101 protein-coding genes and 1 pseudogene (1 of these 102 cut by a window edge) are annotated in these 111,328 nt (G+C 69.3%); 47 read left to right on the plus strand and 55 right to left on the minus strand.

The genetic code is table 11. From position 1 onward, the window contains the following. Positions 1-86 precede the first annotated feature (86 nt). The 5 genes from arsH to A6B37_RS05780 form a co-directional block, all read right to left on the minus strand. Positions 87-821, minus strand: a complete 735-nt coding sequence (arsH, locus tag A6B37_RS05760) for an arsenical resistance protein ArsH (RefSeq protein ID WP_111825180.1) — start codon at positions 819-821, stop codon at positions 87-89. Positions 822-839: 18 nt separating this feature from the next. Next, a complete protein-coding gene (arsB, locus tag A6B37_RS05765; RefSeq protein ID WP_102771119.1) occupies positions 840-1,919 on the minus strand; it encodes an ACR3 family arsenite efflux transporter in 1,080 nt (359 codons plus the stop codon). A gap of 4 nt (positions 1,920-1,923) precedes the next feature. After that, complete coding sequence (locus A6B37_RS05770) at positions 1,924-2,424, minus strand: arsenate reductase ArsC (RefSeq protein WP_111825181.1); 501 nt, start codon at positions 2,422-2,424, stop codon at positions 1,924-1,926. Between the two features lie 29 nt (positions 2,425-2,453). Then, complete coding sequence (locus A6B37_RS05775; RefSeq protein WP_102771117.1) at positions 2,454-2,780, minus strand: helix-turn-helix transcriptional regulator; 327 nt, start codon at positions 2,778-2,780, stop codon at positions 2,454-2,456. Between the two features lie 176 nt (positions 2,781-2,956). After that, positions 2,957-3,694, minus strand: coding sequence for an IclR family transcriptional regulator (locus tag A6B37_RS05780; protein ID WP_111825182.1), 738 nt, complete (start codon positions 3,692-3,694; stop codon positions 2,957-2,959). A 93-nt stretch (positions 3,695-3,787) separates the two neighbouring features. Between A6B37_RS05780 and A6B37_RS05785 the strand changes: the two genes are divergently transcribed. The 7 genes from A6B37_RS05785 to A6B37_RS05815 are packed head-to-tail and all read left to right on the plus strand — an operon-like array spanning position 3,788 to position 10,256. Then, the gene (locus A6B37_RS05785) at positions 3,788-4,756 is read left to right on the plus strand and encodes a tripartite tricarboxylate transporter substrate binding protein (RefSeq protein WP_111825183.1); all 969 of its coding nucleotides are present in this window, start codon (positions 3,788-3,790) and stop codon (positions 4,754-4,756) included. Between the two features lie 6 nt (positions 4,757-4,762). Next, a complete protein-coding gene (locus A6B37_RS05790) occupies positions 4,763-5,629 on the plus strand; it encodes an amidohydrolase family protein (protein ID WP_111825184.1) in 867 nt (288 codons plus the stop codon). Between the two features lie 23 nt (positions 5,630-5,652). Beyond that, on the plus strand, positions 5,653-6,648 hold the full coding sequence (locus A6B37_RS05795; protein WP_102771113.1) for a tripartite tricarboxylate transporter substrate binding protein: 996 nt from the start codon (positions 5,653-5,655) through the stop codon (positions 6,646-6,648). A 37-nt stretch (positions 6,649-6,685) separates the two neighbouring features. Further along, on the plus strand, positions 6,686-7,369 hold the full coding sequence (locus A6B37_RS05800; protein WP_102771111.1) for an RraA family protein: 684 nt from the start codon (positions 6,686-6,688) through the stop codon (positions 7,367-7,369). Next, positions 7,366-8,307: an NAD(P)-dependent oxidoreductase gene (locus A6B37_RS05805; protein WP_111825185.1), complete on the plus strand. Its 942-nt coding sequence runs from the start codon at positions 7,366-7,368 to the stop codon at positions 8,305-8,307. The genes A6B37_RS05800 and A6B37_RS05805 overlap by 4 nt, the downstream gene beginning before the upstream one ends. Positions 8,308-8,365: 58 nt before the next feature. Then, positions 8,366-9,316, plus strand: coding sequence for a tripartite tricarboxylate transporter substrate binding protein (locus A6B37_RS05810; RefSeq protein ID WP_111825552.1), 951 nt, complete (start codon positions 8,366-8,368; stop codon positions 9,314-9,316). Between the two features lie 16 nt (positions 9,317-9,332). Then, positions 9,333-10,256 carry an SMP-30/gluconolactonase/LRE family protein gene (locus A6B37_RS05815; RefSeq protein WP_111825186.1) on the plus strand — a complete coding sequence of 308 codons (924 nt, stop codon included), beginning with the start codon at positions 9,333-9,335 and terminating at the stop codon, positions 10,254-10,256. 9 nt (positions 10,257-10,265) lie between these two features. On the opposite strand, the gene A6B37_RS05820 is transcribed toward A6B37_RS05815, so the two are convergent. From A6B37_RS05820 to A6B37_RS05835, 4 genes are read right to left on the minus strand one after another with little or no spacing between them, the layout of a single operon-like run. Continuing rightward, complete coding sequence (locus tag A6B37_RS05820) at positions 10,266-10,508, minus strand: hypothetical protein (protein WP_102771816.1); 243 nt, start codon at positions 10,506-10,508, stop codon at positions 10,266-10,268. Positions 10,509-10,543: 35 nt separating this feature from the next. Next, positions 10,544-11,506, minus strand: a complete 963-nt coding sequence (locus tag A6B37_RS05825; protein ID WP_102771108.1) for a tripartite tricarboxylate transporter substrate binding protein — start codon at positions 11,504-11,506, stop codon at positions 10,544-10,546. Positions 11,507-11,554: 48 nt separating this feature from the next. Further along, positions 11,555-12,184 (minus strand): RraA family protein, encoded by a 630-nt coding sequence (locus A6B37_RS05830; protein WP_111825187.1) that lies wholly within the window; start codon positions 12,182-12,184, stop codon positions 11,555-11,557. Between the two features lie 5 nt (positions 12,185-12,189). Beyond that, positions 12,190-12,903: a PIG-L deacetylase family protein gene (locus tag A6B37_RS05835; protein WP_111825188.1), complete on the minus strand. Its 714-nt coding sequence runs from the start codon at positions 12,901-12,903 to the stop codon at positions 12,190-12,192. Positions 12,904-13,001: 98 nt separating this feature from the next. On the opposite strand from A6B37_RS05835, the gene A6B37_RS05840 reads away from it, so the two are divergent. Continuing rightward, on the plus strand, positions 13,002-13,715 hold the full coding sequence (locus tag A6B37_RS05840) for an IclR family transcriptional regulator (RefSeq protein ID WP_102771105.1): 714 nt from the start codon (positions 13,002-13,004) through the stop codon (positions 13,713-13,715). 47 nt (positions 13,716-13,762) lie between these two features. On the opposite strand, the gene A6B37_RS05845 is transcribed toward A6B37_RS05840, so the two are convergent. After that, positions 13,763-14,335, minus strand: coding sequence for a methyltransferase domain-containing protein (locus A6B37_RS05845; protein ID WP_246842379.1), 573 nt, complete (start codon positions 14,333-14,335; stop codon positions 13,763-13,765). Positions 14,336-14,563: 228 nt separating this feature from the next. Next, positions 14,564-17,026, minus strand: coding sequence for a penicillin acylase family protein (locus A6B37_RS05850; protein WP_111825189.1), 2,463 nt, complete (start codon positions 17,024-17,026; stop codon positions 14,564-14,566). 230 nt (positions 17,027-17,256) lie between these two features. Here A6B37_RS05850 and A6B37_RS05855 point away from each other — a divergent pair, with 230 nt between their 5' ends. Together A6B37_RS05855 and A6B37_RS05860 are read left to right on the plus strand one after the other, a co-directional pair. After that, positions 17,257-17,640: a hypothetical protein gene (locus tag A6B37_RS05855; protein WP_111825190.1), complete on the plus strand. Its 384-nt coding sequence runs from the start codon at positions 17,257-17,259 to the stop codon at positions 17,638-17,640. Between the two features lie 9 nt (positions 17,641-17,649). Continuing rightward, entirely contained in the window at positions 17,650-17,868 is a 219-nt protein-coding gene (locus A6B37_RS05860) for a hypothetical protein (RefSeq protein WP_102771101.1), read from the plus strand. Between the two features lie 171 nt (positions 17,869-18,039). Here the strand turns inward: A6B37_RS05860 and A6B37_RS05865 are convergent. Continuing rightward, positions 18,040-18,501 (minus strand): annotated as a pseudogene (locus A6B37_RS05865) (isochorismatase family protein); the annotation flags it as partial. Between the two features lie 210 nt (positions 18,502-18,711). On the opposite strand from A6B37_RS05865, the gene A6B37_RS05870 reads away from it, so the two are divergent. After that, on the plus strand, positions 18,712-20,181 hold the full coding sequence (locus A6B37_RS05870; RefSeq protein WP_111825191.1) for a hypothetical protein: 1,470 nt from the start codon (positions 18,712-18,714) through the stop codon (positions 20,179-20,181). A gap of 41 nt (positions 20,182-20,222) precedes the next feature. Here the strand turns inward: A6B37_RS05870 and A6B37_RS05875 are convergent, their stop codons facing one another. From A6B37_RS05875 to A6B37_RS05885, 3 genes are all read right to left on the minus strand, one after another. Then, positions 20,223-21,380, minus strand: a complete 1,158-nt coding sequence (locus tag A6B37_RS05875; RefSeq protein ID WP_111825192.1) for a Fic family protein — start codon at positions 21,378-21,380, stop codon at positions 20,223-20,225. Positions 21,381-21,529: 149 nt separating this feature from the next. Beyond that, complete coding sequence (locus tag A6B37_RS05880) at positions 21,530-21,895, minus strand: hypothetical protein (RefSeq protein WP_146747997.1); 366 nt, start codon at positions 21,893-21,895, stop codon at positions 21,530-21,532. A 64-nt stretch (positions 21,896-21,959) separates the two neighbouring features. Continuing rightward, positions 21,960-22,937 (minus strand): tripartite tricarboxylate transporter substrate binding protein, encoded by a 978-nt coding sequence (locus A6B37_RS05885; protein WP_111825194.1) that lies wholly within the window; start codon positions 22,935-22,937, stop codon positions 21,960-21,962. A gap of 210 nt (positions 22,938-23,147) precedes the next feature. Between A6B37_RS05885 and kdgD the strand changes: the two genes are divergently transcribed. Continuing rightward, positions 23,148-24,062, plus strand: coding sequence for a 5-dehydro-4-deoxyglucarate dehydratase (gene kdgD, locus A6B37_RS05890; protein WP_102771095.1), 915 nt, complete (start codon positions 23,148-23,150; stop codon positions 24,060-24,062). Between the two features lie 32 nt (positions 24,063-24,094). On the opposite strand, the gene ilvA is transcribed toward kdgD, so the two are convergent. Further along, a complete protein-coding gene (gene ilvA / locus A6B37_RS05895; protein WP_111825195.1) occupies positions 24,095-25,681 on the minus strand; it encodes a threonine ammonia-lyase, biosynthetic in 1,587 nt (528 codons plus the stop codon). A 547-nt stretch (positions 25,682-26,228) separates the two neighbouring features. Between ilvA and A6B37_RS05900 the strand changes: the two genes are divergently transcribed. Further along, positions 26,229-28,457 carry an NADP-dependent isocitrate dehydrogenase gene (locus tag A6B37_RS05900; RefSeq protein ID WP_102771093.1) on the plus strand — a complete coding sequence of 743 codons (2,229 nt, stop codon included), beginning with the start codon at positions 26,229-26,231 and terminating at the stop codon, positions 28,455-28,457. A gap of 63 nt (positions 28,458-28,520) precedes the next feature. Here the strand turns inward: A6B37_RS05900 and fetB are convergent, their stop codons facing one another. Both fetB and A6B37_RS05910 read right to left on the minus strand, forming a co-directional pair. After that, on the minus strand, positions 28,521-29,315 hold the full coding sequence (gene fetB, locus A6B37_RS05905) for an iron export ABC transporter permease subunit FetB (RefSeq protein WP_111825196.1): 795 nt from the start codon (positions 29,313-29,315) through the stop codon (positions 28,521-28,523). Further along, positions 29,306-29,920: an ABC transporter ATP-binding protein gene (locus tag A6B37_RS05910; RefSeq protein ID WP_111825553.1), complete on the minus strand. Its 615-nt coding sequence runs from the start codon at positions 29,918-29,920 to the stop codon at positions 29,306-29,308. The genes fetB and A6B37_RS05910 overlap by 10 nt, the downstream gene beginning before the upstream one ends. 318 nt (positions 29,921-30,238) lie before the next feature. Here A6B37_RS05910 and A6B37_RS05915 point away from each other — a divergent pair, with 318 nt between their 5' ends. From A6B37_RS05915 to A6B37_RS05970, 12 genes are all read left to right on the plus strand, one after another. Next, positions 30,239-31,606, plus strand: coding sequence for a SidA/IucD/PvdA family monooxygenase (locus tag A6B37_RS05915; RefSeq protein WP_102771091.1), 1,368 nt, complete (start codon positions 30,239-30,241; stop codon positions 31,604-31,606). A gap of 22 nt (positions 31,607-31,628) precedes the next feature. Further along, entirely contained in the window at positions 31,629-32,234 is a 606-nt protein-coding gene (locus A6B37_RS05920; protein ID WP_102771090.1) for a GNAT family N-acetyltransferase, read from the plus strand. Then, a complete protein-coding gene (locus A6B37_RS05925; protein WP_111825197.1) occupies positions 32,231-34,084 on the plus strand; it encodes an IucA/IucC family siderophore biosynthesis protein in 1,854 nt (617 codons plus the stop codon). The genes A6B37_RS05920 and A6B37_RS05925 overlap by 4 nt, the downstream gene beginning before the upstream one ends. Then, positions 34,081-34,830 carry a siderophore ferric iron reductase gene (locus A6B37_RS05930; RefSeq protein ID WP_111825198.1) on the plus strand — a complete coding sequence of 250 codons (750 nt, stop codon included), beginning with the start codon at positions 34,081-34,083 and terminating at the stop codon, positions 34,828-34,830. Before A6B37_RS05925 ends, A6B37_RS05930 begins: the two co-directional genes overlap by 4 nt. Positions 34,831-34,870: 40 nt before the next feature. Further along, entirely contained in the window at positions 34,871-36,037 is a 1,167-nt protein-coding gene (locus A6B37_RS05935; RefSeq protein ID WP_111825199.1) for an aromatic ring-hydroxylating dioxygenase subunit alpha, read from the plus strand. A 146-nt stretch (positions 36,038-36,183) separates the two neighbouring features. After that, positions 36,184-37,098, plus strand: a complete 915-nt coding sequence (locus A6B37_RS05940; RefSeq protein ID WP_111825554.1) for a helix-turn-helix transcriptional regulator — start codon at positions 36,184-36,186, stop codon at positions 37,096-37,098. A 131-nt stretch (positions 37,099-37,229) separates the two neighbouring features. Next, entirely contained in the window at positions 37,230-38,453 is a 1,224-nt protein-coding gene (locus tag A6B37_RS05945; protein WP_281492753.1) for a multidrug effflux MFS transporter, read from the plus strand. Positions 38,454-38,557: 104 nt separating this feature from the next. Next, complete coding sequence (locus tag A6B37_RS05950; protein ID WP_111825201.1) at positions 38,558-40,759, plus strand: TonB-dependent siderophore receptor; 2,202 nt, start codon at positions 38,558-38,560, stop codon at positions 40,757-40,759. Between the two features lie 20 nt (positions 40,760-40,779). Beyond that, a complete protein-coding gene (locus tag A6B37_RS05955) occupies positions 40,780-41,823 on the plus strand; it encodes an ABC transporter substrate-binding protein (protein WP_111825555.1) in 1,044 nt (347 codons plus the stop codon). Beyond that, positions 41,820-42,821: an iron ABC transporter permease gene (locus A6B37_RS05960; protein WP_246842380.1), complete on the plus strand. Its 1,002-nt coding sequence runs from the start codon at positions 41,820-41,822 to the stop codon at positions 42,819-42,821. Before A6B37_RS05955 ends, A6B37_RS05960 begins: the two co-directional genes overlap by 4 nt. Then, positions 42,818-43,852, plus strand: a complete 1,035-nt coding sequence (locus A6B37_RS05965) for an iron chelate uptake ABC transporter family permease subunit (protein ID WP_111825202.1) — start codon at positions 42,818-42,820, stop codon at positions 43,850-43,852. Before A6B37_RS05960 ends, A6B37_RS05965 begins: the two co-directional genes overlap by 4 nt. Beyond that, positions 43,849-44,667 carry an ABC transporter ATP-binding protein gene (locus A6B37_RS05970; RefSeq protein ID WP_246842381.1) on the plus strand — a complete coding sequence of 273 codons (819 nt, stop codon included), beginning with the start codon at positions 43,849-43,851 and terminating at the stop codon, positions 44,665-44,667. The genes A6B37_RS05965 and A6B37_RS05970 overlap by 4 nt, the downstream gene beginning before the upstream one ends. Positions 44,668-44,680: 13 nt before the next feature. Here the strand turns inward: A6B37_RS05970 and A6B37_RS05975 are convergent, their stop codons facing one another. From A6B37_RS05975 to A6B37_RS06030, 12 genes are all read right to left on the minus strand, one after another. Next, a complete protein-coding gene (locus tag A6B37_RS05975) occupies positions 44,681-45,433 on the minus strand; it encodes an amino acid ABC transporter ATP-binding protein (protein ID WP_111825204.1) in 753 nt (250 codons plus the stop codon). Positions 45,434-45,455: 22 nt separating this feature from the next. Beyond that, positions 45,456-46,109, minus strand: a complete 654-nt coding sequence (locus A6B37_RS05980; RefSeq protein ID WP_102771080.1) for an amino acid ABC transporter permease — start codon at positions 46,107-46,109, stop codon at positions 45,456-45,458. A 131-nt stretch (positions 46,110-46,240) separates the two neighbouring features. Continuing rightward, complete coding sequence (locus tag A6B37_RS05985; RefSeq protein WP_102771079.1) at positions 46,241-47,032, minus strand: amino acid ABC transporter substrate-binding protein; 792 nt, start codon at positions 47,030-47,032, stop codon at positions 46,241-46,243. Positions 47,033-47,138: 106 nt separating this feature from the next. Then, a complete protein-coding gene (locus tag A6B37_RS05990) occupies positions 47,139-48,101 on the minus strand; it encodes a tripartite tricarboxylate transporter substrate-binding protein (protein WP_246842382.1) in 963 nt (320 codons plus the stop codon). A gap of 68 nt (positions 48,102-48,169) precedes the next feature. Next, positions 48,170-49,750: a sulfatase-like hydrolase/transferase gene (locus A6B37_RS05995; RefSeq protein ID WP_111825206.1), complete on the minus strand. Its 1,581-nt coding sequence runs from the start codon at positions 49,748-49,750 to the stop codon at positions 48,170-48,172. After that, positions 49,747-51,438 carry a bifunctional 3-(3-hydroxy-phenyl)propionate/3-hydroxycinnamic acid hydroxylase gene (locus A6B37_RS06000; RefSeq protein ID WP_246842383.1) on the minus strand — a complete coding sequence of 564 codons (1,692 nt, stop codon included), beginning with the start codon at positions 51,436-51,438 and terminating at the stop codon, positions 49,747-49,749. The genes A6B37_RS05995 and A6B37_RS06000 overlap by 4 nt, the downstream gene beginning before the upstream one ends. A gap of 44 nt (positions 51,439-51,482) precedes the next feature. Next, a complete protein-coding gene (locus A6B37_RS06005; RefSeq protein ID WP_111825207.1) occupies positions 51,483-52,325 on the minus strand; it encodes an alpha/beta hydrolase in 843 nt (280 codons plus the stop codon). A gap of 13 nt (positions 52,326-52,338) precedes the next feature. Beyond that, the gene (locus tag A6B37_RS06010; RefSeq protein ID WP_111825208.1) at positions 52,339-52,941 is read right to left on the minus strand and encodes an amino acid synthesis family protein; all 603 of its coding nucleotides are present in this window, start codon (positions 52,939-52,941) and stop codon (positions 52,339-52,341) included. A gap of 38 nt (positions 52,942-52,979) precedes the next feature. Next, positions 52,980-53,474: a VOC family protein gene (locus A6B37_RS06015; RefSeq protein WP_102771074.1), complete on the minus strand. Its 495-nt coding sequence runs from the start codon at positions 53,472-53,474 to the stop codon at positions 52,980-52,982. 16 nt (positions 53,475-53,490) lie between these two features. Next, on the minus strand, positions 53,491-54,528 hold the full coding sequence (locus A6B37_RS06020; RefSeq protein WP_111825209.1) for a glycosyl hydrolase: 1,038 nt from the start codon (positions 54,526-54,528) through the stop codon (positions 53,491-53,493). Between the two features lie 28 nt (positions 54,529-54,556). Then, positions 54,557-55,351, minus strand: a complete 795-nt coding sequence (locus A6B37_RS06025; RefSeq protein ID WP_111825210.1) for an SDR family oxidoreductase — start codon at positions 55,349-55,351, stop codon at positions 54,557-54,559. A 43-nt stretch (positions 55,352-55,394) separates the two neighbouring features. Next, on the minus strand, positions 55,395-56,945 hold the full coding sequence (locus A6B37_RS06030; RefSeq protein ID WP_111825556.1) for an acetolactate synthase large subunit: 1,551 nt from the start codon (positions 56,943-56,945) through the stop codon (positions 55,395-55,397). A gap of 217 nt (positions 56,946-57,162) precedes the next feature. Between A6B37_RS06030 and A6B37_RS06035 the strand changes: the two genes are divergently transcribed. Further along, positions 57,163-57,927: an IclR family transcriptional regulator gene (locus A6B37_RS06035; protein WP_168202121.1), complete on the plus strand. Its 765-nt coding sequence runs from the start codon at positions 57,163-57,165 to the stop codon at positions 57,925-57,927. Between the two features lie 45 nt (positions 57,928-57,972). Here the strand turns inward: A6B37_RS06035 and argC are convergent, their stop codons facing one another. Beyond that, complete coding sequence (argC, locus tag A6B37_RS06040) at positions 57,973-58,905, minus strand: N-acetyl-gamma-glutamyl-phosphate reductase (RefSeq protein WP_111825211.1); 933 nt, start codon at positions 58,903-58,905, stop codon at positions 57,973-57,975. A gap of 130 nt (positions 58,906-59,035) precedes the next feature. Between argC and A6B37_RS06045 the strand changes: the two genes are divergently transcribed. Continuing rightward, positions 59,036-59,923 (plus strand): LysR family transcriptional regulator, encoded by an 888-nt coding sequence (locus tag A6B37_RS06045; protein WP_111825212.1) that lies wholly within the window; start codon positions 59,036-59,038, stop codon positions 59,921-59,923. A gap of 13 nt (positions 59,924-59,936) precedes the next feature. Here A6B37_RS06045 and A6B37_RS06050 read toward each other — a convergent pair whose 3' ends face one another. Next, positions 59,937-61,724: a chloride channel protein gene (locus tag A6B37_RS06050; RefSeq protein WP_111825213.1), complete on the minus strand. Its 1,788-nt coding sequence runs from the start codon at positions 61,722-61,724 to the stop codon at positions 59,937-59,939. Between the two features lie 81 nt (positions 61,725-61,805). Between A6B37_RS06050 and A6B37_RS06055 the strand changes: the two genes are divergently transcribed. The 7 genes from A6B37_RS06055 (at position 61,806) to A6B37_RS06085 (ending at position 68,374) form a co-directional block, all read left to right on the plus strand. Beyond that, complete coding sequence (locus tag A6B37_RS06055) at positions 61,806-62,264, plus strand: MarR family transcriptional regulator (protein ID WP_246842384.1); 459 nt, start codon at positions 61,806-61,808, stop codon at positions 62,262-62,264. 102 nt (positions 62,265-62,366) lie between these two features. Continuing rightward, a complete protein-coding gene (locus A6B37_RS06060) occupies positions 62,367-63,527 on the plus strand; it encodes an HPP family protein (RefSeq protein WP_246842385.1) in 1,161 nt (386 codons plus the stop codon). A gap of 62 nt (positions 63,528-63,589) precedes the next feature. Then, the gene (locus A6B37_RS06065; protein WP_111825214.1) at positions 63,590-65,053 is read left to right on the plus strand and encodes an ATP-binding protein; all 1,464 of its coding nucleotides are present in this window, start codon (positions 63,590-63,592) and stop codon (positions 65,051-65,053) included. Beyond that, on the plus strand, positions 65,046-65,654 hold the full coding sequence (locus tag A6B37_RS06070; RefSeq protein WP_102771065.1) for a response regulator: 609 nt from the start codon (positions 65,046-65,048) through the stop codon (positions 65,652-65,654). Before A6B37_RS06065 ends, A6B37_RS06070 begins: the two co-directional genes overlap by 8 nt. Positions 65,655-65,771: 117 nt before the next feature. Next, positions 65,772-66,257, plus strand: a complete 486-nt coding sequence (locus tag A6B37_RS06075) for a heme-binding protein (protein WP_102771064.1) — start codon at positions 65,772-65,774, stop codon at positions 66,255-66,257. A 51-nt stretch (positions 66,258-66,308) separates the two neighbouring features. After that, positions 66,309-67,691, plus strand: coding sequence for a 3-deoxy-D-arabino-heptulosonate 7-phosphate synthase (locus A6B37_RS06080; protein ID WP_111825215.1), 1,383 nt, complete (start codon positions 66,309-66,311; stop codon positions 67,689-67,691). 116 nt (positions 67,692-67,807) lie between these two features. After that, positions 67,808-68,374 (plus strand): surface-adhesin E family protein, encoded by a 567-nt coding sequence (locus A6B37_RS06085; protein ID WP_102771062.1) that lies wholly within the window; start codon positions 67,808-67,810, stop codon positions 68,372-68,374. Between the two features lie 15 nt (positions 68,375-68,389). Here A6B37_RS06085 and A6B37_RS06090 read toward each other — a convergent pair whose 3' ends face one another. From A6B37_RS06090 to A6B37_RS06165, 16 genes are all read right to left on the minus strand, one after another. Next, positions 68,390-69,682, minus strand: a complete 1,293-nt coding sequence (locus tag A6B37_RS06090; protein ID WP_102771061.1) for an O-acetylhomoserine aminocarboxypropyltransferase/cysteine synthase family protein — start codon at positions 69,680-69,682, stop codon at positions 68,390-68,392. 87 nt (positions 69,683-69,769) lie between these two features. Then, positions 69,770-70,213 carry an SCP2 sterol-binding domain-containing protein gene (locus A6B37_RS06095; protein ID WP_102771060.1) on the minus strand — a complete coding sequence of 148 codons (444 nt, stop codon included), beginning with the start codon at positions 70,211-70,213 and terminating at the stop codon, positions 69,770-69,772. Next, positions 70,210-71,109, minus strand: coding sequence for a U32 family peptidase (locus A6B37_RS06100; protein WP_111825216.1), 900 nt, complete (start codon positions 71,107-71,109; stop codon positions 70,210-70,212). Before A6B37_RS06100 ends, A6B37_RS06095 begins: the two co-directional genes overlap by 4 nt. Beyond that, a complete protein-coding gene (locus A6B37_RS06105) occupies positions 71,100-72,116 on the minus strand; it encodes a peptidase U32 family protein (RefSeq protein WP_102771058.1) in 1,017 nt (338 codons plus the stop codon). Before A6B37_RS06105 ends, A6B37_RS06100 begins: the two co-directional genes overlap by 10 nt. Before the next feature lie 161 nt (positions 72,117-72,277). Beyond that, the gene (locus A6B37_RS06110; RefSeq protein ID WP_102771057.1) at positions 72,278-72,949 is read right to left on the minus strand and encodes a response regulator transcription factor; all 672 of its coding nucleotides are present in this window, start codon (positions 72,947-72,949) and stop codon (positions 72,278-72,280) included. 13 nt (positions 72,950-72,962) lie between these two features. Then, positions 72,963-74,897, minus strand: a complete 1,935-nt coding sequence (locus A6B37_RS06115) for a type IV pili methyl-accepting chemotaxis transducer N-terminal domain-containing protein (protein ID WP_111825217.1) — start codon at positions 74,895-74,897, stop codon at positions 72,963-72,965. 95 nt (positions 74,898-74,992) lie between these two features. Beyond that, positions 74,993-75,490: a molybdopterin-guanine dinucleotide biosynthesis protein B gene (mobB, locus tag A6B37_RS06120; protein WP_102771055.1), complete on the minus strand. Its 498-nt coding sequence runs from the start codon at positions 75,488-75,490 to the stop codon at positions 74,993-74,995. Next, complete coding sequence (locus tag A6B37_RS06125) at positions 75,487-76,170, minus strand: carbonic anhydrase (RefSeq protein WP_111825218.1); 684 nt, start codon at positions 76,168-76,170, stop codon at positions 75,487-75,489. The genes mobB and A6B37_RS06125 overlap by 4 nt, the downstream gene beginning before the upstream one ends. A 1-nt stretch (position 76,171) precedes the next feature. Beyond that, complete coding sequence (gene moaA, locus A6B37_RS06130; protein WP_111825219.1) at positions 76,172-77,170, minus strand: GTP 3',8-cyclase MoaA; 999 nt, start codon at positions 77,168-77,170, stop codon at positions 76,172-76,174. Continuing rightward, entirely contained in the window at positions 77,167-77,928 is a 762-nt protein-coding gene (locus tag A6B37_RS06135) for a peptidylprolyl isomerase (RefSeq protein ID WP_111825220.1), read from the minus strand. The genes moaA and A6B37_RS06135 overlap by 4 nt, the downstream gene beginning before the upstream one ends. Before the next feature lie 22 nt (positions 77,929-77,950). Beyond that, positions 77,951-78,634, minus strand: coding sequence for a respiratory nitrate reductase subunit gamma (gene narI / locus A6B37_RS06140; RefSeq protein ID WP_102771051.1), 684 nt, complete (start codon positions 78,632-78,634; stop codon positions 77,951-77,953). Between the two features lie 18 nt (positions 78,635-78,652). Further along, entirely contained in the window at positions 78,653-79,294 is a 642-nt protein-coding gene (gene narJ, locus A6B37_RS06145) for a nitrate reductase molybdenum cofactor assembly chaperone (protein WP_111825221.1), read from the minus strand. Positions 79,295-79,308: 14 nt separating this feature from the next. After that, a complete protein-coding gene (gene narH, locus A6B37_RS06150; protein WP_111825222.1) occupies positions 79,309-80,877 on the minus strand; it encodes a nitrate reductase subunit beta in 1,569 nt (522 codons plus the stop codon). Next, positions 80,874-84,617 carry a nitrate reductase subunit alpha gene (locus tag A6B37_RS06155; RefSeq protein ID WP_111825223.1) on the minus strand — a complete coding sequence of 1,248 codons (3,744 nt, stop codon included), beginning with the start codon at positions 84,615-84,617 and terminating at the stop codon, positions 80,874-80,876. The genes narH and A6B37_RS06155 overlap by 4 nt, the downstream gene beginning before the upstream one ends. Positions 84,618-84,770: 153 nt before the next feature. Beyond that, positions 84,771-86,156, minus strand: coding sequence for a NarK family nitrate/nitrite MFS transporter (locus A6B37_RS06160; protein WP_102771047.1), 1,386 nt, complete (start codon positions 86,154-86,156; stop codon positions 84,771-84,773). Between the two features lie 27 nt (positions 86,157-86,183). Further along, positions 86,184-87,446 (minus strand): nitrate/nitrite transporter, encoded by a 1,263-nt coding sequence (locus tag A6B37_RS06165; RefSeq protein WP_209166556.1) that lies wholly within the window; start codon positions 87,444-87,446, stop codon positions 86,184-86,186. Between the two features lie 221 nt (positions 87,447-87,667). On the opposite strand from A6B37_RS06165, the gene A6B37_RS06170 reads away from it, so the two are divergent. Further along, entirely contained in the window at positions 87,668-88,918 is a 1,251-nt protein-coding gene (locus A6B37_RS06170; RefSeq protein WP_102771045.1) for an NnrS family protein, read from the plus strand. A 16-nt stretch (positions 88,919-88,934) separates the two neighbouring features. On the opposite strand, the gene A6B37_RS06175 is transcribed toward A6B37_RS06170, so the two are convergent. The 4 genes from A6B37_RS06175 to A6B37_RS06190 all read right to left on the minus strand — a co-directional run bounded on the left by A6B37_RS06175 (position 88,935) and on the right by A6B37_RS06190 (position 93,544). Then, a complete protein-coding gene (locus A6B37_RS06175; RefSeq protein ID WP_111825224.1) occupies positions 88,935-89,678 on the minus strand; it encodes a hypothetical protein in 744 nt (247 codons plus the stop codon). A 149-nt stretch (positions 89,679-89,827) separates the two neighbouring features. Further along, complete coding sequence (locus A6B37_RS06180) at positions 89,828-90,325, minus strand: YSC84-related protein (RefSeq protein ID WP_246842386.1); 498 nt, start codon at positions 90,323-90,325, stop codon at positions 89,828-89,830. Between the two features lie 206 nt (positions 90,326-90,531). After that, complete coding sequence (locus tag A6B37_RS06185; protein ID WP_111825226.1) at positions 90,532-92,925, minus strand: catalase; 2,394 nt, start codon at positions 92,923-92,925, stop codon at positions 90,532-90,534. A gap of 10 nt (positions 92,926-92,935) precedes the next feature. Further along, positions 92,936-93,544 carry a hypothetical protein gene (locus tag A6B37_RS06190; protein WP_102771041.1) on the minus strand — a complete coding sequence of 203 codons (609 nt, stop codon included), beginning with the start codon at positions 93,542-93,544 and terminating at the stop codon, positions 92,936-92,938. 271 nt (positions 93,545-93,815) lie between these two features. Here A6B37_RS06190 and A6B37_RS06195 point away from each other — a divergent pair, with 271 nt between their 5' ends. From A6B37_RS06195 to A6B37_RS06215, 5 genes are all read left to right on the plus strand, one after another. Then, positions 93,816-95,426, plus strand: a complete 1,611-nt coding sequence (locus A6B37_RS06195) for a PepSY-associated TM helix domain-containing protein (protein WP_111825227.1) — start codon at positions 93,816-93,818, stop codon at positions 95,424-95,426. After that, on the plus strand, positions 95,423-95,773 hold the full coding sequence (locus A6B37_RS06200) for a DUF3325 domain-containing protein (protein ID WP_102771039.1): 351 nt from the start codon (positions 95,423-95,425) through the stop codon (positions 95,771-95,773). Before A6B37_RS06195 ends, A6B37_RS06200 begins: the two co-directional genes overlap by 4 nt. Before the next feature lie 130 nt (positions 95,774-95,903). Next, positions 95,904-97,898 carry a ribonucleoside triphosphate reductase gene (locus A6B37_RS06205; RefSeq protein WP_111825228.1) on the plus strand — a complete coding sequence of 665 codons (1,995 nt, stop codon included), beginning with the start codon at positions 95,904-95,906 and terminating at the stop codon, positions 97,896-97,898. A gap of 35 nt (positions 97,899-97,933) precedes the next feature. Next, on the plus strand, positions 97,934-98,116 hold the full coding sequence (nrdD, locus tag A6B37_RS26290; protein ID WP_102771037.1) for an anaerobic ribonucleoside-triphosphate reductase: 183 nt from the start codon (positions 97,934-97,936) through the stop codon (positions 98,114-98,116). Beyond that, entirely contained in the window at positions 98,082-98,894 is an 813-nt protein-coding gene (locus tag A6B37_RS06215) for an anaerobic ribonucleoside-triphosphate reductase activating protein (protein ID WP_111825229.1), read from the plus strand. Before nrdD ends, A6B37_RS06215 begins: the two co-directional genes overlap by 35 nt. A 285-nt stretch (positions 98,895-99,179) precedes the next feature. Here the strand turns inward: A6B37_RS06215 and A6B37_RS06220 are convergent, their stop codons facing one another. Next, on the minus strand, positions 99,180-100,598 hold the full coding sequence (locus A6B37_RS06220) for a PLP-dependent aminotransferase family protein (protein ID WP_111825230.1): 1,419 nt from the start codon (positions 100,596-100,598) through the stop codon (positions 99,180-99,182). A gap of 98 nt (positions 100,599-100,696) precedes the next feature. Between A6B37_RS06220 and A6B37_RS06225 the strand changes: the two genes are divergently transcribed. The 6 genes from A6B37_RS06225 to A6B37_RS06250 all read left to right on the plus strand — a co-directional run bounded on the left by A6B37_RS06225 (position 100,697) and on the right by A6B37_RS06250 (position 108,454). Further along, positions 100,697-101,998 (plus strand): hydroxymethylglutaryl-CoA reductase, degradative, encoded by a 1,302-nt coding sequence (locus tag A6B37_RS06225; protein ID WP_111825231.1) that lies wholly within the window; start codon positions 100,697-100,699, stop codon positions 101,996-101,998. A 39-nt stretch (positions 101,999-102,037) separates the two neighbouring features. Further along, positions 102,038-102,523 carry a hypothetical protein gene (locus A6B37_RS06230; RefSeq protein ID WP_102771033.1) on the plus strand — a complete coding sequence of 162 codons (486 nt, stop codon included), beginning with the start codon at positions 102,038-102,040 and terminating at the stop codon, positions 102,521-102,523. Then, on the plus strand, positions 102,520-103,908 hold the full coding sequence (locus A6B37_RS06235; protein WP_111825232.1) for a tripartite tricarboxylate transporter permease: 1,389 nt from the start codon (positions 102,520-102,522) through the stop codon (positions 103,906-103,908). Before A6B37_RS06230 ends, A6B37_RS06235 begins: the two co-directional genes overlap by 4 nt. A 122-nt stretch (positions 103,909-104,030) precedes the next feature. Beyond that, the gene (locus A6B37_RS06240; protein WP_102771031.1) at positions 104,031-105,188 is read left to right on the plus strand and encodes a nitronate monooxygenase family protein; all 1,158 of its coding nucleotides are present in this window, start codon (positions 104,031-104,033) and stop codon (positions 105,186-105,188) included. Between the two features lie 87 nt (positions 105,189-105,275). After that, positions 105,276-105,911 (plus strand): TetR/AcrR family transcriptional regulator, encoded by a 636-nt coding sequence (locus A6B37_RS06245; RefSeq protein ID WP_111825233.1) that lies wholly within the window; start codon positions 105,276-105,278, stop codon positions 105,909-105,911. Then, complete coding sequence (locus tag A6B37_RS06250; RefSeq protein ID WP_111825234.1) at positions 105,908-108,454, plus strand: PEP/pyruvate-binding domain-containing protein; 2,547 nt, start codon at positions 105,908-105,910, stop codon at positions 108,452-108,454. The genes A6B37_RS06245 and A6B37_RS06250 overlap by 4 nt, the downstream gene beginning before the upstream one ends. Positions 108,455-108,620: 166 nt before the next feature. Here the strand turns inward: A6B37_RS06250 and A6B37_RS06255 are convergent, their stop codons facing one another. Further along, positions 108,621-110,102, minus strand: a complete 1,482-nt coding sequence (locus A6B37_RS06255) for a HAMP domain-containing sensor histidine kinase (protein WP_111825235.1) — start codon at positions 110,100-110,102, stop codon at positions 108,621-108,623. Then, positions 110,099-110,827, minus strand: a complete 729-nt coding sequence (locus A6B37_RS06260; RefSeq protein WP_102771027.1) for a response regulator transcription factor — start codon at positions 110,825-110,827, stop codon at positions 110,099-110,101. The genes A6B37_RS06255 and A6B37_RS06260 overlap by 4 nt, the downstream gene beginning before the upstream one ends. Before the next feature lie 143 nt (positions 110,828-110,970). On the opposite strand from A6B37_RS06260, the gene A6B37_RS06265 reads away from it, so the two are divergent. After that, on the plus strand, positions 110,971-111,328 hold the 5' portion of the coding sequence (locus tag A6B37_RS06265) for a cytochrome b/b6 domain-containing protein (protein ID WP_210405776.1). 260 nt of this gene lie beyond the right edge of the window; only the first 358 of its 618 coding nucleotides appear in the window; it begins with the start codon at positions 110,971-110,973; its stop codon lies off the right edge, out of view.

The following is a 111,328-nucleotide window of genomic DNA, read 5'->3' on the forward strand; positions in this document are numbered from 1 at the left end:
TAAAGCAAGGGTGTGGGCGCAGGCCTTTCAGCGTTGTCGTATCCATGCTCGCGTACTACCTCATGCCGGAATGAGGCCCGCGGAACCTAGATGGAACCCTGCTTCATCCGCTTCGACAGGGCGATCGCGGCTTCCTTGCGTTCGCTGTAGCGGTCCACGAGATAGGGCGCGACATCGCGGGTGAGCAGAGTGAACTTCATCAACTCCTCGACCACGTCGACGATACGGTCGTAGTAAGGGGAGGGCTTCATGCGCCCTGCGTCGTCGAACTCCTGGTAGGCCTTGGCCACCGAGGACTGGTTCGGAATGGTCAGCATGCGCATCCAGCGCCCCAGCACCCGCATCTGATTCACCGCATTAAACGACTGCGATCCGCCCGACACCTGCATGAGCGCCAAGGTCTTGCCCTGGGTCGGGCGCACGGCGCCCACCGACAGCGGAATCCAGTCGATCTGCGTCTTCATCAACCCCGTCATCGCGCCGTGGCGCTCCGGCGAACTCCACACCATGCCTTCGGCCCACTGGACCAGCTCATGCAGCTCCCGGACCTTGGGATGGTCCTCGCCGGCGTCGTCGACCAGCGGCAGGCCGGATGGGTTGAACACCCGGGTTTCGCCTCCCAGCGCCTGCAGCAGCCGCGCGGCTTCCTCGGCCACCAGGCGGCTGTAGGAACGCTCTCGCAGCGAGCCATACAGCAGCAGAAAGCGCGGCGCGTGCGTGGCCCGGGCGGCCGGGAAAAGTCCGGCCGGGTCCGGCCGCTGGAACAGCGCGGGATCGATGTTGGGCAAACCGGCCAGGGGGTCGGCGGTGGTGAAACTCATGAAATACCTCTGTTGATGTCAGATCCGCCGAACGCCCGCGTCATACCAGCCTTTGCTCCGATTGACGACCCGCACCACGAGCAGCATGACGGGCACCTCGATGAGCACGCCCACCACCGTCGCCAGCGCGGCGCCGGACTGGAAGCCGAACAGGCTGATCGCGGCGGCGACCGCGAGTTCAAAGAAATTGGATGCGCCGATCAAAGCGGATGGGCACGCAATGTTATGCTTTTCGCCGACGCGGCGGTTGAGCCAGTACGCCAGTCCCGAATTGAAAAGCACCTGGATCAGAATAGGTACCGCCAGCATAGCGATCACCAGGGGCTGGCCCATGATGGCTTCGCCCTGGAACGCGAACAACAGCACCAGCGTCAGCAGCAGCGCCGCCATCGAAAACGGCCCGATCCGATCGAGCGCCGCCTCGAACGCCGCCTGGCCGCGGCGCAGCAGCGCGCGGCGCCAGAGTTGGGCGAGAACCACCGGAATCACGATGTACAAGCCCACGGACACCAGCAAAGTATCCCAGGGCACGGTAATGGCCGACAGGCCCAGCAGCAGCCCGACCACGGGCGCGAACGCGAACACCATGATCGTGTCGTTCAGCGCCACCTGTGACAGCGTGAACACCGGATCGCCGCCGGTCAGGCGGCTCCAGACGAACACCATGGCGGTGCACGGCGCGGCAGCCAGCAGAATCAGGCCCGCAATGTAGCTATCGAGCTGATCGGCGGGCAGCCACGGCGCAAAGATCTGGCGAATGAACAACCAGCCCAGCACGGCCATCGAGAATGGCTTGACGGCCCAGTTGATGAACAGCGTCACGCCAATGCCGCGCCAATGCTGCCTGACCTGGCCCAGCGCCCCAAAATCAACCTTGAGCAGCATCGGAATGATCATCACCCAGATCAGGATGCCCACGGGCAGATTGACCTGGGCGATTTCCCAGCGCCCCACGGCCTGGAACAAGGCCGGCATGAGCCGGCCCAGCGCCACGCCCAGCACAATGCAGAGAAATACCCACAGCGTGAGATAGCGCTCGAACAGATTCATGGCGGGGCGCCGACCCGCAACGGCCACGGCCTGCGTACTGGACGACATCGGCTTACTCCCCGGACTGGCCGATACCGCGCAGCTCGGCCTGAAGCGACAGGGCGTCCAGACGTTCGAGCGGCAAGGACAGGAAGAGTTCGATACGGCGCTTGAGCATGCGCGCCGCGTCATGGAACGCCTTCAGGCGCTCTTGCTCGCTTCCCTCGTGCGCCGCGGGGTCCGGTATGCCCCAATGCGCCGTCATCGGATGGCCCGGCCATACCGGGCAGGCTTCACCAGCCGCGTTATCGCATACCGTGATGATGAAATCCATTTTCGGGGCCTCGGAACCGGCAAACTCGTCCCAGCTCTTGCTGCGGTAGCCGTCCGCCGGCAGCGCATAGGATACGAGCGTGGCGAGGGCCAGCGGATGCACTTCGCCCTTGGGCGTGCTGCCCGCGGAGTACGCCCGAAAGCGGTCGGCGCCCAGGCCGTTGAGCAGGCCTTCTGCCAGGATCGAGCGCGCGGAATTGCCGGTGCAAAGAAAAAGTACGTTGAAAGGGGAATGCGACATGAAAATTCCTGGCAGGAGCGAGTGGATGTTCAACAAGTCGTGCAGACGCCGGATTCGGACGCCTCGCAGGGAGCACCTTGGCAGCAATGCTCCGTGAGATAGCCAAGCAATCCGCTCATCCGCGAAAAATCGGCGCGATAGATCAGGTTGCGTCCTTGCTGCTCGACGCTGACCAGGCCGGCGTGGGCCAGTTCCTTCAGATGGAAGGACAGCGTGTTGCGCGCGACGCCGAGTTGTTCGGCCAGCACGCTGGGCATGAGCCCGGGCACGCCGGCCACGACCAGCGCGCGAAAGGTCCGCAAGCGTTGGGGATGGGCAAGGGCGCTCAGGGCGGAGATGGCTTGATCTTCGTTCATGATTCGATCATACAACGATTGTTGAATCATTTTGGCTGCGATACCGCAGTGGCGGTACGGAATCGCATAATTCTAACTTTACATAATACACATTATGCGCATATGACACTTGGCTTTATCGGCTCCGATCTGAACTACTTGTCGCCGTAATGTAGCAATGAGACGCGGCCCCTTCCTCACCGCCCCAGCCCCTGGCGCACACCCATCATCGACCTGGACAGCCTGCTGGCCGCCGCCAGAATCGCTTCTTTGTGTTCCAGCAGCACCGCTTCCGTCAGCCGCGAAATCGGTCCCGAAATGCAGATCGCGCCCTGCAAGGTCCAGTTGATGCCATAGACCGGCGCTGAAATGCTGGATACCTCGGCGTCGCGTTCGCCCAGCGAAAGCATGTAGCCCGCGCGGCGCACGGATTCATAAGGCTCGCCCGGCTCTCCGGAAAACGCCAGCAGGATGCGGCCCGGGCTGCCCAGCTCCAGCGGCAGCGCGGCGCCGACGCGCACGTGGTGGCGGATCGACTTCGGGCCTTCCACGCGCGCCATGCAGATGCGCTGCTTGCCCTCGCGCACGTAGAACGTCGCGCTTTCTCCGGTGGCCGCCGACAGCTCGCGCAGCACCGGCTGCACCACTTCCACGATGTTGAAGGTGGCCTGGTAGCACGCGCCCAGCCAGCCGGCGGCGCGCGCCAGCCGCCAGGTGCCGTCCGGGCGCTGGGCCAGGTAGTCGTCCATCGCCAGCGTGCGCGCCAGGCGCAGCACGGTGGAGCGATGGCAGCCGGTGCGCCGGCTCAGTTCGGCCAGCGTCAGGTGCGTGTCGTCCACGCCGAACGCCTCCAGGATGCTCATCGCGCGGCGCACCGCCACCACGCCTTCCTCGGCCGGAGAGTCGTCTGTATCGGGGGTCTGTTCGGTTTTCATTGTACGCAACACGTTTCACTGTACGGACTTGCATTGTATTGTCCGGAACACCGATCCACAATGCAGCACCTAAAACAAGATCGGAGACTAATCATGAAGCAGATCGCTCGCGTCCTGTCCGCATTGGCCCTGGCGTGCGTAAGCAGCCTGGGCGCGGCCCAGGACTATCCCAACAAGCCCATCCGCCTGATCGTCCCGTTCCCGCCCGGCGGCGGCACCGACGTGCTGGCGCGCGAAGCCGCGATCAAGGTGGCCGGCAATACGGGCTGGAACATCGTGACCGAGAACCGCCCCGGCTCGGGCGGCAATATCGGCGTGGACGCGGTCGCCAAGTCGGCGCCGGACGGCTATTCGCTGGTGCTGGGCCAGACCAGCAACCTGGCGATCAATCCCACGCTTTACGCCAAGCTGCCCTACGACCCGGAAAAGGATCTCACCGCCATCGGCCTGGTCGCCGACGCGCCGCTGGTGATCGTGGTGCCAGCCAATTCGCCGCTGAAGTCCTTCGACGACATGATCGCGGCGGCCAAGGCCAAGCCGGGCTCGCTGAACTTCGCCAGTTCGGGCAACGGCACCGTGGCGCACCTGGCCGCGGTGCAATTGCAGAACGCCGCCGGCATCCAGCTCACGCACATTCCGTACAAGGGCGCGGCCCAGGCCTCCAACGACCTGATCGGCGGCCAGATCGACATGTATCTGTCGTCGGTGCCCACGCTAATCGGCCACGTGCGCAACGGCAAGATGCGGGCGCTGGCGGTGACGTCGGCGCAGCGCGTGCCCGATATGCCGGACGTGCCCACCATCGCCGAACGCGGCTTTCCCGGCTTCGAAGCCGTGACCTGGTTCGGCCTGGCCGCGCCGGCCAGCACCCCCAAGGACATCGTGCAGCGCCTGAACGCCGAATTCAACAAGGCGCTGCAGGCCCCGGACCTGGGCGCCAAGTACCGGGAACAAGGCGCGCGCGTGCTCAGCAGCACGCCCGAGGAGTTCTCCAAGCTGATCCACGACGACCGCATCCGCTGGGGCAAGATCGTCAAGGACTCGGGCGCCAAGGTCGAGTAAGCGGCCATGCTGCCTCGCTATCCGTACTCCAGCGGCCAGGCGCGGCCGGCCACGGCCGCCCCGCCCGGCGCCTGCGATTGCCACATCCACGCCTATGACGCCCGCTACCCGGCCGTGCCCGGCGCAACGCTGTCGCCGCCGGACGCGTCGATGGCGCAGTACCGCGACATCCAGGCCAGGCTGGGCATGCAGCGCGCCGTGCTGGTGACGCCGTCGACCTACGGCGCCGACAACCGCGCCATGCTGGACGGGCTGGCGCTGCTGGGCGAACAGGCGCGCGGCGTGGCGGTGATCGACGGAAGCGAAAGCGATGCGCAGCTCCAGGCGCTGCACGAGGCCGGCGTGCGCGGCATCCGGCTCAATCTTTCCCTGGGCGTGACCAGCCGCGCCGACCAGATCCTGCCGCTGGCCGCGCGCGTGGCGCCGCTGGGCTGGCATGTGCAGCTGCTGATGGCGCCCGACCGGTTGGCGGCGCTGGCGCCGCTGCTGTCGGCGCTGCCCGCGCCCATCGTGTTCGACCACATGGCGCGCATCGGTCCGCAACAGGCCGGCGCGCACCCGGCCCATGCGCTGGTGCTGCGCCTGCTCGAACGCGGCCGCGCCTGGATCAAGCTGTCGGGCGGCTACATCGTCAGCCCGCGGCGCTGCGTCGAGGACACTGCGCTCGATGCGCTGGCGCGCGGCTACCTGGACGCCAATCCCGAACGCGTCGTGTGGGGCAGCGACTGGCCCCACGCGTCGGCCTCTGCCGGCATGCAACCCATGCCGGACGACGCGCGCCAGCTCGACCGGCTGGCGGACTGGACCGGCGGCGCCCGGCTGCGCCAGGTCCTGGTGCACAACCCGGCAGCCCTTTACGGCTTCCCGGCATGACCCAGACATAACGGAGACTTCCCATGCATGCCCCCCTCTCCCCTGCCCGGCGCCGCTTTCTGGCGACCGGCGCGGCGCTGGCCGCCGGCGCCGCCTTCGGCGCGCGCGCCGCGCAGCCATGGCCCGCCGGCAAGACCATCACCTGGGTGGTGCCCTACCCGGCCGGCGGCAGCACCGACGTGCTGGGCCGCGCCATCGCGCAGCAGCTCGACGCGCTGTTGTCCACGCGCGTGATCGTGGACAACCGCCCCGGCGCCACCGGCACCATCGGCGCGGCCCGCGTGGCCCGGGCCGACCCCGACGGCCTGACGCTGCTGGGCACGTCCATCGGTCCTCAGGCGATCGCGCCGCACGTGCTGGGCAAGCTCACCTACGACCCCATCGCCGATTTCGCGCCCGTCATCCTCATAGGAACGATCCCGCATCTGCTGGTGGTCGGCAAGGCGCAGCCCTACGCAAGCGTGGCCGAACTGGTCGCGGCCGGGACCAAGGCCCCGGAAAGCCTGGCCTATGCCTCCGGGGGCACGGGCACCATCCTGCACATGCAGGGCGAGCTGCTGCAGCAAAAAAGCGGCGCGCGCTTCCTGCACGTGCCCTACAAGGGCGACACCCCGGCGCTGCAGGACACGCTGGCCGGCCAGGTCCAGTTCGCCTTCATTCCGGCGGCGGCTGCGCTGCCGCACGTGCAGACCGGCGCGCTGCGCGCGCTTGCCGCCACCTCGGCGCAGCGGCTGCCCGCCCTGCCCGGCGTGCCCACGATGGCCGAGGCGGGCTACGACGACTTCGTGGTGGAGCAGTGGCAGGCGGTGTTCGCGCCGGCCGCCACGCCCGCCGAGGCGATCGCCCGGCTCAACGCCGGTATCGGCCGCGCGCTGCAAAGCCCCGCGCTGGTCGAACTGGCCGGGCAGCTCGGCATCACGCTGGCCGGCGGCACGCCGCAGGCCCTGGACCAGATCCGCAAGGCTGACTTCGACAAATGGGGCAAGGTCATCCGCGAGGCCGGCATCAAGCCGGCCTGATCCCCGCCCCGATTCCCTACTCTCTACAGGAACACTCATGGCCAATCAGGACATCATCAAGGACTTTCCGCGCGTCGACGCCGAGATCGTGCGCCGCGCCGCGCAACTGCAACCCGCCATCCTGGCCGACGTGGCCGGCCGCCGCGGCGCGCTCAACGGCCGCATCCGCCCGCTGCATCCCGGCATGAAACTGGCCGGCACGGCGTTGACCGTGGAGGTCCGCCCCGGCGACAACCTCATGATCCACGCGGCGATGTCCCTGGCACGGCCGGGCGACGTGCTGGTGATCGACGGCAAGGGCGATCTCAGCTCGGCGCTGATGGGCACCATCATGATGAACGCCTGCCGCAAGCTGGGCATCGCCGGCGTGGTGATGGACGGCGCCGCGCGCGACACGGCGGAAATCATTGAAATGGACTACCCGGTGTTCGCCGCCGGCGCCAATCCCAACGGCCCCACCAAGAACGTGCCCGGCCGCATCGGCCATCCCGTCTCGGTGGGCGGCGTGACGGTCAATCCGGGCGACTTCATCATCGGCGACGCCGACGGCGTGGTGGTGGTCGAACGCGAAAAGATCGAAGGCCTGCTGCCCGCGGCCGAGAAGAAGGTGCGCGACGAAGCCGCGCGCATCGCCGCGATCCAGGCCGGCGACACCGAAGCCAAGTGGCTCGCCGCCGCGCTGCGCGCCGCCGGCGTCCTGAAGGAAGGAGAATCGCTGTGAGCGCCGCCGCTGCGGGCAAGCCCGCCATCGTCGTGACCGCGGCCGACCTGGCGCCCGAGGCGCAGGCGCTGCTGCAGGATTTCGAACTGGTCTACGCCGGCCAGACTCCCACCGAAGAAGGCATCGTCGCACTGTGCCGCGAGCACAATCCGGTGGCCATCATCGTGCGCTACAACCGCGTGGGCGCGGCCGCGATGGACGCGGCCCCGGCGCTGCGGGTGATTTCCAAGCACGGCAGCGGCACCGACACCATCGACAAGGCGGCCGCCGCCCAGCGCGGCATCGAGGTCGTCGCGGCGGTGGGCGTGAACGCCGCCGCCGTGGCCGAACAGGCGCTGGCGCTGCTGCTGGCCTGCGCCAAGTCCGTCGTGGGGCTGGACCAGCGCATGCGCGCGGGCCACTGGGACAAGTCCACCCACAAAAGCCTGGAGCTGGGCGGCAAGACCATCGGCCTGGTCGGCCTGGGCGCCATCGGCCGGCGCATGGCGGCCATGGCGCACGGGCTGGGCATGCGCGTGATCGGCTTCGACCCCTACGCCGCGAACCTGCCGGACTACCTCGCCAGCGTGCCGCTGGACACGATCTGGCGCGAGTCCGACGTGGTGTCGCTGCATTGCCCGCTCACCGACGAGAACCGCGGCATGGTCAATGCGCAGACGCTAGCGCAGTGCCGGCCCGGCGTGATCCTGGTGAACACCGCGCGCGGCGGCCTGGTCGACGAGGACGCGCTGCTGCAGGCGGTGCGCTCGGGCCACGTCCGGGCCGCCGGCCTGGACAGCTTCGCGGTCGAACCCATGACGCCCGGCCATCCGTTCCAGCAGGAACCCCGCATCATTCTCAGCCCGCACATCGGCGGCGTGACCAGCGCGGCCTACGTCAACATGGGCGTGGCCGCCGCGCGCAACGCGCTGGACGTGCTGGCCCGCCCGCGGGCCTGACGCACGACGAAAAACAGGAGGAAGACAAATGACCTACCGTATCCAAGCCCGCGCATTCATGCTTGCCGCCGCCCTGCCGCTCCTGGCCTGCGGGGCGGCGCAAGCCGCCGACGCCTGGCCCAGCCGCCCGGTGCGGGTGGTGGTGCCCTACGGCCCCGGCGGCGCGGTCGACGTGGCCACGCGCAAGATGGCGCAGATGCTGTCGACGCAGACCGGCCAGAGCTTCATCGTGGAGAACAAGCCCGGCGCCACCGGCACCATCGGCGTGAGCCAGGTGGCCCGCGCCGCGCCGGACGGCTACACGCTGCTGGCCAACGACACGACCTACTCGCTGCTGCCCCATATCTTCAAGCAGCTGCCCTTCGATCCCGCCAAAGACCTGCAGCCGATCTCGGCTTTCGTGTTCGCGCCGATGGCGCTGGCGGTATCGGCCGACAGCCCGTACCGCAAGCTCGATGACCTCATCGCGCAGGCGCGCGCCAAGCCCGACACGGTCACCTATGGCTCGGGCGGCCCGGGCACCACGCCGCACTTCGCCGCCGAAGGCCTGGCGCTGGCGACCGGCGTAAAGTTCATGCACGTGCCTTTCAAGGGCGCGGCCGAAGCCACCCAGGCGGTGCTGGGCAAAGTGATTGACTTCCAGTTCGCCTCCACCACCGGCGTCATGGGCCCGGTGCAAGGCGGACAATTGCGGCTGCTGGCCGTCAGCGGCGCGCAGCGGCTGGCCGTGCTGCCCGAGGTGCCGACCTTCTCGGAAGCCGGCGTGAAGGATTTCGGCGTGGTCAACTGGACCGGCCTGTGGGCGCCCAAGGGCACGCCGCCCGAGGTCACCGAACGCCTGCAGCGCGAGGTCGCCAAGGCCATGGCCTCGGAAGAAATGCAGACCTTCGCGACCAAGATGGGCGCCGAACCGCGCGCGGTCGACGCCGCCGAGTTCGGCCGCATCCTGGCCGACAGCAACGCGATGTGGGGCAAGGTGGCGCGCAGCATCGGCTACGCCGCCAAGTAGGCCCCGGGGAGACGCCATGTTTTACGCGCAAGCGCCCGAGTTGGCGCAATTCGAAGTCTGGACGTCCATGCCCGAGCGCTGGCGCCGTCCCGAACGCAGCGACTGGGCGGACGCCAACCGCGGCGGCGCGCCCGTCGACTCCTTTCTGGAAGGCCCCGTGTTCGACCGTCACGGCAATCTGTATGTGGCCGACATTCCGTGGGGCCGCGTGTTCCGTATCGGGCCGGACCGCGAGTGGTCGCTCGTGGCCGAGTACGACGGCGAGCCCAACGGCATGAAGTTCCTGGACGACGGCCGCCTGCTGATCACCGACTACAAGAATGGCCTGATGACGCTGGACATCGCGAGCGGCCAGGTCGCGCCCTATCTGGCGCGCCGCAACAGCGAGCGCTTCAAGGGCGTGAACGACCTGATCTTCGACGCCCGGGGCAATCTGTACTTCACCGACCAGGGCCAGAGCGGCCTGCACGACCCCACCGGCCGGCTGTACCGCCTGCGCCCCGATGGCGGCCTGGACTGCCTGCTGGATAACGTGCCCAGCCCCAACGGCGTGGCGCTGTCGCCCGACGGCAAGGTGCTGTACCTGGCGGTCACGCGCGGCAACTGCGTGTGGCGCGTGCCGCTGATGGCCGACGGCAGCGTCAGCAAGGCAAGCCAGTTCTTCACCTCGTACGGCCCCAGCGGGCCGGACGGCCTGGCGGTGGACGAGGCAGGCAATCTGCTGGTCTGCAATCCCGGCCTGGGGTATGTCTGGCTGCTCAACCACCGCGCCGAACCGCTCATCGTGTGGCGCAGTCCGGCGGGCGCGTCCACCACCAACATCGCATTCGGCATGGATGACCGCCGCAAGCTGTTCTGCACCGAATCGGTGTCCGGCTCGATCCTGTGCGCGCGGGCGCCCCATCCCGGCCTGGCGCTGGCCAGGCCCGGCTCGCGCTGAGCGGCCGGTTCAGTTGCTGTTGATCCAGTCCTGGGTGTCCTGGATGAACCAGGGAAGATTCAGTTTTTCGCCTTCGCCGGACTGGATGGTCAGGCGCTGGCCCGGCGCGCTCTGGCTTCCGTGCGCGGCCGAAGGCGGCCGGCTCCGATAGTCCATATCCGTTTGCCGGGGCGGACTATCGGCGCAGGCGGCGACCGCCGCGCAGGCGAGCGCGGCAAGAACTGGCTTGAGGGCTGAGTGACGGATCTTCATGCTGCCACTATACGCGCCCGGCCAGGCGCGCGCCTTCATTCGATCTCGATGCCCGCCTGCTCGATCAGCGCCGTCCATTGCTTCGTGTCGCGCCGCACGATGTCGGCCAGCCCTTGCGGCGAACTGGACACGAACTCCACGCCCTGGGATTCGAACTTCTGGTTCAGCTCAGGATTCTTCAGCGTTTCGATCACGGCCTGGTTCAGCTTCGCCAGCACCTCGGGCGGCGTGCCCGCCTTGGCGAACAGGCCATACCAGGTCGTGTACGACACGCCCGGCACGGTCTGCGAAACCAGCGGCAGCGTGGCCGTGTCGGCGCCCTTGCTGGGCGCGCTCATGGCCAGCGCCCTGATCGAACCCTTGTCGATCATGGGCTTGAGCGAAGGCATGCTGCTGAACAGCGCCTGCACCTGGCCCGAGGCCAGGTCCGTCAGCACCTGCGAGGTGCCCCGATACGGCACGTGCACCACGTCGATCTTGGCGTTGCTCTTGAAAAGCTCCATGCCCAGGTGGGCCACGCCGCCCACGCCCGCCGAGCCGAAATTGACCTTGCCGGGATGGGCGCGGGCGTAATCGACCAGGCCCTGCACCGAATCCACCGGCAGCTTGGCGTTGACCACCAGCACGTGCGGGCTCTCGGTCAGCAGGCTGATCGGCGCCAGCAGTTCCAGCACGTTCTTGCCTTGCATGGCCTTGGACGGCACCGTCATGTTGCCGGAGGCCGGCATCAGCAGCGTATAGCCGTCCGCTTCGGCGCCCAGCACCTGGTTCAGGGCCGGCACGCCGTGGCCGCCGCCGGCGTTCACCACCACCACCGGCTGCCCGAGGCGGTCGCCGAACAGTTTGGCGAATTCGCGCCCGACCATGTCGGCCGGGCCGCCGGCCGCGAACGGCACGACCATGCGGATGGGACGTTCCGGATATTCGGCCTGGGCCTGGGACATGGGCGCAAGCGCTGCGACCAGGGCGATGGCGCCCAGCGTTTGTTTGAGCAACATTGTCTTCCTCCTGTGGGTAATGCGGGAATCTTCTTGTGCGGGGCCCGACTAGCGCGCCGGCGCGATGTCCAGCGTGGCGCGCGCCAACGCCTCGTCGAGCCAGGCCGGCCTGAGTTCGCCGCGGGCGATGGCTGCCATGCGCAGCGCTTCGGCGCGGCCCTTGGCCAGCGCCGCGGTGATCAAGGCGTCGCTTTCGTCGGGGCTGAACACGACCAGGCCGTCGTCGTCGCCCAGCACCCAGTCGCCCGGATTGACGGCCACGCCGCCGCACCGGATCGGACGGCCGACGCTGCCGCCGCCGGTCTTGGTCGGCCCCGCCGGCGACAGCGCCGCGGCGAACACCGGCAGCGCGCCGGCGCGCAGCTCGGCGGCGTCGCGCATGGCGCCGTCGACCACGACGCCGCTGAGGCCGGCCGCCGCCGCCTGGGCGCACATGATTCCGCCCATCACGGCGCGGTCCGCGTAGCCCTGAGCGTCGACCACCAGCACGTCGCCGGGCCGCGCGGCGGCCAGCGCGGCATGAATCGCCAGGTTGTCGCCGGCCGGCACCGACACGGTGAGCGCGCGGCCGCGCAACAGCCACCCCGCCCGCAGCGGCTTGATCGGCGCGTGCATCGCGCGCGCGCCCACGTCTGCCAGCAAGGTGCTGCAAAGACCTTCGGTAAACACATCGGACATCACGTTCACTCCATCAGGGCCGACACGACGGCCGGGAAAATGCTCTGGAAGGCCTCGCCGTAGCGCGCGCCCCCGGTCTTGCCGCGGCGGCCGGCCTGCGCGCCGCGCTGCAGCGCCACGCGTTCGTAATAGGCCCACAGATTGCGCTGCGTCGGCATGGCCTGCATGGCCGCCCACTTGCGGTCCCACACTCGCGTGATATCCAGCAGCACGTTGGGCCTGAAGCCGCAAAGCTCGGTCTGGTGCGGTTCGAAACACAGCACCTGCGGCGGCACCACGAAGTCGGCGCCATGCCCGGGCGCCATGGCCTGCATGCGCGCGCGCAGCGTCATTTCGAACGTGCGGCAATGGTCCAGATTGGAGGGATCGTGCTCCGGATGCGTCAGCACCACCGACGCCCGCGTACGGCGCAGGGTTTCGGAAATGCGGCGCACGGAGTCCGCCGATTCCGGCATCGGGTAGTCGCCCAGGTCATGAAAATCCAGCGAACTCACGCCCAGGATGTCGGCCGCGGCCTCGGCCTCGGCGCGGCGCTGCGCCTTCACGTCATCGCGCGCGGTGTCATCCCCCCACGCCGAATTGGACTCGCCGTTTTCGCCATAGCTCAGGCACACCAGGTGCACGTCCACGCCACGCTGCGCATGCAGCGCCATCGCGCCGCCGCAGCGCCAGACGAAGTCGCCCACGTGCGCGGTGACCACCAGCATCGAACTCGCCATCTCTTTCTCCGGATTGGAAATGGCTTCATTGTATTTTTATGAAATGCCGTTGTATCCAGTACAATCAACCAACAAATTCAACATACTTGGAGCACTCGATGAGTAACGACGGCGTGGTGGCGGTGGAACGGGCGCTGAGCGTGCTGGATTGTTTCCGGCCCGGGGCCGAACACCTGTCGCTGGCCGATTTCGCGCAGCGCCTGCCGCTGCACAAGACCACGATCTTCCGCCTGCTCAATTCGCTGGCGCGCTGCGGCTACGTGGTGCGCGAAGCCGACGGGCGCTATGGGCTGGGGCCGCGCGTGCTGTTTCTGGCGCGGGTGTACGAGCGCGGCTTCGACCTGTCGGCCGTGGTGATGCCCATACTGGAAAACCTCTCGGCCGATACCGGAGAAAGCGCGGCCTATTACGTCGAGGGCGGCGAGCCGGGGCAGCGGCTATGCCTGTTCCGCCATCAGCCGCACGAAGGGCTGCACAGCCAGGTCATCGCCGGCAGCGTGATGCCGCCCGACAAGTCCTCCACCGGCCAGGTGTTCGCGATCTGGGCGCAAGGCATCCAGCAGCGCGGCGACACCGCCCTGCCCATCTTTTCCTGCGGCGCGCGCGACCCCTACACCTCGTCGTGGTCCGTGCCGGTGATCGGCCAGGACGATATGTTCGTCGGCGCGCTCACCATCGCCGGGCCGTCCGAGCGCCTGAAGACGGTGGACGCGGCCCGGTTCGAGGCGCTGATACTCGAACGCGCCGACGAACTGTCCAGGCGGCTCGGCGCGTCGGCCGAAATGCGCGGCGCCTTGTACGGCCGCGGCTAGGCGCCGACGCTTGGCGCTGAAGGCAAAAGTTTCAAAATCCGCGCTGGCTACGCCCGTCTGGCCAGGCTGAAGACCGAGGCCGGCGGCAGATTGAGCGGCACGAACCCGATCCGGCGGGCCGACAGGCCGCAGGCGTCCAGCACGCCGGGCGACACCGGGCAACGCATGCCGTAGGTGAACAGCTGCATCGAGCCGCCCTCCGACATGGCGTCGAACACCGCGGTCAGCAGCCGGTGATGAAGCGCGCCGCTCATGTTGCGCAATGGCAGTCCGCAGATCGCCGCGCCTATGCCTTCCAGCTCGGGATGGCTGTGGCGCGACAGCTCCAGCGCGCAGACCTGCAGCACGGCGGCCTGGGGAAACTGCGTGCGCAGGCTGGAACTCATGGCCGCGTCCTGCTCCACCAGCACCATGCGCGCCGGGTCCACGCCCCGGCGCAGCATTTCCCGGGTGAACACGCCGGTGCCGCAGCCGAGCTCCAGCACTTTGCCCGCATTGGGCGGAATGGCCGAGGTGATGGCCGCGGCCAGGGCCGGGCCGGACGGCGCCACGGCGCCGATGGCCGCGGGATTGGAAAGTAACGCCTTGACGAACTGCTTGCGCTCCTGCAGCCAGCTCATGGATGTTCGGGACGGGGACTTATGCGCTGCGGTGAAGTGGAAAGGCGAATGCATCGGTCGTTTCTGACTCCAGGTACGAAAACCTCCGCGCGCTTTTGCGCGCGGAGATTCAGCTTGAACGCGCCGCCGGGCGGGCGGCGCGCGCTGCTATCCAGACCTTAACTGGCATCGACGGTTCAGGCACGAAACCGTGCGTAAGCACCCTTGTCAATCTGACAAGCGCCCCCCCTACTTGCCCGCCGGCCGCAGCGTCAGCGTATCGGCCCGCTCGCTATCCACCTTGGCGCGGCTGAACGCCATGGGGAAGTACTCGCCGGTGGCCCAGCCCTTGAGCAGGTTCTGGTAGTACGGGCTGCGCGGATCGGCGGACTGGCCGGGCACGTTCTGCACGCGCGAGTTGTCCCAGTTGGACACGTCGATCACCTGGCGGTACGAGGCGCCGCTGATCTGGCGGAAGTCCGACTTGCGGAACGTGGCGCGATGCACCGTGTCGTTGTCGCCGCCCACCGGATAACGCGGCGTGCCGTAGGCCTTGGCGGTGGCCTCGGGCAGCAGGCCGGCCAGGCTGTGCTCGAACTGGATGTGGTGCAGCTTGCCCCATTGCCACTGGGCCGGGTCCGAGCCGAGCTTGGCCTGCAGCTTCTGCACGCCATCGCCCAGCGCGGCCAGCAGCAGCGCGTCGCGGCCCTGCTCCGGCCGCTGGCCGAAGGCGGCGTCCGGCGCGGCCAGCTTCTCCAGCGTCTTGCGCGTGGACAGCTCGCCAAAGACGCTGCGGCCCGCGGCGGGCACATACAGGTCGGACACGCGCTTGACCACTTCGGGCAGCCAGAACTCATAGACCGTGGCGGCGCGGCTGTCGATGCCCGTCTTGTAGTCCCAGTCCTTCAGCAGGCTCAAGGCCCGGCTCAACTGCGGATCGGCGGAGTTCAGCGACTTGGCGTAGCCGGCCAGCGTACGCGCCGGAATCGACAGGTTGTCGAACTGCAGGGCCTGCGAGTTCTGCACCGTCAGCCCCTTGCCGTCGGCCAGTACTTCGCGGATGCGCTGCACGCGGTAGGGTTCGGCCCAGGTGCGCGCCGACATGTCCCGGTAGCGGTAATCGGCCGGCAGGTTGAACTCGTTGGCCGTGGCGAAGTAGCCCTCGGGCGGGTTGTAGACGCGCGGCAGCGCGCTGCCGGGCAGCACGCCGCGCCATTCGAAGTCGCCGTTGCCGGGCACGGGCAGCATGCCCGACCAGTCGGCGCGCGGACGGATCGGCGCGATGCTGCCGCCGAACCAGCCGATATTGCCGTCCACGTCGGCGTACACCATGTTCTCGCTGGGCGTGTAGTGCTTTTCCATGCCGGCCACGAACTCGTTCCAGTTCTGCGCCTGGTTCAGCCGCAGGCTGGCCAGATAGGCGGCCGTGCCCGGATATTCCAGATAGGCCGCGCGCAGCGCATAAGCCTTGCGCCGCACCGGATCTTCATAAATCACCGGACCATGGCGCGTGAACTTCAGCTGCCGCGTCGCCGCCGGCTGGCCGCGCACCGGAATCGACTCCTCCACCTGGCGCATCTTCTCCCAGCCGCCGCGGTAGCGGTACTCATTGGGATTGGACGGATTGGTATCGTAGACGTAGAGGTCTTCCTCGTCGCCGAAGGCGAAGATCGTCAGCCCGAATGCGATGCGGTCGTTGTGCCCCATGGAAACGCCGGGCAGCGCCGGCTCGCCGGCGCCGATCACGTTCCAGCCCGGCGCGTTCAGGTGCACCATGTAGCGCAGCGACGGCATCGTGATCGAACGGTGCGGATCGCCCGCCAGTATGGGCTTGCCGGTGGCCGTGTGCTGTCCGCCTATGGTCCAGTTGTTGCTCTCGTAGCGGGTCGCCATGGGATCGAACGCCGGGTCCAGCGCGGCCATCATGCCCGCCGACAGGCGGCTTGCCAGCGCCGCGCGCTGGTCTTCGGCCAGCGGGCTGCGCGGAAAATCCGCCGCCACGAACTTCTGGCCGGTGCGCGCCAGGCTGTAATTGGCGAGCACCTTGCTGTCCACCTGCTTCACGTCCAGCCCGGCCGGCACCTGCAGCGCCAGCGGCGGCTCGAAAGTGCTCAGGCCCTGGACCGTGTTCAAGCCCAGCGCGGCCACCCGCTGCGCCATTCTGACTTCTTCGTTGAGGTTGCGCGTCAGGCCGTAGATGCGGATGAGCGAGGTCTGCGGACTCCAGTAGCCGGGCTCGGTGCCGGTCAGCTTGAATTCCGGCGGCATCTGGTCGGGATGCGCCTTGACCCAGTCGACGTAGGCGTTGATGCCCGCCGCGAACGCGGTCAGGATCGCCTGGCCCTGCGGATGGTAGCTGGCGTATTCGGCCTGCATGTCGCCGCGGAACAGGAACAGGCGCGCGGCGCGGTCCTGCTCGATGAAGCGCGGGCCGAACTGTTCGGCCATCTTGCCCTCGCCCTGGCGGCGCCAAAGATCCAGCTGCCACAGCCGGTCGCGCGCGGCGCTGAAGCCCTGCGCGAAGAACAGGTCCGCCTGGTTCTGCGCGTAGATGTGCGAGACCCCGTGGCGATCGCGCACGATCTCCACCGGCTGCGACAGCCCGGCCATATCGATGGTGTCTTTCTTGCTTCCCGGCGCGGCACAGCCCGCCAGCACCGCCACCAATCCGCCCGCCAGCAATGCAGCGGCCCTGCGATTGAACGTACGCATGACTCCTCCTCCGATGATTGGACTGCCATCGCTGCCGGTCTCGAGGCGCCATGCTTGCCGACGCTGCCGCTCGCAATGCCGTACAACTAAACCATGTGTCCCCCCTCTTGCGCAAGCAAGTTTTCAAGCATAAATTCTTCGATACCGCATATCGCTTGCGTCGCGAGCGAACTGCGCGCACGGCGTCAGAAGGTTGTTTTTCTATCCCTGTTCCCTTGAGGAGCGATGCGATGAAAGTGAAACACCTGTTCGGTCCCGCAGTTCTAGCCCTCGCCTTGCTGGCCCCCGCCACCGGCGCCGCGGCCGCCTCCGAGGGAGCCCCCATCCTCACCGGCCAGCAATGGTCGCAGTCCGACCCCAACCTGAAAAAAGCCTACCTGCTGGGCATGGCCAACCTGCTGCAGGTGGAACAGGCCTACCAGCGGCGCCACGCCCCCACTGACGCCCAGAGCCTGGTCCCGCGCTTCGCCAAGGGACTGCAGACGCAGACCCTGGACTCGGTGCGTGAAAGCCTGGACAACTGGTATGCGGCGAACCCGACGAGGATGGACCGCCCGGTGGTCGAAACGCTCTGGTTCGAAATCGTCGTGCCCGGCATGAAACGCGCGCGCTAGGAGACCGCCATGAAAACAGTTAGCTCGATCGTCATCGGCCTGGCGATGGTGTCGCTGGCCGGCTGCACCAACATGAGTTCCAAACAGCAAGGCACCCTGTCGGGCGCGGCCATCGGCGCCGCGGCCGGCGCCGGCATCGCCGCCATCGCCGGCGGCAGCGGCTGGACGGGCGCGGCCATCGGCGGCGTGGCCGGCGGCATTGCGGGGAATATTTACGGCGGGCAGTGAATGAATGGCCCGCGGAAATGACAAGCGATTGAAGGCCGGCGTGCGCCGGCCCGATGGGTTACGCGCGCTTGATATTCGAGTTCTTGTCCAAGGATTCTCGCGCTGCACCCATCCTACGCTGGACGACAACACGTAGGAAGGGAGCTGCGCGAGACATTTAGCGCAAGAACATCAGCGCTGCGAATCCAGCACTTCGTTGTTCTTCACCACTTCCTGCGCCTTGGCGTAGCTTTCGATCAGCAGCTGGTAGGCCGGGAACACCTTGGTGTAGACCTCGGCCCACTGGGCCGCGTCTTCGCGGTTCCAGGTCTTTTACAGTTCGGAGGCGACGGCGGCGGTGTCCATCGGCACCACGCCGGCCTGCACCACGCGCGCCAGCGTGATTTCCTGGGCCATCTTGCTATAGGTGCCCGACGTGTCGATCACGGCGAATACTTTGTAGCCGTCGGCCACGGCGCTGATGGCGGGGAAAGCCATGCAGACGCTGGTGATGGTGCCGGCGATGATGAGGGTCTTGCGGCCCGTGGCCTTCACGGCTTCGACGAACTCGGGGTTGTCCCAGGCGTTGATCTCGCCCTTGCGCGCGACGTACTTGGCATGCGGGGCGTTGGCGTGGATCTCCGGAATCAGCGGGTGCCGCGCGGCTCATTCAGCGTTCTCTTTGTAGAACGCTATGGCGTCATTTTGCCATTCAGCCACATCATCGTCCCTGCATTATTTACATCGGGCCGCAAGGCTGGCGTACGGCAGGCAATCCCCCATGACGCGCCGGCCCACCACGGCCCGCCCGGCGCAACCGGCATACACTGCAACGCCCGGCCCCTGCCTGCGCACGACTCCCTCATGACGTATCTGCTCTGGTCCCTGCCCGCCCTCATCGTCATTGCCGCCATCGCCAGCGGACGCGTGAACACCACGGTCGCGGCCATCCTGGGGCTGGCGGCCGCGCTGGCCGTGGCGCTGGGGGCCGCGCCCGCGCCATTCGACGGCGGGCAACTGGGGCAGGCGCTCACGCGCGGCCTGTGGATCGGCGCGATCATCACGCCCTATATCCTCGGCGGACTGCTGTTCTGGCACATGGCCGCCCAGCATCCCGCCGGCAAGGCGGCCGGCGCCGACGGCCCGGGCGATACGCTGGCGCGGCGCAGGCGGCTGTACTTCGCCTGCTTCCTGGTGGGTCCGTTCGCCGAAGCGGCCACCGGCTTCGGCGTGGGCATGCTGGGCACGGTGCTGCTGATCCGTCCGCTCAAGCTGCAGCCGCGCGAAACCATGGTGTTCGCGCTGCTCAGCCAGACCCTGATTCCGTGGGGCGCGATGGGCAGCGGCACGCTGCTGGCCTCGGCCTATGCGCGCGTGCCGGCCTCGCAGCTGGCGCTCTACAGCCTGGTGCCCGTGGCGTTGCTGACGGCGCTATGGATGGCGCTGTACTGGCGCACCGCCGCGCGCGCGGGGCTGCGCGCCGCCGCATCCGAACACTGGCGCGAAGCCGGCTGGATGACCGTGAGCCTGGCGGCGCTGGCCGCGGCCACCGCGCTGCTCGGTCCCGAGACCGCGCTGCTGGCGGCCTACGGCCCGCTCATCGTCGCGCGCTTCCTGCTCGACCGCCGCCCCGGCCGCGCGCAGCTGCAGGCCGCCGCCGGCGGCGCCCTGCCCTACATCGTCATGATCGCCTGGCTGGTGGCGACCCGGCTGCTGCCTGGCCTGAACCATGCGCTCTCGGCGCCGGCCGACTTCCGCCCGTACGCCGACCTGCCGGGCTGGCAGCCCTTGCTGCATGCGGGCAGCTGGCTCATCGCCGGCGCGCTGGCGCTGGCCGCGCTGCGACGCCAGCCGCAAGTCCTGGCCGCGCAGGCGCGCGCCGCCTGGACCACCGGCCGCCACGCCGTGTACTCGGTGTTCCTGTTCGCCATGATGGCCGAGGCGCTGGCCGGCGCCGGCATCTCGCAGGCCTACGCCGACGGCCTTTTCTCCAGCCTGCGCGACTGGACCGTGCTGATCACGCCCGTGCTGGCCGGCGCCTTCGGCATCCTGGCCAACAGCGGCAACGCGCCGAACAGCCTGTTCATGCCGTCCCAGCTATCGCTGGCGCTGCAAGCCGGCCTGAACGTGCCCGCCGCGGCCGCATTGCTGCACGTGTCGGGGACCTCGCTGGGCATTTTTTCGCCGGTGCGGATGTCCATCGCCGCCGGACTTGCGCACGGCCGCGGCCAGGAACGCGCCGTCTACGCCGGGCTGCTGCCTTACGCGCTGGCCGCTTGCGGGGTGCTGCTGTGCCTGGCGCTGGTGTTGGCGTTGTCGGGCAGTCCGGGGTGAACGGGCCACGCTAACCACTTTCCCGGCACGCGCTTCAGGCGCTATTGCTCCACGCCATACAAGGCAGGAAGCAGAATCGGCAAGGACTCGAGTGGAAAAGCGAACCTGACCGGGGCATGGGACGTATCGGAAGCGACCAGGCCGGACTTCAGGGCCGCCGCCAATAGAGCGCGCCCCGTGCGTTCGCCCAGGCCGGTCATCTGAATGAACTCTCCGCGCGTGGTGGGACCTGCGGCAAACAGATGGTAAATGGGCAACGCGGCCTCGGGCCGCAACCGTCCCTTCGCCGTTTCCACCAGGACCGACGCCTTGATTTTTTCTTTCATCGAGTCCAGCGCCAACATTTCCCTCATGTAGGAAACCTGGTCTTCACATACCCCCAGGAAATATTCGATCCATTGCAGCAGGCCCTTTTGAGTGAGGTTGCCGCGCCCATCCAGATCGCCTTGCCGCGGCGCGTCCGCGCCGGCCAGATAGCCGTAGTAGTCCGCGACATTTCGAGCAAGGCCACGATTGACCGACCATAGGCCCCGGGTAATTGGCAGCATGGCAGCGTGAGTCTGCAATCGCGCGGAGCGACCATTGCCGTCGGAGAAAGGATGCATCCAGGCCATCCGATGATGCGCGCAGGCGATGGCGATAAGCTGTGCATCACCGGCCCGTTGCCGGTCATAGTGCGCGGTGAACGACTCCATGAACCGTGGCAAAGCGCGCCAGACGGGCGGATGGTGGCGACCGACGACGACATCAACCTCCCGCAGCTCTCCCGGTTCGACGGATAGGCCGTCCTTGCTGATTCTGTCCGCCGGAGCAAGGCGGCCATACATGGCTCGATGAGCGAGCCTAGCGAAATCGGCGCTCAGCGGCGAATGGCTCTCGGCCAGACCTTCCAGTTCCCGTTCCGCCTCGATATGAGCCACGGCAACACGCTGCAATTGTGCAATTTCGGGCTTGTTCGAGTACTTGTCATGTAAAGCTGCGTCGATGTTCCTGGGGGTTGTGCTTTGGCCCTCGATCCTGTTGCTGTAATAGGAATTCATGCTGCGCAGCAGTTCGTGCAACGCTGCCCGAGTGCTTGCGTGGGCTATGCCTCCAAGTTCGGCCGCTTGGTTGACCACGGCCGCCGACCGTTCAATCAGGGGAGCGAGCACATGCTCGCCCGGCGATAAAGGCATGAACTGCTGCGGAGAATCGTACATTTTTCCGGTTTAAATTCCGATCTTTAAATCATCTATGTAATTGATATTACGGCACATATCAAGTGCAAATTTCTAGTCACCAAGTTATTTTTGCCGCTTTTTTTTCCGGTTTTTTTGCCTTGCTCGCAGTACCTACCTATCCAGCCGGATCAACGCGGCACCGGCAACGGCGGCGCGGGCGTCAGCGGCCCGCTGGGCTGGCCCCGCGGCGCAGGCATGGGCGGCAGGCGCGACGGCGCCGGGCTGACCCATCGCGGCTGGCGGCCCGGGCTGCTGCCGGGCGCCGGAGGCGGACCCGGCGGCCTGCCGGCATTGGCGCAGCCCGTGCCCAGGCACGGCTCGGGCGCCGGCTCGGGATTGAAGAGCCGTGGGCAGGCGGCGCCCACGCAAGTGTCGGGAATGACTCGGGCCGAAGGCGGCGGCTGCAGCACGGCGGGCGTCGCGCCCTGGGCGCCGGCAACGGCGGACAGCGCCGCCAGGCCGGCCGCCAATACCGCTGTTTCACGCATTTTCATGGCTGCATGCTCCGCCCCGCGCGCCGGGGCCTGCCACCAGGATTCCATGCCGGCGCGCCCGGCGTCAATCCAGGCGGATGTCGGTGCTCTTGACCACCGTGGCCCAACGCGCGCGCTCGCCGGCGAAGAACTGCGCCAGCTCGGCGGGATTGCGCGTGACGATTTCTGCGCCCTGCTCGTTGAGCTGGGCCTTGACCTCGGGCTGGTTGACGATCTGCGCCATCAGCGAGGACAGGCGCTCGGCCACCGGATCGGCGAAGGTCGCCGGCGCCATCACGCCTTGCCAGGTACCGGATTCGAAGCCGGCCACGCCCTGCTCGGAAATGGTCGGCAGGTCGGGCACCAGCTGCATGCGTTCGCGCTTGGAGATCGCGATCGGACGCAGCTTGCCGGCGCGGATGTGGGGCAGCGTGGCCAGCAGGCCGTTCATGATGATCTGGGTCTGCCCGCCGATTGTGTCGGTCACCGCCTGCGAGCCGCCTTTGTACGGCACGTACTCCCATTGCGCGCCGGTGGCCTGCTGCACCGCCACTGCGGCCAGGTGCGGCGCGCTGCCGATGGCCGTCACGGCGAAATTCAGGCGCTGCTTCCTGGACAGCGCGACCAGTTCGGGCACGGTGCGCGCCGGCACGTCCGGATGCACGGCCAGCACGTGTGGCGAATAGGCCAGCATGCCGACGGCGCGCAAGTCCTTGGAGGGGTCGAAAGACAGCTTGGTATAGACCGACGGACTGATGGCCAGCGCGCCCACGTCGCACAGCAGCACGGTATGGCCTTCGCCCGCGGCCTGCACCACCAGCCCGGCGCCCAGATTGCCGTTGGCCCCGGGCTTGTTCTCGACCACCACCGTCTGCGACAAGGCTTCGCTCAGCCGCGGCGCCAGCAGGCGGGCGATGATGTCGGATGATCCGCCCGGCGGATACGGCACGATGATGCGCACCGGCCGGGTCGGCCAGCCGGACGGCTGCGCCCCCGCGGGCAACCATGGCGCCAGGCACAGCGCCGCGGCGCCGCCCAGGAACTGTCTCTTGCTCGGGTTCATGCTGTCTCCTCTCCAGGATATGCGCCGCGTCCACTCGGCAGGCTAGTTATCGTACAACTACAAGAATAATTCCAAACGACATAAAAAATATATTTCGGGTTTCCCCTTTAATGCCGCATATTTAGCTAGACCCTTCCTTGTAGTCCCGATTTTCATGTTGTACGATGACCTACCTCTTTAATCAAAAAACCACCCAGGACGAGCGCCCCCATGACGACTCCGCAGGAACTCAAAAACATTGTTTCGGACGGCTTGCTGTCCTTCCCCGTGACGGACTTCGACCAGAACGGAGACTTCAACGCCAGGGGCTATGCGCAGCGCCTGGAATGGCTGGCGCCCTACGGCGCCACCGCGCTGTTCGCCGCGGGCGGCACGGGTGAATTCTTCTCGCTGGCGCCGCAGGAATATGCCGACGTCATCCGGACCGCGGTGCAGACCTGCGCCGGCAAGGTGCCTATCCTGGCCGGCGCGGGCGGGCCTACGCGCAGCGCCATCGCCTATGCCCAGGAGGCCGAACGCCTGGGCGCCAAGGGCATCCTGCTGCTGCCTCACTACCTGACGGAAGCCTCGCAGCAAGGCATCGCGGCCCACGTCGAACAGGTCTGCAAGTCGGTGAAGATCGGCGTCATCGTCTACAACCGCGCGCAATCGCGCCTGTCGGCCGACAGCCTGGCCCAGCTGGCCGAACGCTGCCCCAATCTGATCGGCTTCAAGGACGGCGTGGGCGACATCGAGGCCATGGTGCGCATCCGCCGCAAGCTGGGCGACCGCTTTTCGTATCTGGGCGGGCTGCCCACGGCCGAGGTCTACGCCGCCGCCTACCGCGCGCTGGGCGTGCCCGTGTATTCCTCGGCGGTGTTCAACTTCGTGCCGCGCACGGCCATGGCGTTCTATCGCGCCATCGCGGCCGGCGACCACGACACGGCCAACCAGTTGCTGGACACGTTCTTCCTGCCCTACCTGGACATCCGCAACCGCGTGCCGGGCTATGCGGTCAGCATCGTCAAGGCCGGCGCCCGGCTGGTCGGGCACGACGCCGGCCCGGTGCGCGCGCCGCTGACGGACCTGCTGCCCGATGAGATGGAGGCGCTGGACGCGCTGATACGCAAGCTCGGCCCGCAATAACAAGCCGGGCTGCAAGCCCGGATAAACCCGGTTCAAACCAGGAACTGGCGATACGCCTCGTTGTCGGTTTCCTCGAAATGGGCGTAGCCCAGCTCGCGCAGAAAGGCGTCGAGCGCGCCGCTGTCGGCCAGCGGCGCCTGGATGCCGACCAGCGCCGAACTGAAGTCCGCGCCCTGGTTGCGGTAATGGAACAGGCTGATATTCCAGTTGGGCGCCATCTCCGACAGGAACTTCATCAGCGCGCCCGGGCGCTCCGGGAACTCGAAGCGGAACAGGCGTTCACCGCCGGCCAGCGGCGAGCGCCCGCCCACCATGTAGCGGATGTGCTGGCGCGACAGCTCGTTATTGGTCAGGTCTCCCACGGAAAAACCCTGTTCCTGCAGCGCCGCCATGATCTCGGCGGCGTCGCCGCGCCGCGCGATCTGCACGCCGACGAAAATGTGCGCGGTATGGGCATCGGCAATGCGGTAGTTGAACTCCGTCACGCTGCGCTGGCCGATCACGCGGCAAAAGCGCCGGAAACTGCCGCGCTCTTCGGGCACGGTCACGGCGAACACCGCTTCGCGCGCCTCGCCCACCTCGGCGCGGTCGGCCACGAAACGCATGCGGTCGAAGTTCATGTTGGCGCCCGACGTGATGGCGACCAGTGAACAGCCCTGCACGCCTTCGCGTTCCACATACTGCTTCAGGCCCGCCACCGCCAGCGCGCCGGCCGGCTCCAGCACGCTGCGCGTGTCCAGGAATACGTCCTTGATCGCCGCGCAGACCGCGTCCGTGTCCACCAGGAGCACCTCGTCCAGGTGCGCGCGGCACAGGCGGAAGGTTTCCTCGCCCACCAGCTTGACCGCCGTACCGTCCGAGAACAGCCCCACTTCGGCCAGGCTGACCCGTTCGCCGGCGCGCAACGACTGCGCCATGGCGCAGGAATCCTGGGTCTGCACGCCGATCACCTTGACCTCGGGCGCCACCGCCTTGACGTAGGCCGACACGCCGGCCGCCAGGCTGCCGCCGCCGATCGGCACGAAGATCGCGTGCGGCGCGCCCGCATGCTGGCGCAGTATCTCCATGCCCACCGTGCCCTGGCCGGCGATCACGTAGGGATCGTCGAACGCCGGGATGAAAGTCAGCGCATGCTGCGCGGCCAGCGTCTGGGCGTGGGCATAGGCGTCGCTGTACGAATCGCCCGCCTGCACCACCGTCACCGTCGGCCCGCCGTGGGCGCGGACCGCGTCCACCTTTACCTGCGGCGCGGTCTGCGGCACCACGATGGTGGCGCGCACGCCGAGCTTGGCGGCCGAGATCGCCACGCCTTGCGCATGATTGCCGGCCGAGGCCGTGATCACGCCGCGGTCCAGCGCGGCCTGCGGGGTGTTGCGCATCTTGTTGTAGGCGCCGCGCACCTTGAAGGAAAACACCGGCTGGTTGTCCTCGCGCTTGAGCAGCACGGTGTTGCCCAGGCGCGCGGACAGGCCGCGGGCGGGGTCCAGTTCGGTCTCGCGGGCGATGTCGTAGACGCGGGCCGTGAGGATCTGCCTCAGGTATTCCATCGGCGAGGCGTTGCCGTGCTGGAATGCGGCGGGGTTAGCGGCTTCTGAACTGGCGGAAGGAGTTGCGGACATGCGGTTCTCTGCTTTGGGGGTTGGCTTTGCCCGGCAGAGGCGGCCACAAAAAACCCGCCTCGTGGGGCGGGTGGCTGTGACTGTTGCGGTCGCGCGCTAACCCACCATTCCAGGAATGATGGTAATAATCAGCGAAATGCGAACGGCGCGGAAATTCATGGGCCGTAGCTTCCTCCAAGCGCCGCGCTTTGTCAAACGAGACGCGCGGCGGGCCTGCCCGAAATAATGCGTCCCCGTTTTATCGCCTGCGCCTGCGCGTATCCCGCGCCCGACACCGCCGTTTTTCCTGCGCGCCAGACGGGCCGCGGTATTACAATGTAAGGTTCGTGGCAGTCGCACCTCCCTGGAGGCGGACCTGGGTCCGGCCGGTACAACCGGCCCTCCCCGGCCGGCCAAACAAAAAAGGGCGGGCGCCGGCCATGCTGGGCAGACGCTCACGGCCTGCGCGCCTGCCCGGACGAACCCACTCTCGACAACATCTACCGGCTTCGCGCCGCATAGCATGTTCGGGTTTGCGCCTAGCGCCTGCCGAACAGATTCAAGGATCATGTCTCTTACTCCGAAGATTATCTATACCCTCACCGACGAAGCGCCGGCGCTCGCAACCCGTTCGCTGCTGCCCATCGTCCAGGCCTACACCAAACCCGCCGGCATCACCGTCGAGACCCGCGACATCTCCCTGGCCGGCCGCATCATCGCCGTGTTCCCGGACTACCTCGACGACAGCCAGAAGCTGGGCGACGCCCTGGCCGAGCTGGGCGCGCTGGCCGTGCAGCCGGAAGCCAACATCATCAAGCTGCCCAACATCAGCGCCTCCATGCCGCAGCTGAAGGCCGCCATCAAGGAACTGCAGCAACAGGGCTACAAACTGCCCGACTACCCCGACGCCCCGGCCAACGACACCGAGCGCGACATCAAGGCCCGCTACGACAGGGTCAAGGGCAGCGCCGTCAACCCGGTCCTGCGCGAAGGCAACTCCGACCGCCGCGCCCCGCTGTCGGTCAAGAACTACGCGCGCAAGCACCCGCACAAGATGGGCGCCTGGTCGTCCGACTCCAAGTCGCACGTGTCGCACATGAGCGAAGGCGATTTCTACGGCACCGAGAAGTCGGCGCTGATCGCCGCCGCCGGCGACGTGAAAATCGAACTGGTCGCCGCTGACGGCGCCGTCACCGTCCTGAAGGACAAGACCCCGGTCAAGGCCGGCGAGATCATCGACGCCGCCGTCATGTCCGCCGCCAAGCTCAAGTCCTTCCTGCAGGCCCAGGTCGACGACGCGCGCGCCCAGGGCGTGCTGTTCTCGGTGCACCTGAAGGCCACCATGATGAAGGTCTCCGACCCCGTCATCTTCGGCCACGTGGTGTCCGTGTTCTACAAGGACGTGCTGGCCAAGCACGCCGACGCGCTGGCCCAGGCCGGCTTCGACCCGAACAACGGCATCGGCGACCTCTACGCCAAGATCCAGTCGCTGCCGGCCGACCAGCAGGCCGCCATCACCGCCGACATCGACGCCGCCTACAAGACGCTGCCGGCCCTGGCCATGGTCAACTCCGACCGCGGCATCACCAATCTGCACGTGCCCAGCGACGTCATCGTCGACGCCTCCATGCCCGCCATGATCCGCGACTCGGGCAAGATGTGGAACGCCGCCGGCGAACTGCAGGACGCCAAGGCCGTGATCCCCGACCGCAGCTACGCCGGCGTCTATCAGGCCGTGATCGACGACTGCAAGGCCAACGGCGCCTTCAACCCGGTCACCATGGGCAGCGTGCCCAACGTCGGCCTGATGGCCCAGGCCGCCGAGGAATACGGTTCGCACAACAAGACCTTCGTGATCCCGGCCGCCGGCACCGTCCGCGTGACCGACGCCGCCGGCGCCGTGCTGCTGGAACAGGCCGTCGAGGCCGGTGACCTGTGGCGCATGTGCCAGACCAAGGACGCCGCGATCCAGGATTGGGTCAAGCTGGCCGTCACCCGCGCCCGCGTCAGCAAGACGCCGGCCGTGTTCTGGCTGGACGAGAACCGCGCCCACGACGCGCAGGTCATCGCCAAGGTCAAGCAGTACCTGAACGACCACGACACCAGCGGCCTGGACCTGCGCATCCTCAGCCCGGTCGAAGCCACCAAGTTCTCGCTCAAGCGCATCCGCGCGGGCCAGGACACCATCTCGGTGACCGGCAACGTGCTGCGCGACTACCTGACCGACCTGTTCCCCATCATGGAACTGGGCACCAGCGCCAAGATGCTGTCCATCGTGCCGCTGGTCGCCGGCGGCGGCCTGTTCGAAACCGGCGCCGGCGGTTCGGCGCCCAAGCACGTGCAGCAGTTCCTGGAAGAAGGCTTCCTGCGCTGGGATTCGCTGGGCGAATTCATGGCGCTGGCCGCCTCGCTGGACCACCTGGGCCGCGCCTATGACAACGCCCGCGCCCTGGTGCTGGCCAAGACGCTGGACCTGGCCACCGCCAAGTTCCTGGACGAGAACAAGTCGCCCGAGCGCAAGGTCGGCGGCCTGGACAACCGTGGCAGCCACTACTACCTGGCCATGTACTGGGCCCAGGCCCTGGCCGCGCAGACCGACGACCGCGAACTGGCCGGCCAGTTCGCCCCCGTCGCCCGCGCCCTGGCCGACGGCGAGGACACGATCCTGGCCGAACTGAAGGCCGCCCAAGGCAAGCCGGTGGACATCGGCGGCTACTACCAGCCCGACCAGGCCAAGGCCAGCCAGGCCATGCGCCCCAGCGCCACGCTGAACCAGGCGCTCGCCGCCATCGCCTAAACGGCGCGACGCGACGCAAAAAAACCGGCAGCCTTGCGGGGCTGCCGGTTTTTTTTTCGCGCCTCAGGCCTGCAGCCGATCCAGCCGCAGCCGTCCGCGCTCGTCCGTAAGACGCCGCATGGCTCCATACGCCGCGCCCATGGCGGCCATGCCGCTGGCGCCGCACAGCAGGAACATCAGCAGGATCTGGTACTTCGCGGCCTCTATCGGGTCCATGCCGGCGATGATCTGGCCGGTCATGATGCCCGGCAGCGTGATGATGCCCGCCGCCGACATCTGGTTGATACTGGGCACGATGCCGCGCCGCACCGATTCGCGCAGCAGCGCCGAGAAGGCCTGGCGCGCCGGCGCGCCCAGCGACAGCCGGGCCTCGATCGCCAGCTTTTCGCGCCGCACGCCCGACAGCATTCCATCCAGCGCCAGGCTGGCGGCGTTGAGCACGCTGCCCAGCACGATGCCGATCAGCGCGATCGCATAGCGCGGGTCGTACCAGGGCTCCGGGTGCAGCGCGGTGTTGAGAATGAACATCACGGTGATGAGGGTCGTCGCCGCCACCGCCGCCGCGCCCACCCAGCCGTTGCCATGCCCGACCAGCCGGGCCTTGGGGCGCGCGGCCACCTCGCGCGCCGCCAGCGCCATCATCACCGCCACCACCAGCGCGGTCAGCCAGGGCGCCGCATGCGCGAACACGATGCGCAGAATATGGCCGACCAGCAGCAGCTGCACCACTGTGCGCAGCGCCGCCCACAGCAGCTGCCGCTGCACGTTCACGCGCAGCGCGAACGAGATCCCGGCGCTCAGCACCACCAGCAAAGACGCGACGACCAGATCCAGCGTATCCAGTTTGATCACGTCCATAGCGCCTCCAGCCTCCCCTGCTCCATGCGCCAGGCGCGGCGCGCCATGCGACGCGCCTGCTCGGCGCTGTGCGTGACCATCAGGATCGCCGCGCCGCCGTCCAGGTAGCGCCGCAGCTCCTCTTCCACCCGTCCGGTAGCGGCCTGGTCCAGCGCAGCGGTCGGCTCATCCAGCAGCAGCACGCGCGGGTCCAGCGCCAGCGCGCGCACCAATCCTAGGCGCTGGCGTTCGCCGCTGGACAACTCGTTGACCAGCGCATCCAGCTTGTCCTCGGACAGGCCAAGCCGGCCCATGATCGCGACGGCGCGGGCGCGGTCCTTGAAATGCGGCGCCACGCGGTCTTCCCACCAGCCCGCCTCGGCCTGGCAGTACATAACCTGCCGGCGCCATTCATGGCCACGCATGCCCGAACGGCGCCGCCCGCCCAGCTCGGCCTCGCCGTGTCCCGGGTCCAGATCGGCGATCTGCCGCAACAGCAATGATTTTCCGGCCCCCGAAGGGCCGAGCACGGCGGCGCATTCGCCCGCCGCGAGATCCAGGCTGACGGGCGCCAGGCGGCGGCTGTGGAGGCCGCGCAGCCTGAGCAAGGGAGCTTCGTCTGACATGGCGGCAAGCATAACCCGTGACACGGCCCTATGCGTTTCGCCACCCTGCATATGGATGCCGCCTATGTGTTCTTTGCAATCCAACGCTGCAAAAAACGATTTGCTAGAGTACATATATTGCAAATGCGAATCATACCCATGCAGATGCTTGAGTCGTGCAACAGCGGTGCAGACAATCCTTCGCCGATGCGGTGGACAGGCCGGCAACCCCGCCAGCCGCGCCCCGTTCCCACCGATTAGACGCCGCGCCCGGCCTTGTCCCGCGGCGCTCGTTGCAGAACGCCGCCCGTGAATCACAGACCCAGAGGTGGCACCAACATGACCCGTGAACTCTATGACTTCGTCGCCATCGGCCTAGGCCCGTTCAATCTCAGCCTGGCCTGCCTGTCTGCTCCGCTGCCCGGCGTGCGCGCCCTGTTCCTCGACAAAAAGCCGGGCTTCGACTGGCATCCCGGCCTGCTGATCGAGGCCTCCACGTTGCAGAATCCGTTTCTGGCGGACCTCGTCAGCCTGGCCGATCCGCGCAGCGAATACAGCTATCTCAACTACTGCAAGCAGACCGGCCGCATCTACTCGTACTACATGCGCGAAAACCACTACCTGACGCGCGCCGAGTACAACCGCTATTGCAAGTGGGTGGCCGCCCGCCTGCCCAACCTGCGCTTCAACAGCGACGTGCAAAGCGTCCTGCACGATCCCGCGACGAACACCTATCTCGTCACCGGCCAGCACAGCGCCACCGGCGAACGCTTCATGTTCCGCTGCCGCAAGCTGGTGCTGGGGCTGGGCTCGCAGCCGGCGCTGCCGGCGTGCTGCGACCGGCGCGAGGCGCCCTACATCCACAGCGCCGACTATCTGCGCCACAAGCCCGCGCTGCAACGCCGGGATTCCATCACGGTGATCGGCAGCGGCCAGAGCGCCGCCGAGGTCTTCCACGACCTGCTGCGCGACAGCGACGCGCACGGCTACAGCCTGGCCTGGATCACGCGCTCGCCGCGCTTCTTCCAGATGGAAAACACCAAGCTCACGCTGGAACTGATCTCGCCGGACTACACCGACTACTTCCACGACCTGCCCGAAGCCCGCCGGCGGCAGATCCTGGCCGAGCAAAGCAGCCTGTACAAGGGCATCAACGCCTCGCTCATCAACCAGATCTACGACCTGCTCGACGAAAAAATCCACAACGGCGACCGCCGCTACACGCTGCTCACCAACGCGGAACTGCGCGCCAGCCGCTACGACCGATCCGCCGAGCGCTACCAGCTGGAATTCCGCCACGTCGATACCGCGCAGCCGTTCTCGCACGCCACCGACGGGCTGGTGCTGGCCACCGGCTACGCGCGCAGCATCCCCGCGTGCGTCAACCCCATCCACGACCGCATCGCCTGGACCGAACACGGCGGCTACCGCGTCGCGCGCAACTACACCATCGACCACGGCGGCAACGAAATCTTCGTGCAGAACAGCGGCCTGCTCAGCCACGGCGTCACCAATCCCGACCTGGGCTTCTGCTGCTACCGCAACTCGCAGATCCTGCGCGACCTCACCGGCCACGAGCACTACGCCATCGAGCCCCGCACCGCGCTGCAGGACTTCCGTCCGCCTGCCGGCGGCATGCTGCGCCACCGCGTGGCGGCGCTCGACCCGATGCCGCTGCTCGACGGGCACCGGGCGGCCTCGGTCTGACCCGAGTCCGCAAGGAGCCGCGATGATGATCATGACCGCCACCTTCCTCAGCGCCATCGACCGCCAGGCGCGCAACCGCTATGACGACGGCGCCGGCCTGGCGCTGCGCCCGCTGGACCCGGCCGCCGACGCCGCCCTGCTGCGCCAGTGGTTCTCGATGGACTATGCCCGTTTCTGGTCCATGCAGGAGCACACCGAGGCGCAGGTGCGCGAATTCTACGAAGCGCTGGCCGACAGCGGCCACGCCGCCGCCTGGCTCGGCAGCTACCAGGACCGCCCGGCCTTCCTGCTGGAGTGCTACGACCCCGCCCACGACCAGGTCGGCGAGCACTATCCCGTATGCCACGGCGACCTGGGCATGCACATCTTTATCGGGCCGCCCGAGGTGCGCATCCCTCACTTCAGCCGCCGGGTGTTCGCCTTCGTCATGCGCTTTCTGTTCGACCGGCTGCACGCCCGGCGCGTGGTGGTCGAGCCCGACAGCAACAACATCAAGATCCATGCGCTCAACCTGGCCATGGGTTTTACCTACGCCGGCCAGGCGCGCTTTCGCGAAAAGACCGCCAGCATCGCCTTCTGCACCCGGCGGCAGTTTGAACAGGCCCAACTCCAGGAGTCGTCCCTATGAGCACCCAGCCCCATCCCGCCCGGATCGCCGACCACCTCGCGCCCGACGTCTGGCAGAAGGTCAACCGCCTGCTACTCAGGAAAGCCATCTCCGAATACGCCCACGAATGGCTGCTGGAACCCGAGCGCCTGGGCCCGGCCGAGGCCCCCGGCTTCGACCGCTACCGGCTGGCGCTGGCCGACGGCCACGCCGTCTACCATTTCGACGCCCAGATGATGGCCATGCGCCACTGGCGCATCCCGCCCGAGTCCATCTCCAAGACCGTCGCCGGCACGCCCGCGCCGCTGGACGCGCTGCAATTCGTGATCGAAATCCGCGACAAGCTGGGCCTGCCCGAAGACCGCCTGCCCATCTACCTGGACGAAATCACCAGCACGCTGCACGGCAGCGCCTACAAACACACCCGCGATGCGCTGCCCGCTGCCGAGCTGGCGCTGGCCGACTACCAGACCATCGAAACCGCCATGATCGAAGGACATCCCAGCTTCGTCGCCAATAATGGCCGGCTGGGCTTCGACGCCGAGGACTACCACGCCTACGCCCCGGAATGCGCCAGCCCGATCCGGCTGCTGTGGCTGGCGGTGCACAAGGACAACGCCCATTTCGCGTGCCTGTCCACCATGGACCACGACAGCCTGCTGCGCGACGAACTGGGCGCCGCCGTCCTGGCCCGCCATCGCGACAGGCTGCGCGACATGGGCCTGGACCCGGCCGACTACTACATCATGCCCGCGCATCCCTGGCAGTGGTTCAACAAGCTGTCGCTGGCCTTCGCGCCCTACGTGGCCGCGCGCAAGATCGTCTGCCTCGGCTACGGCGACGACGACTACCTGGCACAGCAATCGATCCGCACCTTCTTCAACATCTCCCAGCCCGGCAAGCATTACGTCAAGACCTCGCTGTCCATCCTGAACATGGGCTTCATGCGCGGGCTGTCGCCCTACTACATGTCCGGCACCCCGGCCATCAACGAGTACATACACGGGCTGATCGCGTCCGATCCCTGGCTGCGCGAAAACGGTTTCACCATCCTGCGCGAAGCGGCCTCGCTGGGCTTTCGCAACTACTACTACGAAGCCGCGATCTCGGTCGACACGCCCTACAAGAAGATGTTCTCGGCGCTGTGGCGCGAAAACCCCGTCGCGCTGATCGGTCCCGGCCAGCGCCTCATGACCATGGCCGCGCTGCTGCACGTCGACCCGCAAGGCGGAGCGCTGCTGCCCGCGCTGATCCGCGCCTCGGGCCTGAACACCGGCGCCTGGCTCGAACGCTACGTGGACGCCTATCTCACGCCGCTGGTGCATTGCTTCTACGCCCATGACCTGGTCTTCATGCCGCACGGCGAAAACGTGATCCTGGTGGTCGAAGACCACGTGCCGGTGCGCGCCTTCATGAAAGACATCGCCGAGGAATCGTCCATCCTCGACCCGCAGGCCGCGCTGCCCGAGAACGCCCGCCGCCTGGCCGCCAACGTGCCCGAGGAGTACAAGCTGCTCACCATCTTCGTGGACGTGTTCGAAGGCTACTTCCGCCACCTCTCGCAGGTGCTGGCCGATACCGGCCTGATGCACGAGGACGCGTTCTGGAAACTGGTGGCCGGCCGCGTCGCCGCCTACCAGCAAGCGCATCCGCAGCGGCTCGACAAATACCGCCGCTACGACCTCTACGCCCCCGACATGATCCATTCGTGCCTGAATCGCCTGCAGTTGGCCAACAATCTGCAGATGGTCAACCTGGCCGACCCGATCGGCAGCTTCCAGATGGCGCCGCGCCTGCCCAACCCGATCGCCCCCTACCGGCCGCAGTGGCTAGACCAGGAAGCGGCCGACGCCGCGCGGGCGCTTGCGTGAACCGCGAACTGGAAGACCTGCTGGCGCTGACCGCCCGCCTGGTGCCCGGCCTGGCCGGCCAGGTCGCGGCGGGCACCGGCCCGGGCATCCGCCCGGGCGCCGACAACGCCCAGGCCATCGCGGGCTTGCGCGACATCTGGCGCCAGCGGCATCCCGAAGCCGGCCCGCACTACCTGGCCCTGCGCTGCTGGGGGCTGCTGATCTGGCAGCCGGTATACCTGAGCGTGATCGCGGCGCACCGCAGCGCCATCGTGCCGGACCTGTCCGGCATGAGCCTGCCGGTGCCGGACGACGGATTCATCATCGGGTATACGCTGCCGCCCCACGCCCCCTGGCGCGCCGACCCGTGCCAGCGCATCCATACCGCCGCCGCGCAGCTGCGCACGCTATGCGCCGGCTTCTACGGCGAACTGAGCCGCGCGCTGCGGATCAGCGCGCGCGCCGCCGAAAGCATGCAGGCCGATTGCGTGCTGCAGGCCCTCCTGGCCGCGCGCCGCGACCACGGCGCCTGCGCCAACGCCTGGGCCCAGCGCCAGGCCGGCCTGTGGCTGAACCTGCTCGGCCTGCAGGGACGCAGCGGCTACCTCAGCTACGAACGCGCATCGCTGCCGCGCATCGCCGTCGACCGGCAGGTCTGCTGCCATGACTTCCGCAAGCGCGACGGCGACTACTGCAGCACCTGCCCCAAACTGGATCTTGCCGACCGCATGGCCCGGATCGACGCCGAGCACGCCGAAGCCGCCTGAAGGCGCGGCGGCCCGGGCGGCACGGCACAAGGAGTCGCACATGAACGATATCGGCCGTCTCGCTCACGTAGAGCAGGCTGTCAGCCCGCTGCACGTGCGGGCCTATTTCGACCAGGCCCTGTACGCCCGCGAACAGGAACTCATATTCAAGCAATGCGCCACGTACATGGGCCACGAAAAAGGCGTGCCCGAACCGGGCGACTGGCGCCGCCTGCCCCACGAGGAAGGCGGCCGCGTGCTGGTGCGCAATGCGCGCGGCGTGGAGCTGGTGTCCAACGTCTGCCGCCACCGCCAGGCACTGATCCTCGGCGGCGAAACCGGCGCGGTGACCGGCCCCGGCAACCCGGCAGGCAACCTGTCGGCCACCGGCGGCAACATCGTCTGCCCGCTGCACCGCTGGACCTACGACGACCAGGGCCATCTGCTCGGCGCGCCGCAGTTCCCCAGCACCCCGTGCCTGAATCTGCCGCGCTTTCCGCTCAGGAACTGCCACGGCCTGCTGTTCGAAGGCCCGCGCGATCCGCTGCGCGACCTGGGCGGCCTGTTCGGTCGTCCCGAATTCGATTTCTCCGACTACGTGCTCGACCACGTCGAGGTGCACCGGTGCAACTACAACTGGAAAACCTTCATCGAGGTCTACCTCGAGGACTACCACGTCGGACCGTTTCACCCCGGGCTGGGCCGCTTCGTCACCTGCGAGGACCTGAGCTGGGAATTCGGCGACTGGCACAGCCTGCAGCGCGTCGGCGTGCACGACGCGCTGGAAAAACCGGGTTCCGACGTCTACCGCGACTGGCACGACACGCTGATGCGCTACCGGAGCGGCTCGGCGCCCGACTTCGGCGCCATCTGGGTGACGTACTTCCCCACCCACATGATCGAGCTCTACCCCCACGTGCTGGTGCTCTCGACCCTGTACCCGAAAGGGCCGCAAGAAACCCTTAACATCGCCGAGTTCTACTACCCCGAGGAAATCGCCCTGTTCGAACGCCCCTTCGTCGAGGCGCAGCGCGCGGCCTACATGGAAACCGCGATCGAGGACGACGAAATCGGCGAGCGCATGGACGCCGGCCGCCTGGCGCTGCTGCGCCGCGGCGTGTCCGACAGCGGGCCGTATCAATCCCCGATGGAGGACGGCATGCAGCACTTCCACGACTGGTATCGCGGCATCATGGGCGATGCATTGGGAGACTGCGCCGCGCCATGAACGATGCAGATGCGAATATGTGCTATTCTCATTTTCATGATAAACGGCGGTTGACGCGCCGCCCATGGGCTCATCCCGTAATGCCAGCGACGACCTTGAACCCGGCTCCCTCCCCCGTCCGCTTCACCGTGGCCGATTTCGACCGCATGGGCAGCGAGAACGGCTTCCGCTACCGCCTGCCGCAGCCTGGCGGCGGGCTGCGCGCCAGCCCCGAAACCCTGTGCATCGCCGAAGGCCGGGTCGAAACCTACCAGATCCGGCCCGGCCTGACGCTGGTGCTCTCAGACGTGCGCGTGCACCAGGACTACGAGGCTGCCTCGATGATGTCCCCCCGCTTTTCCGCCATCGTCATGTTGCAAGGCCATGCCCGCACCCGCCTCGACCGCCACGACGACGTCAGGCTGGCCGCCCACAGCGGCATCAGCGCGCTGTACGGCGACACCGTCGCCATGACCGGCACCCACGCGGCCGGGCAGCGCCTGCGCAGCGTCAACCTGTCCCTGTCGGCCCCCGACGGCGCGGCCGACGACCGGATCAGCGAAACCATCTGGAAAGCGCTGCGCACGCCCGCGCTGCGCCTGCGCCGCTGGCAGGCGCCGGGCCATCTGCTGCACACCATCGAACACCTGCTGGCCTGCGACTGGGACGCTCCCTTGCAAGAGCTGCTGCGCGAAGGCGTGGCGATGGAGTTGCTGGCCCACGCACTGGCCTCGCTGGAACAGCGCGCGCCCGCCGAAGGCACGCTGTCCGAGCGCGACCGCCAACTGCTCGAACGCGTGCGCGAACGCCTGCACGACGCGCCCGGCGAGGAACACACGCTGGACGACCTGGCCCGGCTGGCCTGCATGAGTCCCAGCACCTTGCGCGCCAAGTTCCAGGCCGCCTACCAGCGCTCGGTATTCAGCTGGCTGCGCGAGCGCCGGCTTGAGGTCGCCCGCGAACAACTGGCCCAAGGCTGCAGCGTGCAGCAGGCCGCGCACCTGGTCGGCTACCGGCACGCCACCAATTTCGCCACGGCGTTTCGCGAACGCTACGGCATCGCCCCCAGTGAACTGAACTGAGCGCATGGCCTTGCGGGGCTTACGGCGGCGCTCATTGCTCTTGCGGCATTCTCCATTCCCCGCGGGCACGGCGGCGGGCGACCATCGGGCAGAGCTTCCCGCCGTGGGAAGCGCCAGCCATGGATGCCCTCGTGCCGCGCTCCGAACCCCTGCCTTCCTTTCCCACTATGGTGCTGATGCTGGGCCTGCTGGCCTGCGTCGCGCCAGCCACCATCGACGCCTATCTGCCCGCCTTCGGCGCGCTCGGCAGGGAGTTCGCGGTCGCGCCGCAAACCGTGCAGCTCACGCTGGGCGTCTACATGGCCTGCTACGCGTCCATGCTGCTGTTGCACGGCACGCTGTCAGATTCGCTGGGACGGCGCCGCATCGTGCTCGCTGCGCTGGGGGTCTATCTCTGCGGGACGCTGATGGCGGCAATGGCGCCCAGCTTCGGCTGGCTGCTGGCCGCACGCGCGGTGCAGGGGCTGTCGGCCGGCGCGGGCATCGTGGTCGGCCAGGCTATCGTCCGCGACTGTTACGACGGCGCCGTGGCGCGCCGGGCCATGTCCTACCTGATCCTGGTGTTCAACCTGTCGCCGGCGCTGGCGCCCATCATCGGCGGCTACCTGGCGGCGCACCAGGGCTGGCGTTCCATCTTCGTGCTGCTGGCGGCGCTGGCCGGCGCCGCCTTGCTGCTGTGCGCGCGGCGCCTGCCCGAAACCCTGCCGCCCGACCGGCGCCAGACGCTGGCCTGGCGCACGCTGGGCGGCAACTATCTGCGTTTGCTGCGCGACCGGCGCTATGTCTCGCTGGGCCTGGCGTTCAGCCTGCTGTTCGCCGCCCAGGGGCTGCTCATCGGCGCGGCGCCCGACTTCATCGCCAACGTGCTGGGCCTGCCGGAAACCGATTTCGCCTATCTGTTCGTGCCGCTGGTGGCCGGCGCCATGGCCGGCGCACTGCTGGCGGCGCGCAAGGCCGGCCGCTGGTCCGACGGCCGCGTCACGCTGCTGGCCTACGGACTGATGGGCGCCAGCTGCCTGGCCTTCGTGCTGTACATGGCAGGCGCCGCGCCGCCGCGCCTGCCGTGGGCGGTGCTGCTGCCGGGCCTGTACACCTGCGGCCTGGCCATGGCGGTCCCCGCCATGACCCTGCGCATCCTGGCGCGGGCGCCGGACCTGTCCGGCACCGCCGCTTCGGTGCTGGGCTTCATGCAAATGCTCACGTTCTCGATAGTCAGCGGCTGGTGCGTGCCGCTGGTCTATGGCCGGCCGCTGCAGCTTGCCGCCGGCATGCTGGCATGCGTGGCGGCAAGCGCCGCGGGCTGGGCCTGGCTGCACCGCCGCGCAGCGCCCGTGGTCAACACCGAGTCAGGCTAAGCAGGGCGGCATTCTGCATACGTATCGCATCGTCCGGCATACCCAGGCGGGTCGGTAAAAAACAACAATTCTCATTACCAAATCTTTCTGCCGGAGCCCGCCTCATGTTGTTCGTTCTGTCCTCGCCCGCCGCCCGCCCGCGCCGGACGACTCCTCTTGTCTACGCCATCAAGGCGGCCCTGGCCTGCTCCGCCCTCGCCCACCAGGCCGCCGGCGCCCAGTCCGCCGAAAACGTGAAGCAACTCCCCTCGGTCACCGTCAGCGGCGAGGGCGTCACCGGCACCACCGAAGGCACCGGCTCCTACACCACCGAAGCCATGAGCACGGCCACCGGCATGACGCTGTCGCCGCGCGAAACGCCGCAGTCGGTCAGCGTGGTCACCCGCCAGGAAATCGAGGACCAGGGCCTGCAGGACACCGGTTCCATCCTGGCCAGCGCGCCGGGCATCTCGGTCACCACCAGCGACAGCAACCGCCTGTCCTTCTCGTCGCGCGGATTCGCCATCGACAACTTCCAGTTCGACGGCCTGAATTCCCCCATCCTCAGCCTGTGGAACTACGGCGCCACCGATCTGGACTCCGCCATCTACGACCGGGTCGAAATCGTACGCGGCGCAACCGGCCTGATGACCGGCTCGGGCAACCCTTCGGCAGCGGTGAACTTCGTCCGCAAGAAGCCGCTGCGCGAGTTCGCCCTGTCCGGCGGCGCCAGCGTCGGCAGCTGGAACCACGTCCGCGGCGACGTCGACCTGTCCGTGCCCATCCTCGAAAACGGCCGCATCCGCTCGCGCTTCGTGGCCGCCTACGATCAGGGCGACAGCTACGTGACCTTCCTGGACAAGCGCAAGCGCACCTTCTATGGCACGGTCGCCGCCGACCTGACCCCGGACACCGTGCTGACTGTGGGCCTCGAATACCTGCGCAACCAGAGCAGCGGCTTCGGCAGCGGCTTTCCGCTCTTCTACGCCGACGGCTCGCGCACCGATTTCAATCGCTCCGTTGCCAACAACACGCGCTGGGCCCGTTTCGACGTCGAATCCACCACCACCTTCGTGGACCTGGCGCACCGCTTCGCCAACGACTGGAAGGCGCGCGCCGCCTACAGCCACAATAGCGGCGAATATCGTTTGAAGCACATGTTCCGCGGCGGCTACCCGGACCGCGTCACCGGCGCCGGCATGACCGGCGCGTTCAACAACTACGACGGCGACCGCTCGCGCGACGACATCCACCTGACGCTGTCCGGCCCGTTCCAGCTGCTGGGCCGCAAGCACGAGCTCGCGCTGGGCTGGATGAGCGTGAACGACCACAGCGACATCGGCCGCTACGCAATGACCGGCGCCGCGCCGGACCTGGGCAGCTACTTCGACTGGCGCCAGGACCGCATCGCCGAACCTACCTGGGCCAGCGACAAGACGCCCGCCGACGACATGCGGGTCAAGCAAACCGGTATCTACGCGGTGGGGCGTTTCGCGCTGGCCGATCCGCTGCACCTGATCGTGGGCGGGCGCTGGAGCAACTGGGAAACCAGGCAGAACTATTTCGGCAGCAAGCGCGAGTACAAGATCAATAACCAGTTCACACCCTATGCCGGCCTGGTCTACGACATCGACAAGACCTATAGCGCCTACGCCAGCTACACCGAGATCTTCCAGCCGCAGAACCGGCGTTCAATCGATGGCTCCATCCTGCCCCCCATCGACGGCAAGAGCTACGAGATCGGGCTCAAGGGCTCCTACCTGGACGGGCTGCTGAACGCCGCGGTGGCGCTGTACCAGACCCGCCAGGACAACCTGGCGCAGCCCATCCCCGACGAGTTCGTCGAAGGCATGCCCGGCACGCCCGCCTATCGCGCCGTCTCGGGCGCCAAGGTCCAGGGCTTCGATCTGGAGGCCAACGGCCAGCTCTCGCCCGGCTGGAACGTCGCCGCCAGCTACACGCATTTCACCACCAGGGACGCCAAGGGCAACGCGATCAACACCGAGCATCCGCGCAGCCTGTTCAAGGTCTACACCACCTACCGCCTGCCGGGCGACCTGCACCGCCTGACCGTGGGCGGCGGCGTCAACTGGCAAAGCAGCATCTACCGGTCCGCACCCAGCCCGCGCGGCAATGTGCGCGTGCAGCAAGGCAGCTACGCCCTGGTCAACCTGATGGCCCGCTATGACTTCTCCAAGCGGCTTTCGGCCACCCTCAACCTGAACAACGTGTTCGACAGAAAGTATTACGACCAGATCGGCTTCTACAGCCAGGGCTGGTACGGCGCGCCCCGCAACGTCATGCTGACGCTGCGCGCGCAGTACTGATGGCGACGGCGGCCAGCACGATGCGTTTCTTGACTCTGGCTATCGCGGCGCTGGCCCTGGTGCTTGGCTTGGCCGCCTGCGAGCGCGCGCCGCAGACGCCCGCCGCTTCCGCGGCCGATGCCGCAACCGCCGCAGCCGGCTTTCCCGTTACGCTGGACAGCGCGCTGGGCCAGGCGGTGATCCCCGCCCCGCCCAGGCGCGTCGTCACCCTCGGGCTGGGCGCCGACGACCTGGCGCTGGCGCTCGGCGTGGTGCCGGTGGGCGTGGGCCGGGCCGACTGGGGCGGGGACGTCGATCACTACTGGCCCTGGGTGCGCGCCGCCATCGAGGCCCGCGGCGAGCCGCTGCCCGAACGCATCACCGTCTATCCCGAACTGGACATCGAAAAGATCATCGCGCTGCGCCCGGACGTGGTGCTGGCGCCGTTTTCCGGCGTGAGCCCCGCAGGCTATGCGCAGCTGTCCAGGATGGTGCCGGTGGTGGCCTACCCGGATCAGCCCTTTCTGACGCCGGTGGACACGCAGATCGACCTGATCGCGGCGGCCCTGGGCAAGCCGGACGCCGCCGCCCCCTTGAAGGCTCGCATCCACGAGACGCTGGCGCAGGCCGGGCGGCGCTATCCCGAGCTGGCCGGCAAGACCTTCGCCTATGTGCGCGCCGATCTGGGAACCGGCAACTTCACCGTCTACGTCGCCGGCGATCCGCGGGTGGACACGCTGGGGGCCATGGGGCTGGCGCTGGCCCCGTCGGTGCGCGACATGCGCGCCAGCGCCGGGCATTTCGCGCATTACCTGGGGCTGGAGAACGCCGACGCGCTGGCCGACGCCGACATTCTGGTGAGCTGGTTCTACACGCCCCAGGAGCGTGAGCGCACCGAGGCGCTGCCGCTGTACGCCGCCATTCCGGCGGTGCGCCGCGGCGCCTACGTGGCGCTGAGCGACCCGGCGCTGGTGATGGCGTCGTCTTCCGGCACGCCGCTGGCGGTGTCCTGGATGCTGGACCGGCTGGCCCCGCAACTGGCGCAGGCCGCGCGCCGGGCCGAACACGACGAGGGCCGCCCGTGACGGCAGCCGCTACGCATTGGCGCCGCGCGGCGCTGCTGATCGCGGCCTGTATGCTGCTGGCCGCGGCCGCGCTGGCCAGCCTGTGGCTGGGCTCGCGCGGGCTGTCGGCGGGCGCCGTCTGGCAGGCGCTGACGCGGCCCGATGACAGCCACGCCGCGCTGGTGGTTGCGTCCCGGGTGCCGCGGACCCTGCTGGCCCTACTGACCGGCGCGGCGCTGGCCGTAGCCGGCGCCCTGATCCAGGCGCTGACCCGCAACCCGCTGGCCGAGCCTGGCCTGCTGGGCGTGAATGCGGGTGCCGCCGCTTCCATCGTCAGCGTGGCGCTGCTCCTGGGCGGGCTGCCGCCGCATCCGTTCTGGGCCGCCCTGCCCGGCGCGCTGGGCGCCGCCGCCGTGGTCTATCTGATCGGCGCGGGCGGCCGGGGCCTGCAGCCCGAGCGGCTGATCCTGGCAGGCGCCGCCGTCAACGCCGTGCTGTTCGCCTACGTGCAGGCCGTGGCGCTGCTGCGCGACGATCTTTTCGATTCCTACCGCTTCTGGGCCGTGGGCTCGCTGGCCGGACAGGGCCTGGACACCGCGCTGCGCGCCGCGCCCTATATCGGCGCCGGCCTGCTGCTGGCCGCGGCGCTGGCCCGGCCGCTGAATCTGCTGGCGCTGGGCCGGGCGCTGGCGCAGGCGCTGGGGCTGCGCGCCGGCCTGTACCGCGCGCTGGGCCTGCTGTGCGTGGCCGTGCTGGCGGCCGCGGCCACGGCGGCGGCCGGCCCCATCGCCTTCGTCGGCCTGGCTGTGCCGCACATCGCGCGCCGCCAGGCCGGTTCCGACCTGCGCTGGCTGCTGGCTTATTGCGTCGTGCTGGGTCCGCTGCTGATGCTGGTCGCCGACATTCTGGCGCGGCTGCTGCGCGCACCGGCTGAGTTGCTGACCGGCGTGGTGGTGGCGTTCATCGGCGCGCCCTTTCTGCTGACGGCGCTGCGCCGCGGCGGGCGGGAGCCGGCATGACGCGGCCGGCGGCCGTGCTGCGCGCCGGCGATTGGCTGGCCCTGCCGGTGGCGCCGCGCGCGCTGGGCTACGGCGTACTGCTGCTGATTCTGGCCGGCGTGCTGCTGGCGGCGTCGCTGCGCGCGGGCGATCCCTTGCTGTCCTGGGATGCCTTGTGGCGCACGCTGCAAGGCGGCGGCAGCAGCGTGGAGCAATGGCTGTTGCACGCGGTCAGGCTGCCGCGCGCGCTGGCGGCGCTGGGCGCGGGCGCGGCGCTGGGCCTGTCCGGCGCGCTGTTCCAGAGCCTGACCCGCAACCCGCTGGGCAGCCCCGACGTGATCGGGCTGACGGCCGGCGCGGCCGCCGGCGCCGTGGCGGCGACCATGATCTGGCCCGGCGTGATGCCGGTGGCCTGGGGCGCGGCGGCCGGCGCGCTGGCGGCCACGCTGGGCGTCTGGTTCGGCTCCGGCGCCGGCTTCGCCGCGCCGAGGCGTATGGTCATCGCCGGCATCGCCGTGGGCGCGCTGGCCTTCGCCTTCGTGCAGTTCGGCCTGTCCAGCCTGCGGCGCGAGCAGGCCTATGTGGCGGCCGCCTGGCTCAACGGTAGCCTGGCCGGCAAGACCTGGGGCGACGTCGCGCTGATCGGCGCGGCCTGCGCCGCGCTGCTGCCGCCGGCGCTGGCGCTGTGCGCCCGGCTGCGCCTGCTGGAAATGGGCGACGACCTGGCCCAGGCGCTGGGCGCGCGGCCCGACCGCAGCCGGCTGGCGGCCACGCTGGTGGCGGTGCTGGCCGCAGCCGCGGCGGTCACGGTGGCCGGGCCGGTGGCCTTCATCGCGCTGGCCGCGCCGCAGATCGCCCGCCGCTGCGTCCGCGCCAGCGGACCGCAGCCGCTGCTGTCCGCCCTGACCGGCGCCGTGCTGCTGGCGGGGGCCGACCTGCTGGCCCGCGCCGCCGGTCCCGGCGGCCTGCCGGTGGGCGTGCTGACCGCCGGCATCGGCGGCGTTTATCTGGCTTTTCTGCTGGTGCTCGAATGGCGCAAGACTTCCGCATGAACCCTGATCCCCTCGACCGCAACCCCGGCGCGCCCGCGCTCGAACTACGCCGGGTCAGCCTGGCCTATGGTGAACGGCAGGTGCTGGAGTCGCTGTCGCTGACGATCGCAGCCGGCGCCTTCACCGCGGTGGTGGGCCCGAACGGTTGCGGCAAATCCACGCTGCTGCGGGTGCTGGGCGGCGCGTTGGCGCCCACCCGCGGGCAGGCGCTGCTGGACGGCGCCGATCTGGCGGCGCTGCGGCGCAAGCCGGTGGCCCGGCGACTGGCCTACCTGCCGCAGAACCCCATCGCGCCGGAAATGATCAGCGTGCGCGATCTGGTGGCGCGCGGCCGCTACCCGCACCAGAGCCTGCTGCGGCAATGGTCGGCGGATGACGCCCGCGCGGTGGACGCGGCGCTGGCCGACACCGACCTGGCGGAGCTGGCCGACCACCCCGTGCATACGCTGTCCGGCGGACAGCGCCAGCGTGCATGGCTGGCGCTGGTGCTGGCGCAGGACGCCGGCATCATGCTGCTGGACGAGCCCACGACCTACCTGGACATCCGCCACCAGATCGATCTGCTGGAGCTGTGCGCGCGGCTGCACCGCGACGGGCGCACGCTGGTGGCGGTGCTGCACGACCTGAACCTGGCGTTCCGCTACGCCGACCGGGTCGTCATGATGCGGGCCGGACGCGTGGCGGCGCACGGCGAGGTGCGCAGCGTGGTGACGGAAGATTCGATACGGCAGGTCTTCGACCTGGAGTGCCGGGTGGCGCCGGACCCGGAGACCGGCAGCCCCATGATCGTGCCCCGGCGCGCCGGCCGGGGCTGAAGCGGCACGGGGCCTACAGCATGTGCGCGAGGAATTCGCGGCTGCGGGCCTGGCGCGGGGCGCTGAAGAATTCGGCCGAGGGCGCTTCTTCGATGATGCGGCCTTCGTCCATGAAGATCACGCGGTGCGCGACTTCGCGCGCGAAACCCATTTCGTGGGTGACGACCAGCATGGTCATGCGTTCGTCGGCCAGCTGCTTCATGGTGCGCAGCACCTCGCCGGTGAGTTCCGGGTCCAGCGCCGAAGTGGGCTCGTCGAACAGCATGATGTCCGGCTCCATCGCCAGCGCGCGGGCGATGGCCACGCGCTGCTTCTGGCCGCCGGACAGCCGCCCCGGATAGTTGTCGCGCTTGTTCAGCAGGCCGACCTTGCGCAGCAGCGCCTCGGCCTTGGGCACGATGTCGGCGCGCGCCATGCCCTTGACGGTGATGGGCGCCTCGATCACGTTCTGCAGCACGGTCATGTGCGGGAACAGGTTGAACGACTGGAACACCATGCCCATCTTGCGGCAGATGCGGCGCACGTCGGCGTCGCCGGCATACTGGCTGCGTCCGCCTTCGACCGCGCGGGCCATGGACTCGCCCTCGATCTCGATGCTGCCTTCGTCTATGGTTTCCAGGTGGTTCAGGCAGCGCAGGAAGGTGCTCTTGCCCGAACCGGACGGGCCGATCACCGCCACCACTTCGCCCTGGCCCAGGGTCAGGGATACGCGGTCCAGCACGCGGTGCGGACCGAAGGATTTGACGATGTCGCGCGCCTCGATCATGACGGGGCGTCCGGACGTCGGATTACTGGTCGTATTTGGCATAGCGCTTTTCCATATGCTGGAAGAACCAAGTCAGGACCAGCGTCATGATGAGATAGAAGGCGGCGGCGACCAGGAACGGCGAGGTCGTGAAGTCGCGCTGCACGATGCCGCGCGCGGTGCGCAGGATGTCGTTGAGCGCCAGCACGTAGATGAGCGAGGTGTCCTTGACCAGCGTGATGGTCTCGTTGCTCATGGGCGGCAGCACCCGCTGCACCATCTGCGGCAGCACGATGCGGCGCAGGGTCTGCAGGTAGGTCATGCCCAGCACCTTGCTGCCCTCGTACTGGCCGCGGTCCACCGACAGGATGCCGGCGCGGAAGATCTCGGCGAAATAGGCGGCGTAGTTGAGCGCGAAGGCCACGACCGCGGCGGGAAAGTCCGGCAGGCGCACGCCCACCACGGGCACGAACGGCAGCGCGAAATAGATGAACAGCATCTGCAGCATCAGCGGGGTGCCGCGCATGAGCCAGATGTAGCCGTTGACCAGGCGGCTAAGCAGCTTCCATTTGGATATCCGCGCCAGCGCCAGCACCAGCCCCAGGGGCACGGCCAGCGCCAGCGTGATGAAGAACAGCGTCAAGGTCACTTTCGCGCCTTCCGCCAATGGCCCCAATAGGGAGAGTACGTAGTCCATGCAGTGGGTTCGCGCCGCCAGGGCAACAGGGATTCATGAGCAAGCCCGCCTGGCGCGCGACGGCGCTGCGGCGGGCTGCGGAAAACTCGGCGGGACGCCCGGGCCGGCTGGCCGCAGGCGCCCCAGGCCGCTTACTTGATGATGTTGGCGCCGAACCACTGGGTGGCGATGCGGCCGGCGGTGCCGTCCTGCTTCATCGAGTCCAGCGTCTGGTTCAGCTTGGCCAGCAGTTCGGTGTCGTCCTTGCGCACGCCGACGCCGTAGTCTTCGGTGCCGAAGTTCTCGTCCAGCACGCGGTATTCGCCGGCGCGCTTGCTGATGAGGTAGCGGCCCACCACTTCGTCGACGACGATGGCGTCGAGGCGGCCGGCGGCCAGGTCCATCAGGGCCGTGACGTTATCGCCGAACTTCTTGACTTCCTTGATCTGCGCGGCGACCGGGTCCTTGGCGATGGCGTCCGTGGCGCTGCTGCCGTCCTGGGCGCCGACGACCTTGCCGGCCAGGTCGGCCTTGAGCTTCACCGGCGAGGCGTTGCCCACGATGATGATCTGGTGGTTGGCCATGTACGGGGAGGTGAAGCTGATGTTCTTCTTGCGCTCCTCGGTGATGGTCAGGCCGTTCCACAGCACGTCGACGCGCTTGCCGTTGAGCTCGGCTTCCTTGGCGCTCCAGTCGATCGGCTTGAACTCGACTTCCATGCCCAGGCGCTTGCTGGCTTCCTTGGCCATGTCGATGTCGAAACCGACGATCTGGTTGTTCGCATCCCGAAAGCCCATGGGCGGGAAGTTGTCGTCCAGGCCGACGACGACCTTCTTGGCGGCGGCGGGCGCCTGCGCGTCGGCCTTGGGCGTATTGTCGCCGGGGCCGCAGGCGGTGAGCATCGCGGTGGCGGACACGAGAAGCAGTGCAGTCAGTTTTTTCATGCTTATGGGCGCGCGGGGCGCAGGAATGGAGAAAACCGGGGGCCGGTTAAAGCCGCGAGCCGGTATTTTATCCTCTTGCGCGCCGCGCGCCCGCAGGCCCGCCGTTTCAGTCCTTGCGGATGCCGGCGGCCTCGATCAGGGCCTGGTAGCGGGCGGCTTCCGCCTTCATGGCTTCCAGGGTCGCCTGCGGGGTGGAGCCCAGCACCTGCAGGCCGCGCGCCTCGTAGGTCTTGCGGAAATCCGGCTCGGCCGTGACCGCGGTCACGGCCAGGTTGATCCGCGCCACCAGGGCGTCCGGCGTCTTGCCGGGGACGAACAGCGAGAACACCGTCGACGGAATGCTGCCGGGCTTGCCGCCGGCCTCCTCCAGCGTCGGCACGTCCGGCATCATGGCGGCCCGTTGCGGCGAGCCCGCCACCAGCACGCGGATCTTGCCGGCCTTGTACTGCTCGGCCACCGCCAGGCCGCCGGCCATCACGCTGTCCACGTCGCCGGCCATGACCGCCGTCATCGCCGGCGCCACGCCCTTGAACGGCACGTAGGTGAACTGCACGCCTTCGGCGCGCGCCAGCATGGCCATGCCCAGGTGGTTCACGTGGCCCTGCCCGCCGGTGCCCACGTTGATGCGCTGCGGGTTGGCGCGGGCGTAGTCGATGAATTCGCGGTAGCTCTTGGCCGGAAAGGCGTCGCTGACCGCCACGTACAGCTGCACCTGCCCCAGGTCGGTGACCGGCTTGAAGTCCTCCTGCCAGCGGTACGGCACCTTGGCGTACAGGAAAGGATTGGTCTCCAGCGCCAGCCGGTCGATCATCAGCAGCGTGTTGCCGTCGGCCGCGGCGCGGGCGACGTAGTCGCTGCCGATGATGGCGTTGGCGCCGGGCCGGTTCTCCACGATCACGGTCTGGCCGCTCTGCTTGAAGAGCCGGTTGCCCAGGTCGCGCGCCAGCACGTCCGGCTCGGTGCCCGGCGGATACGGCACCACGATTTTGACGGTGTCCGACGGCCAGCCCTGGGCCGCGGCCGGCCCGGCGGACGTCAATGCGAGCGAGGCCCACAATACAGCTTGCAAACAACAGCGATACGGCGATCCCATGGCACTTCCCCTTGTGTAGAAACCCTAGATCAGACCGGCGCGCTTCACCAGCGGCCGATCAGTATGCCCATCATCCGTTCGTGCGCGTGCGTGCGCGCACAGACCTCGGCGTCGGTCTCGCTGGCCCGGCGTTTCAGGCCTTCGTGCCAGTCCAGCAGCGCCGCCCTCATGCGGGCGACGACCGGCGCCATGCCCGGGTCGGCGCCCAGGTCGCGCAGTTCGCCCGGGTCGTCGCGCAGGTCGAACAGCTGGGCCGGATAGCCCTGCCAGTGCAGGTACTTGTAGCGTTCGTCGCGCACCATCAGGCCGGTGCACTCGCGCGTGCCGCGTCCCAGGAACAGGCGCGCCTCGCGGTAGGCGTAGTCCAGGCTGCCCACCACGTACTCGCGGGCCGGCGCCTCGGGCTGTCCGCCGCGGATGTCCGGCAGCAGCGAGCGGCCCTCGATGCGGTGACGCTCGGGCGGCAGGCCCAGCGCGTCCAGCACCGTGGGCACGATATCGATGCACTCGACGAAGGCGTCGCTGCGCCGCCCGCGGCTGGCGTCGGCCTGCGCCGTGGGGTCGTAGACCAGGCAAGGCACGCGCATGGCGCTCTCGAAAAAGTATTCCTTCTCGCCCAGCCAGTGGTCGCCCAGGTGGTCGCCGTGATCCGAGGTGAACAGGATCAGCGTGTCGCGCAGCCTGCCGCTGCGCTCCAGGAAGTCCAGCACCCGGCCGATCTGGTCGTCGATCTGCTTGACCAGCCCCATGTAGACCGGACGCACTCCGCGCCAGACCTCGTCGCGCGCGAACGATACGGATTCTTCCAGGCGCTGGTAGGCGCCATGCACCGGATGGGGCCGTTCGCGCTCGGCCTGCGAGCGCACCGGCGGCGGGCAGTCTTCCGGCCCGTACAGCGCGTGGTACGGGGCCGGCGCCTTGTACGGCCAATGCGGCTTGATGTAGGACAGGTGCAGCGCCCACGGCGCGTCGCCCTGCTCCTGCATGAACTGCAGCGCGCGGTCGGTCAGGTAGGCGGTTTCGGAATCGGCCGCGTCCACCCGCGCCGGCAGCGGCGCGTTGCGCATCAGCCAGCCGCTGGCCGGGGCGCCGTCCGGGCCGAGGCTGCCGATGACGTAGTCTTCCCAGGGCCGTTCGCTGTCGTAGCCGCGCTCGCGCAGGTAGCGGCGGTACGCGCTGTTCTCGGCCAGTTCGAAGTGGCCGTCGTAGCGCTCCAGCGGCACGAATCCGCCCTGCAGGAAGCGCTGTTCGTCCTCGGCCGCATAGCCCTTGGCGCGCAGCCCGGCGCGGTCGGGCACGAAATGGGTCTTGCCCAGCAGGTGCAGCGCGCGGCCGGACTGGGCCAGGTACTCGCCCAGGCACCACTCGTCCACCGGATGCGGCACGCGGTTCCAGGTGACCCGGTGCGACAGCGGATAGCGGCCGGTGTAGTACGAAGCGCGCGACGGGCCGCAGACGGCCGAGGTGACGTAGGCCCGGTCGTACTGCACGCCCATGCCCGCCAGCCGGTCGATGTTCGGCGTGCGCAGCGCGCCGGCCCCGCCATAGCAGGACAGATGATCGGCGCGCAGCTGGTCGCACATGATGAAGAGCACGTTGCGGACCGTGCGTGCGCCGGCGCTCATGGCTGCGCTCCGTTCAGCGCCGCCGCCGCGGCGCAGGCCAGGCCGGCGGCCTGCGCCGGCTCGGCGGGCGCGGGCGCGCCGCCCGGCACGAAGCGGGCGGCGAACTGGCCCAGCAGCGCGGCGGCATCCTCGCGCCGTCCGAGCGCCGCGACATAGCGGTCCGGCCGCAGCAGCACCCAGTCGGCGCCGGTGCGCTGGAACCAGAAATGCAGCGCGTTCTCGGTGTCCTGCAGCACCGGCAGCGGCCCGGCCTGGGCCGCGTCCGGCGCGCAGCCGCTGCGGGCGCGCTGCGCGGCCACGTAGCGGCACCCCAGCCTGTCGAGCTGCGCGCGCAGCGCCGGCGTCAGCGCCGCGCGCGGGTCCCAGCGCCAGCCCAGCAGGGCGAAGCCGGCGCCCAGCGCCTCGTCCATGCGGCTGGTGGCCCCGTCCTCGGTCTCGACCAGCGGCTGGATGAACATGCGGCCGATGCATTCGCGCTGGACGCGGTCGGCGCTGTCGCCCACCACGCCGCGGCTGTAGCGCGGCATGGGCTTGAACTTCATCTGCAGCACGTAGTCCCGGATGCGCGGGATCTTGCGGATCGACATGAAAAAGGCGTCGCGCAGCGCGGCCAGCGCCGGGTTGGTCTGCGACAGCATGGCGCCGAACATGTCGGCCAGCGAAATCATGGCGCGGGCGTGGGCGTGGCGTTCGTCGTGGTAGCTCTGCAGCGCGGCCGGATCGAGCCGGCCCTGCACGATCCAGGCCACCTTCCAGGCCAGGTTGAACGCGTCGCGCAGGCCGGCGTTCAGGCCCTGGCCGATCCACGGCGGCGTGAGGTGGGCGGCGTCGCCCGCCAGGCAGACCCGGCCGTTGACGAAGCTGCGCGCCACCCGCGAATTGTGGGTGTAGACCCGCGCGCGGATGACGTTGAGCCGGCTCGGATCGGCCACGTGATGGCGCAGCAGCTCCTGCACTTTTTCGGGCTGCAGGATCTGTTCGCTGTCCTCGCCCGGGAACAGCATGAATTCCCAGCGCCGCAGGCCATACGGCAGGCGCAGGCAGACGTAGGGACGGCGCGGCTCGCAATGCAGCGCCGTATAGGGCGCGTCCAGCGGGTCCTGGTCGCACTCGATGACCACCCACTTGCGCGGATGGGTGTTGCCGTCGAACGGCAGCTTCAGCAGGCGCTCGCGCACCGTGCTGCGCCCGCCGTCGGCGGCCAGCAGATATTGCGCGCGGATCTCGCGCTCGGCGCCGTCGGCCCCGCGCACCCGCGCCGTGACGCCGTGGGCGTCCTGGTCCAGCGCCAGCAGTTCCGTGCCCAGTTCCAGGGCCACGTGCGGAAAGCGCCGCAGGCCCGCGCGCAGGGTGCGTTCGCCCAGCGGCTGCGAGAACAGGTTGCGGCGGTACCAGCCGAATTCGCGCGTGGCCGGCAGGATTTCGGCGAAGCAGCGCTTGGTCCGCGTGTACATGCGCATGGGCACGTTCTGGATCATGTCGCGCAGCATCTCGTCGGCCAGGCCGGCGCTCTGGAAGGTGCGCATGGCCTCGTCGTCCAGGCCGACGGCGCGCGGATAGTCCAGCACGTCGGCGTTGCGCTCCAGCACCCGCGTGGCCACGCCGTAGCTGCCCAGCAGATTGGCCAGCGTCACGCCCACCGGCCCGGCGCCCACCACCAGCACCGGCACTTCTTCGATATGCGCCATGTCGGCTCTCCCTTGGTTTCTTGTCGTATGCGCGCGCGCCCTGCTCAGGCGCGCCGCAGGAATTCGCCCACCGCCTGCGCGAAGGCGTCCGGCTGATCGTCGTGGATGTAGTGGCCGGCCCCGGCGATCTCGGTCCAGGCCACGTTCGGGTTGCGCGCCGCCATGTCGCGGGCGGTGGCCGCCTGCAGGTAGTCGGACCGCCCGCCCCGCAGCACCAGGGTCGGACAGGCCAGCGCCGCGACCGGCGGCCACAGGTCCACCACGCGCGCCGGATCGGGATCGAGCCGGGTCGCCGCGATGCCGGCATGGTCGTGGCGCCAGGTCCAGCCGCCCGCCCCGTCCGGCTTGAGCATGTGCCGCAGCCGTTCCTCGCGCGCGGCCTCCGGCACGCTGGGACGCAGCGCCCGCAGGTACTCGCGCGCCGCGCCGATGTCGGCGAAGGATTCGGGCGTCTCGCGCAGTTCGCGCTGGATGCGGGCCGCGCCCGCGCTGCCTTCGTACGCCGCCGGGCCCGCGTCCTCGATCACCAGGCGGCGCACGCGCCGCGGATAGGTCGCCGCGAACACGATCGCGGCGATGCCGCCCATCGAGTGGCCCAGCAGGTCGAAGCGCTCCAGGCCCAGCGCGTCGGCAACGCCGGCCAGGTCCGCCACGTAGGCGTCGGTGTAATAGTTGCGCGCCGGGTCCCAGTCGCTGGCGCCGCGGCCGCGCTGGTCATAGGCCAGCACGCGGAACTCCGGCTGCAGCGCCCGGGCGATGCCGGCGAAGGTTTCGGCATAGCCGCGGATGCCGTGCAGCATGAACAGCGGGCGGCCGTCCCGCGGCCCCCATTCGGTCAGGCGCAGGCTCAGGCCGTTGACGGCGATGTCGGAGTCGCGGCGTTGCATGGCTGCGCCCCTTTCAGCAAAGGCCGTCCTGGCCCGCGATCTCGCTGGCCGCCAGGCCGCCCAGGCGCGCGTGCAGGCGGCCGCGGGTCGCGAACGCGAAGGCGATCAGCACTTCGTCGCGGTTGGGCGCGTCGGCGAACAGCGCGGTCACGGTGTCGTAGTGCGAACGCACATAGAGCGCGTCCTTGTGCGCCAGCGGAATGTCGACCACGGCGCCGGGGCCGCCGCGCTTGCCGGTCGAGGGCACCCAGGCCTTGCCGCCGCCCAGGGCCGCGCGCACCGGCTCGGCGAACACCGTGGTCAGCAGCGCATTGCCGTGCTCGTATTCGCCATCGGCGCCCACGACGCAGGCCTTGCCGTAGCTTTCCAGCGGCTGGCCGCCGGCCGCCTCGATGATGCGGCGGCCGAACTCCTCGCCCAGCATGCCCGAGGGCTCGACGTAGGCCGACAGGTCGCGCTCGAAGCGTCCCGCGTACGGGTTGTGCAGCACGGCGGCGATGACGATCTTGCGCAGCGGCGCGCCGTCGGCCGGCTCGCCGGTCTCGGTGGCCAGCGTGTCCTCGACTTGCAGATACCACTTGCGGATGCGGTAAGGGCCGAAGTTGGGGGTGTTCATGGATGCTCCAGTGAATTGGGAATCGGAATGGGTGGCGCTTAGAGCGGATCGAGCGTCATGGGGACGCTGGGGGCGTTGTGCTCGTGCAGCACGCGCTTGCCCGCCTCGTCGCCGTGCACGGTCTCGCAGAAGAATTCGAAGCGGTGGCCGTCCGGGTCGGTGAAGTACACGCCGTAGCCCACCTTGTGGTCGGTGATCTTCACCACGTCCACGCCCTTGGCCAGCAACATGCCGTAGAGCCGGCGCAGCTCGTCGACGTCGCCCTCGATCTCCAGGCCGTAGTGCTGCATGTTGATGGGGCCGCGCGCCGGCGCGGCGCCGCCCTCTTCCTGCGGCGCCTTGATCAGCGCGATATCGTGGTGCTTGCGGCCGAAGGACAGGAACACCCATTGCTCGCCGCGCGCGGTCTCCTGCATGCCCAGCACGGATTCGTACCAGGACGCCGAGGCGAACGGGTCCCGCACGAACAGGGCCAGGTGGGTGCGCGCGATGCGCGGGCGGCGCTCGGCCGGCGCGAGGGCGGAGTTGGACATGGCGGTCTCCGTGCGTTCAGTTGATGGACTGGGGATGCGCCGTGACCGGCGCGACGTGCGGCGTCCAGGCCACCGCCGTGATCTCGCTGAAGTCGCGCCACTCCTTGAACCAGCTGCGCCCGCCGTCGGTGGAGCGGAACAGGTGGCCGTACTTGGTGCCGGCGAACGCCAGCCCGGGGTCGGCGGCATGCACGCCGAAGGCCCAGAAGGTGGAGTTGGGCGCCGTGTGCAGCAGGGCCGGCCGCCAGTTGCGGCCGCGGTCGTCCGACAGGTAGATGCGGCTGCGCGTGCCCGGCGTGCCGTCGCCGATGGCCAGCAGCAGCGTATCGGGCGCGCCCGGCAGGGCCTGCACCGTGCGGGTGTAATACATGCCGTCGAAGCGCGACTTGGAGGCCGCGCCCTCCCAATGCCCGCCGTCGTCCTCGCTCAGGTAGACCGAGTTCACGCTCAGCACCATCGCGGTCTTGGGCGCGGCGGCCGTGGCCGGCAGGATGGCCACGCAATGGATGTCGGGGTTGGCGATGGCGCCGTCCTCCTGGTCCACGCGCTGCCAGGTGTCGCCGCCGTCGCGGCTGCGCCATAGCCCGCCCTCCTCGACGCCGAACCAGACTTCGCGGCCGTCGTCCGGGTCCACGCAGACGGAAAGAATGCGCGGACGATTCACGCCGCGGCAGAACTCGGGCAGCTCGGGCGACAGACGCTGCCAGCTGGCGCCGCCGTCGACCGAACGGAACATGGCGGCGCGCGAGGGCGCGCCGGTGCCGGCGTACATGCGCCGGGGGTCGGACGGATCGATCGCGATGGCCCAGACCGTCATGCCGTTCATGGGCGAGTCCACCCGGGCGAAATGCGCGCCGCCGTCGGTGCTGATGCACAGGCCGGCGTCGGCGCCGGCGAACACGCGGCGCGGGTCGGCCGGGTCCACGGCCAGGCTGCGCACCGTACCGTCGAACTCGATGGCTTCCTTCAGGCCCAGGCGGTGCCAGGTGGCGCCGTCGTCCACGCTGCGCAATATTCCTTGGCCGGCCGTGCCGACCAGTATCGTGCCTTGCATATCCAGACTCCTATCCGGCGCTTGCCGGTCAAAGAAAAATGCCGCGCGTGATGCCGCCGTCCACGCCCAGCGACTCGCCGGTGATCGCGCCGGCGCGCGGCGAGGCCAGGAACAGCACGGCGTCGGCGATCTCGGCCGGCTGCAGCACGCGGCGTATGGGCGTGGCCTTCGCGTAGTTGGCCTCCACCTGCGCGGCGGTCAGCCCCTGTTTGGCGGCTTCCTTTGCGTACAGCTCATGGATGTGCGGGGTCTCGACCACGCCCGGATGGATTACGTTGACAGTGATGCCGTCCGGGCCGAGCTGGTCCGACAGCGTCTTGGTCAGGTGGCAGATGGCGACGTTGCGCATGCCGGAGAGCTGCTTGCTGCCGCGCCCGGTCAGCCCGCCGATGTTGACGATGCGGCCGTAGCCGCCGCGGCGCATGTGGGGCGCGGCGGCCTTGGCGCAGCGCATGTAGCCCACGACCTTGATGTTGATGTCTTCCAGCAGGCCTTCGGGATCGGCCTCGTCGATCTCGCTGCGCACCAGCCCGCCCGGATGCGCGGCGCCGTTGACCAGGATGTCGATGCGGCCGAAATGGGCGGCCACCTGCTGCATCATCGCGTCGACCTGGGCGGTGTCGGACACGTCGGCGGCGAAGCCCCGCACCTCCACGCCGCTGGCGCGGGTGATCTCGGCGGCAACTTCGTCCAGCTGCGCCTGGCGGCGGGCCACGATGGCCACCCGCACCCCTTCGGCCGCCAGCGCTTCGCTCACCGCCCGTCCGATGCCCAGGCTGCCGCCCGTGACCACGGCGACTTTCCCCTTGAGTTGCAAATCCATCGCGTCTTGCTCCTTGTGTATAGATAGAGAGAGGGAGCGGCGCCTACAGCGCCATCTCGATCAGGGCGGGACCCGGACGCCGCAGCGCCTGTTCCAGTTGTTCGGCCAGGGCTTCGGAAGTCGCGGCGCGGCTTGCCGGCACGCCGTAGCTGGCGGCCAGCCCCACCCAGTCGATGCGGGGGGCGTCCAGCGCGGTCATTGCGGCGGCGCGCTCGCCCAGCGCCGCGCCGCCGCGGCGCAGTTCGTTGCGCAGGATGGCGTACTGGTGATTGGCGGCGATCAGCACCGTGACCGGCAGGTTTTCGCGCGCCAGCGACCACAGCGCCTGGATCGTGTATTGCGTGCTGCCGTCGGACAGCAGCGCCACCACGCGGCGGTCCGGGCAGGCGATGGCCGCGCCCATGGCGACCGGCAGGCCCTGTCCGATCGCGCCGCCGGTATTGGTCAGCACCGTGTGCGGGGCCGCGCCGGCCGAGGCCGCGTACAGGGGATAGCCGCAGGTGCCGCCCTCCACCGACACGATGGCCTGCTCGGGCAGCGCGCGCGCCACCACCGCCGCGATGGATTGCGGCGTGAGCGCGCCGGCGGCGGGCTGCGGCAGCAAGGCGTCGGCCGGCTCGAACGCGGGCGCGCCCGCCAGCTCGGCCAGCGCCTCCAGGCGCGAGGCGGCGTCGCCGCCCGGCGCGGCCAGCGTCAGCAGCCGCTCGGGCGGCACCAGCCGGCTCGGGTGGCCGGGGTAGCCGAAGTACGTCACCGGCGGCAGCGCGCCGGCCAGCACCACCAGGTCGGCCGCGTCCAGCGCCGCCCGGGCGGGTTCGGGAAAATAAGGCAGGCGGTCGAAATCCGGCAGCCCCCGGCCGCGCTCGGAGCGGGCCGGAAACGTCTCGGCGTAGGCCGAGCCGCCCAGTGCGGCGCAAAGCCGCGCCGCGGCGATCTGCGCGCGGCGGCCCAGGCCGCTGTCCGGCCCGCCCCCGCCCAGCAGGAACAGCGGACGCCGCGCCGCGCTCAGGCGGCGCCAGACGGCGGCGGCGTCGAAATCGTCGTCCGCCCGGTCCGCAACGGCCGCGGCCGGAGCCGGCGCGGCCTGGCCGTCCAGGTTCTCGGCCTGGAAGTCGGCCGGAAAGATCAGCGTCGCGCCCTGGCCGCCGCGGGCCAGGCTGGCCGCGACCGCCTCGCCGGCGTCGCGGGCGGCGTCCTGCGCCGAGGCGATGCGCCGCACCCAGCCCGAGACCGGGCGCGCCAGCGACTCGATGTCCGAGGTGAGCGGCGCGTCGCAGTCCAGGTGCCAGCTGGCGTGGTCGCCGATGACGTTGACGATGGGCGTGCGGGCGCGGCGCGCGTTGTGCAGGTTGGCGATGCCGTTGGCGAATCCCGGCCCCAGGTGCAGCAACGTGGCGGCGGGCTTGCCGGCCAGGCGGCCGTAGCCGTCGGCCGCGCCGGTGCACACGTTTTCCTGAAGGCCGATCACGCAGCGCATGCCCGGCACCTCCTCCAGCGCGCGCACCAGATCCAGCTCGGTCGTGCCGGGGTTGGCGAAACACAGTTCCACGCCCTGCTCGCGCAGGGCCTCCAACAGGGCTTTAGCTCCAGTCATCATTTCAGCCTCCTTTGATTGCCACTTTATCGTAATTTGATAATTCTGCAATTCTTTTTGGCCGTTTGATGCGACTCAACCCATTAAGATTATCTATTTGATGAACAATCGATGTTGGCCTATAAGCACGCGTGCGCGGGCCGCGCGAGGCCGATTTGCCAATCCGCGTCCCTTGGTGCACCCTCACCGCAAGTCTTTCCCATCACCGCTTACACCCATGAACAGTCTTCGCCGCATGCTCGATGTCCTGGATCTTTTTCAGCCCGAACGGCCGGTCCTGGATGTGGAAGCCATCTGCCGGCTGCGCGGCTACGCGCCGGCCACCGCCTACCGCTATGTCCGCGAGCTATGCGCCTGCGGGCTGCTGGTGCGCCTGCCCGCCGGCTATGCGCTGGGCCCGCGCATCATCGCGCTGGACCTGCAGATGCGGGAGTACGACCCCATGCTCACGCTGAGCCGCGACCTGATCGAGGAAATGTCCGCCCAGACCGGGCTGGACGTGCTGCTCAGCGAGCGCTACGACGACAAGGTCATCAACGTGCACCAGCAGGCCGGCCGCAACACCCAGGCCCTGAACTTCGGCCGCGGGCGCTACATGCCGCTGCTGCGCAGCGCGACGGCGCGCGTGATCCTGGCCAATCTCGGCCCGCGGCCCCTGCGCCGCGTCTACGACGAACATGCGGATGCGCCGGACATGCAGCGCCTGGCGCGCGACTGGAAGGCCTTTTCGCGCCTCATGCTGCAAGTGCGCAAGGCCGGCTACTGCATCAGCTCGGGAGAGCTGGATTCCGGCAAGACCGGCATCGCCGCGCCGATCTTCGATGAAGAAAACCACGTGCTGGGCAGCATCACGCTGATCGGGTCGCAGCCCGCCTTCGCGGCGTTCCGCGAAGACTATCTGGCCGGACTGGTGTGCGGCGCGGCCGCCGAGATCACGCGCCGCATCGCCCAGGCGCCGGCCCCGCTGCAGCATGCGGCCTGAACTGGCGGCGCTGGCGCAGCGCCTGGACGCGATCGGGGCGCCGAACTAGCGCATCGCCGCCAGCATCAGGTCCAGGTTCTGCACCGCCGCGCCCGAGGCGCCCTTGCCCAGGTTGTCGAACACCGCGGTCAGCAGGACCTGGCCGTGCTGCGCGTTGCCGTAGACCGCCAGGCGCAGGTCGTTGGTGCCGTTCAAGGCCTGCGGGTCCAGGTGGGTATGGCCGGCGGCTTCTTCGGGCGCCACCACCTGCACGTGGGCCGCTTGCGCGTAATGGCCCTGCAGGCAATCGTGCAGCCGCGCGGCGTCCACGCCCGGCGCCAGCAGCCGCAGCTGCAGCGGCACGGTCAGCACGATGCCCTGGCGGAACGCGCCGTAGGCCGGCACGAACACGGGCCGCTGCGTCAGGCCGGCGTGCCGCTGGATTTCCGGCGTGTGCTTGTGCGCCAGGCCCAGGCCATAGAGCTGGAACGCCGGGCCCCGCGGTCCGTCCGGATCTTCGTAGGCCTGCACGCTGGCGCGTCCGCCGCCCGAATAGCCCGACACCGCGTGCACGGCCACGGGATAGTCGGCCGGCACCAGGCCGGCGCGCACCAGCGGCCCCAGCAGCGCGATGGCGCCGGTGGGATAGCAGCCCGGATTGCTCACGCGCCGCGCCTGGGCGATCAGGCCGGCCTGCTCGGCGTTCATTTCCGGGAAACCGTAGACCCAGCCGGCGTCGGTGCGATGCGCCGAGCTGGCGTCGATGACCCGCACCGCCGGGTTGGCGATCGCCGCCACGGCCTGGCGCGCCGGCTCGTCGGGCAGGCACAGAATGGCGACGTCGCAGGCGTTGATCGCCTCGGCGCGGCGCTGCGGATTCTTGCGTTCGGCCTCGCGCAGGGTCAGCAGCCGCAGGTCGGCGCGTCCGTGCAGGCGCTCGTGGATCTGCAGGCCGGTGGTGCCCTGGTCGCCGTCGATGAAAACTAGAGGTTGGGTCATGTCGCGGGTTTCCCGTAGCAGGAGAGGATGGCGGAATAAGGCTCTATCATCGGCCGCGAGGCTGGATAACAAAAGTCGAATATCATGATCGTCTGATTCAGCTTTACTGAACGACGGAAACTTCACCATCATGCGCGCCATCAGCCTGGACCGGCTTCGCACCCTGGTCGCCATCGCCGACCTGGGCTCCTTTGCGCAGGCGGCCCGCGCCCTGTACCTGGCCCCGCCCACCGTCAGCCTGCACGTGGCCGACCTGGAGGCGCGCATCGGCGCGCCGCTGCTGACCCGCAAGCGCGGCCAGGTCCGGCCCACCGCCATCGGCGAAACCCTGCTGGAACGCGCCCGCCGCCTGCTGGCCGAAGCCGACCAGGCGCTCGACGACGTGCAACGCCAGGTGCAGGGGCTGGCCGGGCGCGTGCGGCTGGGCGCCTCCACCGGCGCCATCGCCCATCTGCTGCCGCAGGCGCTGGAATCGCTGGGACGCAACCACCCCGGCATCGACGTGCAGGTCGCGGTGCTGACTTCGCAGGAAACCCTGCAGCGCCTGGCCGACGGCACGCTGGACGTGGGGCTGGTGGCCCTGCCCCAGCCGCCGCTGGACGGCCTGGTGCTGCGGCCGTGGCGGCGCGACCCGATCATGGCCTTCCTGCCGGCCGGCTGGCGCGCGCCGGCCCGCATCGCGCCGGCCTGGCTGGCCGAGCGGCCGCTCATCCTGAATGACGCCAGCACGCGGCTCTCGCGCCAGACCACCGAATGGTTCGCCGCCGCCGGCCTGCACCCGCGCCCGCGCATCCAGCTCAACTACAACGACGCGATCAAAAGCCTGGTGGCGGCCGGCTACGGCGCCACGCTGCTGCCGCACGAAGCCACCGCGCCACAGCCCGATCCGCGCATCGCGATGCGCCCGCTGCGGCCCGCGCTGTGGCGTCCGCTGGGCATCGCGCACCGTGCCGGAAGCGTGGAACAGGCCACCCGGCACGTGCTGGACGTGTTATGGGAATTGCGCGCGGTGCGTTAGCGCAACGCCCGCCTCAGGCGCCGGCGGGGGGCGGCCGGCGGAAGTACGCCGTGCGCCGGCTTTCCTCGCGCAGCCGGCGCGCGCGCGAGCGGAACAGGTCCTTGCGGCCCACGATGCCGACCAGCCGGCCGCTGGCGCGGTCCAGGATGGGCACCCGGCCCGCGCCCGACAAGGCCATGCGGTCGGCGATCTGGCTGGCCAGTTCCTCGGGATAGCCATAGACCAGCTCGCGGCCCTGCAAGGCCGCGCCCAGGGTCTGCGCATGCAGCCCGCCGTCCAGCGCCCAGGCCAGGGTGTCGGCGCGGGTCACCTCGCCCACCACCTGCCCGTCGGCGTCCAGCACCGGATAGCTGGTATGCACCGGCTGAGCGGTCGTGAAATGCTCGATCGCCTGCGCCACGGTCCAGTCCTGCGGCAGGGTCTGCACCGGCGAAGTCATCACGTCGCGCACGCGCAGCAGGTCGAAGGGATCGACGCGGTATTCGCGGCTGATGTGGTGGCCGCGGCGCGCGATTTTCTCGGTCAGGATGGAGCGCTTGAGCAGCAGCACCGTGACCCCGTAGGCGAACACGCAGGCCGCCAGCACCGGCAGCAGCGCGCCCACGTCGCCGGTCAGTTCCACCGCGAACAGCGTGGCCGTCAGCGGCGCGCGCATGGTGCCGCCCATCATCGCGGCCATGCCCAGCAGCGCCCAGAAGCCGGCGTCGGCCTGCGGCAGCAGCGGCGTGGCCAGCGCGCCCAGCGCGCCGCCGAAGATCAGCAGCGGGGCCAGCACCCCGCCCGAGGTGCCCGACCCCAGCGCGATCGACCAGATCAGCACCTTGACCACCAGCAGCAGCAACACGGCCTGCAGGGCCAGGTCGCCGGCGAGCAGGTGGCGGATATTGTCGTAGCCCACGCCCAGCGCGGCCGGGTCGATCAGACCGCCGATGCCGATCGCCAGCCCGCCCAGGGCCGGCCACCACATCCAGTGCAGCGGCAGTTTTTCGAACAGGTCTTCGGCGGCATAGACCATCGAGGTCAGCACGCCCGAACCCAGCCCGGCCAGCACGCCGACCGCCGCGCAGGCGGCCAGATGCGCAGGCGTGAACGGCAGCGTGCCGGCGTAGGCGAAGATCGGCCCCGCGTCGAGCAGATAGGCGCGCGTGGCCGCGGCGACCAGCGCGGCCACCGCCACGGGCAGGAAGCTGCGCGGCTTCCATTCGAAAAGCAGCAATTCCACCGCCAGCAGCACCGCCGCCAGCGGCGTGGAGAAAATCGCCGTCATGCCGGCGGCCGCGCCGGCCACCAGCAGCGTCTTGCGCTCGCCGTCGTCCAGGTGAATGGTCTGGGCCAGCAGCGATCCGATCGCGCCGCCCGTCATGATGATGGGGCCTTCGGCCCCGAACGGCCCGCCCGTGCCGATGGACACGGCCGAGGACACCGGCTTCAGCACCGCCACCTTGGGCTGGATGCGGCTCTTGCCGATCAGAATGGCCTCCATCGCCTCCGGTATGCCGTGGCCGCGTATCTTCTCCGAGCCGTAGCGCGCCATCAGGCCGATGATCAGGCAACCGGCGACCGGAATCGCGACCGAGGCCGGCCCCAGCCGCCCGTCCGTGATCGGCAGGTCGGCGAAGGAAAACAGGCCGTGGTAGGCCAGGTTGGTGCACAGCGCGATCAGGCGCAGCAGCACCCATGCGGCGGCCACGCTGGCCAGGCCGACCGGAATGGCCAGGCCCATCAGCAGTACGACGCGTCTGTCGGTGGTGAAATCGCCCAGGCGCAGCGCGGCCCGGGCGGAAGCGGAATTGGCGGGCATGTTGGAAAAAGGGAAAAGAGATCCGCGTGAATTTGCGGAAAATCAATATATCGTATCACGATATATATTAGAATCTAACATGTGAATCAATCTGCCCCCCCGCCCCCCGCCACGCTGTCCGCGGCAGACTACGAACTGCTGTCCGACTTCCGCTACGCGCTGCGCCGCTTCTCGGTCTTCAGCGAAGGCGCCGCCGCCCGGCTGGACCTGATGCCGCAGCAGCACCAGGCCCTGCTGGCCATCAAGGGCGCGCGTTCGGCCGCCCCGGGCCGCCGCGGCCTGTATGTGGGCGAAATCGCCGAACGCCTGCTGATCCGGCCGCATACCGCCGCCGAACTGGTGGGGCGGCTGGCGCGGCTCGACCTGGTCAGCCGCGAACCGGACCCGCAGGACGGCCGCCGCGTCGAGGTCGTGCTCACGGCCAAGGCCGAACGCCTGCTGGAAGACCTTTCCGCCGCCCATCTGGAAGAGCTGCGCGCCATGCGGCCGCTGCTGACCCGCCTGCTCGCGCGCATCGGCGAAGAGCCGGACCAGGCCTGAATCGCGGTCCTGCTCCGCGCGGCATAAGCTTATGCTGCACCGCAACGCCCTGCGTGATAAATTATCGCCCCGCGACATAATCGGAGTCGCTTGGAGAAAGCAGTGGGTGTGGGTTTCATGCGCTGGCTGGGAGCGTTCGCGCCAGCGCCGGTGGGCGTCAATGGGCGCGAAAAGCTGTTTGGCGCGGTGGGCGCGCTGCTGGGCCTGTTCTGCACGGAATGGGTGGGCCGGCATGCGCTGGGATCGGCCAGCCCCTGGTTCATCGCGCCGATGGGCGCGTCCGCCGTGCTGCTCTTCGCCGCCCCCGCCAGCCCGCTGGCCCAGCCCTGGTCGCTGATGGCCGGCAATCTCATCGCCGCGCTGATCGGCGTGTTCTGCGCCCAGTTCATTCCCCTGCCCGGCCTGGCGGCCGCGGCCGCCGTGGCCCTGTCCATCGGCGCCATGTTCTCGCTGCGCTGCCTGCATCCGCCCAGCGGCGCGGTGGCGCTGACCGCGGTGCTGGGCGGCCCGCCCGTGGCCAAGCTGGGCTACGGCTTCGCGCTGTGGCCGGTGGCCCTGAATTCCCTCATCCTGCTGTGCATCGCCGTGGTCTTCAACGGCGCGCTCAAGCGCAACTACCCGCGCCGCCACGTCGACGCGGCCGGCGCCCACAGCACCCGCGATCCGGCGCCCAGCGCGCGGCTGGGCTTCAGCCTGCACGACCTGGACGAGGCGCTGAACCAGCGCGGCGAACTGCTGGACATCCGCAAGGAAGACCTGGAGGAAATCGTGCTGGCCGCCGAGCTGCGCGCCAGCGTGCGCCGCTACGGCGACGTGCGCTGCGCCGACATCATGTCGCGCGACGTGGTCACGGTGCGCGCCCACGATCCGCTGGATTACGCCGTGCGCCTGTTCGACAAGCACCGCGTGCAGGCCCTGCCGGTGCTGGACGAGAACGGCCGCTATGCCGGCATGATCGCCCAGGGCGACGTGCTGGCGCGCCGCAACCGGCTGGCCAGCGTGGCCGCCGACGCAACCGGCGTGCCGGACCTGGTGGTCGCGGACTGCATGCACAGCGAAGTGCCCTTCGCCACGCCGGGCCTGCCCGTCATCGAACTCGCGCGCCCGATGTCCGACGGCCTGCACTGCGTGCCGGTGCTGGACGAGTCGCGCGACCTGGTCGGGCTGGTAAGCCAGTCGGACCTGGTGGCCGCGCTCTACCAGATCGCCGTGTCCGCCGGCACCCAGGCCGACGATCCGCGCCTGGGCAGGCTGGCGGCCTGAGCGCCGCGTCTCCGTAGCCCTACGGATGCCTGCCGGCCGCGCGCGCAGGGCATAATCCAGGCGTGAAACCCCTTTCGCGCTCCGGCGCCCTACTCTGCTGGCTGGTCCTGTTCTGTCTCGGCGCCGTCTGGATCGGCCGGCAGGAATACACGGACCAGCACGAACGCTTTCTGCAGAACACCAGCGTGGCGCAGCGCATGCTGAGCCAGAAGACGGTGCAGCACGAAGCCGTGCTCGCCACGCTGGCCGCCCTATCCCATCCTCCCGCCCCCGAACGGCTCTACCCCAGCCTGCAGCCGGCCATGCCGCAGCTGCTGGGCCTGGGCCATCTGCACGACGGCGTCTGGCGCGGCAGCATGGCCGCGCCAGATGGCCTGCCCGAGGCGATCGGGCGCGCGCGCCAGATGCAGCGCCCGGTGACGCTGCCCGTGGACGATGCGCGCTACTGGCTGGCGGCGCCGTCCGGCTGGAGCCTGCTGCTCGATGCGCGCCAACTGGTGCCGGCGGCCGACTTCCCGCCGGGGCTGGCCAACCTGACGCTGACCGTGGGCGCCGCGCCGCTGCGCCTGCTGGACAAGCAGCCCGAAGGCGGCGCGCCCGGCTGGCGGCTCGCGTTGCAGAAGCCGCTGGGCGCGGCCAGCCAGCCCTTCACGATGCGCAGCGAGCGCCGCCTGACGCCCGACACCTGGCCCTGGACCGCATGGCTCGCCTGGGCCGTGGCCAGCGCCTTGCTGGTGGCCGGCGCCGTGGCCTGGCAGCGCTCGCGCGCCGAGGCCCGCCGCCGCCAGGAACAGCTGCGGCTGGGCGCGATGGCCCGGCTGGGCGCGCTGGGCGAGATGGCCGCCGGCATCGCCCATGAACTGAACCAGCCGCTGACCGCCATCCTGGCGCAGACCCGCGCCGCCGAACGGCTGCTGGACGACGAAGAAGAGCGCCCCGCGGTGCGCCGCGCGCTGCTGGCCAGCGCCGAACAGGCCAAGCGCGCCGCCGACATCATCAGCCGCATGCGCGCGCTGGTGCGGCCCAGTTCGCCGGGGCGGCGCGAAGCCCTGGACCCGGACGCGCTGGTGGCCTCGCTGCGCTTTCTGCGCGAGCCCGAACTCGCCGGCCAGGGCATCAGGCTGACGTGGCGCAACGCCAGCCCCGGCGCGCGGCCGCTGGGCGACCGCGTCGCGCTGGAGCAGATCCTGCACAACCTGGTCCAGAACGCCGCCGACGCGCTGGCCGGCGCGGACGGCGCGCGCCACATCGCGCTGGAGGGCCGCGCCGACGGCGCCAGCTATCTGTTCAGCGTCAGCGACACCGGCCCGGGCATCGCCGCCGACGCGCTGCCGCGCCTGTTCGCGCCGTTCTATACCACCCGGCCGCAAGGCATGGGCCTGGGCCTGGCGCTGTGCGAGACCCTGGCCGGCGCCATGGACGGCCGCATCGCCGCGCGCAACCTCAGCCCGGCCGGCGCCTGCTTCACGCTCAGCCTGCCGCTGGCGGGCGGCGCGCCGGCCGCCACAGGAATCTCCCATGCTTGAACAATCTCCGCTGGTGTATCTGGTCGACGACGACGACGCGGTGCGCGACGGGCTGGCGCTGCTGTTGCGCAGCGTGGGCCTGCGCAGCGAGGGCCATGCTGATCCCCAGGCTTTTCTGGCGGCGCTGACGCCGCAGTCCATCGGCTGCGTGGTGCTCGACATCCGCATGCCCGGCATCAGCGGCCTGGACGTGCTGAGCCGGCTGGCCGCGCAATCCGACCTGCCGGTGGTCATGCTCACCGGCCACGCCAACGTCGACCTGTGCCGCCGCGCCTTCAAGGGCGGCGCCATGGAATTCCTGCAAAAGCCGGTGGACGACGACGTGTTCCTGGACGCGGTGCAGGCCGCCGTGCGCACCCATATCGCCAGCCGCGAGAAACTCGCCGTGACGCAGGCCGCGCAGGAGCGGCTGGAGCGCCTGTCCGGGCGCGAGCGCGAAGTACTGGAACGCATCGTGCAGGGCCTGAGCAACAAGGAGATCGCGCGCGAGTTCGACCTGTCGCCGCGCACCGTCGAAACCTACCGCGCCAATGTGTTCGCCAAGCTCGAGGCCGACACCCTGGCCGCGCTGATCCGCGAATACGCCGTGCTGCTGGGCTGACCGCCCGGCGGCCTCCGTAGCCCTACGGAGCCGCCAGCGTAACCGACCGGCTACCGCCGCCGCGCCGCCATCTTTAATCTGTCTGCTCCTGTTATCTATTCCTGAAAGGACCCAGACATGTCGCCCAAATTCCTCGCTTGCGCCACCCTCCTCGCCTGCGCCGGCGCCGCCAACGCGGCCGTGCTGACCGAGAGCAACCTGTCCATGGCCGATGCGCAGAAGCTGGCCACCGAGACCGTCGCCGCCTGCCAGGCCAAGGGCTACAACGTCAGCGCCGCGGTGGTGGACCGCGCCGGCCTGCTCAAGGCCTTCGCCCGCGCCGACAACGCCGGCCCGCACACCATCGAAGCCAGCCGCGCCAAGGCGTTCACCGCGGTCTCGGCCAAGTCGCCCACGCTGGCCATGATGGAGAACGCGCAGAAGAATCCCGGCGCCGCCAACCTGACGGATATCCCGGGCTTTCTGCTGCTGGGCGGCGGCGTGCCGGTCAAGGCCGGCGCAAACGTGATCGGCGCCATCGGCGTGGCCGGCGCGCCGGGCGGCCACCTGGACGCCCAGTGCGCCGACGCCGTGCTGGAACAGAACGCCGCCATGTTCAAGTAGGCCGCGGCCCGGCGCGTTGCGGCGCACGCCGCGACGCGTTAGGCTCGCGCCATGCTCCCGTCCCCTCATCCCCTGCTGGACGCGACGCTGCGGGCAGCGGCCCGCCGCTACCGCGTGCCGGCCGTGTCCGAACTGTCCGCACATGACGCCGGCGCGGCCGCCGCGCTGGCCGTCTCCATCGAACACGCCCGTCGGGCGCTGGCCGCCGGCGAAACGCCGCCGCCAGCCCTGCGCCATGCCTTCCTGGCGGCGCTGGCGCGCCTGATCCGCGAGGCCTTGCGCGAACCGGGCGGCGACCCGGTATTCCAGGCGCTGCTGCTGCGGCATCGCAACGCCAGCGTGCGCGAGTATGCGGCGCTGTCGGCCGGCGCGGCCCGCGACCGCCGCGATCTGGTGGCCGCCGCCAACACGCTGGCCCATCCCGCCAAGCTGGAACGCATGCCGGCGGCCCCGCCGCGCGCCGCGCTGGCCCGCCTGCACGCGGCGGCCATCGCGCAATCGTGGGCCGAACTGGCGCGGGCCGCGGACGAACTGCTGGGCCTGCCCGGGGCGTGCGATCCGGCCGTGCTGCAGCGGCTGCTGGCCGGCCCCGCCTTGCGGCGCCTGCAGCGCCTGGACGCGCTGGCCTCGGACGCCGAAGTGCGCCGCTACCGCGAACGGTGGCTAAGCCAGGGGCCGGCGCCCGGCAGCGCCGACGCCGCCGCGCAGGGCGATGCCTCGCGCGAGCGCGGCGCCGCCGTCGAAGCGCTGGCCTTGCGGGCCATGCAGGCCCTGGCCCGCGCGCTCAACGCGGCCGCGGACGGCGCGCCGTACCTGGCCGTGTCCTCGATGCGCGTGCCCCCGTCGATCCCGGCCAGCGCCGAGCGCGCCAAGAGCGAATGGGACGCCGCCCTGCTGCGGCGCGCCGGCGGCGGCGACGCCGCGCCGACCTGGGACGTGTGCCTGCTGCTGGAGGCCAAGGCCTCGGCCGACGCGGCGGCCACGGATTTTCCGCGCCTGCTGCGCGGGCTGCGCCTGTTGGCGCACGCCGACGCGCAGACCGACTACCCGTTCCGCGCGCGCGAAGGCGGCTATGCGCTGCGCGGCGGCTCGCTGCGCGCGCTGCCGACGGAGGGCCCGGCGCTGGAACGGGCCGTGCTTTATTTCAGCGACGCCCCCGCCGACGCCAGGCCGCGCCTGCTCAGCGCCGCCAGCCGCATGCAGTTGCTGGGCGCCGACGCCAGCCTGGACTACGCCGGCCGGCTGACGCAAGGCGAAGACGCGCCCGCCGCCATGCTGGAACCGGTCTGGACGCTGCTGCTGGAGTCTCCGCAATGGGCCGGGGTGCTGCAGCAATACCCCATGCTGCGCCAGGCGCGCGAGCTGATGGTGCATGCGGACGACCTGATGGCGGCCATTGCGGCGTCGCAATCCGGACATCGCGCTGCGCCGTAAGGACTGCACCGAAAGAATGGCCCCCGCATGAGGCGCGCGCCGTTTATGATCGGGAACGTCCCATGGTCTTTCGTCGGTCTGCCATGGCCTGCATGCTCACCCCACGGAACCCTCCCATGATCGCCAGGCACGCAAGACTGCGACTCGTCCTGGCCGCGCTGGCCGCGGCCCTGTGGAGTCCCGCCGCGCCGGCCGCCCCGCCCGGCGCCTGCGAAACCGTCACGGTGCGCGAGGGCGACCCGGTGCCGCCCGGCGCCTGCGCCGTGAACGTGCTGCCGCGCGACCCGGGGCCGGCGGGCATGCTGTTCGGCGGCCCGGACTGGGTGCCGCTGGACCCCCAGGCCATGCCGGGCGTGTTCTACGACAGCGCTTCGATCAAGCCCGTATCCGACAGCCCGGCCGTCATGGCCGTCACCGTGGCCTGGTTCTACGCCCAGCCGCGGATCTCCGAAGCCAACGGCAAGCCCTACCGCTCGGTGGCCCAGCCGGTCGTGCTCAATTGCGCGGCCGAAACCTACAGCGTGGAACGCACGCTGCACTACGCCGGCGAGAACGCCACCGGCGAACTGGTGGAAGCGACGCCGACGGCCGGCATCCACGATGCGCCGGTCGCGCACGACCCGGTGCAGCGCAAGCTGCGCGGGCTGATCTGCCCGGCCGCCGGCAAGCGCCCGCGCAAATAGGCGGGCGCGCGGCGCTCAGGCCTTGGCCAGCGCCTGGTCCAGGTCGGCCAGCAGGTCGTCGATATGCTCGATGCCGATGGACAGGCGCACGGTTTCCTCGCGCACGCCCGCCTTCTGCAGTTCTTCCGGATTGAGCTGGCGGTGCGTGGTGGAGGCCGGATGCGTGGCCAGCGACTTGGCGTCGCCGATGTTGACCAGCCGGGTGAAGAGCTGCAGCGCGTCCTGGAAGCGCGCGCCGGCCTCGCGCCCGCCCTTGACGCCGAAGGTGAACAGGCCCGGGGCCTTGCCGCCCAGGTATTTCTGCGCCAGCGCGTGGTCGGGATGGTCGGGCAGGCCCGCGTAGTTGACCCATTCGACCTTGGGATGCTCGCGCAGGAAGTTGGCGACCTTGACCGCGTTCTCGACGATACGGTCCACGCGCAGCGCCAGGGTCTCGATGCCCTGCAGGATCTGGAAGGCGTTGAAGGGCGAGATCGCCGCGCCGGTATTGCGCAGCGGCACCACGCGGGCCCGGCCGATATAGGCGGCCGCGCCGAAGGCTTCGGTGTAGACCACGCCGTGGTAGCTCACGTCCGGCTCGTTCAGGCGCTTGAAGCGGCTCTTGTGCTCGGCCCAGGGGAACTTGCCCGAGTCGATGATGGCCCCGCCCAGGCTGGTGCCGTGGCCGCCCAGGTACTTGGTCAGCGACTGCACCACGATGTCGGCCCCGTGCTCGATCGGGCGCAGCAGGTAAGGCGACGGCACGGTGTTGTCGACGATCAGCGGCAGGCCGTGGCGGTGCGCCAGTTCGGCCAGGGCCGCGATGTCCGTGATGTTGCCCAGCGGGTTGCCGACGGACTCGGCGAAGATGGCCTTGGTGCGCTCGTCGATCTGCGCCTCGAAGCTGGCCAGGTCGGCCGGATTGGCGAAGCGCGTGGTGATGCCGTATTGCGGCAGCGTGTGCGCGAAGAGGTTGTAGGTGCCGCCGTACAGGGTGCTGGAGGACACGATGTTGTCGCCCGCTTCGGCGATGGTCAGGATGGCGTAGGTCACCGCGGACTGGCCCGAGGCCAGCGCCAGCGCGGCGACGCCGCCTTCCAGGGCCGCGACGCGCTGCTCGAGCACGTCGGTGGTCGGGTTCATGATGCGGGTGTAGATGTTGCCCGGCACCTTGAGGTCGAACAGGTCCGCGCCGTGCTGCGTATCGTCGAACGCATAGGCCACGGTCTGGTAGATGGGCACCGCCACCGCGCGCGTGGTGGGGTCGGGGCGGTAGCCGCCATGCACCGCGATGGTTTCTAGCCGCCAGGACTGTTTCGGATCGCTCATGTGTCTCTCTGGTTTCGTTATGGAAGGGAACTGTCCCTCGCTATAGTAGCCGCCCTCCCAGGCGAATGGACCAGAGGCCGCGCGCGGTCAGGGCCGCAGCGGCGCGTCCACGCCGGCGGCGCGCTGCAGCCAGGCCGGCCGGGGCGCGGCGTCCAGCCAGTTCTTGACGATCAGGCCCAGTTCGGTGTCGCCCGATATGCGCAGGCGGCGCTGGAAGAACAGCGTGTCGGCGTCGGTTTCCTGGCGCATCAGCGCCAGCAGCTCGGCCGCCTTGGCGCCCAGCTCCAGTTCGGCCGGCGCGCCGTTCCAGACGGGCCGGAACGCGCCGCGTTTCACGGTGAAGCAGTTGCGCAGGCCCAGGTCCTCGACCGTGATGGCGAAGCTGCGCCCTTCCAGTTCCGGCGGCGGCGCCAGCCATTTGAGGCGGCGCGCCACTTCGAGGCCGGCGACGAAGTGCAGCGACACCAGCGGCGTGGGCAGGCGCCGGCCGATGCGGGCCAGCATGGCGGGCAGGACGATGGGCGGGCTCATGCCGCTTCCTCCAGCAGATCGATGCCCGCGCGGCCATGGAAATAGCCGTTGCAGCGTTCGATGCCCGCCGGCGGCGCCACCGGGACCGGCCGGCGGCCCTGGCGCATCGCGTCGAGCGCGGCCACGGCTTCCAGCGTGCCCGACGATTGCGGACTGACGCGCAGCACCTCCACGCCGAGCGCGGCCAGGCTGGGCGCCAGCGGCAGCAGGTCCAGGCAGGCCGCGGACTGCACCTGAATGCCGTTGATGGCCAGGAAGCCGCGCGATTCGCGGGTGCGCATGTCCAGGCCGTCGGGATGCTCGATGCAGCGGAAACCGCAGTCGTCCTTCTTCAGGCGGAAGTGGCGCGCCGTGAAGCAGCGCGCCGAGAACGCCAGCGCCATGCGGCCCCACACCAAGGCCTCGGCCTCCAGTCCCACGGGCCGTTCCTGCAACAGGCGGCCCAGGGTCTCGGCGTCCATTTCCAGCGGCGCGACGAAGCGCACGGCGCCGCGCTGCGCGAGCCAGTCCAGCGTGCCGCCGTGGTAGGCGTTCAGGTGCGGGCCGGCCACAAATGGGCGACCGGCCAGGTGGCGTATGGCGCCGATCTCGCCAGCCTCGACCGGAAAGTCGTCCTGCTCGCACAGTTTCCTGAGCGCGGCGGCCTCGGCGCCGGTCTCGATCAGTGTGCGGCCCGAGAGCACCACGGTCTTGCCGGCGGCGCGCAGGTCGCGCGCCAGGTCCAGCCAGTCGTCGGCGCGCAGCTCGTGGCGGCGGCTGCACACGGTTTCACCCACGTAGAGGATGTCGGCCGGGCTGTCGGCCAGCGCGGCGTAGAAGTCCAGCGTGTCGCGCCGCGGCCAGTAGTACAGCAGGGGGCCGACCGAGATCTGGAAGAAGTTGGGCGTTATTTCCATGGACGTTCGAATGCCCCTTGAGTGACCTGGGAACCCTCGGCATGGCGCGCCAGCATGGCGTTCCATTCGGGGCGCGGAGAAAAACGCGCGGCGTCGGCATGCGCGCTGTCGAGCGCGGCGCGCAGCGTGGACACCACTTGCGTGACGTAGGCCGGGCTGCGCTGGCGGCCTTCGATCTTGATGGCGGACACGCCCATCCCGGCCAGGCGCGGCAGCAGGCCGATGGCGTTCAGGCTGGTGGGCTCTTCGAGCGCGTGGTCGGATTGGCCGTCGACCTCGAAGCGGCCCTTGCACAGCGTGGGATACGCGGCCGGCTCGCCCGGTTCGTAGCGGTCGATCAGGATGCCGTTCAGGCGCGCGTCCATGCGGCCGTCGGTTTCCTCCCAGCGCACCGCGTGCGCCGGCGAGCACACGCCCTTGTTGTTGGGCGAGTCGCCGGTGGCGTAGGACGACAGCAGGCAGCGGCCTTCGGCCATGACGCACAGGCTGCCGAAGCCGAAGACCTCGACCTCGACGCTGACGTTGGCGCAGATGCGCGCGATCTCGGCCAGCGTCAGCACGCGCGGCAGCACCACGCGGCGGATGCCGAATTGTTCCTTCATGAGCTCGATGGCGTCGGCGTGGGTGGCCGAGCCCTGCACCGACAGGTGCAGGCGCAGGTCGGGATAGCGGTCGCTGGCGTAGGCCAGCAGGCCCGGATCGGCCATGATGACTGCGTCGGCGCCCAGGCCGTGGGCCGCGTCCACGGCGGCGCGCCATTCCTGCGCCCTGCCCGCCTGCACGAAGGTGTTGATGGCGAACAGCACCTGGCGCTTGCGGCTGTGGGCCAGCTCCACGCCGGCGCGGATGTCGGCTTCGGTGAAATTGAGCCCGGCGAAGTTGCGCGCGTTGGTGGCGTTCTTCAGGCCGAGATAGACGGTGTCGGCGCCGGCCTCCAGCGCCGCTTTCAGCGCAGCCAGGCTGCCGGCGGGAGCCACGAGCTCCATGGGTGAGGTTCGAGTATGCATGCCGGCCAGTCTATGGGCCGGGGGCATGCCGGGCCTTGTCGCAGATCAAACGCGGGGGGGTGGGATGGCGGCTGGCGCCGCCTGATGGGTGCAGCGCGAGAGATTCCGCGCAAGAACCCGGCCATCGAACGCGCGAAACCCATCAGGCGGCGCCAGCCGCCCTATTCCTCCACATACAACCCATGCTCCACCGCGTACACCGCCACCTGCACCCGACTGGTGAGATTGAGCTTCTTCAGCACGTTCTGCACATGGATCTTGACCGTGCTTTCGCTCACGTCGAGTTCGCGCGCGATGACCTTGTTGCTGGCGCCGCGCGCCAGCCACTGCACGATCTGCCGTTCGCGCGCGGTCAGGCGGTGGCGGTCGCCGCTGCCCGCGGCCTGCGCGCCCGCCCCGCCCTGGCCGGCCTGGCCGCGGAACTGCTCGACCAGCTTGGCGGTCATGCTGTCGGCGATCACCGGCTCGCCGCCGGCGGCGCGGCGGATGGCGGCGGTCAGCGCGTCGGCGTCAATGTTCTTGACCAGGTAGCCGCGCGCGCCGTCGCGCAGCGCCTGGCCCAGCTCGTCGGCCTCTTCGGAAACGGTCAGGATGATGACGGCGCAGGACGGCAGGTCCTGCGTCAGCAGCTGCAGGGTTTCCAACCCGGACAGCCCGGGCAGGTTGAGGTCGAGCAGCACCACGTCGGGCTTGAGCTCCTTGGCGCGCTTTAGGCCTTCGACCCCGTCGCCGGCCTCGGCCACGACCTCGAAGTCCGGCTGGCGCTGCAGCAGCAGGCGCACGCCCGAACGGAACAGGGTGTGGTCGTCGACGAGGAGAATACGGATAGGCATGGTCTGGAAAATATCAAGCGGCCTGGCGTTCGCTGCCCGGCAGGTTCAGCCGCACGCGCGTGCCGGCGCCGGGCTGCGATTCGAGTTTTATCATGGCGCGCATGCGGGCGGCGCGCTCGCGCATGATGTGCAGTCCGACATGCGACTCGCCGCGTTCGGCCACCTCGGCGGGGTCGAACCCCTGGCCGTTGTCGGCCACCAGCAGGCTGAAATCGCGGCCGTTGTCGACGGCGACTTCGACGCGGTCGGCCTCGGAATGCTTGCGCACGTTGGACAGGGCTTCCTGCAGGATGAACAGCACCTGCAGCTGCTGCTCCGGCGGCAGCGGCGCGCCCTGCCCCTGGCCGAAGCGCAGCTCGGTGGCGATGCCGGTCTGGCGGCGGAAGCGCTCCACCGTATCCTCGATGGCGGCCTGCAGGTCGCCCTGGGCCAGCTTGCTGCGGAAGTTGGTCAGCAGCTCGCGCACGTCCTGGTAGCTTTCGTCCACGCCGGCGCGCAGCAGCGGCAGGATTTCCTCGATTTCGTCGGCGTCGCCGCGCTTGACCGCCGCGTCCAGCATCTGCAGCTGCAGATTCAGGAAATTCAGGCCCTGGGCCAGGCTGTCGTGCAGCCCCTGGGCCACCAGCCCGCGCTCCTGCACCACGGCCAGCTGGCGCGCCTGCGCGCCCAGGCGCCGGTTGTCCAGCGCCACGCCCAGGTGCCGCCCCAGCGTTTCCAGCATCTGCGATTCCGCCGGCGTGAGCTGGCGCTCCCGGCGGAAATGCAGCGAGTACGAACCCAGCACCTCGTCGCGCGTGACGATGCGGAACACCGCCACGCTGGCGTAGCCTTCGCGCCGGCAGCTCAGGCTGCTGGCCAGCGCCGCCTTGCTCAGGTCCTGGATGACGATGACGCTCTTCTGGCGCGTGGCCGTGCCGCAATAGCAGTCGTCCACGTTCATGCAATGCTCGGACTCGACCAGCGCGTCGGACAGGCCGACCGAGACCATCAGGTTCAGCTTGTCGGTGGCCGGGTCGAGCGCGCGGATGCTGCCGCCTTCGGCGTCGAACTGCAGCATCACGCGGCGCAGGAAGCCGTCGCACAGCGCCTCGATCTCGTTGGGCTGGTTCAGGAAGGCCGCCATGTCGTAGAGCGCGCCGATGTCGCGGTTCTGCGCGGCCAGCTGGGCGGTTTTTTCCTCCACGCGCCGTTCCAGGCCGGTGTAGAGATCCTGCAATTCGTCGGCCATGCGGTTGTAGCCGCGCGCCAGCACGCCGAACTCGTCCTGGCTTTCCACCGGCAGCCGGGTGCTGAATTCGCGCGCGGCCATGCGCTGCAGGCCGTCGCGCAGGCGCAGCACCGGCGAGATGATCCACAGATACAGCAGGTAGATCATGGCCAGGGTGCCGGCGCTGGCGATGGCGGCCAGCACGCCCTGCGACAGGCGCAGCGAAGCGGTCTTGCCGGCGTTGTCCTGCTCGATCATGCGCACCAGCGAATCGGCGCGCTCGACAAACTCCGGCAGCGTTTCCAGGTAGGCCGCGGCGCTGGGCTGCCCCAGGGCGCGCAGGGCCACCGGTTTCATGATGTCGTTCCAGTAGCTGGCCACTTCCCGCCACTGGAGCCGGATGGCCTCGTCGTTGGGCAGGAACAGCGGACGGGCCGGATTGCCGCGCTCCAGGCGCGCGATGGTGTCGTCCATGACGTCGATCTGCTCGCGCGTGCGGAACTCGCGCCCGGCCTGCGGCCGCATCAGCTCCACCGCCACGCGGTTGGCCCGCATGCGCAGGCTGCCGGTGTCGTTGATGGCCGCGCCGGCGCCCTCCAGCTGCCAGGAGACCCACAGCGTCCAGCTGACCATGGCCAGCACCACCACCAGGGCCACCAGGGAACTGGCGACGATGCGCGTGGACAGCCGGTGCCGGGGCGATGGCAGGCTGTCGGAGTCGGCAGGAGCTGGCGGATTCATGGGGTTGGGAGCGGTCTGCGCCCGTGGAGCGGTATAACGGCCATCAGTGTAGCCCGACGCGCCCGCCGGCCCCGGCCGCGCGGCGGCCCGGACGTTCACGTCAGCCCCAGGGCGCGGCAGATGAAGGCCGCGACCTCGGCCGGCTGGCCCAGGGGAAGACACGGCAGTGCGATATCGAGCGGCACGTCGGTCGCCACCGCCAGGAAACCGGGGTCTTCGGCATGCAGCGGCGGCTTGCCCACGGCCGGCCGGTAGACTTCCAGCCGCGGCACCTCGGCGCGCTTGAAGCCTTCGACCAGCACCAGGTCGGCCGGCGACAGGCGCGCCAGCTGCTCGTCCAGCGTGGGTTCGGGCGCGCCGCGCAGTTCGTGGACGATGGCGAAGCGAAACGGCGAGGCGATCATCACCTCCTGGGCGCCCGCCGCGCGAAAGCGCGCGCTGTCCTTGGCCGGCGGCTCCATCTGGAAATCGTGGTGGCTGTGCTTGACCACATTGACCTTGAGGCCGCGCGCGGCCAGCACCGGCAGCATGGCCTCTATCAGGGTGGTCTTGCCGCTGCCGGACCGGCCGGCGATAGCGAAAACTGGGCTCATCCTAGCTCCGTGAACAATGGGCATACGATGGGCAGAAACGCGTCCGCCCGAGCCGAGTATGCCAGCAAAGCGCCGGCGGCCAGGTCGAAGTACCAGCCATGCAGGGTCAGGCGGCCGGCCTCCAGCGCCCGGCGCACGAAGAACAGCTCTTCCAGGTTGCGCAGCGAGATCAGGATGGAGGCCTGCTCGCAGGCGCGGCGTCGCTCGGCGGGCGTGGCCTCGGGCATCTGCTGCAGCACCCGGCTGCGCGCCGGCTCGGCGATGTCCATCCAGCGCTCGATGTAGTCGGGCTCGCCCCCCGCGTCGGCGCGCCGCGCGGGCCGGCTGCCTGTCCCGCGCTCCATCAGGGTGCGGATGCCGCCGCATTGCCCGTGGCCCAGCACGATGACGCGGCTGACCTGCAGCTGCTCGACCGCGAACTGGATGGCCGCCAGCACGCCTTGCAGGCCGCGGTCCATGTTGGACGGCGGCACCAGGTTGGCCACGTTGCGCACGGTGAAGATGTCTCCCGGGTCGCAGCCCAGCAGCATGGCGGGGTCGACGCGCGAATCGCAGCAGCCGATCAGCAGCGTGCTGGGGTGCTGCCCGTCTCGCAGGCTGCGGTACAGCGAAGGTGCGTCCTCGTAGTACTGCTGCTGGAAACGCTGGAAACCGTCGACCAGGCGTTCGATGTCGCGCATGTCATCCTCCCGTCTGCGCCATGAATCGCACGATGCGTTCCGGCCGGCTGGAGAACTCGTGCCGCTCCGGCTTGGCCGCGATGCCGGCCCGGATGGCGCGCACCAGGTCGGCGTCGCTCGCGCCCTCGCGCAGCTGCCGGCCCAGCGGCACCTGGTCTTCCTGGCCCAGGCACAGGTACAGCGTGCCGTCCACGCCCAGCCGAACGCGATTACAGCTGGCGCAGAAATGGCGCGACATGGGCGTGATCACGCCCAGTGCCGGCGCGCCATCGCCCGTGCCCCAGTAGCGCGCGGGGCCGCCGCCCGCGGGCTCCAGCGCCGGCACCAGGCCGGCGTCGCGGGCTAGGCGCGCGCCCATCGCGTTCAGGTCGGTATGGCTGAACCCGCGGCCGCACTCGCCCATCGGCATGGGCTCGATCAGACGCAGCACGAAGCCCTGCGCCAGCGCGTAGTCCAGCAACCGGCGCACCTCGGCCTCGGGCGTGGCCGCGTGCACCACGCTGTTGAGCTTGATGGGCGCGAAGCCCGCGCGGCGCGCCGCGTCCAGGCCTTCCAGCACCGATGCCAGGCAGTCGCGGCCGGTGATGCGGCCGAAGGCGGCCGCGTCCAGCGTGTCCAGGCTGACGTTCAGGCGCGTCACGCCGGCGGCGCGCAAGGCCTGTGCGTGGCGCGCGAGCCGGGTGCCGTTGGTCGAGACCGACAGATCCGTCAGCCCCGGCATGGCGGCGATGGCGCCGGCCAGGCCCGCCAGCCCGCGGCGCAACAGCGGCTCGCCGCCGGTCAGCCGGACCTTGCGCACGCCCAGCCCGGCGAACAGGCCGACCAGGCGCTGCATTTCGGCGTGGTCCAGCCAGTTGGCCGGCGTTTCGAAGCCCTTGAAATCCTTGGGCAGGCAATAGCTGCAGCGCAGGTCGCAACGGTCGGTGACGGACACGCGCAGGTAATCGATGCGGCGTCCGTAGCCGTCTTGCAGCGGTGAAGCGGATGGCGCGTCCATCATGCGGGGCCTGCGCTGTAGACCCGCTCGGGTTCGCCGTCGTCCAGGTCGATGCCTTCGATCCGGGCGCGGCCGACCAGCAGCTTGATGTACTGGCGCCAGGCGGTGTCGCGGCTCATGGCCGTGAGCGCCGCGGCGATCTGGCCGGCCACGTGTTCGTAGGGCAGCAGCCGCCCTTCGATGCGGCGCGTCACCCGCAGGATGTGCAGGCCGTGGCGCGTCTGCAGCAGCTGCGGCAGCAGGCCGCCGGCCGGCAGCGCGAACAGCGCGCGCTCGAACTCCGGCACCGTATCGCCGCGGCCCAGCTGGCCCAGGCTGCCGCCGACCGCGGCCGACGGGCAGTTGGACTGCTCGCGCGCCACCTCGGCAAAGCGCGAGGGGTCGGCCAGCAGCGCTTCCAGCACCATGGTGGCGTGCCCGCGCAGCATGTCCAGGTTCACGCCGGGCGTGACCTGGAACAGGATGTGGTCGGCCTCGACCAGCTCGCCCGCCATAAAGCGCTCGGGGTGCATCTGGTAATGGCGGCGGCAGGCCGCCTCGTCGGCCTCGGGCGCGGTCGCCTCGCGGGCCAGCAGTTCGCCGATGGCGGCCTCCTCGTCCGCGGCGTCCAGCCCCTGCCGGCCGGCTTCGTCCAGCAGCACGCGGCGCAGCACCAGGGCGGTGACCGCCGCGCGCATGGGATTGTCGGCCTGCTGGTGCTGCGGCAGTTCCTGTTCCAGATCGGCGTCGTTCAGTTCGACGCCATTGACGATGACGGGCATGTTCGGCTCCTGGTGACGGGGTTCAGCGCGGGCGCACCAGCTGCCAGGCGCGGCCCAGGTACCCCAGCGAGGCGAAGCCGCTCCAGATGTGCACCAGCCGGGTGAACGGGAAGATCAGGAACAGCGTCAGGCCCATGAACAGGTGCGCCTTGAACAGGAACGGCGCGTCCGTGATATGGCTGGCGGCGTCGCCGCGGAAGGTGACGATATGCTGGGCCCAGGTCATCAGGCGCACCATCATTTCGCCGTCCATGTGGCCGGCCGACACGACGATGGTGGACAGGCCCAGCAGCAGCGTGACCAGGATCCACAGCAGCAGCACCTTGTCGCCGGTGCGCGTGGTGGCGCGGATGCGCGGATCGCTCAGGCGGCGGTGGATCAGGATCGCCAGGCCGATCAGGCAGATGATGCCCATGACCCCGCCGGCCGCCATGGCCACGCCCTGCTTGAACGTATGCGACACGCCCAGCGCGTCCCACACCACCACCGGGGTCAGCAGGCCCACCAGATGGCCGAAGAACAGGCCCAGTATGCCGACGTGGAACAGGATGTTGCCCAGCCGCAGCTGGCCGCGGTGCAGCAGCTGCGAGCTGTCCGACTTCCAGGTGTACTGCTCGCGCTCGAAGCGCACCAGGCTGCCCAGCAGGAAGATGGCGCCCGCGATATAGGGATAGATGCCGAAGAAGAACTGGTTCAGGGTGTTCATGTTGCGTCGTCCTGAAGATTAATGGGCCATGCGCGGATGGAAGCGCACGGTCTGCGCGCCATCGCCCGAGAACGGCCGCAAGAGCGGTTCCACGCCGTCATGGCCGGCGCCGTACATCTCCATGGCCTCGTCCATGTCGCGCACGGGCGCATCGGTCTGCTCGCGCGGGATCACTCGCGACCGGGCGCGCAGCACGGCGAAGACGCAGGCGTAGGGGCTGTCGTCACGGGCCAGGCGCGCGCCGATCGCCGCCAGCACGTGGATGGCGTCGTCCAGCAGCGCCTGGGCCTGGTCGGGGTCGATCACGCCCAGGAATTCCAGGAACAGCGGCACGTGGTCGGGCAGCTCGGCGGCCACCGGCTCGAAGCCGTGCTGGCGATAGGTCTGCAGCAGATCCACCATGGCCTGGCCGCGGTCGCGGCTTTCGCCGTGCACGTGCTCGAACAGGTGCAGCGAATGCGAGCGGTTGCGGTCGAAGGTGGCCACGTAGTTCTCCTGCAGCGAAATCAGGTCGTGGGTGGCCAGGTACGCCATCAGCGGCTGCAAGGCCTCTTCGGCGTCGGGATCGTCGGCCAGCACGGTTTCGATCTCGCCCAGCGCGTCCAGCAGCTCGGGCTCGGGATAACACAGCAAGGCGGAAAGCAGGCGGTACGGACTCATGGTTTTCTCCTTTCCTAGACCGAAGCGGCCTTCTTCTTGCGGGATTTCGGCATCTCGATGAAGATCTCGCTGCCCTGCGGCTTGCGGCCGAACAGGGTGCTGTCCGAAGCGCCGCCCGAGCAGCCGTTGCCGAAGGTGAAGCCGCAGCTGCCCTTCTCGTTGAAGCTGTCCTCGACCATCTCCTTGTGGCTGGACGGAATGACAAAGCGGTCCTCGTAGTCGGCGATGGCCATGATCTTGTACATGTCCTGCACCATTTCCTCGGACAGCCCGACCGGCGCCAGCACGCTGGTGTCGCGCTCGCCATGCACGGTTTCCGAACGCTTGTAGGCGCGCATGGCCAGCATGCGTTCCAGCGCCAGCAGCACCGGGGCCTCCTTGCCCGCGGTCAGCAGGTTGGCCAGGTAGCGCACCGGAATGCGCAGGCTGGAGACGTCCGGGATGATGGCGCTCTTGCCCAGGGTGCGCTGCGGCATCTTGCCCGACTCGGCGGCCGACTGGATCGGCGACAGCGGCGGGATGTACCAGACCATCGGAAGCGTGCGGTATTCCGGGTGCAGCGGGAAGGCGACGCGCCATTGCACCGCCATCTTGTAGACCGGCGAATTGCGCGCGGCCTCCAGCCAGGCTTCCGGGATGCCCTGCTCGCGCGCGGCGGCGATGACCTCGGGCGAGTGCGGGTCCAGGAACAGGTCGAGCTGCGATTCGTACAGGTCCTGCTCGCTGGCCACGGACGCCGCGGCCTCGATGCGGTCGGCGTCGTACAGCAGCACGCCCAGGTAGCGGATGCGGCCCACGCAGGTTTCCGAGCAGACCGTGGGCTGGCCGGCCTCGATGCGCGGATAGCAGAAGGTGCACTTCTCGGCCTTGCCGCTGTTCCAGTTGTAGTAGATCTTCTTGTACGGGCAGCCCGAGATGCACATGCGCCAGCCGCGGCACTTGTCCTGGTCGACCAGCACGATGCCGTCGTCCTCGCGCTTGTAGATCGAGCCGGACGGACAGCTTGCCACGCAGGTCGGGTTCAGGCAGTGCTCGCACAGGCGCGGCAGGTACATCATGAAGGTGTTCTCGAAGGTCGAGTACATCTCTTTCTGCACGCCCTCGAACAGCGCGTCGCGGCTGCGCGCGCTGAACTCGCCGCCCAGGTCGTCTTCCCAGTTCGGGCCCCAGTGGATCTTGTCCATCTTCTGGCCGGTCAGCACCGACACCGGCCGCGCCGTCGGTGGCGTCTGCGACAGCGGCGCGTTCTTCAGGTGCTCGTAGTCGAAGGTGAACGGCTCGTAGTAGTCGTCGATCTGCGGCAGGTCCGGGTTGGCGAACAGGTTGGCCAGGATGCGCACCTTGCTGCCCTGGCGCGGTTCGAGCTTGCCGGCGGCGTTGCGGACCCAGCCGCCCTTCCACTTGGCCTGGTTCTCCCATTCCTTGGGATAGCCGATGCCGGGCTTGGTCTCGACGTTGTTGAACCAGGCGTACTCGACGCCGTCGCGGCTGGTCCAGACGTTCTTGCAGGTGACCGAGCAAGTGTGGCAGCCGATGCACTTGTCCAGGTTCAGCACCATGCCGATTTGGGCGCGTATCCTCATGATTGCTTCTCTTCCTCTTGCGATTCTTCGACGAGCGGGCCTTCCAGCCAGTCCACCTTTTTCATCTTGCGCAGCACCACGAACTCGTCGCGGTTGGCGCCCACCGTCCCGTAGTAATTGAAGCCATAGGCCTGCTGGGCGTAGCCGCCGATCATGTGGGTGGGCTTGAGCACCGTGCGCGTGACCGAGTTGTGGATGCCGCCGCGCTTGCCGCTGGTTTCGGCGCCGGGCACGTTCACGATCTTTTCCTGCGCGTGGTACATCAGGCACATGCCCACCGGCACGCGCTGGCTGACCACCACGCGGGCGGTCAGCGTGCCGTTCACGTTGAACACCTCGACCCAGTCGTTGTCGACCAGCCCGGCCTGCCGGGCCTCGGTTTCCGACACCCAGACGTGGGGGCCGCCGCGGCTGAGCGTGAGCATGCGCAGGTTGTCGGAGTACGTGCTGTGGATGCCCCACTTCTGATGCGGCGTGATCCAGTTCAGCACGAGTTCCTTCTCGCCGTTCGGGTAGCGGCCCAGCATGGGCGCCACCGTCTTGGTGTCGATGGCCGGCTTGTACACGCAGAAGCCTTCGCCGAAGTCCAGCATCCAGCGGTGGTCCTGGTAGAACTGCTGGCGGCCGGTCAGCGTGCGCCACGGAATCAGCTCGTGCACGTTGGTGTAGCCGGCGTTGTAGCTGACTTCCTCGCTTTCCAGGCCCGACCAGGTCGGGGCCGAGATGATCTTGCGCGGTTGCGCCACGATGTCGCGGAAGCGGATCTTGTCGTGTTCGCGGCCCAGCGCCAGGTGGGTATGGTCGCGGCCGGTGATCTTGCCCAGCGCCTCCCAGGCCTTGACCGACACGTGGCCGTTGGTCTCGGGCGCGAAGGTCAGGATCATCTCGGCGGCGTCGATGGCGGTGTCCAGGCGCGGACGGCCCTGGCTCACGCCGGCTTCGGCCACGGCCTCGTTCAGGTTGGCCAGCTCGCGCACTTCGTGCTCGGTGTTCCAGCTGATGCCCTTGCCGCCGTTGCCCAGCTTGTCCAGCAAGGGGCCGACCGAGGTGAACTTGCGGTAGATGTCGTTGTAGTCGCGCTCGACCACCGTCATGGTCGGCGCGGTCTTGCCCGGCACCAGGTCGCACTCGCCCAGCTTCCAGTCCTTGGGCTCGAAGGCCTGGCCGAGTTCTCCCGGCGTGTCGTGCATCAGCGGGGTCAGCACCAGGTCGCGGCGCTTGCCCAGGTAGGGGCCGCCGATCTCGCTGAAGCGCTTGGCCAGCAGCTTGTAGATCTCCCAGTCGGTCTTGCTTTCCCACAACGGCTGCACGGCTTCGCTCAGCGGGTGGATGAACGGGTGCATGTCCGAGGTGTTGAGGTCGTCCTTTTCGTACCAGGTGGCCGTGGGCAGCACGATGTCGCCGTACAGGCAGGTCGTGCTCATGCGGAAGTCCAGCACCGTCAGCAGGTCGAGCTTGCCCTGGGCCGCGTCTTCCTGGTAGGTGACTTCGGACGGCCGGATGGCCTGGGCCTCGTCGCCGAACACCGCGTTCTGCGTGCCCAGCAGGTACTTCAGGAAGTACTCGTGGCCCTTGCCGCTGGAGCCCAGGATGTTGGAGCGCCACACGAACATGTTGCGCGGGAAGTTGGCCGGGTCGTCCGGGTTCTCGCAGGCCATGCGCAGTTCGCCGGATTTGAGCTTTTCGGCGGCGTGGGCAACCGGGTCCTTGCCGGCCGCGTCGGCCTCGGCCACCACGTCCAGCGGATTGGTGCGCAGCTGCGGCGCCGACGGCAGCCAGCCCATGCGCTCGGCGCGGGCGTTCAGGTCGATCATGCTGAGGTCGGCGTACTTGGCGCGGTCGGCGGTGGGGCCGAGCACTTCGGTGACGTCCAGCTTTTCATGGCGCCACTGGCTGGTGTGGGCGTAGAAGAACGAGGTGCCGTTCATCTGGCGCGGCGGGCGCACCCAGTCTGCGGCGAAGGCCAGCGGGGCCCAGCCGAACTGCGGACGCAGCTTTTCCTGGCCCACGTAGTGCGCCCAGCCGCCGCCGCTCTTGCCCACACAGCCGCACATCATCAGCATGTTGATGATGCCGCGGTAGATCATGTCCATGTGGTACCAGTGGTTCAGGCCGGCGCCGACGATGACCATGGACTTGCCCTCGGTGTCGTGCGCGTTCTGGGCGAACTCGCGCGCCACCTGGATCACCTGCGCGCGCGGCACGCCGGTGTGCTTTTCCTGCCAGGCCGGCGTGTAGGGCACGTCGTCGTCATAGCTGCCGGCGACGTTGCCGCCGCCCAGGCCGCGGTCCAGGCCGTAGTTGGCCATCTGCAGGTCGTACACCGTGGCCACCAGGGCCTCGCCGCCGTCGGCCAGGCGGATGCGGCGCGCCGGCACGTTGCGCACCTGCAGATCGCCATGCTCGCCGCCGAAGTAGGCAAAGCCCACGCCGACCACGGCGTCGGACCGGCCCAGCAGCGTCAGCGTGGGCTCGATCTCGCGGCCGCTGCCGCCGTCCCTGGATTCCAGGTTCCAGCGTCCGACCTTCTCGCCGCCGTTGACGGCGCCCTCGCCCCAGCGAAAGCCGATGCTTCCGTTGGGCGCGACCAGGTCGCCGCTCTTGGCGTCCAGAACCAGCGTCTTCCAGTCGGGGTTGTTCTGCTCCCCCAGCGCGCCGTCCAGGTGCGAGGCGCGCAGGAAGTGGTCGGGCACGTAGCAGCCGTCGCGCTCCTTCAACTGCACCAGCATGGGCATGTCGGTGTAGCGGCTCACGTAGTCGCGGAAATAGGCCGAGGCGCCGGACAGGTGGAATTCCTTCAGGATCACATGGCCCATGGCCATGGCCAGCGCCGCGTCGGTGCCCTGCTTGGGGGCCAGCCAGATGTCGCCGAACTTCACCATTTCGCCGTAGTCGCTGGACACGGCCACGGTCTTGGTGCCCTTGTAGCGGACCTCGGTATAGAAGTGGGCGTCGGGCGTGCGGGTCTGGGGCACGTTGGAGCCCCACACCATCAGATAGGTCGAGTTGTACCAGTCAGCCGATTCCGGCACGTCGGTCTGCTCGCCCCAGACCTGCGGGCTGGCCGGCGGCAGGTCGCAGTACCAGTCGTAGAAGCTCAGGCAGGCGCCGCCCAGCAGGCTCAGGTAGCGCGCGCCGGCGGCGTAGCTGACCATGGACATGGCCGGGATCGGCGAAAAGCCGATCAGGCGGTCGGGGCCGAACTTCTTGATCGTGTACGCATTGGCCGCGGCGATGATCTCGGTGGCGGTGTCCCAGTCGGCGCGCACGAAGCCGCCCAGGCCGCGCACGGCCTTGTAGCGCTTGGCGCGCGCCGGGTCCTGGCTGATCCATTCCCAGGCGGCGATGGGGTCCATGGTCTTGCGGGCCTCGCGCCACATTTCCATCAGGCGTCCGCGGATCATCGGATACTTCACGCGCTGGGCCGAATACACGTACCAGCTGTAGGAAGCCCCTCGCGGACAGCCGCGCGGTTCATGGTTGGGCAGGTCCGGCCGCGTGCGCGGGTAGTCGGTCTGCTGGGTCTCCCAGGTGATCAGGCCGTTCTTGACGTACACCTTCCACGAGCACGAACCCGTGCAGTTCACGCCGTGGGTCGAGCGCACCACCTTGTCGTGCTGCCAGCGGGCGCGGTAGGCGTTCTCCCAGCTGCGGTCTTCGTTGACCGTCTCGCCGTGTCCGTTCGCGAAGGTGGACTTCACCCTGGACATGAACTTCAAGCGGTCCAGAAAATGGCTCATTCTCTATTCTCCAAGAGCGCCGGCCCGGCCGGCGCGTAATGCGATCGATGCGGTTGCAATCACTTTAGGCCTGGCCTGTCTGCGGGACCATTGCCCGGTGGCATAGGCCGGGCGCGGCAGAATGACTAGTCACCCCGGCCAAGCGCCCGCCGGTCAGCACGGCACCGGCGCGCCGCGGCGGCCGTAGTACCACCACGTGATCGCCATGCAAGTGGCGTAGAAGGCAATGAAGCAATACAGCGCGGCCTGCACGCTGCCGGTCATCTCCAGCGAGGTGCCGAAGCTGCGCGGGATGAAGAAGCCGCCGTACGCGCCGATGGCGCCCGAGAAGCCCAGCACCGCGGCCGATTCCTTGGCGGCGTCGGCCAGCGCCTGCTTCTGCGCGGCCGCGTCCTTGCCCTTGGCGGCCTGGATGCGCTCGCGCAGGAAAATCGCGGGGATCATGCGGAACGTGGAACCGTTGCCCACGCCGGTCAGCGCGAACAGCACGATGAACATGGCCAGGAAGCCGTTGAAGTCGCCCGCGCCCGAGGCGCCCGGCAGGTAGGCCACCACGCCCAGCACCGCCGCGATCATGGCGGCGAAAGTGAACAGCGTCACGCGCGCGCCGCCCAGCTTGTCCGAGACCCAGCCGCCGACCGGACGGGTCAGCGAGCCGACCAGCGGGCCCAGGAAGGCGTAGGCCGTGGGATCGACCTGCGGGAACAGGGTCTTGGTCAGCATGGCGAAGCCCGCCGAAAAACCGATGAAGGAGCCGAACGTCCCCACGTACAGCCAGCACATCAGCCAGTTGTGCTTGCGCTTGAAAATGACGGCCTGGTCCGCGAAGGAAGCGCGCGCGTCGGCGATGTCGTTCATGCCGAACCAGGCGGCGATGGAGGCCAGCGCGATGGGAATCACCCAGATGAAGCCGGCGTTCTGCAGCCACAGGCTGTGCTGCGCGCCGTCGCGGGTCACCGTCTGGGGATCGCCGCCCAGCACGCCGAACACGCTGGCGGAGATCACCAGCGGCACCACGAACTGCACCACCGACACGCCCAGGTTGCCGATGCCGGCGTTCAGCCCCGTCGCCAGGCCCTTCTTTTCCTTGGGGAAGAAGAAGCTGATGTTGGCCATGCTGGAGCTGAAATTGCCGCCGCCCAGGCCGCACAGCAGCGCCAGGATCAGCAGGGTCGGATAGGTCGTGGTGGGATCGCGCAGCGCGAAGCCCATGCCCAGCGCCGGGATCAGCAGCGAGGCGGTGGAAATGGCGGTCCACTTGCGCCCGCCGAAGACCGGCACCAGAAACGAATAGAAGATGCGCAGCGTGGCGCCCGACAGCGCCGGCAGCGCCGTCAGCCAGAACATCTGGTTCTTCGACAGCATGAAGCCGGCGCGGTCCAGGTTGACCACGACCACGCTCCACAGCATCCAGATGCAGAACGCCAGCATCAGGGCGGGAATGGAGATCCAGAGATTGCGGTTGGCGACGCGCGAACCCGTCTGTTTCCAGAAGCCGGGATTATCCGGCTCCCAGCGCGCCAGGACTTGAGTGGACATGATAGGTGCTCCCAGATTGAGGTTGGATCAGGTGGCGTGTTGCCGGGCCAGCGCCGCGCTTTCCGGCCGGAAACTGAAATGCATGAAGATGAGAGAGACGCAGACCGTGCCGTACAGCAGCATGAAGGCGCTGGAGCGCACGCCCGTGTAGTCGAGCAGGATGCCGAACAGGATGGGCAGCACGAATCCGCCGAGGCCGCCGGCCAGGCCGACGATGCCCGAAACCGCGCCGATGTTCTCGCCGAACTCGTCCGAAATGAACTTGAACACCGAGGCCTTGCCGATCGCCATGGCGATGCCGACCACGAACAGCAGAATGGTGAATACGACCGGTCCGAGCGCGATATCGAAACTGCGCGCGCCCGCGGTGGTCAGCACCGTAAAGTGCGTTTGCGGATAGCTGAGGATGAAGAAGGCGACCCAGCACACCCACATGACCCACCAGGTGGTCTTGTAGGCGCCGTAGCGGTCCGAGATCCAGCCGCCCACCGCGCGCAGCACGCCGCCGGGCAGCGAAAAGCAGGCCGCCAGCAGCGCCGCCAGCTTGATGTCGAAGCCGTACTCGCCGATGTAGTACTTGGTCATCCACAGCGCCAGCGCCACGTAGCCGCCGAACACCACCGAGTAATACTGGCAATAGCGCCAGACGCGCGGGTCCTTGAGCATGGCGAACTGCGCCGACAGGCTGGCCCCGCCGGTCACCCGGTGCGACGGGTCCGAGGCCGAGAACAGCCAGAACAGCACCGCCGTCACCAGCAGCGCGATCGCATAGACCTGCGGCACGATGATCCACGAACCGGCGGTGGCCGCGATCAGCGCGGGCGCCACGAACTTGGTGATGGCCGAGCCGGAGTTGCCGGCGCCGAACACGCCCATCGCCAGGCCCTGCTTGTTGCGCGGAAACCAGCGCGCCACGTAGGGCGTGCCCACCGAGAACGAGCCGCCGGTCAGGCCCACGAACAGCGCCAGCACCAGGAACTGCCAGTACTGCGTCGCGTAGGACAGCAGCCAGATCGGCACCACGGCCACCAGCATCAGGACGAAGAACACCGGCCTGCCGCCGTAGCGGTCGGTCCAGATGCCCAGCGGCACCCGCACCAGCGAACCGGTCAGCACCGGCATGGCGGCCAGCAGGCCGAATTCGGTTTCGGACAGGCCGAGCTGCGTCTTGATGGGTATGCCCAGTACGGCGAAGATCATCCACACCGCGAAGCAGATGGTGAAGGCGAACGTGCTGGATATCAGGACCCGCATCGGCGCGCCGGCCGAGGAATGACTGGTTGCTGCCATGGTTATTCTCGCTTTGGTCACGAAGAAATCTGACTTGCCCCAAGCCTAAGGACGGCGCGCCTTGCGCACCATTCGCCAGCCGACCAGAAGCGGCCTGTCGATGTGACTAGTTACCCCGCCGTTGCGGCCGGGCTTGCGTTGGATCAATTCGCCAAGCTGGCGATGCGCGGTGCGGCGTATTAATATGCATTTGAAATACACCTTTAAAAACGCAGGCCCCCATGAGCACGCTGCTGACCATCGACGAACCCGACCAGGACTCGCGCCGCGCGCGCCCGCAATGGCGCGCCTTCACCGAAATGGGTTTCCGCCCGCTGTATCTGGCGGGCTGCTTCTGGGCGCTGGCCTCGGTGCTGCTGTGGGTGCATGCCCCGTCCCTGCTCAACGGCGTGCTGGGCGGCATGCCCTGGCATGCGCACGAAATGCTGTGGGGCTTCGTCGCCACCATCGCCGTGGGCTTTCTGCTGACCGCCGGCGGCAACTGGACCGGCAGGAATCCGCTGCGCGGCAATGCCCTGGCGGCGCTGTGCGTGCTATGGATCGTGGCGCGCGCGGGCTACCTGGCGCCGGGCCGGCCCGCGTTTCTCATCGCCGCGCTGGCCGATCTGCTGTTCTTCCTGTGGGGCGCGGCCGCGCTGGGACGCGCCGTGGCCATCACGCGCAACCGGCGCAACTACGGCATACCGCTGCTGCTGGTGGCGCTGGCCCTGACCAACGCGCTGTACCTGTGGGCCACGGTCCAGGGCGACTACTTCGCGCTGATGCGCTACTTCAACGCCGGCCTGCTCTGCATGGCCGTGCTGACCCTGCTGATCGCGCGCCGCATCCTGCCCTTTTTCGCCAAGCGCGCCGTGGCCGGCCTGGACATTCCACCGCATACCCGCAGCGGCCACTGGCAGCTGGGCACGGGCGTGGTCGCCATCGCCTGCCTGCTGGCCGGACGTCCGCAGATCGCGGCCGTGGCGCTGGCCGCGACCGGGCTGATCGCGCTGGTGCAATGGATCTCCTGGAAGCCCTGGGCCGCGCGCCGCGTGCCGCTGCTGTGGATTCTGTACGCGGGCTATTTCGGACTGGGCGTGGGCCTGCTGGTCGGCGCGGCGCAACTGGCCGGCTTCGTGCTGCGCACCGCCTGGCCCGCGCACGTGGTCGGCGTGGCCGGGTTTTCGGTGCTGATCATCGGCATGGCCACGCGCACCGCGCTGGGCCACCTGGGCCGGCCGCTGCGCGCCGACCGCAGCATGGTCGCCAGTTACGTGCTGGTGATACTGGCCGCGCTGCTGCGCCTGGCCGCCCTGCTGCCCACCGCGGCCGCGCTGGGCCTGCTGCACGCCTCGGCCACGGCGTGGGCGCTGGGCTTCGCGCTATACCTGTGGCGCTTCTTCCCCATGATGATCCGGCCGCGCGCCGACGCCGGCAAAACCGCCGCGCCGGTCATGCGCGTCGCGCCGGCTCCCGGACGCCCGGCCGCCTGAATCGCGCGCAATGCATTCAGCGGCGCGCTTCGCGACGCCGCTGCGCCGCCATCTGCTGTTTCATGGCATCGAGCCAGGCCTTGACCTGCTGCATGTCCACGAACTGCGCCAGTTCGAACTCCAGCTCGCCGATATATTCGCGCACGTCGGCGATCTCGGCTTCCAGGTCCTCCATCAGATCGGCCGGATCTATCGACTGTTCCGGGTCGAAGCGGTAGCGCGCCTTGAACGCGCGTTCGGCGCCGGCCACCGCCGCCCGCACCTCGGCCAGCCGCGCCTCCAGCGCCCCGGCCTCTTCCGGCAAGGCCGGCGCATCCGCCGGCGGTAAGGCGGCGGGCGGCTCCTCGGCCAGCGCGTCTGCGGCGCCGCGCTCATCGGCATAGTCCGCGTCGAAATCGCTGCCCGCGTGCTTGCGGTACACGGCCTTCAGCTTCGCGAGGTCGCATTCCCCGGGCGTGCCGTCCAGCTCCAGGGAACACAGGGTTTCGTCGGCAAGCTGCGCCGCGATTTCGGAGGCCAGCTGGCGCTGCCCCTTGCTCAGTTCCTTCTGCTTGCAGGCGTGGTCGAAACACAGGACCAGTCTGGCCTTCAGTTCGACTTCCATGGTTTCCAGCGGCGCCAGCTCGTCGGCGTACCGCTGCGCATAGTCCTGCGCGACCTGCCCCCACCGGGACAGCCGGGCCTGCGCCTCTTGCAAATCGTGCCTAAGGGCTTCGAACGTCTGGCGCGGCTGCGGCGCGGCGGGCGGATTTTGTTGCATGGCGGGAGCCTTTCATCAGCGTGGCGCGGCGACGGGCCGCGCATCGACAGGCGCATTTTAAGCGCGGCCGCGCCGACCCAGGCGCCTACGCTCTTGCTGACCAATCCGCGCGATGACAGCGCGGCCCGGCATCGCCGGGCCGCCAACGCTCAATTGAGGTTCAACGAGGTGATCTTGGACCCTTGCAACCCCACCCCGGCCATCAACCCCTGTCCGCCGAAGGGCACGGCGTACACGTCCTGGGTCAGGGTGGTGGTGGTGATGCTGGCCGCGTAGCTTTCGTCCACCATGACCAGCGTGGGTCCGGAACCCAGCGACCAGCCGTCGCTCTGGTCCAGGAACTTCAGCGCCGCCTCGTTCATGAAGAAGAGCGCGTAGCCGAACTTCTGCGCGCCGGCCTGCAGGCCGAAGGACACCGCGGTGATGTTGTAGTAGGCCTGGACCTTGCCGCCGCGGATCAGGGCGCCGTCGCCGCTCTCGGCGCCGACCAGCAGTCCGCCCTTGAGAATGCTGGGAAACACCAGCACGGCGACCGCCTTCTCGCCCAGCACCCGGGTCTTGGGCTCCTGCTGGTACAGCCGTTCCAGCGCCGCCCGCGCATCGCGGCTGATGTCGGCGGCCGACTCGGCGCGGGCCTGGGTCGCCATACAGAAACCGGCCACCCATAAAAAAAGGCTGGCCCACAGCCAACCGTGAAACTTGACAGGCAAAACGGATACGCGACGCATACAGCCTCCTGGAATGAAGACGGCAAGCGCCACGCGCGCTCGCCCCGACTTGCCCGAGCAAGTATTGGCAGGCGCGCGTACGTTGTCAAGCTCCGCCGATGGACGAGGGCCTGGACGCGACAGGACTAGACGGCGGGCGGATCGGTCTCCCGTTCGGGATGGCGATGACGGGCCAGCGCCTCCAGAAACAGCGGCGCGCTGTTGCCCGGCTCGCCGTCGACCAGCAGCAGGCCGGCGTCGGCTTCGTCCGGCTCGATGCCCGCCGCAACGAATAGCTGCTTGCCTTCGGCCAGCCCCATCAGCGTCTTGCCGTGGCGATAGGCGTCGCGCAGGAATTCCAGCGCCCGTCCGTCGGCGTGCAGACGCTCCGCCGCCGCCGCGCCGCCGGGCGCGATGGCGCCGTCGAACAGCACCGAGGGCTGGTTGTCGAGCGATGCGTCGGCGTCCAGCACTTCGCCCTCGCCCGATAGCGGCCCGATGCGCTGGCCGACCAGCCGCACCACCACGCCGGCGGCGATCAGCGCGTCGGCCAAGGCGCGCACGGCGCGGGCGTCCACGCCTTCGGCCACCAGGATCGCGACCTTGCGCGTGGCCGCGCCGCCGTCGCCGGGCCGCGCGGTCAGCGACAGCGCGGGCGAGACCTCGACCTCGGGCGCCGGCGGTTCGCAGGCGCGCGGCAGCGGATCGGGCAAGGCCATGCCCAGGCGCTGCGCCACCGAGCCGGCCAGCTCGTCGGACACGTTGCGCAGGGACGCCACCATGCGCCGGCGCACGGCCGGCACCGTGACCTTGCTCAGTTCGAACGCGAACGCGCTGGCGATGTGGCGGCGCTCCCATTCGGTCTGGCTCAGGTAGAAGAGCGTGGCCTGGTTGTAGTGCTCGGCGAATTTCTCGGGATGGCCGCGCAGCTCGTCGCCCGCCACCGGCTCGGGAAAGGACACGAAACCGTCCATGCCGGCCTGGAACGGACAGCCGCCGCCCAGCGAATTGGGCTCGTAGGCCGCCCGCCCCCGGTGGATGGCCTGGCGGTGCATGCCGTCGCGCTGGTTGTTCTGCACCGGCGCCAGCGGCGCGTTGATCGGGATCTCGTGGAAATTGGGGCCGCCCAGCCGAGAAATCTGCGTGTCCACGTAGGAATGGATGCGTCCGGCCAGCAAGGGATCGTTGGTGAAGTCCAGGCCCGGCACCACGTGCGCCGCGCAGAAAGCCACCTGCTCGGTTTCGGCGAAGAAGTTGTCGGGGTTGCGGTCCAGCACCAGCCGGCCCACCGGCACCACCGGCACCAGTTCCTCGGGCACGATCTTGGTGGCGTCCAGCACGTCGAAGCTGAAGCGTTCGGCCTCTTCCTCGGTAAAGACCTGCACGCCCAGCTCCCATTGCGGGGGGTTGCCGGAATCGATGGCCTCCCACAAGTCGCGCCGGTGGAAATCGGGATCGGCGCCGGCCGTCTTGACGGCCTCGTCCCAGACCTGCGAATGCGTGCCCAGCAAGGGGTTCCAGTGGAACTTGACCAGCCGCGACTCGCCGTCGGCGTTGACGAAGCGGAAGGTGTGCACGCCAAAGCCCTGCATCATGCGAAAGCTGCGCGGGATCGCGCGGTCCGACATCAGCCACATCAGCATGTGGGTGGATTCCGGCATCAGCGACACGAAGTCCCAGAACGTGTCGTGCGCCGAAGCGGCCTGCGGCATGGCGTGGTGCGGTTCGGGCTTGACCGCGTGCACCAGGTCCGGGAATTTCATCGCGTCCTGGATGAAGAACACCGGCATGTTGTTGCCCACCAGGTCCCAGTTGCCTTCGTCGGTGTAGAACTTGACCGCGAAGCCGCGCACATCGCGCGCGGTGTCCTTGGAGCCGCGCTCGCCGGCCACGGTCGAGAAGCGCACGAATACCGGCGTGCGCTTGCCGACCTCGGCGAACGGCGCGGCCGCGGTCAGGTCGGTCAGGGCCCGCTCGCAGACGAAGTAGCCGTGCGCCGCCGAGCCGCGCGCGTGCACGATGCGCTCGGGGATGCGCTCATGGTCGAAGTGCGTGATCTTCTCGCGCAGGACGAAATCCTTGAGCAGCGCCGGCCCGCGCAGCCCCGCCTTGAGCGAATGCTGGTTGTCGCTGATGCGCACGCCCTGGTTGGTGGTCAGCGGCTGGCCCGTGGGGTCGGCGCGCACGCGCGCCAGCCGGCCGTCGGCGGCGTTGACGCCGGGCGCGGCCGGCCCGCCGGTCTTGGGCGAGTCCGCGCTTTCGGACAGGGAGCTGGCGCCCGCGGCCGGGTCCGCCGGAGACACGCTGGCGCCCGTATACGGACAGCGCGCGCCTTCCTCGCCATACTCGGCGGCCTTGCCGGCGTTGTGGTCCAGCGCGGATGCGGCGGCGTCCACGGCCGCGGCCCGCCTGGCGGCCGGACTGCGCGCCCGGCCGCGCGCGCCGCCCTCGGGCGCGGCGCCGGGGCCGCTGTCGGTGTTCTGGTAGGCGCTATCGACGGCCGGCGCGGCGCCCGCCTTGGCTGGTTTCTTCCCTGGCATGGCGGCTCTCCTAAAGCATCTTGGCGCGGGACTGCTCGGCGCGGGATGCGCCGATCGCGGACTCCACCTGCTTGACCTCTTCGGGCGGCGGCAGCACGGCGGGATAGCCCAGGGCCTCGATCCACAGCTCCCGCGACCAGCCCTTGGTGTGATAGAGATGGTGTTCCTCGTCGGTGACCACCGCGTCATAGGCCTGTTTGAGCACCTTGCCCTCGGTGCCGCCGTGCTGCTCGGCGATCACGCCGATCAGCGTCCAGTTGGCGTGGTCCTTGGTCTCGGCCAGCACCACGCATTCGGTCGCGACCAGCTGCGCGGCGTCGGCGTCGCCAGCGGCGATCGCCATCTTCATGGCCTTCACCAGCGACTCGCCGATATGGCGCACGACCTCGCGGCCCGGCGACTCGCGCTCGGGGTCCAGCCCCAGCTGCTCGAACACGGTCAGCAGCACGCGGCGATGGGTGCGCGTTTCTTCCAGATAGTCCTGCCATTCCTGCTTCAGGTCTTCATTGACGGCGCAGGTCACGGCGGTCTCGTAGATTTTCAATCCCCCGATCTCGGTTTCCAGGGCCTGATACAGCAGTTCCTCGATCTGCGCGGCATTTCCGGCTTTGCGTTTCATTGGACGCTCCTCTGTCTGTGTAGTGTCGCGCCACCGCCGCCGCGTACCGGCGGCCTGGCGACCTGCGCGACCCCAGCAACCGGCGTTCCCGCGCCGCCCCGCACGCCGCGCCTGCGCGCACCGGGTGCAGAAAATACAAAGCCCCGGACCGGACAACACTGGCCCCATTTAGTTTAGAATCGGAATTATTCTCAATAAAAATCAGACCGCCTCGGTTCGCGGCGGCGTCACAAGAAAGAGGCTCACCCTGAAATCCGGTTTCCGCCTGTCCATGGCCTGGCTCCATACGTGGGTCGGCCTGTGGTTCTCCTGGCTGCTGTTCGCCGTCTTCCTGACGGGTTCGCTGGCCGTGTTCTCCGAACCCATCACCCATTGGATGACGCCCGAACACCAGGCTGCCGAAGCCTCGGCCGCCGAGCGGCAAGGCGCGCCGGTGGACCGCGCCCACCGCTTCGGGCTGGCGGTGGACTACATGGCCCGCAACCATGCCGGCGCGGGCATGTGGGAAATCTGGCCGGTCAACCGCCACCACGACAACGGGCTGACGGTGTACTGGTTCGACAAGAACGGCCTTTACGCCGACGCCGAGCTCGACCCCGTCACCGGCGCCGAACTGGACGAGCACCACGACGAGGCCGAAAGCCGTGCCACGCCGGGCGGCCAGCACTTCGTGGACTTCCACTACACCCTGCACGACGCCGGACTGGGGCTGTGGATCGTGGCCTTCGCCACCATGGCGATGCTGGTGGCGCTGATTTCCGGCGTGGTCACGCACAAACGCATCTTCAAGGATTTCTTCACCTTCCGCGCCAACAAGGGCCAGCGCTCGTGGCTGGACGCGCACAATACGAGCGCGGTGCTGACCCTGCCCTTTCTGTTCATGATCGCCTACACCGGCGTGGTGATTTCCGGCGCCACGCTCATGCCCGCCCCCGTTTCCGCCACCTACGGCGAGGGCCCGCAGGCGCTGCGCGCCTATCTGGCCGAACTGGAAGGCGAGCCGATGCTCGCGCGCAGCGGCGCCGCCCAGGCCGTGCCGGCGCTGGAGCCCATCGTCGCCCGGGCCGAAAGCCTGATCGGCCAGACCGCCCGCGCCATCGTCATCCGCAACCCCGAAGACAGCTCCATGCGCATCGGCGTGTACGGCTGGAACGAGGCGGCCGACACCTTGCGCAACATCAGCGCCACCACCGGCATGGCGGAGTTCACGGGCGACGGCGAACTGCTGCGCGTGCGCCCGGCCGGCGAAGTGCTGGGCGGCGCCGCGCCGCGCACGCGCCAGGTCTTGAGCGACCTGCACATGGCCAGGTTCGGCGGCGTGGCCATGCAATGGCTGTATTTCATCTGCGGCATGGCCGGCGCGGCCCTGATGGGCACCGGCGCCATCCTCTTCATGGTCAAGCGCCGCGCCCGGCACGGCGGCGAATTCGGCGCCGCCACCGCGCGCGTCTACCGCCTGATCGAAGGACTGAACGTGGCCGCGATGGCCGGGCTGGCCATCGCCTGCGTCGGCTATTTCTGGGCCAATCGCCTGCTGCCGGTGACGCTGCAGGACCGGGCCGCGTGGGAGCTGCGCGTCTTCTTCCTGATCTGGGCGCTGACGCTGCCGCATGCCTGGCTGTGCGCCCCGCGCCGCGCCTGGATCATGCAGCTGGGCCTGCTGTCGGCGCTGTGCCTGCTGCTGCCGCTGATGTCGTACGCCGCCGTGGGCGACCACCTGTACGCGCAGATCGCGCGCGGCGACTGGGAAAGCGCCGGCGTCGAACTGAGCGCCCTGGCTTTCGGCGTACTATCGGGCTGGGCGGCCCTGCGGTTATGGCGCCGGCCCGCTACGGCGCCCTCGCAGCGCATCCCCCGCGCAAACGAAGAGGCAGCGGCATGAATTCCAACGACCTGTACGCCATCGGCATGGCCCTGCTGCTGACCTACTCCGGCATGGCCTGCCTGAGCCTGGCCATGCCGCGCCATTACGACCAGGTCTGGGGCCGCGACCCGTCGGCCGGACACAGCCGCGTGCTGCGCGGCGCCGGCCTGCTGCTGCTGGCCCTGGCCCTCCTGCCCTGCGTCAGCCTGTGGGGCAATACGGTGGGCGTGGTGGCCTGGCTGGGCTGGCTGTCGGCCGGCGCCCTGCTGTGGGTCGGCATGCTGTCGTGGGCCCCGCGCCCGGCGGCGCGCACCGCGGCGCTGGCCCTGGCGATCGCGCTGGCCGGGGTCGGAATCGGCTTTTGACGGTCCGCGCAAGGCGCGAAAAACGCGTTTGATGCGCATCAAGCAGGGCTGAAATCCCGCGTCTCGCGTACGTCGACGACACCATATGTGGTGATAGAGTTTCACCACCCTACTACATATGGTGTCAGTCATGCATATCCAGCACATACTCAAGCGCGACGGCCGGGTCGTGGCGTTCGACCGCGACAAGATCGCCCACGCCATCGCCGCGGCCGGCCAGAGCACCGGGGAACTGGACCTCGCGGGCGCGCAGGCGCTGACCGACGCCGTCATCGACGCGCTGGCCGACCAGCCCTGCCCCGGCGTCGAAACCATCCAGAACCGCGTCGAGGAAGTCCTGGTCCAGGCCGGCCGCTGGCGCACGGCGCGCGCCTACATCGTCTACCGCGAGCAGCACGCCCGCCTGCGCTCGCTGCGCCACACCCTGGTGGACGTGGAAAGCGCCATGGAGGAATACCTGGAGCAGCGCGACTGGCGCGTCAACGCCAACGCCAACCAGGGCTACAGCCTGGGCGGCCTGATTCTGAACGTCGCGGGCAAGGTCACCGCCAACTACTGGCTGTCCAATGTCTTCGCGCCGGAGGCCGGACGCGCCCACCGCGAAGGCGACATCCACATCCACGACCTGGACATGCTGAGCGGCTATTGCGCCGGCTGGTCGCTGCGCCAGCTGCTGACCGAAGGCTTCAATGGCATCCCCGGCAAGGTCGAGGCCACGCCGCCGCGCCACATGTCGGCCGCCATCGGCCAGATCGTCAACTTCCTGGGCACGCTGCAGAACGAATGGGCCGGCGCGCAGGCCTTCAGCTCGTTCGACACCTACATGGCGCCTTTCATCCGCCGCGACGCCATGACCTACGCGCAGGTCAAGCAGGCCATGCAGGAGCTGATCTACAACCTCAACGTGCCCAGCCGCTGGGGCACGCAGACGCCGTTCACCAACCTGACCTTCGACTGGACCTGCCCGGCCGACCTGCGCGAACAGATTCCGTACGTGGGCGGCGAGGAAATGCCGTTCGCCTACGGCGACCTGCAGGCCGAGATGGACATGATCAACCGCGCCTACATCGAAGTCATGATGGCCGGCGACGCCAAGGGCCGCGTCTTCACCTTCCCCATCCCCACCTACAACATCACGCCGGACTTCGACTGGGACCATCCCAACACCGAACGCCTGTTCGAAATGACGGCGCGCTACGGCCTGCCTTATTTCCAGAACTTCCTCAATTCCGACCTGGAGCCGCACATGGTGCGCTCCATGTGCTGCCGCCTGCAGCTGGACCTGCGCGAACTGCTCAAGCGCGGCAACGGCCTGTTCGGCTCGGCCGAGCAGACCGGCTCGGTGGGCGTGGTCACGGTCAACTGCGCGCGCCTGGGCTATACCTGCCGCGGCGACGAGGGCAAGCTGATGGCGCGCCTGGACCACCTGCTGGAACTGGGGCGCGACGTGCTCGAAACCAAGCGCAAGGTGGTGCAGCGCTACATCGACCAGGGCCTGTATCCCTACACCCGCCGCTACCTGGGCACGCTGCGCAACCACTTCAGCACGCTGGGCGTGAACGGCATCAACGAGATGATCCGCAACTTCACCGGCGATATGGACGACATCACCACCGGGCCGGGCCACGCCATGGCGGTCCGGCTGCTGGACCGCGTGCGCGCCCGCATGACCGAGTTCCAGGAACAGACCGGCCACCTGTACAACCTGGAGGCCACGCCGGCCGAAGGCACCACCTACCGTTTCGCGCGCGAGGACCGCAAGCGCTATCCCGACATCCTGCAGGCCGGCAGCGACGCGCAGCCCTACTACACCAATTCCAGCCAGCTGCCGGTGGGGCATACGGACGACCCCTTCCACGCGCTGGAGCTTCAGGAAGCGCTGCAGGGCAAGTACACCGGCGGCACCGTGCTGCACCTGTACATGAACGAGGCCGTGTCCTCGGCCGGCGCCTGCAAGGAGCTGGTGCGCCGCGCGCTGTCGAATTTCCGCCTGCCCTACATCACCGTCACGCCGACCTTCTCGATCTGCCCCAACCACGGCTATCTGGCGGGACGCCACGAGTTCTGCCCCAAATGCGATGCCGAGCTGCTCGCCCGGCAATCGTCATGCTGCACCCCGGCCTAGCCGGATATCCCCCTGGCCTCTACCAAGGAACCCCTATGCAAACCCTGACCACCCCCGACATCGCCCCCGCCACCGCCCCCATGCTGGACGACAGCCAGCGCGTGCGCTGCGAGATCTGGACCCGCGTGATGGGCTACCACCGTCCCGTTTCGTCCTTCAACACCGGCAAACAAGGCGAATTCAATGAACGCCGCTTCTTCGTCGAACGCCGCGCCTGAGGGCGCGCGTCCTGCCCCGGCCTGCGGGTCGGGGTCCGCGCCCGCCGCGCGCAGGATGGCCGTCAGGCCGGCCTACGCCGCCTTGCCGCAGCCGGTGCTGCAGCCCTTGCCGCGCCACGCCCATTCGGTGGGCGGGCTGGTGCCTTTTTCCACCGTGGACTGGCCCGGCAAGCTGGCCGCCGTGGTCTTCATCGCCGGCTGCCCCTGGCGCTGCCATTACTGCCACAACACCGAATTGCAGACGCGCACCGCGCGCTACGACTGGCATGACATCCGCGCTTTCCTCGAAACCCGCAAGGGGCTGCTGGACGCCGTCGTGTTCTCCGGCGGCGAACCCCTGAGCGAGCCGCGCCTGGCCCAGATGATCCGCGACGTGCGGCGCATGGGCTACCAGGTCGGCATGCACACCGCCGGCATCTATCCGCTGCGCCTGGCCGACGTGCTGCAGCACCTGGACTGGGTCGGCCTGGACATCAAGGCCGACGCCGCCGGCTACGACGACATCACCGGCCGCCGCGATTCCGAGCGTCCCGCCATGTCGTGCCTGGCCCAGCTGCTGTCGGCGCGGCGCGATTTCGAATGCCGCGTCACCTGGCATCCCGACTGGTTCGACGAGACCCGGCTGCTGGACGTGGCCCGGGAACTGTCCCGCCGCGGCGTGCGGCGCTTCGCCGTGCAGGGCGCGCGCAGCACGCCGGACTCGCCGGCCGCGCGCCACCTGAGCGCGCAGGCCGAAAGCCGGATGCGGGAATGGTTCGAAACGTTCGAGTATCGCTGAAGGGGTGGCGTTGCGTGGAACCATGGCGCGGGCACGTGGCTGCGGGTCGAACCATGAATCATGATATTGGGTCGTAGGATGGGTGTAGCGCGGCAACCGGCGGGTGAGAATTCTGACTCCGAACGCGCGTAACCCATCGGCCGGCGAGAGCCGGCGGTTTGTCTCTTGCCTCGAAAGGCGGCGGCTGGCGCCGCCTGATGGGTTATGCGCGTTGAATAGTTGAATTCTTGCTTAAGTATTCTCGCGCTACACCCATCCTACGCCCGCCCCACGCCAACCCGCGCGTCACCCCCCACGCCGCGCCATCGCCTCCCGGAAACGCGGCGAGCCGATGGCGCCGACGTTGCAGCGCGCCCAGGGCGATCGGATCGTGGGGTCCACGCTGAACACCCGCCCCGGCGCCATGATGATCTTTTCCGGCATCAGCTCGGCGGCCAGGGCCAGCGTGTCGTCCACGCCGGGAAAGGCCGACCACAGGTACAGCGAACTGGTGGGCCGGGCGAAGACCTCGGCGCCCAGCGAATCCAGCACCTGCAGCGCATGGCCGGTGGCGGCTTCCAGGCGCTGGCGCAGCCTGACCAGATGCCGCTCGTAGTGGCCGTCGCGCAGCATCACGTCCACCATGCGCTCGCAGTACTCGGAACTGCTGACGTGCACCAGCGCCTTGAGGTCGGCCAGGTCGCTGGCCAGCGCGGCGTTGCAGGCGATGAAGCCCACCCGCAGCGCGGCGGAGAATGACTTGGAGAAGCTGCCGATGTAAATGGTGCGCTCCAGCTGGTCCAGCGCCGCCAGGCGCACCGCGGACGTGGGCTTGAAGTCCGCCAGCGGATCGTTCTCCACCAGGATCAGGTTGTGGCGCTCCGCCAGCTGCAGCACCCGGTACGCCTTGGCCGGCGAGATGTCCGACCCCGTGGGGTTGTGCGCCAGCGACTGGGTGAAGAACAGGCGCGGCTTTTCCCGCTGCAGCAGCGCTTCCAGCGCGGCGATGTCCGGACCGTCCGGCAGGCGCGGCACGCCCAGCATGCGCGCCCCGGCCAGCTTGAGCTTGCCGAACAGGGGGTAATAGCCGGGGTTGTCGACCAGCACCGGCGCGTCCTGCGGCACGAAGTAGCGGATCACCAGGTCCATGGCCTCGTTCGCGCCGTGCGTCAGCACCAGTTGCGGCGGCGCCGCATTGATGCCCACGTCTCCCAGCTTGCGCACCAGGCTTTCGCGCAGCGGCGCATAGCCGAAGCGGCTGCCGTAGCGGAACAAGGCGCCCAGCCCGGTGCGCACCACCTTCTGGTGGTAGCGGTCCATGCGCATGTCGGCCAGCCATTCCACCGGCGGAAACCCGTCGCCCACCGCGACCGCGTCGGGCTGGGTCTTGAGCTGCTCGCGCATCAGCCACACGATGTCCATGGCGCGGCTCAGCTGCCCCGGCTCCTCGTCAGCGGCCTTGCGCGTCCTGCCCGTCTCCAGCACGTAGAAGCCGGAACCCCGGCGCGGCTCCACCAGGCCCTGCGCGACCAGCATTTCGAACGCCACCACCACGGTGTTCTTCGCGTAGCGGTGCAATTGCGCCAGCTCGCGCAGCGACGGCAGCTTGTCGCCGGCCCGGTACACGCCGTCGGCGATCTGCTGGCCGATCAGCCGGGCCAGGCTTTCGGCGATGGGCGCGGCGCGCGGCGGGCGCGTCGCCAGGGGAGGAAGGCTGCCGGACATATGCAAAAATTGGTGCAGTGCAATGACACTGTTTGTCGAAACTGTACCTCTCAATACCGGTACAGTCTACCTAGAATCTGGCCACCCGATTCCGATACATGGAGACCCCGCAATTGGCCGATTCCCGCCTGCCCAACTTCCGTTCCCTCACCCCCGCCGACCGCCTGGCGGCCGTGGCCGACGCCGCGGACCTGAGCGCCGAGGAGCGCCGGCTGCTGGCCGCGCCAGGCGCGCTGGGCCTGGACCGCGCCGACGGCATGATAGAGAACGTCATCGCCGCGTTCGAACTGCCGCTGGGCGTGGCCGCCAACTTCCAGGTCAACGGCCGCGACGTGCTGGTGCCGATGGCGGTCGAGGAGCCGTCCGTGGTGGCCGCCGCGTCCTACATGGCCAAGCTGGCGCGCGCCTGCGGCGGCTTCGAGACTTCCAGCACCCGGCCGCTGATGCGCGCCCAGGTGCAGGTGCTGGGCCTGGGTGATCCGCAGGGCGCGCGGCTGGCGCTGCTGCGCGAACGCGAGCGCATCGTGGCGCTGGCCAACGGCCGCGACCGCACCCTGGTCGAGCTGGGCGGCGGCTGCCAGGACATCGAAGTCCACGTATTTCCCGACACCCCGCGCGGCCCCATGCTGGTGCTGCACCTGATCGTGGACGTGCGCGACGCGATGGGCGCCAACGCCGTCAACACCATGGCCGAGGCCGTGGCGCCGCTGATCGAGGAAATTTCCGGCGGCTCCGTGCGCCTGCGCATCCTGTCCAACCTGGCCGACCTGCGCCTGGCGCGCGCCCGCGTGCGCCTGACGCCGCAGGCGCTGGACACGGCCGAGCGCAGCGGCGCCGACATCATCGAAGGCGTGCTCGACGCCTACACCTTCGCCGCGGTCGATCCCTACCGCGCGGCCACGCACAACAAGGGCATCATGAACGGCATCGACCCCGTGATCGTCGCCACCGGCAACGACTGGCGGGCGGTGGAAGCCGGCGCCCACGCCTACGCCAGCCGCGACGGCCGCTACACCTCCCTCACCCACTGGGAGAAAGACGCCGCGGGCGCGCTGGTCGGCTCCATCGAGATGCCCATGCCCGTGGGCCTGGTGGGCGGCGCCACCAAGACCCATCCGCTGGCCCGCCTGGCGCTGAAGATCATGGGCGTGAAAAGCGCGCAGGAACTGGGCGAAATCGCCGTGGCCGTGGGCCTGGCGCAGAACCTGGGCGCGCTGCGGGCGCTGGCCACCGAAGGCATCCAGCGCGGCCACATGGCGCTGCACGCGCGCAACATCGCCCTGGCCGCCGGCGCGACGGGCGCCGAGATCGACACCGTCGCCAAGCGCATGGCGGCCCTGCGGGACGTAACCAGCGACCGCGCGCGCGCCTTGCTGGAGGAATTGCGCGCGCCCCGATAAACCCGGCCATCCGGCCTGACAAGAACCAAGGAGAGAGACATGAATCCGAACACCCCGGCGCCGCCTGCGCGCCTGGCGGAAGTCTGGAGCGACACGGTCGACCTGCGCCAGCTGGCGTGGGCCATCGGCATCGGCATCGTCATCAGCGTGGCGGGGTTCTATGCCGCCAGCCATTGGCTGCGCGGCGTCGTCGCCTCGCCCGAGCTGGCCCATGCCTACGCCATGCTGGCCGGGCTGGCGGGCTGCGTGCTGGCCGGCCTGATCTGCGCCCGCCTGTTCCCGCCCAAGCGCATCGTGGTCGAACACAGCGCCACCCAGGACCCGGCCTGGCGCGCCGAAGTGCTGGCCGAACTGGCCGAGCAGCCCGGCGGCCTGGGCACGCTGGCCGATCTGCCCGAGGCCGCCGTGCGCGAACTCAAGGCGCTGGACCTGTACGAGCTGTTCGCCCAGCCCGCCGCGCCCGCGCCCGATGCGCGCGCGCGCGCCGAAGCGCCGCAGGGCGCGAACAAGGAGGCGCTGGCATGAGCAATCCCGCGCTACTCGAACAAATCATGATGGCGGCCGCCATGGGCCTGCTGGGCGCGGTGGTGTTCGCGGCCATCGGCCTGGTGTCCGGCACCGACGAAACCACCACGCTGGCGCCGCTGACCCTGCTGGTGGTGCTGCTGGGCGTGCCGCCGGCGGGCGTCTTCACCTTCTTCCTGGCCGGCGCCGTGGCCAAGCACATGACCCATGCCGTGCCCACAGCGCTGCTGGGCATACCCGGCGACACCATGGCCACGCCGCTGCTGCAGGACGCGAACATGCTGCGCAAGCTGGGCGTGCCGCACATCGCGCTGCGCAAGATGGTGTCCGGCGCCATCGTCGCCGCGTTCGTGGCGGTGCCGCTGGCCGTGCTGTTCGCGGTGCTGCTGGCGCCGTTCGGCGCGGTCATCACCCGGTTCGCGCCCTGGATCTTCCTGGCCGCGGCGCTGCTCATCGCCTACTTCTCGGCCGGCCGCTGGGCCGCGGTCGCGCTGCTGGTGCCGTTCGTCGTGCTCATCGTCGCGCTGCAAAGCCTGACCGCCAAGTACGGGGTCAAGCTGAGCATCAGCTACTTCCTGGGCATCGCCATCGGGCCGCTGATCGCGGACCTGTTCAGCGTGGCCTCGCCGCAGGGGCGCTCGCGCATGCTGCGCGACAAGGTACGCACCTTCTCGCTGGCGCCGGACGTGAAAGGCTGGTCGGGCTACTTCCCCAACCCGCTGAAGGTCATGGACCGCACGCAGACCCGCTGGACGCTGGCCACGGCCGCGGTCTCCAGCGCCACCTTCGTGTTCAGCCCCGTGGCCATGACCGTGGTGCTGGGCGAGCTGGTGGGCTCGCGCGTCAAGCATGCCTATCACCGCCTGACCACCGTGCTGAGCGCGCGCAACGGCGTCACCGAGGCCACCTACATCGCCGAGGCGCTGATTCCGCTGATCGCCTTCGGCCTGCCGCTCAGTCCGGTGGCCGCCGGCCCCGCGGCGCCCTTGTTCAACGCGCCGCCGCGCTTCACGGTGGACGCCGCCACCGGCCAGACCAACAATCTGCACAACCTGCTGAACCACTGGGAGTTCCTGGGCTACGGCATGCTGGCGGTATTGCTGGCCGCGGTGGTGTCCTATCCGTTCGCCATGAACTTTGCGCGCCGCGCCGCGCTGTTCGTGTCGCGCAAGGTCAGCCACGAGGCCATCATCGCCACCTTCGTCGGCCTGATCATCGTCATCAGCGTCTGGGAAGGCCAGTTCCTGGGCCTGCTCGTGATCCTCACCATGGGCCTGTTCGGCGGCCTGCTGTCGCGCCTGTTCGGCTTCAACACCGGCGTGCAGTTCATGGGCTATTACACCGCCGTGCTGTCGGTGCCGGCGATCGTCAAGCTGCTGGCCTGAAATACCGCGTATCGGACGGGGCCCGGCCCCGTCCGCAATTCCCCGCCGCTTGATCCCGCGCAAGGCGATCGGACGCCCCTTGCTCTAGCCTCTGTCAACTTGACCTGAGGAAAGACCTGATCATGACGTGGTTCAAATCACTCACTCTCGCCGGACGCGAACTGCTGCCCATCGTACAAGGCGGCATGGGCGTCGGCATCTCGGCCCATCGCCTGGCCGGCGCGGTCGCCAGCCAGAACGCCATGGGCACCATCGCCAGCATCGATTTGCGCCACCATCATCCGGATCTGCTCGAAAAGACCGAGCGCTGCCATGACCGCGACCTGATCGACAGCGCCAACCTCGAAGCGCTGCACCGCGAAATCCGCGCCGCGCTGGACACGGCGCAGGGCCGCGGCCTGGTCGCCGTCAACGTCATGAAGGCGGTGCGGGGCCACCCGGCCCTGGTGCGCCAGGCCTGCGAAAGCGGCGCCCAGGCCATCGTGATGGGCGCGGGCCTGCCGCTGGACCTGCCCGAAATGACCGCCGATTTCCCCAAGGTCGCGCTGGTGCCGATTCTGTCCGAAGCGCGCGGTGTGGCCGCGGTGCTCAAGAAATGGATCAAGAAGGGCCGGCTGGCCGACGCCGTGGTGATCGAGCATCCCGGCCACGCCGGCGGCCACCTGGGCGCGGCCCGGCTCGAAGACGTGCACGACGAACGCTTCGATTTCAAGCGCGTGCTGGCCGATTGCCACAAGCTGTTCCAGGAACTGGCGCTGGGCAAGGACGCGCCCAAGCTCATCGTGGCCGGCGGCGTGGGCAGCCACGACCAGGTTCGCCACTGGCTGGGGCACGGCGCCGACGGCGTGCAGGTGGGCACCGCCTTCGCCGTCACTATCGAGGGCGACGCGCACGAGAATTTCAAGCGCGTGCTGATCGACGCCGACCCCGACCAGTTGAAGGAATTCACCAGCGTGGCCGGCCTGCCGGCGCGCGCCGTGGCCACGCCGTGGCTGACGCGCTACCTCCGCCAGGAAAAGACGCTGCAGGAAAACACCCGCTGCGACGCGCGCCGCTGCAGCCAGCGCATGGACTGCCTGACGCAGTGCGGCCTGCGCGACGGGCTGTCGCGCTTCGGCCAGTTCTGCATCGACCTCAAGCTGGCCGCCGCCATGCGCGGCGAAGTCAGCCGCGGCCTGTTCTTCCGCGGCGCATCCAAGCTGCCTTTCGGCAACGCCATGCGCTCGGTGCGCGAACTGATGGACTACCTGCTGCACGGACAGATGCCCGCCAACGCCTGATCCCTGCGGCCACCGCCCGCCCGGCGGCTTTGATAAATTATTGAACGACGTATAATATTATTCATCGTTCAGATAATCCGAGCCGCCATGTCCGCCACCGAATCCCTATCGCCCGCGCCGGCGGCCGATCCCGGCCGCCGCGAGCGCAAGCGCCTGCAGACGCTGGACCATCTGGCGCGCACCGCCTTCGGCCTGTTCGAGGCGCAGGGCTACGACGCCGTCACGATGGAGCAGATCGCGGCCGCGGCCGACGTCGCCAAGGGCACGCTGTACAACCATTTCCCGGTCAAGGAGGCGCTGCTCGCGCACCATCTGCACGGCGAACTCGCCGCCTCGCTGGCGGCGCTGTGGCCGGCGCTGCGCGCCCTGCCCTCGTTCGCCGCACGGCTGACGCGCATCCTGCGCGCCTCGGCCGACTGGTCCGAATCGCATCGCGCGTATCTGGGCCCGTATCTGCGCTATCGCCTGGCCCATGCGCAGTCCGACGCCGCCCGCCATCCCCGCAGCGGCCTGCAACCGGCGTACGCCTCGCTGATTGCCGAGGCGCAGGCCGCGGGCCAGCTGCGCGCCGACCTGTCCGCCGAGCAATTGGCTCACCACCTGCAATTCCTGCACCTGGGCGCGATGCTGCGCTGGCTGGACCGGCCCGGCGCGAGCCTGCGCGACGAATACGACGCAGCCCTGAGCCTGTTTCTGGGCGGCGCCGCCAAGGAGGCGCCATGAACGCGCTGGTGCTGGACTGGGCGGCGGCCGAAAAAGCCGGGCCGCGCGCCGCCGGCGGCAAGGGCTGGCAATTGGCGCGCATGGCGCAGCTCGGCGTGCCCGTGCCCGAAGGCTTCGTGCTGGCGGCCGCGGCCAGCCTGGGCCGCCAGCCGGGCCAGCCGGTGCCCCCCGAGGCGCAGCGCGTCTTGCTGCAGGCGCTGCGCGACCGCGGCTGGCTGACGCGGCCGCTGGCGCTGCGCTCGTCCGCGCCGCAGGAGGACTCCGCGGGCGCGTCCTTCGCGGGCATCCATCTTTCCTGCCTGAACGTAACCGGCGAACAGGCCGTGCTGGAGGCGCTGGCGCGCGTCTGGGATTCGCAGGCCACGCCGCAGGCGCAGGCCTATCGCCAGCGTCTGGGGCTGGACGCCGAGGGCGGCATCGCCGTGGTGGTGATGCCGCTGATCGAGGCCGCCGCTTCCGGCATCGCGTTCACGATGGACCCGCTGTCCGGACGCCGCGACGAAATGCTGATCCACGCCAACTGGGGCCTGGGCGAATCGCTGGTGGCCGGACAGGCCGACGGCGACGAATACCGGCTGCGCGAAGACTACCTGCGCCTGGCCTGGCCGCTGGCGTCGCGGCGCGTGGGCGCCAAGCGCCAGGCCAGCCTGCCCGCCGCCGCCGGCGGCACGCAACTGGCCGACACCGCGGCCGCCCGGGCCGCGCAGCCCGTGCTCAGCGATGCGCAGGCCGAGGCGCTGGGCGAGATCGCGCGCGACGCGGCCCGCGCCCTGGACTATGCCGGCGCCGGCCACGACCTCGAATGGGCCTGGGACGGGCGGCAATTCTGGATTCTGCAGGCGCGCCCGATCACCGCGGCGGCGCGCTACACCTATCCCGCGCTGCGTTCGCAGCCTTCGTACTGGTCGCGCGGCAACACGCGCGAAGTGCTGCCCGAGGCCATGTCGGCGCTGGAATGGGACAGCGGCCGGGTCATGGCCCAACGCATGCTGAGCAGCGGTTTCGAACTGAGCGGTTACGCGCCCTTGCCGGGCGTGCGGCTGGCGGCGCTGTTCCAGGGCCGCGTGTACCTGGACGCCTCGGTCATCCAGTGGGTCGGCTACGACGCCCTGGGCGTGCCGCCGGCGGCCATGAACGCGCTGCTGGGCGGCCCCCAGCCCGCGATCGAGGCGCCCGCGCCCACGCCCGCGCAGCGCCTGCGCCATGCCGCGCGCATCCTGCGCTACCTGCGCCGCGCCGCCCCCTTGCGCAAGCGCGCCGAGACCGACCTGCCGCGGCTGCTGGCGCGCGCCCTGGCCTGGCTGGACGAGCCGCTGCCGGCCGCCGGCGCCGAACTCGGCGCGCGCCTGCGCACGCAGTTCCTGACGGTGCTGGGCGCGGACGAACTGTTCTTCCTGCAAGGCTCGGGCGGCGGCGCGCTGTCGAAGCTGCTGGAACTGGTCGAGAAGGCCTGCCCGGGCCAGGGCCATGCCCTGACGGCCGCGCTGATGGCGGGCGGCGAGCCCAGCGTGACCGCGAGCCAGGGCTATGCGCTGATGGCGCTGGCCGAGCTGGCGCAGGCCGACGCGGCGGCGCTGGCCTGGCTGCGCAGCCCGCAGCGCGACAGCGCCGCCTGGCGCGAGGCGCTGCCCGACGGCAGCCCGTTCAAACAGGCCTTCGCCGACTTCCTGGGCCGCTACGGCCATCGCGCCGTGTATGAAACCTATCTGCGCAATCCGCGCTGGCGCGAGGCGCCGGGCTACCTGCTCGACAGCGTGGTCAACCTGATCGGCGCCGACGCCGGCGCGCTGCGCGCGCGCCAGGAGGAAGCGGCGCGCCAGGCCTGGCAGCAGTTGCGCGCCGCGCTGCCGTTCTGGCAGCGTCCGCTGGCCGCGAAACTGCTGCAGGCCTCGCGCCTTGAAGGCCGGCAGCGCGAGGCCGCGCGTAGCGTGCTGGTGGCCTACCTGGCTGCGGCGCGCCGCAGCGCGCTGGCGCTGGGGCAACGCTATCTCGGCCAGGGCCTGGCGGTGGCCGACGACGTATTCCACCTGACCGCCACCGAACTGTTCGCGCTGGCCGACGGCCGGCTCGCACCCGTGGCGGCGGGCCGCCGCGCGGCCCTGCGCCGCACCCAGCTGGAAACCTGGGCCGCCACGCCCGACCCGGACGTGATCGTCGAACCCGCGGCGGGCGGCGCGCCGGCGCCGGCGCAGCCGGCAAGCCGCCCGGCCGGACAATCCGCCTCGGGCGCCTGGCGCGGCACGCCCGCGGCCGGCGGACGGGCGACCGGCCCCGCCTTCGTCGCGCGCACGCCGGCCGAGGGACTGGAGATGCCGGCCGGCAGCATCCTGCTCGCGCCCTCCACCGATCCGGCCTGGACGCCGCTGTTCCTGCGCGCCGCGGCGCTGGTCATGGAGGCCGGCGGCTACCTGTCGCACGGCGCCATCGTGGCGCGGGAATTCGGTATTCCCGCTGTGGTGAACGTGCAGGGGATATTGCGGGAAGTGGGCAGCGGGGACGTGCTGGAGGTGGATGCGGGCGGGGGGACGGTGCGGCGGGTTTAGGCGGTGGCGGCTTTTGCCGCCTGATGGGTTTCGCGCGTTCGGTATTCGAGTTCTTGCATAAGGAATCTCGCGCTGCACCCATCCTACGTTCGGGGATCGGATCGTAGGATGGGTGCAGCGCGCGGCATCCGATATAAGAAACCTGCTGTCAACCGCGCGAAACCCATCAGGCGGCCCCAGCCGCCACCAATTCAAACTCGAACACCGCCCCCCGCCCCGCCTGCTCCACCAGCCGGATCTCGCTCTGGTGCAGTTGCAGGATGCGCTGCACGATCACCAGCCCCAGCCCGCCGCTTTCCCCCGGCCCGCGGTTCAGCGCGCTGGCCCGCACGAACAGCCCGGGGCGCAGCGCTTGCGGGATGCCGTCGCCGGAATCGCTGACCTGTACGCGCACCCGGTCCTGCGCCGCGCCCAGGCGCAGTTCGATGCGCCCGCCCGGCGGGCTGTGGCGGATGGCGTTGTCCAGCAGGTTGGTCAGCACCCGTTCGATCAGACCCAGGTCCGCGCGCACCGGCGGCAGCCCGTGCGCGATGTCGGTGGCCAGCCGCTGCTGGCGCGCCTCGGCGGCCAGCTCGAATTTCTGGATCACGTCCTGCGCCAGCTCCGGCAGCGAAAAGGTTTCGGGCTCCAGCCGCACCAGGCCGGACTCCAGCCGCGCCAACTCGAAAAGCTCCTGCGCCAGCCGGCCCACCTTGCGGCTCTGCGCCAGCGCGATGTCCAGGTAGCGGCGCCGCTCGGCCGGCTCCAGCGTGGCGTCCTTGAGCCGGAGCGTTTCCAGGTAGCCGTGCAGCGAAGTCAGCGGCGTGCGCAAGTCGTGCGAAATATTGGCGACCAGGTCGCGCCGCTGCTGGTCCTGCCGCGTCAGCTCGCGCCATTGCTCGGAGATGCGCGCGCCCATCTGCACGAAGCTGCGGCGCAGCACCTCGATTTCGTCGCCGCGCTCGCCGGCGCGCCCGTCGTCCGGACCTTCCAGCGCGGCCAGCGCCATGCCGTCGTCCGTGCCGAAAGCGCGCACCGCGCGCGTCAGGCCGCGCAACGGCCGCGTGATCAGCGCGAACGCCGCCAGGCCGGCGGCCAGGCCCAGCAGCGCCACCAGACCGATGGACCACAAGGTCATGCGCAGCACCGAACTGCGCGACACGTCCTGGGCCAGCGCGTCGCGCGCCTGGCCCTGCAGCACCACGTAGACATAGCCCTGCTCCTGTCCGCCCACGCGCACCGGCGCGGCGCTGAAGACTTTCCGCGCCTGCGGATTGCGCGGATCGTCGCCGACGATGGGCATCATGTCTCCGGCCAGCAGCCGGCGGATCGGTTTCATGTCGACGCGCCCGCGCTTGATTTCGCCGGGCGGCGCGGCGTCGGCCACGATGTGGCCGTCGTTGGACAGCAGATAGACCTCCACCGCCGGATTCACCGCCATCAGCATGTCGAACAGCGAGCGCACGGCCTGCGGCCGCCAGCCGTTGACGTCCATCAGCTCGTTGGTGCCGGCGATATGCTGCGCCAGCCCGCTGGACAGGCGCTGCACCACCTCCTGCTGGTAGCGCGAATTGGCGGCGATCTGCAGCCAGGCCGAGGCGCCGCAGCAGGCCAGCAGCAGCAGCGCGAACACGCCCGACAGGCGTTGGGTGAGCGTCAGGCGTTTCATGCCGCGTCTCCCGCGCGGCCGGGCGCCGCCGCGAATTTGTAGCCCCGGCCCCAGACCGTCAGGATGCGCTGCGGATTGGACGCGTCCGCCTCGATCTTGGCGCGCAGCCGGTTGATGTGGGTGTTGACCGTGTGCTCGTAGCCTTCGTGCCGGTAGCCCCACACCTGGTTCAGCAGGTCCAGGCGCGAGAACACCTGGTCCGGATTGCGCGCAAAGAAAAGCAGCAGGTCGAATTCGCGCGGCGTCAGCTCCAGCCGGCGGCCGTCGACGTCGGCCGTGCGCGCCAGCGGATCGATGGCCAGGCCGTGCAGCGACAGGCTGCCGGCGTCCAGCCGCGCGTTGCGCTCCAGCGCCTCGCTGCGGCGCAGCAGCGCGCGCACGCGCGCCACCAGCTCCAGCATGGAGAACGGCTTGGCCAGATAGTCGTCCGCGCCCAGCTCCAGGCCCAGGATGCGGTGCACTTCGCTGGAGCGCGCGCTGGTGATGATGATGGGGATGTAGCGCGCCATGCCGCGCGCCCGCTTGCAGATCTCCAGCCCGTCGATCCCGGGCAGCATCAGGTCCAGCACCAGCGCGTCCCAGTTGCCTTCCTCCAGCCTGCGCATGCCGTCGTGGCCGTCGGCGGCGTGTTCGACCGCATAGCCTTCGTCGCGCAGGTGCATGCGCAGCAGTTCCGCGATGTGGGCGTCGTCTTCGACTATCAGTACGCGTCGGGGCGTGTCCATGGGCAGCTCGGATGGGGAATGATGCGCGTATTGTCGCCAATCCGCGCGCGGCGAGTTATCACATTTAATTTAAGTTTGCGTGAGGACTTCGCCACCGGCCCCGGACAAGAATGTCGCCAACGACAAGCAACCCGGAGCCTTCCATGCCGGCCATTCCCGCCCACCGCGCCCCTGGCGCCAGCCCTGTCCACCCCGGCTGGCTGCGCATCCAGCACTGGCTGAACGCGCTGGCCGTGGGCGTCATGGCCGCCAGCGGCTGGCGCATCTACAACGCCTCGCCGCTGTTCGACTTCAGCTTCCCCGCCGAAGTCACGCTCGGCGGCTGGCTGGGCGGCGCCCTGCAATGGCATTTCGCCGGCATGTGGCTGCTGGCCGGTAACGGCGTGCTGTACCTGGCCGCCAATCTCGCCACCGGCCGGCTGCGCCGCAAATTCTTTCCGCTGAGCCTGCGCGGCCTGGCCGCCGACCTGGGCGCGGCCTTGCGCGGCCGGCTCTCGCACG

The organism is Achromobacter sp. HZ01, from assembly GCF_003267925.1.
Classification (GTDB): Bacteria; Pseudomonadota; Gammaproteobacteria; order Burkholderiales; family Burkholderiaceae_B; genus Achromobacter; species Achromobacter pulmonis_A.

What these genes read in the sequence shown, in the direction of transcription:
- arsH (WP_111825180.1), bottom strand. Translation starts at nt 821, where the DNA reads ATGAGTTTCACCACCGCCGACCCCCTGGCCGGTTTGCCCAACATCGAT.
- arsB (WP_102771119.1), bottom strand. Translation starts at nt 1,919, where the DNA reads ATGTCGTCCAGTACGCAGGCCGTGGCCGTTGCGGGTCGGCGCCCCGCC.
- A6B37_RS05770 (WP_111825181.1), bottom strand. Translation starts at nt 2,424, where the DNA reads ATGTCGCATTCCCCTTTCAACGTACTTTTTCTTTGCACCGGCAATTCC.
- A6B37_RS05775 (WP_102771117.1), bottom strand. Translation starts at nt 2,780, where the DNA reads ATGAACGAAGATCAAGCCATCTCCGCCCTGAGCGCCCTTGCCCATCCC.
- A6B37_RS05780 (WP_111825182.1), bottom strand. Translation starts at nt 3,694, where the DNA reads ATGAAAACCGAACAGACCCCCGATACAGACGACTCTCCGGCCGAGGAA.
- A6B37_RS05785 (WP_111825183.1), top strand. Translation starts at nt 3,788, where the DNA reads ATGAAGCAGATCGCTCGCGTCCTGTCCGCATTGGCCCTGGCGTGCGTA.
- A6B37_RS05790 (WP_111825184.1), top strand. Translation starts at nt 4,763, where the DNA reads ATGCTGCCTCGCTATCCGTACTCCAGCGGCCAGGCGCGGCCGGCCACG.
- A6B37_RS05795 (WP_102771113.1), top strand. Translation starts at nt 5,653, where the DNA reads ATGCATGCCCCCCTCTCCCCTGCCCGGCGCCGCTTTCTGGCGACCGGC.
- A6B37_RS05800 (WP_102771111.1), top strand. Translation starts at nt 6,686, where the DNA reads ATGGCCAATCAGGACATCATCAAGGACTTTCCGCGCGTCGACGCCGAG.
- A6B37_RS05810 (WP_111825552.1), top strand. Translation starts at nt 8,366, where the DNA reads ATGCTTGCCGCCGCCCTGCCGCTCCTGGCCTGCGGGGCGGCGCAAGCC.
- A6B37_RS05815 (WP_111825186.1), top strand. Translation starts at nt 9,333, where the DNA reads ATGTTTTACGCGCAAGCGCCCGAGTTGGCGCAATTCGAAGTCTGGACG.
- A6B37_RS05820 (WP_102771816.1), bottom strand. Translation starts at nt 10,508, where the DNA reads ATGAAGATCCGTCACTCAGCCCTCAAGCCAGTTCTTGCCGCGCTCGCC.
- A6B37_RS05825 (WP_102771108.1), bottom strand. Translation starts at nt 11,506, where the DNA reads ATGTTGCTCAAACAAACGCTGGGCGCCATCGCCCTGGTCGCAGCGCTT.
- A6B37_RS05830 (WP_111825187.1), bottom strand. Translation starts at nt 12,184, where the DNA reads ATGTCCGATGTGTTTACCGAAGGTCTTTGCAGCACCTTGCTGGCAGAC.
- A6B37_RS05835 (WP_111825188.1), bottom strand. Translation starts at nt 12,903, where the DNA reads ATGGCGAGTTCGATGCTGGTGGTCACCGCGCACGTGGGCGACTTCGTC.
- A6B37_RS05840 (WP_102771105.1), top strand. Translation starts at nt 13,002, where the DNA reads ATGAGTAACGACGGCGTGGTGGCGGTGGAACGGGCGCTGAGCGTGCTG.
- A6B37_RS05845 (WP_246842379.1), bottom strand. Translation starts at nt 14,335, where the DNA reads ATGAGCTGGCTGCAGGAGCGCAAGCAGTTCGTCAAGGCGTTACTTTCC.
- A6B37_RS05850 (WP_111825189.1), bottom strand. Translation starts at nt 17,026, where the DNA reads ATGCGTACGTTCAATCGCAGGGCCGCTGCATTGCTGGCGGGCGGATTG.
- A6B37_RS05855 (WP_111825190.1), top strand. Translation starts at nt 17,257, where the DNA reads ATGAAAGTGAAACACCTGTTCGGTCCCGCAGTTCTAGCCCTCGCCTTG.
- A6B37_RS05860 (WP_102771101.1), top strand. Translation starts at nt 17,650, where the DNA reads ATGAAAACAGTTAGCTCGATCGTCATCGGCCTGGCGATGGTGTCGCTG.
- A6B37_RS05870 (WP_111825191.1), top strand. Translation starts at nt 18,712, where the DNA reads ATGACGTATCTGCTCTGGTCCCTGCCCGCCCTCATCGTCATTGCCGCC.
- A6B37_RS05875 (WP_111825192.1), bottom strand. Translation starts at nt 21,380, where the DNA reads ATGTACGATTCTCCGCAGCAGTTCATGCCTTTATCGCCGGGCGAGCAT.
- A6B37_RS05880 (WP_146747997.1), bottom strand. Translation starts at nt 21,895, where the DNA reads ATGAAAATGCGTGAAACAGCGGTATTGGCGGCCGGCCTGGCGGCGCTG.
- A6B37_RS05885 (WP_111825194.1), bottom strand. Translation starts at nt 22,937, where the DNA reads ATGAACCCGAGCAAGAGACAGTTCCTGGGCGGCGCCGCGGCGCTGTGC.
- kdgD (WP_102771095.1), top strand. Translation starts at nt 23,148, where the DNA reads ATGACGACTCCGCAGGAACTCAAAAACATTGTTTCGGACGGCTTGCTG.
- ilvA (WP_111825195.1), bottom strand. Translation starts at nt 25,681, where the DNA reads ATGTCCGCAACTCCTTCCGCCAGTTCAGAAGCCGCTAACCCCGCCGCA.
- A6B37_RS05900 (WP_102771093.1), top strand. Translation starts at nt 26,229, where the DNA reads ATGTCTCTTACTCCGAAGATTATCTATACCCTCACCGACGAAGCGCCG.
- fetB (WP_111825196.1), bottom strand. Translation starts at nt 29,315, where the DNA reads ATGGACGTGATCAAACTGGATACGCTGGATCTGGTCGTCGCGTCTTTG.
- A6B37_RS05910 (WP_111825553.1), bottom strand. Translation starts at nt 29,920, where the DNA reads ATGTCAGACGAAGCTCCCTTGCTCAGGCTGCGCGGCCTCCACAGCCGC.
- A6B37_RS05915 (WP_102771091.1), top strand. Translation starts at nt 30,239, where the DNA reads ATGACCCGTGAACTCTATGACTTCGTCGCCATCGGCCTAGGCCCGTTC.
- A6B37_RS05920 (WP_102771090.1), top strand. Translation starts at nt 31,629, where the DNA reads ATGATGATCATGACCGCCACCTTCCTCAGCGCCATCGACCGCCAGGCG.
- A6B37_RS05925 (WP_111825197.1), top strand. Translation starts at nt 32,231, where the DNA reads ATGAGCACCCAGCCCCATCCCGCCCGGATCGCCGACCACCTCGCGCCC.
- A6B37_RS05935 (WP_111825199.1), top strand. Translation starts at nt 34,871, where the DNA reads ATGAACGATATCGGCCGTCTCGCTCACGTAGAGCAGGCTGTCAGCCCG.
- A6B37_RS05940 (WP_111825554.1), top strand. Translation starts at nt 36,184, where the DNA reads ATGGGCAGCGAGAACGGCTTCCGCTACCGCCTGCCGCAGCCTGGCGGC.
- A6B37_RS05950 (WP_111825201.1), top strand. Translation starts at nt 38,558, where the DNA reads ATGTTGTTCGTTCTGTCCTCGCCCGCCGCCCGCCCGCGCCGGACGACT.
- A6B37_RS05955 (WP_111825555.1), top strand. Translation starts at nt 40,780, where the DNA reads ATGCGTTTCTTGACTCTGGCTATCGCGGCGCTGGCCCTGGTGCTTGGC.
- A6B37_RS05965 (WP_111825202.1), top strand. Translation starts at nt 42,818, where the DNA reads ATGACGCGGCCGGCGGCCGTGCTGCGCGCCGGCGATTGGCTGGCCCTG.
- A6B37_RS05970 (WP_246842381.1), top strand. Translation starts at nt 43,849, where the DNA reads ATGAACCCTGATCCCCTCGACCGCAACCCCGGCGCGCCCGCGCTCGAA.
- A6B37_RS05975 (WP_111825204.1), bottom strand. Translation starts at nt 45,433, where the DNA reads ATGATCGAGGCGCGCGACATCGTCAAATCCTTCGGTCCGCACCGCGTG.
- A6B37_RS05980 (WP_102771080.1), bottom strand. Translation starts at nt 46,109, where the DNA reads ATGGACTACGTACTCTCCCTATTGGGGCCATTGGCGGAAGGCGCGAAA.
- A6B37_RS05985 (WP_102771079.1), bottom strand. Translation starts at nt 47,032, where the DNA reads ATGAAAAAACTGACTGCACTGCTTCTCGTGTCCGCCACCGCGATGCTC.
- A6B37_RS05995 (WP_111825206.1), bottom strand. Translation starts at nt 49,750, where the DNA reads ATGAGCGCCGGCGCACGCACGGTCCGCAACGTGCTCTTCATCATGTGC.
- A6B37_RS06000 (WP_246842383.1), bottom strand. Translation starts at nt 51,438, where the DNA reads ATGGCGCATATCGAAGAAGTGCCGGTGCTGGTGGTGGGCGCCGGGCCG.
- A6B37_RS06005 (WP_111825207.1), bottom strand. Translation starts at nt 52,325, where the DNA reads ATGCAACGCCGCGACTCCGACATCGCCGTCAACGGCCTGAGCCTGCGC.
- A6B37_RS06010 (WP_111825208.1), bottom strand. Translation starts at nt 52,941, where the DNA reads ATGAACACCCCCAACTTCGGCCCTTACCGCATCCGCAAGTGGTATCTG.
- A6B37_RS06015 (WP_102771074.1), bottom strand. Translation starts at nt 53,474, where the DNA reads ATGTCCAACTCCGCCCTCGCGCCGGCCGAGCGCCGCCCGCGCATCGCG.
- A6B37_RS06020 (WP_111825209.1), bottom strand. Translation starts at nt 54,528, where the DNA reads ATGCAAGGCACGATACTGGTCGGCACGGCCGGCCAAGGAATATTGCGC.
- A6B37_RS06025 (WP_111825210.1), bottom strand. Translation starts at nt 55,351, where the DNA reads ATGGATTTGCAACTCAAGGGGAAAGTCGCCGTGGTCACGGGCGGCAGC.
- A6B37_RS06030 (WP_111825556.1), bottom strand. Translation starts at nt 56,945, where the DNA reads ATGACTGGAGCTAAAGCCCTGTTGGAGGCCCTGCGCGAGCAGGGCGTG.
- A6B37_RS06035 (WP_168202121.1), top strand. Translation starts at nt 57,163, where the DNA reads ATGAACAGTCTTCGCCGCATGCTCGATGTCCTGGATCTTTTTCAGCCC.
- argC (WP_111825211.1), bottom strand. Translation starts at nt 58,905, where the DNA reads ATGACCCAACCTCTAGTTTTCATCGACGGCGACCAGGGCACCACCGGC.
- A6B37_RS06045 (WP_111825212.1), top strand. Translation starts at nt 59,036, where the DNA reads ATGCGCGCCATCAGCCTGGACCGGCTTCGCACCCTGGTCGCCATCGCC.
- A6B37_RS06050 (WP_111825213.1), bottom strand. Translation starts at nt 61,724, where the DNA reads ATGCCCGCCAATTCCGCTTCCGCCCGGGCCGCGCTGCGCCTGGGCGAT.
- A6B37_RS06070 (WP_102771065.1), top strand. Translation starts at nt 65,046, where the DNA reads ATGCTTGAACAATCTCCGCTGGTGTATCTGGTCGACGACGACGACGCG.
- A6B37_RS06075 (WP_102771064.1), top strand. Translation starts at nt 65,772, where the DNA reads ATGTCGCCCAAATTCCTCGCTTGCGCCACCCTCCTCGCCTGCGCCGGC.
- A6B37_RS06080 (WP_111825215.1), top strand. Translation starts at nt 66,309, where the DNA reads ATGCTCCCGTCCCCTCATCCCCTGCTGGACGCGACGCTGCGGGCAGCG.
- A6B37_RS06085 (WP_102771062.1), top strand. Translation starts at nt 67,808, where the DNA reads ATGATCGCCAGGCACGCAAGACTGCGACTCGTCCTGGCCGCGCTGGCC.
- A6B37_RS06090 (WP_102771061.1), bottom strand. Translation starts at nt 69,682, where the DNA reads ATGAGCGATCCGAAACAGTCCTGGCGGCTAGAAACCATCGCGGTGCAT.
- A6B37_RS06095 (WP_102771060.1), bottom strand. Translation starts at nt 70,213, where the DNA reads ATGAGCCCGCCCATCGTCCTGCCCGCCATGCTGGCCCGCATCGGCCGG.
- A6B37_RS06100 (WP_111825216.1), bottom strand. Translation starts at nt 71,109, where the DNA reads ATGGAAATAACGCCCAACTTCTTCCAGATCTCGGTCGGCCCCCTGCTG.
- A6B37_RS06105 (WP_102771058.1), bottom strand. Translation starts at nt 72,116, where the DNA reads ATGCATACTCGAACCTCACCCATGGAGCTCGTGGCTCCCGCCGGCAGC.
- A6B37_RS06110 (WP_102771057.1), bottom strand. Translation starts at nt 72,949, where the DNA reads ATGCCTATCCGTATTCTCCTCGTCGACGACCACACCCTGTTCCGTTCG.
- A6B37_RS06115 (WP_111825217.1), bottom strand. Translation starts at nt 74,897, where the DNA reads ATGAATCCGCCAGCTCCTGCCGACTCCGACAGCCTGCCATCGCCCCGG.
- mobB (WP_102771055.1), bottom strand. Translation starts at nt 75,490, where the DNA reads ATGAGCCCAGTTTTCGCTATCGCCGGCCGGTCCGGCAGCGGCAAGACC.
- A6B37_RS06125 (WP_111825218.1), bottom strand. Translation starts at nt 76,170, where the DNA reads ATGCGCGACATCGAACGCCTGGTCGACGGTTTCCAGCGTTTCCAGCAG.
- moaA (WP_111825219.1), bottom strand. Translation starts at nt 77,170, where the DNA reads ATGATGGACGCGCCATCCGCTTCACCGCTGCAAGACGGCTACGGACGC.
- A6B37_RS06135 (WP_111825220.1), bottom strand. Translation starts at nt 77,928, where the DNA reads ATGCCCGTCATCGTCAATGGCGTCGAACTGAACGACGCCGATCTGGAA.
- narI (WP_102771051.1), bottom strand. Translation starts at nt 78,634, where the DNA reads ATGAACACCCTGAACCAGTTCTTCTTCGGCATCTATCCCTATATCGCG.
- narJ (WP_111825221.1), bottom strand. Translation starts at nt 79,294, where the DNA reads ATGAGTCCGTACCGCCTGCTTTCCGCCTTGCTGTGTTATCCCGAGCCC.
- narH (WP_111825222.1), bottom strand. Translation starts at nt 80,877, where the DNA reads ATGAGGATACGCGCCCAAATCGGCATGGTGCTGAACCTGGACAAGTGC.
- A6B37_RS06155 (WP_111825223.1), bottom strand. Translation starts at nt 84,617, where the DNA reads ATGAGCCATTTTCTGGACCGCTTGAAGTTCATGTCCAGGGTGAAGTCC.
- A6B37_RS06160 (WP_102771047.1), bottom strand. Translation starts at nt 86,156, where the DNA reads ATGTCCACTCAAGTCCTGGCGCGCTGGGAGCCGGATAATCCCGGCTTC.
- A6B37_RS06165 (WP_209166556.1), bottom strand. Translation starts at nt 87,446, where the DNA reads ATGGCAGCAACCAGTCATTCCTCGGCCGGCGCGCCGATGCGGGTCCTG.
- A6B37_RS06170 (WP_102771045.1), top strand. Translation starts at nt 87,668, where the DNA reads ATGAGCACGCTGCTGACCATCGACGAACCCGACCAGGACTCGCGCCGC.
- A6B37_RS06175 (WP_111825224.1), bottom strand. Translation starts at nt 89,678, where the DNA reads ATGCAACAAAATCCGCCCGCCGCGCCGCAGCCGCGCCAGACGTTCGAA.
- A6B37_RS06180 (WP_246842386.1), bottom strand. Translation starts at nt 90,325, where the DNA reads ATGGCGACCCAGGCCCGCGCCGAGTCGGCCGCCGACATCAGCCGCGAT.
- A6B37_RS06185 (WP_111825226.1), bottom strand. Translation starts at nt 92,925, where the DNA reads ATGCCAGGGAAGAAACCAGCCAAGGCGGGCGCCGCGCCGGCCGTCGAT.
- A6B37_RS06190 (WP_102771041.1), bottom strand. Translation starts at nt 93,544, where the DNA reads ATGAAACGCAAAGCCGGAAATGCCGCGCAGATCGAGGAACTGCTGTAT.
- A6B37_RS06195 (WP_111825227.1), top strand. Translation starts at nt 93,816, where the DNA reads ATGGCCTGGCTCCATACGTGGGTCGGCCTGTGGTTCTCCTGGCTGCTG.
- A6B37_RS06200 (WP_102771039.1), top strand. Translation starts at nt 95,423, where the DNA reads ATGAATTCCAACGACCTGTACGCCATCGGCATGGCCCTGCTGCTGACC.
- A6B37_RS06205 (WP_111825228.1), top strand. Translation starts at nt 95,904, where the DNA reads ATGCATATCCAGCACATACTCAAGCGCGACGGCCGGGTCGTGGCGTTC.
- nrdD (WP_102771037.1), top strand. Translation starts at nt 97,934, where the DNA reads ATGCAAACCCTGACCACCCCCGACATCGCCCCCGCCACCGCCCCCATG.
- A6B37_RS06215 (WP_111825229.1), top strand. Translation starts at nt 98,082, where the DNA reads ATGAACGCCGCTTCTTCGTCGAACGCCGCGCCTGAGGGCGCGCGTCCT.
- A6B37_RS06220 (WP_111825230.1), bottom strand. Translation starts at nt 100,598, where the DNA reads ATGTCCGGCAGCCTTCCTCCCCTGGCGACGCGCCCGCCGCGCGCCGCG.
- A6B37_RS06225 (WP_111825231.1), top strand. Translation starts at nt 100,697, where the DNA reads ATGGAGACCCCGCAATTGGCCGATTCCCGCCTGCCCAACTTCCGTTCC.
- A6B37_RS06230 (WP_102771033.1), top strand. Translation starts at nt 102,038, where the DNA reads ATGAATCCGAACACCCCGGCGCCGCCTGCGCGCCTGGCGGAAGTCTGG.
- A6B37_RS06235 (WP_111825232.1), top strand. Translation starts at nt 102,520, where the DNA reads ATGAGCAATCCCGCGCTACTCGAACAAATCATGATGGCGGCCGCCATG.
- A6B37_RS06240 (WP_102771031.1), top strand. Translation starts at nt 104,031, where the DNA reads ATGACGTGGTTCAAATCACTCACTCTCGCCGGACGCGAACTGCTGCCC.
- A6B37_RS06245 (WP_111825233.1), top strand. Translation starts at nt 105,276, where the DNA reads ATGTCCGCCACCGAATCCCTATCGCCCGCGCCGGCGGCCGATCCCGGC.
- A6B37_RS06250 (WP_111825234.1), top strand. Translation starts at nt 105,908, where the DNA reads ATGAACGCGCTGGTGCTGGACTGGGCGGCGGCCGAAAAAGCCGGGCCG.
- A6B37_RS06255 (WP_111825235.1), bottom strand. Translation starts at nt 110,102, where the DNA reads ATGAAACGCCTGACGCTCACCCAACGCCTGTCGGGCGTGTTCGCGCTG.
- A6B37_RS06260 (WP_102771027.1), bottom strand. Translation starts at nt 110,827, where the DNA reads ATGGACACGCCCCGACGCGTACTGATAGTCGAAGACGACGCCCACATC.